This window comes from Hydrogenophaga sp. SNF1 (assembly GCF_034421675.1).
In the GTDB taxonomy this organism is placed as follows: domain Bacteria; phylum Pseudomonadota; class Gammaproteobacteria; order Burkholderiales; family Burkholderiaceae_C; genus Hydrogenophaga; species Hydrogenophaga borbori.
In genome coordinates this window covers 3,561,132-3,674,510 of sequence record NZ_CP139793.1, presented here as the reverse complement: position 1 = coordinate 3,674,510, position 113,379 = coordinate 3,561,132, and the positions used below count along the sequence as shown (strand labels likewise).

Annotated in this window: 100 protein-coding genes, 1 tRNA gene and 1 pseudogene (2 of these 102 running past the window's edge); 64 read left to right on the top strand and 38 right to left on the bottom strand. The window is 69.9% G+C overall.

Annotated elements, in window-relative coordinates:
• The 14 genes from murC to SOM08_RS17575 form a co-directional block, all read left to right on the top strand.
• A protein-coding gene (murC, locus tag SOM08_RS17640; protein ID WP_322469406.1) for a UDP-N-acetylmuramate--L-alanine ligase crosses the window boundary here: on the top strand, positions 1-1,175 show its 3' portion. It extends 223 nt beyond the left edge of the window; 1,175 of the gene's 1,398 nt are visible here — the last part of the coding sequence; the start codon falls outside the window, past its left edge; its stop codon occupies positions 1,173-1,175.
• Complete coding sequence (locus SOM08_RS17635) at positions 1,172-2,110, top strand: D-alanine--D-alanine ligase (protein WP_322469405.1); 939 nt, start codon at positions 1,172-1,174, stop codon at positions 2,108-2,110. Before murC ends, SOM08_RS17635 begins: the two co-directional genes overlap by 4 nt.
• Positions 2,111-2,120: 10 nt before the next feature.
• Positions 2,121-2,921 carry a cell division protein FtsQ/DivIB gene (locus tag SOM08_RS17630; RefSeq protein ID WP_322469404.1) on the top strand — a complete coding sequence of 267 codons (801 nt, stop codon included), beginning with the start codon at positions 2,121-2,123 and terminating at the stop codon, positions 2,919-2,921.
• A gap of 13 nt (positions 2,922-2,934) precedes the next feature.
• Positions 2,935-4,164 carry a cell division protein FtsA gene (ftsA, locus tag SOM08_RS17625; RefSeq protein ID WP_116960686.1) on the top strand — a complete coding sequence of 410 codons (1,230 nt, stop codon included), beginning with the start codon at positions 2,935-2,937 and terminating at the stop codon, positions 4,162-4,164.
• Between the two features lie 195 nt (positions 4,165-4,359).
• The gene (gene ftsZ / locus SOM08_RS17620) at positions 4,360-5,574 is read left to right on the top strand and encodes a cell division protein FtsZ (protein ID WP_116960685.1); all 1,215 of its coding nucleotides are present in this window, start codon (positions 4,360-4,362) and stop codon (positions 5,572-5,574) included.
• Positions 5,575-5,661: 87 nt separating this feature from the next.
• Entirely contained in the window at positions 5,662-6,585 is a 924-nt protein-coding gene (gene lpxC / locus SOM08_RS17615; RefSeq protein WP_116960684.1) for a UDP-3-O-acyl-N-acetylglucosamine deacetylase, read from the top strand.
• A gap of 13 nt (positions 6,586-6,598) precedes the next feature.
• Positions 6,599-6,775 (top strand): hypothetical protein, encoded by a 177-nt coding sequence (locus SOM08_RS17610; protein WP_181936572.1) that lies wholly within the window; start codon positions 6,599-6,601, stop codon positions 6,773-6,775.
• 72 nt (positions 6,776-6,847) lie between these two features.
• A complete protein-coding gene (gene folE, locus SOM08_RS17605; RefSeq protein ID WP_181936571.1) occupies positions 6,848-7,576 on the top strand; it encodes a GTP cyclohydrolase I in 729 nt (242 codons plus the stop codon).
• 26 nt (positions 7,577-7,602) lie between these two features.
• Entirely contained in the window at positions 7,603-8,025 is a 423-nt protein-coding gene (locus SOM08_RS17600; protein ID WP_116960683.1) for a BLUF domain-containing protein, read from the top strand.
• A gap of 28 nt (positions 8,026-8,053) precedes the next feature.
• Positions 8,054-8,935 (top strand): EamA family transporter, encoded by an 882-nt coding sequence (locus tag SOM08_RS17595; RefSeq protein ID WP_116960682.1) that lies wholly within the window; start codon positions 8,054-8,056, stop codon positions 8,933-8,935.
• 18 nt (positions 8,936-8,953) lie between these two features.
• A complete protein-coding gene (locus SOM08_RS17590; protein ID WP_322469403.1) occupies positions 8,954-9,787 on the top strand; it encodes a DUF429 domain-containing protein in 834 nt (277 codons plus the stop codon).
• Position 9,788: 1 nt separating this feature from the next.
• Positions 9,789-10,292, top strand: a complete 504-nt coding sequence (locus tag SOM08_RS17585; protein WP_116960680.1) for a 6,7-dimethyl-8-ribityllumazine synthase — start codon at positions 9,789-9,791, stop codon at positions 10,290-10,292.
• 130 nt (positions 10,293-10,422) lie between these two features.
• The gene (locus SOM08_RS17580) at positions 10,423-10,644 is read left to right on the top strand and encodes a hypothetical protein (RefSeq protein ID WP_116960679.1); all 222 of its coding nucleotides are present in this window, start codon (positions 10,423-10,425) and stop codon (positions 10,642-10,644) included.
• Positions 10,644-11,189 (top strand): thermonuclease family protein, encoded by a 546-nt coding sequence (locus SOM08_RS17575; RefSeq protein ID WP_322469402.1) that lies wholly within the window; start codon positions 10,644-10,646, stop codon positions 11,187-11,189. Before SOM08_RS17580 ends, SOM08_RS17575 begins: the two co-directional genes overlap by 1 nt.
• Here the strand turns inward: SOM08_RS17575 and SOM08_RS17570 are convergent.
• The 3 genes from SOM08_RS17570 to gpmA form a co-directional block, all read right to left on the bottom strand.
• A complete protein-coding gene (locus SOM08_RS17570) occupies positions 11,157-11,930 on the bottom strand; it encodes a HesA/MoeB/ThiF family protein (protein ID WP_116960677.1) in 774 nt (257 codons plus the stop codon). The genes SOM08_RS17575 and SOM08_RS17570 overlap by 33 nt on opposite strands.
• A gap of 64 nt (positions 11,931-11,994) precedes the next feature.
• The gene (locus SOM08_RS17565) at positions 11,995-13,473 is read right to left on the bottom strand and encodes a S41 family peptidase (RefSeq protein WP_322469401.1); all 1,479 of its coding nucleotides are present in this window, start codon (positions 13,471-13,473) and stop codon (positions 11,995-11,997) included.
• Between the two features lie 132 nt (positions 13,474-13,605).
• Entirely contained in the window at positions 13,606-14,349 is a 744-nt protein-coding gene (gpmA, locus tag SOM08_RS17560; protein ID WP_116960675.1) for a 2,3-diphosphoglycerate-dependent phosphoglycerate mutase, read from the bottom strand.
• 82 nt (positions 14,350-14,431) lie between these two features.
• On the opposite strand from gpmA, the gene SOM08_RS17555 reads away from it, so the two are divergent.
• The 4 genes from SOM08_RS17555 (at position 14,432) to SOM08_RS17540 (ending at position 16,722) form a co-directional block, all read left to right on the top strand.
• On the top strand, positions 14,432-14,842 hold the full coding sequence (locus tag SOM08_RS17555; protein WP_116960674.1) for a rhodanese-like domain-containing protein: 411 nt from the start codon (positions 14,432-14,434) through the stop codon (positions 14,840-14,842).
• A gap of 31 nt (positions 14,843-14,873) precedes the next feature.
• Positions 14,874-15,134 carry a glutaredoxin 3 gene (gene grxC, locus SOM08_RS17550; RefSeq protein WP_070397259.1) on the top strand — a complete coding sequence of 87 codons (261 nt, stop codon included), beginning with the start codon at positions 14,874-14,876 and terminating at the stop codon, positions 15,132-15,134.
• Positions 15,135-15,230: 96 nt separating this feature from the next.
• The gene (secB, locus tag SOM08_RS17545) at positions 15,231-15,689 is read left to right on the top strand and encodes a protein-export chaperone SecB (RefSeq protein WP_322469400.1); all 459 of its coding nucleotides are present in this window, start codon (positions 15,231-15,233) and stop codon (positions 15,687-15,689) included.
• A gap of 10 nt (positions 15,690-15,699) precedes the next feature.
• Entirely contained in the window at positions 15,700-16,722 is a 1,023-nt protein-coding gene (locus SOM08_RS17540; RefSeq protein ID WP_322469399.1) for an NAD(P)H-dependent glycerol-3-phosphate dehydrogenase, read from the top strand.
• Positions 16,723-16,737: 15 nt separating this feature from the next.
• On the opposite strand, the gene panC is transcribed toward SOM08_RS17540, so the two are convergent.
• Together panC and panB are read right to left on the bottom strand one after the other, a co-directional pair.
• Entirely contained in the window at positions 16,738-17,589 is an 852-nt protein-coding gene (gene panC, locus SOM08_RS17535) for a pantoate--beta-alanine ligase (protein ID WP_116960671.1), read from the bottom strand.
• A gap of 1 nt (position 17,590) precedes the next feature.
• A complete protein-coding gene (panB, locus tag SOM08_RS17530) occupies positions 17,591-18,466 on the bottom strand; it encodes a 3-methyl-2-oxobutanoate hydroxymethyltransferase (RefSeq protein ID WP_322469398.1) in 876 nt (291 codons plus the stop codon).
• A gap of 122 nt (positions 18,467-18,588) precedes the next feature.
• Here panB and nadC point away from each other — a divergent pair, with 122 nt between their 5' ends.
• From nadC to SOM08_RS17500, 6 genes are all read left to right on the top strand, one after another.
• Positions 18,589-19,452 (top strand): carboxylating nicotinate-nucleotide diphosphorylase, encoded by an 864-nt coding sequence (nadC, locus tag SOM08_RS17525; RefSeq protein ID WP_116960670.1) that lies wholly within the window; start codon positions 18,589-18,591, stop codon positions 19,450-19,452.
• Positions 19,453-19,463: 11 nt separating this feature from the next.
• Entirely contained in the window at positions 19,464-20,567 is a 1,104-nt protein-coding gene (gene nadA / locus SOM08_RS17520) for a quinolinate synthase NadA (protein WP_116960669.1), read from the top strand.
• On the top strand, positions 20,564-22,324 hold the full coding sequence (pabB, locus tag SOM08_RS17515; protein ID WP_322469397.1) for an aminodeoxychorismate synthase component I: 1,761 nt from the start codon (positions 20,564-20,566) through the stop codon (positions 22,322-22,324). Before nadA ends, pabB begins: the two co-directional genes overlap by 4 nt.
• Positions 22,325-22,428: 104 nt before the next feature.
• Entirely contained in the window at positions 22,429-22,695 is a 267-nt protein-coding gene (locus SOM08_RS17510) for a hypothetical protein (protein ID WP_322469396.1), read from the top strand.
• Positions 22,653-23,681: an S-layer family protein gene (locus SOM08_RS17505; RefSeq protein ID WP_322469395.1), complete on the top strand. Its 1,029-nt coding sequence runs from the start codon at positions 22,653-22,655 to the stop codon at positions 23,679-23,681. Before SOM08_RS17510 ends, SOM08_RS17505 begins: the two co-directional genes overlap by 43 nt.
• Before the next feature lie 13 nt (positions 23,682-23,694).
• Positions 23,695-24,342, top strand: a complete 648-nt coding sequence (locus tag SOM08_RS17500) for a hypothetical protein (RefSeq protein WP_322469394.1) — start codon at positions 23,695-23,697, stop codon at positions 24,340-24,342.
• Between the two features lie 50 nt (positions 24,343-24,392).
• Here SOM08_RS17500 and nadB read toward each other — a convergent pair whose 3' ends face one another.
• The 4 genes from nadB to SOM08_RS17480 are packed head-to-tail and all read right to left on the bottom strand — an operon-like array spanning position 24,393 to position 28,819.
• Positions 24,393-25,994, bottom strand: a complete 1,602-nt coding sequence (nadB, locus tag SOM08_RS17495; protein WP_116960825.1) for an L-aspartate oxidase — start codon at positions 25,992-25,994, stop codon at positions 24,393-24,395.
• A 52-nt stretch (positions 25,995-26,046) separates the two neighbouring features.
• A complete protein-coding gene (locus SOM08_RS17490) occupies positions 26,047-26,901 on the bottom strand; it encodes a segregation and condensation protein A (protein WP_070397269.1) in 855 nt (284 codons plus the stop codon).
• A gap of 10 nt (positions 26,902-26,911) precedes the next feature.
• Entirely contained in the window at positions 26,912-27,124 is a 213-nt protein-coding gene (locus SOM08_RS17485; RefSeq protein ID WP_116960826.1) for a DUF3460 family protein, read from the bottom strand.
• A gap of 42 nt (positions 27,125-27,166) precedes the next feature.
• Positions 27,167-28,819 (bottom strand): SulP family inorganic anion transporter, encoded by a 1,653-nt coding sequence (locus SOM08_RS17480; RefSeq protein WP_116960827.1) that lies wholly within the window; start codon positions 28,817-28,819, stop codon positions 27,167-27,169.
• Between the two features lie 101 nt (positions 28,820-28,920).
• On the opposite strand from SOM08_RS17480, the gene bamE reads away from it, so the two are divergent.
• Positions 28,921-29,445, top strand: a complete 525-nt coding sequence (gene bamE / locus SOM08_RS17475; RefSeq protein ID WP_116960828.1) for an outer membrane protein assembly factor BamE domain-containing protein — start codon at positions 28,921-28,923, stop codon at positions 29,443-29,445.
• Position 29,446: 1 nt separating this feature from the next.
• On the opposite strand, the gene metG is transcribed toward bamE, so the two are convergent.
• Complete coding sequence (gene metG / locus SOM08_RS17470) at positions 29,447-31,498, bottom strand: methionine--tRNA ligase (RefSeq protein ID WP_116960856.1); 2,052 nt, start codon at positions 31,496-31,498, stop codon at positions 29,447-29,449.
• Between the two features lie 177 nt (positions 31,499-31,675).
• On the opposite strand from metG, the gene SOM08_RS17465 reads away from it, so the two are divergent.
• The 4 genes from SOM08_RS17465 (at position 31,676) to SOM08_RS17450 (ending at position 36,196) form a co-directional block, all read left to right on the top strand.
• Positions 31,676-33,076 carry a hypothetical protein gene (locus tag SOM08_RS17465; protein ID WP_322469393.1) on the top strand — a complete coding sequence of 467 codons (1,401 nt, stop codon included), beginning with the start codon at positions 31,676-31,678 and terminating at the stop codon, positions 33,074-33,076.
• Between the two features lie 4 nt (positions 33,077-33,080).
• Positions 33,081-34,007, top strand: a complete 927-nt coding sequence (locus SOM08_RS17460; RefSeq protein ID WP_322469392.1) for a hypothetical protein — start codon at positions 33,081-33,083, stop codon at positions 34,005-34,007.
• A gap of 156 nt (positions 34,008-34,163) precedes the next feature.
• On the top strand, positions 34,164-35,255 hold the full coding sequence (apbC, locus tag SOM08_RS17455; protein ID WP_322469391.1) for an iron-sulfur cluster carrier protein ApbC: 1,092 nt from the start codon (positions 34,164-34,166) through the stop codon (positions 35,253-35,255).
• Between the two features lie 89 nt (positions 35,256-35,344).
• Positions 35,345-36,196 (top strand): GNAT family N-acetyltransferase, encoded by an 852-nt coding sequence (locus tag SOM08_RS17450; RefSeq protein WP_322469390.1) that lies wholly within the window; start codon positions 35,345-35,347, stop codon positions 36,194-36,196.
• A gap of 62 nt (positions 36,197-36,258) precedes the next feature.
• Here SOM08_RS17450 and SOM08_RS17445 read toward each other — a convergent pair whose 3' ends face one another.
• The 3 genes from SOM08_RS17445 to SOM08_RS17435 form a co-directional block, all read right to left on the bottom strand.
• Positions 36,259-37,017, bottom strand: coding sequence for a hypothetical protein (locus SOM08_RS17445; RefSeq protein WP_322469389.1), 759 nt, complete (start codon positions 37,015-37,017; stop codon positions 36,259-36,261).
• Between the two features lie 163 nt (positions 37,018-37,180).
• Positions 37,181-38,758, bottom strand: a complete 1,578-nt coding sequence (locus SOM08_RS17440; RefSeq protein WP_116960834.1) for a benzoate-CoA ligase family protein — start codon at positions 38,756-38,758, stop codon at positions 37,181-37,183.
• A 24-nt stretch (positions 38,759-38,782) separates the two neighbouring features.
• Positions 38,783-40,360: a 3,4-dehydroadipyl-CoA semialdehyde dehydrogenase gene (locus SOM08_RS17435; protein ID WP_116960835.1), complete on the bottom strand. Its 1,578-nt coding sequence runs from the start codon at positions 40,358-40,360 to the stop codon at positions 38,783-38,785.
• A gap of 147 nt (positions 40,361-40,507) precedes the next feature.
• Between SOM08_RS17435 and SOM08_RS17430 the strand changes: the two genes are divergently transcribed.
• The 4 genes from SOM08_RS17430 (at position 40,508) to boxA (ending at position 46,104) form a co-directional block, all read left to right on the top strand.
• Positions 40,508-41,437: a helix-turn-helix transcriptional regulator gene (locus SOM08_RS17430; protein WP_116960857.1), complete on the top strand. Its 930-nt coding sequence runs from the start codon at positions 40,508-40,510 to the stop codon at positions 41,435-41,437.
• A 138-nt stretch (positions 41,438-41,575) separates the two neighbouring features.
• Positions 41,576-43,234: a 2,3-epoxybenzoyl-CoA dihydrolase gene (boxC, locus tag SOM08_RS17425; RefSeq protein WP_116960836.1), complete on the top strand. Its 1,659-nt coding sequence runs from the start codon at positions 41,576-41,578 to the stop codon at positions 43,232-43,234.
• Between the two features lie 29 nt (positions 43,235-43,263).
• A complete protein-coding gene (gene boxB, locus SOM08_RS17420; RefSeq protein WP_116960837.1) occupies positions 43,264-44,691 on the top strand; it encodes a benzoyl-CoA 2,3-epoxidase subunit BoxB in 1,428 nt (475 codons plus the stop codon).
• A gap of 135 nt (positions 44,692-44,826) precedes the next feature.
• Positions 44,827-46,104: a benzoyl-CoA 2,3-epoxidase subunit BoxA gene (boxA, locus tag SOM08_RS17415; protein WP_116960838.1), complete on the top strand. Its 1,278-nt coding sequence runs from the start codon at positions 44,827-44,829 to the stop codon at positions 46,102-46,104.
• Between the two features lie 13 nt (positions 46,105-46,117).
• Here the strand turns inward: boxA and SOM08_RS17410 are convergent, their stop codons facing one another.
• Entirely contained in the window at positions 46,118-47,893 is a 1,776-nt protein-coding gene (locus SOM08_RS17410) for an integrin (protein ID WP_322469388.1), read from the bottom strand.
• A gap of 189 nt (positions 47,894-48,082) precedes the next feature.
• Here SOM08_RS17410 and SOM08_RS17405 point away from each other — a divergent pair, with 189 nt between their 5' ends.
• From SOM08_RS17405 to SOM08_RS17385, 5 genes are read left to right on the top strand one after another with little or no spacing between them, the layout of a single operon-like run.
• Positions 48,083-48,715: a DUF3305 domain-containing protein gene (locus SOM08_RS17405; RefSeq protein WP_116960840.1), complete on the top strand. Its 633-nt coding sequence runs from the start codon at positions 48,083-48,085 to the stop codon at positions 48,713-48,715.
• A 1-nt stretch (position 48,716) separates the two neighbouring features.
• Positions 48,717-49,340, top strand: a complete 624-nt coding sequence (locus SOM08_RS17400; RefSeq protein ID WP_322469387.1) for a DUF3306 domain-containing protein — start codon at positions 48,717-48,719, stop codon at positions 49,338-49,340.
• Positions 49,300-51,369, top strand: a complete 2,070-nt coding sequence (locus tag SOM08_RS17395) for a 4Fe-4S binding protein (RefSeq protein WP_116960842.1) — start codon at positions 49,300-49,302, stop codon at positions 51,367-51,369. Before SOM08_RS17400 ends, SOM08_RS17395 begins: the two co-directional genes overlap by 41 nt.
• Before the next feature lie 11 nt (positions 51,370-51,380).
• Positions 51,381-51,998, top strand: a complete 618-nt coding sequence (locus SOM08_RS17390; protein ID WP_070397288.1) for a TorD/DmsD family molecular chaperone — start codon at positions 51,381-51,383, stop codon at positions 51,996-51,998.
• A 26-nt stretch (positions 51,999-52,024) separates the two neighbouring features.
• Positions 52,025-52,330 carry a DUF1330 domain-containing protein gene (locus SOM08_RS17385; protein WP_116960844.1) on the top strand — a complete coding sequence of 102 codons (306 nt, stop codon included), beginning with the start codon at positions 52,025-52,027 and terminating at the stop codon, positions 52,328-52,330.
• A 24-nt stretch (positions 52,331-52,354) separates the two neighbouring features.
• On the opposite strand, the gene SOM08_RS17380 is transcribed toward SOM08_RS17385, so the two are convergent.
• The 3 genes from SOM08_RS17380 to SOM08_RS17370 form a co-directional block, all read right to left on the bottom strand.
• Positions 52,355-54,073, bottom strand: a complete 1,719-nt coding sequence (locus tag SOM08_RS17380) for an FG-GAP repeat protein (RefSeq protein ID WP_322469386.1) — start codon at positions 54,071-54,073, stop codon at positions 52,355-52,357.
• Positions 54,074-54,213: 140 nt separating this feature from the next.
• Positions 54,214-56,307 carry a cache domain-containing protein gene (locus SOM08_RS17375; RefSeq protein ID WP_322469385.1) on the bottom strand — a complete coding sequence of 698 codons (2,094 nt, stop codon included), beginning with the start codon at positions 56,305-56,307 and terminating at the stop codon, positions 54,214-54,216.
• Positions 56,308-56,425: 118 nt separating this feature from the next.
• Positions 56,426-57,799 carry a sigma-54-dependent transcriptional regulator gene (locus SOM08_RS17370; protein WP_116960847.1) on the bottom strand — a complete coding sequence of 458 codons (1,374 nt, stop codon included), beginning with the start codon at positions 57,797-57,799 and terminating at the stop codon, positions 56,426-56,428.
• A 473-nt stretch (positions 57,800-58,272) separates the two neighbouring features.
• On the opposite strand from SOM08_RS17370, the gene SOM08_RS17365 reads away from it, so the two are divergent.
• From SOM08_RS17365 to SOM08_RS17315, 11 genes are all read left to right on the top strand, one after another.
• Positions 58,273-58,503, top strand: a complete 231-nt coding sequence (locus SOM08_RS17365) for a formate dehydrogenase (protein ID WP_322469384.1) — start codon at positions 58,273-58,275, stop codon at positions 58,501-58,503.
• Between the two features lie 91 nt (positions 58,504-58,594).
• Positions 58,595-61,555, top strand: coding sequence for a formate dehydrogenase subunit alpha (locus SOM08_RS17360; protein WP_116960849.1), 2,961 nt, complete (start codon positions 58,595-58,597; stop codon positions 61,553-61,555).
• A 10-nt stretch (positions 61,556-61,565) separates the two neighbouring features.
• On the top strand, positions 61,566-62,168 hold the full coding sequence (fdh3B, locus tag SOM08_RS17355) for a formate dehydrogenase FDH3 subunit beta (protein WP_116960850.1): 603 nt from the start codon (positions 61,566-61,568) through the stop codon (positions 62,166-62,168).
• Complete coding sequence (locus tag SOM08_RS17350; RefSeq protein WP_116960851.1) at positions 62,168-62,419, top strand: hypothetical protein; 252 nt, start codon at positions 62,168-62,170, stop codon at positions 62,417-62,419. Before fdh3B ends, SOM08_RS17350 begins: the two co-directional genes overlap by 1 nt.
• An 11-nt stretch (positions 62,420-62,430) precedes the next feature.
• On the top strand, positions 62,431-63,630 hold the full coding sequence (locus SOM08_RS17345) for a formate dehydrogenase subunit gamma (protein ID WP_322469383.1): 1,200 nt from the start codon (positions 62,431-62,433) through the stop codon (positions 63,628-63,630).
• Positions 63,631-63,652: 22 nt separating this feature from the next.
• Entirely contained in the window at positions 63,653-64,039 is a 387-nt protein-coding gene (locus SOM08_RS17340) for a hypothetical protein (protein WP_322469382.1), read from the top strand.
• 97 nt (positions 64,040-64,136) lie between these two features.
• Positions 64,137-64,994 carry a formate dehydrogenase accessory sulfurtransferase FdhD gene (locus tag SOM08_RS17335; RefSeq protein WP_322469381.1) on the top strand — a complete coding sequence of 286 codons (858 nt, stop codon included), beginning with the start codon at positions 64,137-64,139 and terminating at the stop codon, positions 64,992-64,994.
• Between the two features lie 596 nt (positions 64,995-65,590).
• A complete protein-coding gene (locus tag SOM08_RS17330) occupies positions 65,591-66,499 on the top strand; it encodes a hypothetical protein (protein ID WP_322469380.1) in 909 nt (302 codons plus the stop codon).
• 45 nt (positions 66,500-66,544) lie between these two features.
• Entirely contained in the window at positions 66,545-70,375 is a 3,831-nt protein-coding gene (locus tag SOM08_RS17325) for a calcium-binding protein (RefSeq protein WP_322469379.1), read from the top strand.
• Between the two features lie 28 nt (positions 70,376-70,403).
• Entirely contained in the window at positions 70,404-72,644 is a 2,241-nt protein-coding gene (locus SOM08_RS17320) for a type I secretion system permease/ATPase (protein ID WP_322469378.1), read from the top strand.
• Between the two features lie 10 nt (positions 72,645-72,654).
• A complete protein-coding gene (locus tag SOM08_RS17315) occupies positions 72,655-74,082 on the top strand; it encodes an HlyD family type I secretion periplasmic adaptor subunit (RefSeq protein ID WP_322469377.1) in 1,428 nt (475 codons plus the stop codon).
• Here SOM08_RS17315 and mdoH read toward each other — a convergent pair whose 3' ends face one another.
• The 10 genes from mdoH to SOM08_RS17265 form a co-directional block, all read right to left on the bottom strand.
• Positions 74,083-76,041 carry a glucans biosynthesis glucosyltransferase MdoH gene (gene mdoH, locus SOM08_RS17310; RefSeq protein WP_181936578.1) on the bottom strand — a complete coding sequence of 653 codons (1,959 nt, stop codon included), beginning with the start codon at positions 76,039-76,041 and terminating at the stop codon, positions 74,083-74,085.
• Entirely contained in the window at positions 76,038-77,597 is a 1,560-nt protein-coding gene (locus SOM08_RS17305; protein WP_116960860.1) for a glucan biosynthesis protein, read from the bottom strand. Before SOM08_RS17305 ends, mdoH begins: the two co-directional genes overlap by 4 nt.
• A gap of 191 nt (positions 77,598-77,788) precedes the next feature.
• A complete protein-coding gene (locus SOM08_RS17300) occupies positions 77,789-79,198 on the bottom strand; it encodes a sigma 54-interacting transcriptional regulator (RefSeq protein ID WP_322469376.1) in 1,410 nt (469 codons plus the stop codon).
• 72 nt (positions 79,199-79,270) lie between these two features.
• Positions 79,271-80,002: a hypothetical protein gene (locus SOM08_RS17295; RefSeq protein WP_322469375.1), complete on the bottom strand. Its 732-nt coding sequence runs from the start codon at positions 80,000-80,002 to the stop codon at positions 79,271-79,273.
• Entirely contained in the window at positions 79,992-81,410 is a 1,419-nt protein-coding gene (locus SOM08_RS17290) for an ATP-binding protein (protein WP_116960877.1), read from the bottom strand. The genes SOM08_RS17295 and SOM08_RS17290 overlap by 11 nt, the downstream gene beginning before the upstream one ends.
• 25 nt (positions 81,411-81,435) lie before the next feature.
• The gene (gene miaB / locus SOM08_RS17285; RefSeq protein WP_116960863.1) at positions 81,436-82,797 is read right to left on the bottom strand and encodes a tRNA (N6-isopentenyl adenosine(37)-C2)-methylthiotransferase MiaB; all 1,362 of its coding nucleotides are present in this window, start codon (positions 82,795-82,797) and stop codon (positions 81,436-81,438) included.
• 66 nt (positions 82,798-82,863) lie between these two features.
• A complete protein-coding gene (locus tag SOM08_RS17280; protein WP_116960864.1) occupies positions 82,864-83,331 on the bottom strand; it encodes a hypothetical protein in 468 nt (155 codons plus the stop codon).
• Between the two features lie 58 nt (positions 83,332-83,389).
• A complete protein-coding gene (locus tag SOM08_RS17275) occupies positions 83,390-83,950 on the bottom strand; it encodes a YaeQ family protein (protein ID WP_322469374.1) in 561 nt (186 codons plus the stop codon).
• Positions 83,951-84,009: 59 nt separating this feature from the next.
• Positions 84,010-84,086: transfer RNA gene (locus tag SOM08_RS17270), tRNA-Met, on the bottom strand.
• A gap of 34 nt (positions 84,087-84,120) precedes the next feature.
• Positions 84,121-84,903: an enoyl-CoA hydratase gene (locus tag SOM08_RS17265; protein WP_070397308.1), complete on the bottom strand. Its 783-nt coding sequence runs from the start codon at positions 84,901-84,903 to the stop codon at positions 84,121-84,123.
• Positions 84,904-85,023: 120 nt separating this feature from the next.
• On the opposite strand from SOM08_RS17265, the gene SOM08_RS17260 reads away from it, so the two are divergent.
• The 4 genes from SOM08_RS17260 to SOM08_RS17245 all read left to right on the top strand — a co-directional run bounded on the left by SOM08_RS17260 (position 85,024) and on the right by SOM08_RS17245 (position 88,144).
• Positions 85,024-85,818 (top strand): enoyl-CoA hydratase-related protein, encoded by a 795-nt coding sequence (locus SOM08_RS17260; protein ID WP_116960866.1) that lies wholly within the window; start codon positions 85,024-85,026, stop codon positions 85,816-85,818.
• On the top strand, positions 85,818-86,258 hold the full coding sequence (paaI, locus tag SOM08_RS17255; protein ID WP_116960867.1) for a hydroxyphenylacetyl-CoA thioesterase PaaI: 441 nt from the start codon (positions 85,818-85,820) through the stop codon (positions 86,256-86,258). The genes SOM08_RS17260 and paaI overlap by 1 nt, the downstream gene beginning before the upstream one ends.
• Positions 86,255-87,550, top strand: coding sequence for a phenylacetate--CoA ligase PaaK (paaK, locus tag SOM08_RS17250; protein ID WP_116960868.1), 1,296 nt, complete (start codon positions 86,255-86,257; stop codon positions 87,548-87,550). The genes paaI and paaK overlap by 4 nt, the downstream gene beginning before the upstream one ends.
• Before the next feature lie 102 nt (positions 87,551-87,652).
• Complete coding sequence (locus SOM08_RS17245; protein ID WP_116960869.1) at positions 87,653-88,144, top strand: hypothetical protein; 492 nt, start codon at positions 87,653-87,655, stop codon at positions 88,142-88,144.
• Between the two features lie 24 nt (positions 88,145-88,168).
• Here SOM08_RS17245 and SOM08_RS17240 read toward each other — a convergent pair whose 3' ends face one another.
• From SOM08_RS17240 to SOM08_RS17230, 3 genes are read right to left on the bottom strand one after another with little or no spacing between them, the layout of a single operon-like run.
• On the bottom strand, positions 88,169-89,974 hold the full coding sequence (locus SOM08_RS17240; protein ID WP_322469373.1) for a peptidase M61: 1,806 nt from the start codon (positions 89,972-89,974) through the stop codon (positions 88,169-88,171).
• Entirely contained in the window at positions 89,971-90,690 is a 720-nt protein-coding gene (locus SOM08_RS17235) for a DsbC family protein (protein ID WP_116960871.1), read from the bottom strand. The genes SOM08_RS17240 and SOM08_RS17235 overlap by 4 nt, the downstream gene beginning before the upstream one ends.
• A gap of 28 nt (positions 90,691-90,718) precedes the next feature.
• Positions 90,719-91,855: an FAD-dependent monooxygenase gene (locus SOM08_RS17230; protein ID WP_116960872.1), complete on the bottom strand. Its 1,137-nt coding sequence runs from the start codon at positions 91,853-91,855 to the stop codon at positions 90,719-90,721.
• Positions 91,856-91,917: 62 nt separating this feature from the next.
• On the opposite strand from SOM08_RS17230, the gene SOM08_RS17225 reads away from it, so the two are divergent.
• Together SOM08_RS17225 and ychF are read left to right on the top strand one after the other, a co-directional pair.
• Positions 91,918-92,802 carry an MOSC domain-containing protein gene (locus SOM08_RS17225; protein WP_322469372.1) on the top strand — a complete coding sequence of 295 codons (885 nt, stop codon included), beginning with the start codon at positions 91,918-91,920 and terminating at the stop codon, positions 92,800-92,802.
• Positions 92,803-92,955: 153 nt separating this feature from the next.
• Positions 92,956-94,047: a redox-regulated ATPase YchF gene (gene ychF, locus SOM08_RS17220; protein ID WP_322469371.1), complete on the top strand. Its 1,092-nt coding sequence runs from the start codon at positions 92,956-92,958 to the stop codon at positions 94,045-94,047.
• Positions 94,048-94,101: 54 nt separating this feature from the next.
• Here ychF and SOM08_RS17215 read toward each other — a convergent pair whose 3' ends face one another.
• The 6 genes from SOM08_RS17215 to SOM08_RS17190 form a co-directional block, all read right to left on the bottom strand.
• A complete protein-coding gene (locus SOM08_RS17215; RefSeq protein ID WP_116959305.1) occupies positions 94,102-94,476 on the bottom strand; it encodes a hypothetical protein in 375 nt (124 codons plus the stop codon).
• 55 nt (positions 94,477-94,531) lie between these two features.
• A complete protein-coding gene (locus SOM08_RS17210; protein ID WP_116959307.1) occupies positions 94,532-95,008 on the bottom strand; it encodes a type III secretion system chaperone in 477 nt (158 codons plus the stop codon).
• Positions 95,009-95,243: 235 nt separating this feature from the next.
• Entirely contained in the window at positions 95,244-96,413 is a 1,170-nt protein-coding gene (locus tag SOM08_RS17205) for an MFS transporter (RefSeq protein ID WP_245980966.1), read from the bottom strand.
• Positions 96,410-96,892, bottom strand: a complete 483-nt coding sequence (locus SOM08_RS17200) for a YqaA family protein (RefSeq protein WP_116959309.1) — start codon at positions 96,890-96,892, stop codon at positions 96,410-96,412. Before SOM08_RS17200 ends, SOM08_RS17205 begins: the two co-directional genes overlap by 4 nt.
• Before the next feature lie 87 nt (positions 96,893-96,979).
• Positions 96,980-97,381 carry a hypothetical protein gene (locus tag SOM08_RS17195; protein WP_322469370.1) on the bottom strand — a complete coding sequence of 134 codons (402 nt, stop codon included), beginning with the start codon at positions 97,379-97,381 and terminating at the stop codon, positions 96,980-96,982.
• 82 nt (positions 97,382-97,463) lie between these two features.
• A complete protein-coding gene (locus tag SOM08_RS17190; protein ID WP_322469369.1) occupies positions 97,464-99,533 on the bottom strand; it encodes a hypothetical protein in 2,070 nt (689 codons plus the stop codon).
• A gap of 222 nt (positions 99,534-99,755) precedes the next feature.
• Here SOM08_RS17190 and dusB point away from each other — a divergent pair, with 222 nt between their 5' ends.
• The 3 genes and pseudogenes from dusB to purH all read left to right on the top strand — a co-directional run bounded on the left by dusB (position 99,756) and on the right by purH (position 102,631).
• Positions 99,756-100,784, top strand: coding sequence for a tRNA dihydrouridine synthase DusB (gene dusB, locus SOM08_RS17185; RefSeq protein ID WP_322469368.1), 1,029 nt, complete (start codon positions 99,756-99,758; stop codon positions 100,782-100,784).
• Positions 100,781-101,018 (top strand): annotated as a pseudogene (locus SOM08_RS22525) (Fis family transcriptional regulator). Before dusB ends, SOM08_RS22525 begins: the two are co-directional and overlap by 4 nt.
• Before the next feature lie 26 nt (positions 101,019-101,044).
• Positions 101,045-102,631, top strand: a complete 1,587-nt coding sequence (purH, locus tag SOM08_RS17175) for a bifunctional phosphoribosylaminoimidazolecarboxamide formyltransferase/IMP cyclohydrolase (RefSeq protein ID WP_322470713.1) — start codon at positions 101,045-101,047, stop codon at positions 102,629-102,631.
• Between the two features lie 86 nt (positions 102,632-102,717).
• Here purH and hemL read toward each other — a convergent pair whose 3' ends face one another.
• Positions 102,718-104,019: a glutamate-1-semialdehyde 2,1-aminomutase gene (gene hemL / locus SOM08_RS17170; RefSeq protein ID WP_116959319.1), complete on the bottom strand. Its 1,302-nt coding sequence runs from the start codon at positions 104,017-104,019 to the stop codon at positions 102,718-102,720.
• A 7-nt stretch (positions 104,020-104,026) separates the two neighbouring features.
• A complete protein-coding gene (gene thiD / locus SOM08_RS17165; protein ID WP_070397330.1) occupies positions 104,027-104,974 on the bottom strand; it encodes a bifunctional hydroxymethylpyrimidine kinase/phosphomethylpyrimidine kinase in 948 nt (315 codons plus the stop codon).
• 149 nt (positions 104,975-105,123) lie between these two features.
• Here thiD and SOM08_RS17160 point away from each other — a divergent pair, with 149 nt between their 5' ends.
• The 6 genes from SOM08_RS17160 to SOM08_RS17135 all read left to right on the top strand — a co-directional run.
• Positions 105,124-105,297 (top strand): rubredoxin, encoded by a 174-nt coding sequence (locus SOM08_RS17160; RefSeq protein ID WP_083292799.1) that lies wholly within the window; start codon positions 105,124-105,126, stop codon positions 105,295-105,297.
• 93 nt (positions 105,298-105,390) lie between these two features.
• On the top strand, positions 105,391-105,792 hold the full coding sequence (locus SOM08_RS17155) for a response regulator (RefSeq protein ID WP_175442774.1): 402 nt from the start codon (positions 105,391-105,393) through the stop codon (positions 105,790-105,792).
• Positions 105,792-106,157, top strand: a complete 366-nt coding sequence (locus SOM08_RS17150) for a response regulator (RefSeq protein ID WP_070397331.1) — start codon at positions 105,792-105,794, stop codon at positions 106,155-106,157. The genes SOM08_RS17155 and SOM08_RS17150 overlap by 1 nt, the downstream gene beginning before the upstream one ends.
• A gap of 24 nt (positions 106,158-106,181) precedes the next feature.
• Positions 106,182-106,718: a chemotaxis protein CheW gene (locus SOM08_RS17145; RefSeq protein ID WP_322469367.1), complete on the top strand. Its 537-nt coding sequence runs from the start codon at positions 106,182-106,184 to the stop codon at positions 106,716-106,718.
• Positions 106,719-106,777: 59 nt separating this feature from the next.
• The gene (locus tag SOM08_RS17140; RefSeq protein ID WP_116959323.1) at positions 106,778-109,036 is read left to right on the top strand and encodes a methyl-accepting chemotaxis protein; all 2,259 of its coding nucleotides are present in this window, start codon (positions 106,778-106,780) and stop codon (positions 109,034-109,036) included.
• Between the two features lie 32 nt (positions 109,037-109,068).
• Positions 109,069-113,379: the 5' portion of an Hpt domain-containing protein gene (locus SOM08_RS17135; RefSeq protein ID WP_322469366.1), read on the top strand. Its footprint extends 1,683 nt past the window's final position; only the first 4,311 of its 5,994 coding nucleotides appear in the window; it begins with the start codon at positions 109,069-109,071; the stop codon falls past the right edge of the window.

The window sequence follows — 113,379 nt, the reverse complement described above, 5'->3', positions numbered from 1 at the left end:
AGCCCGACAACCCCGAGGTGGTGGCCGCGCACGCCAGGCTGGTGCCGGTGGTGCCGCGCGCGGTGATGCTGGCCGAGCTGATGCGCATGAAGAAGGGCGTGGCCATCGCCGGCACGCACGGCAAGACCACCACCACCAGCCTGGTGGCCAGCGTGCTGGCCGAGGCCGGCCTGGACCCGACCTTCGTGATCGGCGGGCGCCTGAACAGCGCCGGCGCCAACGCAGCCCTGGGCAGCGGCGAGTACATCGTGGTCGAGGCCGACGAGTCCGACGCCTCCTTCCTCAACCTGCTGCCGGTGATCTCGGTCGTCACCAATATCGACGCCGACCACATGGACACCTACGGCCACGACTTCGGCCGCCTCAAGGGTGCCTTCGTGGACTTCCTGCACAAGATGCCCTTCTACGGCGCGGCCGTGGTCTGCGTGGACGACGCCGCGATCCGCGAGATCCTGCCGCAGATCGCGCGCCCCATCACCAGCTACGGCCTGAGCGAGGACGCCCAGGTGCGCGCGCTGAACGTGCGCGCGGTCGGCGGCCAGATGCACTTCACCGTGCAGCGCCGCAACGGCGTGGCCCTGCCCGATCTGGACGTGGTGCTCAACCTGCCGGGCCAGCACAACGTGCTCAACGCGCTCGCCGCCATCGGCATCGCGGTCGAGCTGGGCGTGCCCGACGCGGCCGTGCTGCAGGCACTGGCCAGCTTCAAGGGCGTGGGCCGGCGCTTCCAGCGCTATGGCGAGGCGCGCCTGGCCGACGGCGGCCACGCCACCATCGTCGACGATTACGGCCACCACCCGGTGGAGATGGCCGCGACCATCGCCGCCGCGCGTGGCGCCTTCCCGGGGCGGCGCCTGGTGCTGGCCTTCCAGCCGCACCGCTACACCCGCACGCGCGACTGCTTCGAGGACTTCGTGAAGGTCATTGGCCAGGCCGACGCCGTGCTGCTGGCCGAGGTCTACGCGGCCGGCGAAGCGCCCATCGTGGCCGCCGACGGCCGCTCGCTGGCGCGCGCGCTGCGCGTGGCCGGCAAGCTGGAGCCGGTGTTCGTGGACGACGTGGCCGACATGCCGCGCGCGGTGCTGGACAACGCCCGCGACGGCGACGTGGTGCTGTGCATGGGCGCCGGCACCATCGGCACGGTGGCGGGACGAATCATGGAGTTGGCGAAATGACGGGCAAGGACTTTGGCAAGGTGGCGGTGCTCATGGGCGGGCGTTCCGCCGAACGCGAGGTATCGATCATGTCGGGCACCGGCGTGCTCAAGGCCCTGCGGTCCAAGGGCGTGGACGCGCATGCCTTCGATCCGGCCGAGCGCGACATGAGCGAGCTCAAGCGCGACGGCTTCGCGCGCTGCTTCATCGCGCTGCACGGCCGCTTCGGCGAGGACGGCACGGTGCAGGGCGCGCTGGAGTTGCTGGGCATCCCCTACACCGGCCCCGGCGTGATGGCCTCGGCCGTGGCCATGGACAAGCTCATGACCAAGCGCATCTGGGTGGCCGAGGGCCTGTCCACGCCGGCCTGGCGCCAGGTGCGCAGCGCGGCCGAGACGAGCGCCGCCTTCGAGGCGCTGGGCTCGCCCATGATCGTCAAGCCCGTGCGCGAGGGCTCCACGATCGGCCTCACCAAGGTGGTGAGCGCCGAGCAGTGCGAGGCCGCCTACGCCCTGGCCGCCCAGCAGGATCCGATGGTGATGTGCGAGCAGTTCATCGCTGGCGACGAAGTCACCTGCCCGGTGCTCGGCACGGGCGGGTCGGCCCGCGCGCTGCCGGTCATCCGCATCGTGGCGCCCGACGGCAACTACGACTACCAGAACAAGTACTTCACCGACGACACGCAGTACCTGGTGCCCTGTGGCCTGCCCGAGGGCGAGGAGGCCGCCATCCAGGCCCTGGTGCTCAAGGCCTTCCTGGCGCTGGACTGCCGCGGCTGGGCGCGCGCCGACGTGATGATCGACGCCGCCACGCGCAAGCCCTACCTGCTGGAGATCAACACCTCGCCCGGCATGACCGGCCACTCGCTCGTGCCGATGTCGGCGCGCGCGGCGGGCATTTCCTACGAAGACCTGTGCGTGCGCCTGCTGGCCACTGCCGCGCTGGACAACGCCTGATCCACCGCCCATGCCCACGACGACCGACATGCCCCTGGACGTGAAGCTGATGGCCTTGGCCACCCAGCTTCTGCTGGGCGTGTTCGCCTTGCTCGCGCTCGGCGCGCTCGGCACCTGGGCCGTGCGCCACCCGGCCTGGACAGTCAAGGGCATCAGCGTGCATGGCGATGTGGCGCACCAGAACGCCGTGGGCCTGCGCGCCCAGCTGGCCACGCAGATGCGCGCGCGCCTGTCGTCCAGCTTCCTCACCGTCGACCTGGACCAGGTGCGCCAGATGTTCGAGCAGGTGCCCTGGGTGCGCCGCGCCGTGGTGCAGCGCGATTTCCCCAACCGCCTGCGCGTGACCCTGCAGGAGCACGACGCCGTGGCCTGGTGGGGCGAAGCGGGCTCGGGCGAACTGGTCAACTCCCACGGCGAGGTTTTCGAGGCCAGCCCGGACGACATCGATCAATTGCCCGAACTCGCCGGCCCCGAGGACCGTGCGGGCGAGGTGCTGGCCATGCACAAGGCCCTGCAGGCGCAGTTCGCGCGCCTGGAGCTTGGCCTGGATCGCCTGGAGCTCGGCGAGCGTGGCGCCTGGCGCGCGCGGCTGCACAGCGGCGCGGTCGTCGAACTCGGCCGCGGCACGCCAGAGGAACTGCAGGCCCGCGTGCAGCGCTTCGTCGGCACCTTGCCCCAGCTCACCGAACGCACCGCAGGCGCGCTGCAGACCGTGGACCTGCGCTACCCCAACGGCTATGCGCTGCGCATCCGCGGCGTGACGACCACCAGCGACCACCCCGCCAACCCCCGCACACCCACGAATCGGTAACGCCCGCACCATCATGCCCAAGGAATACAAGGACCTCGTCGTCGGACTCGACATCGGCACCGCCAAGATCATGGTGGTGGTGGCCGAGGTACAGGCCGGCGGCACGCTCAAGCTGGCCGGGCTGGGTGTGGCCGCGAGCCACGGCCTCAAGCGCGGCGTGGTGGTCAACATCGACGCGACGGTGCAAAGCATCCAGCAGGCCCTGAAAGAGGCCGAGCTGATGGCCGACTGCCGCATCGCGCGCGTCTACACCGGCATCACCGGCAGCCACATCCGCGGCATCAACAGCAGCGGCATGGTGGCCATCAAGGACCGCGAGGTCAGCGCCACCGACGTGGCGCGCGTGATCGAAACCGCCAAGGCCATCAACATCTCCACCGACCAGCGCCTGCTGCTGGTCGAGCCGCAGGAGTTCGTGATCGACGGCCAGGAGGTCAAGGAGCCGATCGGCATGAGCGGCATCCGCCTCGAAGCCAAGGTGCACATCGTCACCGGCGCCCAGAGCGCGGCCGAGAACATCATCAAGTGCGTGCGCCGCTGCGGGCTGGAGGTCGACCAGCTGATGCTCAACCCCCTGGCGAGCAGCCAGGCGATCCTGACCGACGACGAGAAGGAGCTGGGCGTGGCGCTGGTCGACATCGGCGCCGGCACCACCGACGTGGCCATCTTCTCGGGCGGCGCGATCCGCCACACCGCGGTGATTCCGATTGCCGGCGACCTGATCACGAGCGACATCGCCATGGCGCTGCGCACGCCCACCAAGGACGCCGAGGACATCAAGGTGGACAGTGGCTGCGCCAAGCAGCTGCTGGCCGACCCCGACACGCAGGTGGAGGTGCCGGGCCTGGGCGACCGCGGCCCGCGCCTGCTGGGCAAGCAGGCCCTGGCCGGCGTGATCGAACCGCGCGTGGAGGAAATCTTCTCGCTGGTGCAGCAGGTGTTGCGCGACAGCGGGCACGAGGAAATGCTCTCCAGCGGCATCGTGCTCACGGGCGGCAGCGCGGTCATGCCCGGCATGGTGGAACTCGGCGAGGACATCTTCCTCAAGCCGGTGCGCCGAGGCGTGCCCAATTACACCAGCGCGCTGTCCGACATGGTGGCGCAGACGCGCGCGGCGACGGTGATGGGCCTGCTGGAAGAAGCGCGGCTGGCGCGCGTGCGCGGCCACAAGGTGGCGCAGAAGGCGGGCTCCATGTCGGGCACGCTGGAGCGCGTGAAGAACTGGTTCATGGGAACGTTCTGATGCCCTGGACGATCTCCCTCACCACGCACGGCCCGCCGCAGTGGCGGCCGCCGGGGCGGCGCCGACGACGAGGACGGTGTGCCAAACACACCGGTCCCCCCGGATGACCCGAACCCTTGTCCCCATTTCCGTTTTCACATTCAAAGCATCGCCGGTGGCACGGCAACAGAACAGGCAACTGCAAAGGAGCACCCAATGAGCATCGAAATGATCGAAGTTGAAGAATTCAACCTGGGCACGCAGATCAAGGTCATCGGCGTGGGCGGCGGCGGCGGCAACGCGGTCGAGCACATGATCGCCCGCCAGGTCCAGGGCGTGGAGTTCATCTGCGCCAACACCGACGCGCAGGCGCTGGCGCGCAGCGCCTCGCACAAGACCATCCAGCTGGGCGTCACGGGCCTGGGCGCGGGCAGCAAGCCCGAGAAGGGCCGCGAGGCCGCCGAAGGCGCCGTGGACAGCATCCGCGAGGCCATCGAAGGCGCGCACATGCTGTTCATCACCGCCGGCATGGGCGGCGGCACCGGCACCGGTGCGGCGCCCGTGATCGCGCGCGTGGCCAAGGAAATGGGCATCCTCACGGTGGGTGTGGTCACCAAGCCCTTCGACTGGGAAGGCGGCCGCCGCATGGTCAACGCCGACCAGGGCCTGGCCGAACTCGAGGCCAACGTGGACTCGCTGATCGTGGTGCTGAACGAGAAGCTGCTGGACGTGCTGGGCGACGACATCACCCAGGACGAGGCATTCGCACACGCCAACGACGTGCTCAAGAACGCCGTGGGCGGCATCGCCGAAATCATCAACGAGTACGGCAACGTCAACGTGGACTTCGAGGACGTGCGCACGGTGATGGGCGAGCCCGGCAAGGCCATGATGGGCACCGCCACGGCCTCCGGCCCGGACCGCGCGCGCATCGCCGCCGAGCAGGCCGTGGCCTGCCCGCTGCTGGAGGGCATCGACCTGTCGGGTGCCAAGGGCGTACTGGTGCTGGTGACGGCGGCCAAGGGCTCGCTGAAGCTGGCCGAGTCCAAGCTGGCCATGAACACCATCCGCGCCTACGCCTCGGCGGAAGCGCACGTGATCTACGGCGCCGCCTACGACGACAGCCTCGGCGACGAGATGCGCGTCACCGTGGTCGCCACGGGCCTGTCGCGCCAGGGCCAGCAGCGCCGCCAGCCGCCGCTGCAGGTGCTGCGCACCGGCACGGACGACGTGCCGTTCAACGTGCCCACGGTGAACCAGGCCGTGGGCGGCCCGGGCGCGGGCACGGCCCAGCCGGATTACCAGCACATGGCCGTGCCCAGCGTGTGGCGCACCAACCGCACCCAGGCGGCGGCCAAGGTGGACGCGCTGGCCTCGGGCGGCATGGACGACTTCGAGATCCCGGCCTTCCTGCGCAAGCAGGCCGACTGAGCGCCAGGGGGCGGGCCAGGCCCGCCCCTATCGCGGTCATCGCCTTTTCCCACCATGGCCTGGGGTAGAGAAACCTACAATTCGAGGATGCTTGCGCAACGCACCCTCAAATCCCTGACCAAGGCCGTTGGCGTCGGCCTGCACAGCGGTCAGCGCGTTGAGCTGACCCTGCGCCCCGCCGCGCCCGACACCGGCATCGTGTTCCGACGCATCGACCTGCCCGAGCCGGTCGACATTCCCGTCAACGCGCTGTCCGTCAGCGACACCCGCCTGGCGTCCACCATCGCCAACGGCGGCGCCAAGGTACACACCATCGAGCATCTGATGAGTGCCTGTGCCGGCCTGGGCCTGGACAACCTGCTCATCGACATCACCGCCGAAGAGGTGCCCATCCTCGACGGCTCTTCTGCTTCCTTCGTCTACCTGCTGCAAAGCGCGGGCATCGCCACGCAGAACGCGCCCAAGCGCTTCATCCGCGTCCTTGAACCCGTGGAGGTGCGCGAAGGCGAAGGCCGCGGCCTGAAGTGGGCGCGGCTCGAGCCGTACCACGGCTACAAGCTCAGCTTCGAAATCGAGTTCGACCACCCGGCCGTCAACGCCTCGGGGCAGCGCGTGGAATTCGACCTCGGCAGCGGCAACTACGCGCGCGAGATCGCGCGCGCGCGCACCTTCGGCTTCACGAAAGACGTGGAGATGATGCGTTCTCACGGCCTGGCGCTGGGCGGCGGCCTGGACAACGCCATCGTCATGGACGACGTCAAGGTGCTCAACGCCGACGGCCTGCGCTACGGCGACGAGTTCGCCAAGCACAAGATCCTCGACGCCATGGGCGACCTGTACATCGTCGGCAAGCCGCTGCTGGCCGCCTACAGCGCCTTTCGCAGCGGCCACGCCATGAACAACCAGTTGCTGCGCGCGCTGCTCGACCGGCCGCAGGCCTACGAACTGGTGAGCTTCGAGAACGAGCGCGAGGCCCCGCGCGGTTTTGCCCAGGTCGCCCCGGCCTGGTGAGGCGGCGCCGCGCATGCTGCTGTTCCGCTGGGCTGTCTTGCTGCTGCTGATCGCGGCCGGCGTGTGCTTCGCCTTCTACGCGGGCACCGGCCAGCCGCGCTACCGCCAGTGGGGCCTGGTGATCCTCAAATGGACGGTGATCGCGGCCCTGGGCTTCTTCGCGGTGCTGGTGCTCGAGCGGCTGCTGTAGTGATCCCCCGCCGCCCAGGGGATACCCGGGCGCCGGGGCCCGGCTCGGGGGGGCTGGGTGGTAGCATGCCCGATGCTCATGAAGACCGACCCTGACCAGCCCCCGGCCACGCCGCCTTCCGGCGACGAAGGCGTGCCCGTGTCCGTCAAGATCCGCGAACGCCTCAAGGCCGCGCGCCAACGCTTCCACTCCAACGACAACATCGCCGAGTTCATCCAGCCCGGCGAACTCGAGAAGCTGCTCGACGAGGTCACGGAGAAGATGCAGGGCGTGCTCGAGGCCATGGTGATCGACACCGAGAGCGATCACAACACCGGCAACACCGCGCGCCGCGTGGCCAAGATGTACCTCAAGGAGGTCTTCGCGGGCCGCTACGTCAAAGGCCCGGCGGTCACCGAATTCCCCAACGCCGAGCACCTCAACGAGCTCATGATCGTGGGCCCGATCACCGTGCGCAGCGCCTGCAGCCACCACTTCTGCCCGGTCATCGGCAAGCTGTGGATAGGCGTCATGCCCAACGAGCACACCAACGTCATCGGCCTGTCCAAGTACGCACGCCTGGCCGAGTGGATCATGGGCCGCCCGCAGATCCAGGAAGAGGCCGTGATCCAGCTCGCCGACCTGATCCAGGAGAAGACGCAGCCCGACGGCCTGGCCATCGTGATGGAGGCCAGCCACTACTGCATGGCCTGGCGCGGCGTCAAGGACATGGACAGCAAGATGATCAACTCGGTGATGCGCGGCGTCTTTCTCAAGGACGCCAACCTGCGCCGCGAATTCCTCGCCCTCGTTCCCCGCTGAAACCCTTCCCCAGGAAAGAAGCCAACATGCTGGTCCGTCTGCTCTACGTCAGCCGCGCCGTCGACAAGGACGCCAAGGCCATCGAAGGCATCCTCGAGTCCTCGCGCCAGCACAACCTGTCCTACGGCATCACGGGGGTGCTGTGCTATGGCGGCGGCATCTTCCTGCAGGCCATCGAAGGTGGCCGGGGCCCGGTCAACCACCTCTACAACCACATCGTGGCCGACCCGCGCCACAAGGACGTGGTACTGCTGCACTACCAGGAGATCAGCGAGCGCCGCTTCGGCGGCTGGACCATGGGGCAGGTCAACCTCGCCAAGCTCAACACCTCCATCGTGCTCAAGTACTCCGAGCGCCCCGAGCTCGACCCCTATGCGGTCTCGGGCGAGGTCTCGCTGGCGCTGCTCGAAGAGCTGATGGCCACGGCCAGCATCATCGGCCGCGCCTGATCGGCCCGGGCCCGCCCGGCACCGTTCCATGGCGCTCGATGCGTTCCTGCTCATCCTGCTCGCGGGTCTGATCCACGCGGGCTGGAACATCGCCGCCAAGCACGCGGGCGGGGACACGCGCTTCGCCTGGTTCTCCTCCGCGCTGATCGCCGTGATCTGGGCGCCCGTGGGCTGGTGGTTCGCGCGCAGCGAACTGCCGCGCTGGGGCGCCACCGAATGGGCCATGGTGGTGGCCAGCGGCGTCATCCACGTTGTCTACTTCACCACCTTGTTGCGCGGTTACCGGCGCGCCGACCTCACGGTGGTCTACCCGCTGGCGCGCGGCAGCGGCCCGCTGATCACCGCACTGGTGGCGGTGCTGTTCCTCGGCGAGCGCCTGAGCGCGCTCGGCGCCGCCGGCATCGCGGCGGTGGTGGGTGGCGTGTTCCTCATCGCGGGCGGCCCGGGCCTGTGGCGCGCGGCGCATGACCCGGCCAAACGCGAGCGCCTGCACCGCGGCCTCTACTACGGCGCGCTCACGGGCCTGTCCATCGCGGCCTATTCTGTGGTGGACGGCTACGCGGTGAAGGTGCTGCTGATGTCGCCCATCCTGGTCGACTACATGGGCAACCTCGTGCGGCTGGTGCTGTTCTCGCCGCGTGTGCTGAGCGACCGCGCCGAGGCACTGCGCCTGTGGCGCCTGCAGTGGCGCCACGCGCTGCTGGTGGCGATGCTCAGTCCGGTGGCCTACGTGCTGGTGCTGTTCGCCATGCAGCGCGCGCCGCTGTCGCACGTGGCGCCGGCGCGCGAGGTGTCCATGCTGTTCGCCGCGCTCATCGGTGGCCACCTGCTGCGCGAAGGCGACCGGGGCCTGCGCATCCTGGGCGCGCTGTGCATCGGACTGGGCGTGGCGGCGCTGGCCCTGGCCTGAGTTGGTGTGGGTTCGGCCATGGACTTCACGCTGCTGGGCTGTGATTTCACGAGCGCGCCGACGCGGCGCAAGCCCATCGTGCTGGCCGTGGGCCGCGCCGAGCGGGGCCGCGTGCTGCTCGACGCCGTCGAGCGTTTCGAATCGCTGGACGCCTGGGGCGAGCGCCTGCGCGCGCCCGGCCCCTGGGTGGGCGGCTTCGATCTGCCGTTCGGCTTGCCACGCGAGCTGGTGCAGGCCCTGGGCTGGCCCCAGGACTGGCGCGCCTGCATGGCGCACTACGCGGCGCTGCCGCGCGCGGCCATCCGCGAGGCCTTCGCGGCCTTTTGCGACGCACGCCCGGTGGGCGGCAAGTTCGCGCACCGCGCCACCGATGGGCCGGCCGGCTCGAGCCCGAGCATGAAGTGGGTGAACCCGCCGGTGGCCTTCATGATGCACGCGGGCGTGCCGCGCCTGATCGCCGCCGGTGCGCACCTGCCCGGCCTGCTCGACGGCGACCCGCAGCGCGTGGCGCTGGAGGCCTATCCCGGCTTGCTCGCGCGCAGCGTGCTGGGTGTGGCGTCCTACAAGAGCGACGACAAGGCCCGGCAGACCGGCGAGCGCCTGATCGCGCGCAAGACCCTGGTGAACGCGCTGGAAAATGGCCATGCGCCCTTGCTGCAGGCGGCTGGCCTGCGGCTGCGGCTCACCCACGCGCAGCGCGACGACCTGGCCGACGACGCCAGCGGCGACCGGCTGGACGCGGTGCTGTGCCTGCTGCAGGCGGCCTGGGCGCTGCAGCGCCGGCGCGCGGGCGATGCGCGCTGGGGCCTGCCGGGCTTCGACCCGCTCGAGGGCTGGATCGTGGGCTCCTAGAATGCCTTCCATGCCCGACGCCCCACCCCTCATCGACCTTCCCCCGCTGCCGCGCGAGCTGCGCTTCGCCTTCGTCGAGGCGTCCTGGCACGCCGACATCGTGCAGCGCTCGCGCGACGCCTTCTTCGCCGAGATGGCGCGCGCCGGCTTCGGGCCCGGGGCGATCGACGTCTTCGACGTGGCGGGCGCCTTCGAAATCCCGCTGCACGTGCAGCGCCTGGCGCAGTCGGGGCGCTACGCGGCCGTGGTGGGCAGCGCGCTGGTGGTGGACGGCGGCGTCTACCGCCACGACTTCGTCGCCGACGCCGTGGTGCGGGCGCTGATGGACGTGCAGCTGAAGACCGGCGTGCCGGTGATCTGCGCGGTGCAGGCGCCGCACCACTTCCACGAACACGTGGAGCACCGCAAGTTCCTGCAGCAGCACTTCGGCGCCAAGGGCACCGAGGCGGCGCAGGCGCTGCTGAGCACGGTGGCCGGCCTGCGGGGGCTCGACGCGCGCGCCTGAGGGGGCTTCCTTGGCGGCGCCGGCATGGCCCCGTCGACGCTGGAGCCCTTGTTGCTCACACCGGGCGCCGGTCCTGGCGCCCAGGCTGGTGCATCATCGGGCCTTCCTGACCATCCAACGGAACCTCCACATGAACCTTGCCAAAGTCGTCGGCGTCGTGCTCATCGCGGCGGGGGCCATCGGCCTCGTCATGGGCAGCTTCACCTACACCAAGGACACCGAGGCCGTGAAGCTCGGCCCGGTGGAGCTCTCGGTCAAGCAGAAGGAAACCATCAACGTGCCCGTGTGGGCCGGCATCGGTGCCATCGCCGTGGGAGTGGTGCTGCTGGTCATGGGCGGCCGCAAGGGTTGATGCGGCGCTTCGCGGCCGCGCTGGCCGGCGCGCTGCTGGCCGGCCTCGCCGTGGCCTCGGCGGCGGGCGAAACGGTCTATTCGGCGCGCGTCATGCGCGTGTTCGACGGCGACACCCTGTGGGTGCAGCCGGCCTCGGGCGGGCGCTGGCGCAAGCTGCGCCTGGACGGCCTCGACGCCCCCGAGATCTGCCAGCGCGTGGGCGTGGCCGCGCGCGACGCCCTGGCCGCTCGCGTGCTCAACCGGTCCGTCACGGTGCATGTGCGCGCGCGCGACGGCTACGGCCGGGGCCTGGCGCGCCTGGCCTTCGCGGGCGAAGACACGAACGCCTGGCTGGTGCGCGCCGGCTGGGCCTGGGCCGCGCGCTGGCGTGGCCAGGGGCGCTACGTGACGGAGGAGGCGCGGGCGCGCGAGGCACGCCGCGGCGTGTGGGGGGGCGGGGAGGCACCCGAGGCACCGCGCGATTTTCGCCGCCGGCACGGGCCCTGCGAGCCGCCCGGGCCGGCGCCGGCCTCAGCCGAGCGCCGAGGCGCCGCCGTGCGCTGAGCCGCAGACAGGGCAGTGCGGGTCGCGCTTGAGCGCGATGTCGTGGAATGCCAGCTCGCGGCCGTCGAGCATGAGCAGGTGGCTGGTGCGGCGCGAGCCCAGGCCCGCGAGGAGCTTCAGCGCTTCGGCCGCCTGCATGCTGCCCACGATGCCCACCAGCGGCGCGAACACGCCCATGGTGGCGCAGCGCACCTCTTCCACGTCGGCGTCGGGAGGAAAAACGCAGGCATAGCAGGGTGCGTCGGCCACGCGCGGATCGAACACGCCCAACTGGCCGTCGAAGCGGATCGCCGCGCCAGACACCAGCGGTTTGCCGTGGCGCACGCAGGCCCGGTTGACCAACTGGCGCGTGGCGAAGTTGTCGCAGCCGTCGATCACCACGTCGGCCGTGGGCACCCAGGCGTCGAGAAGGGCGTCGTCGGCGCGCTGGTTCAGGGCGGTGACCTGCACGTCTGGGTTGAGGGCGGCGATCGCCTCGCGCACGGACTCGGCCTTGGGCCGACCCACGCGCGCCAGGTTGTGCGCGATCTGGCGCTGCAGGTTGGTCTCGTCGACGGTGTCGTCGTCGATCACCGTGAGCCGCCCGACGCCGGCGCTGCCCAGGTACAGCGCCACCGGCGAGCCCAGCCCGCCCGCGCCGATGAGCAAGGCGTGCGAGGCCAGCAGGCGCTGCTGGCCCTCGACGCCGAGTTCGTCGAGCAGGATGTGGCGCGAGTAGCGCAGCAGTTGGGCGTCGTTCACGCGGTTTGGCGCGACGGGGCCGCGCGGGAAGAGGGCGGCGGGCCGGCGCGCGGCCCGCCGGGGCTCAGTTCTCTTTCTTCTCGTCGGGGCGCACGGTCTGCGATTTGCTGACCACCACCGGCTGGCCCTTGAGGCGGTTCAGCGCCTGCTGAAGCTGGAAGTCCTTGTCGCTGCCGAACTCGGGCACCAGGCGCTGGCCGGGGTTCTTGCGGGCTTCCTCTTCGAGCTTCTTGCGGGCTTCCTCGCGCGCTTCCTCGCGCTTCTTCTCGGCCTCGCGCTGCGCGTCCGTCATGGGGCCGTGCGGCGTGCTGCCCAGGCTGTTGTTCAGGTCGGCCTCGCGGGTGCGCAGGGCGGCGAACAGGTTGCCATCGGCCGTCTCGTCCACCATGACGTCGGGCACGATGCCCTTGCCCTGGATGGACACGCCCGAGGGCGTGTAGTAGCGCGCGGTGGTGAGCTTGAGTCCGGTGTCGGGGCCCAGCGGGCGAACCGTCTGCACCGAGCCCTTGCCGAAGGTCTGGCTGCCCATGACGGTGGCGCGCTTGTGGTCCTGCAGGGCCCCGGCGACGATCTCGCTGGCCGAGGCCGACCCTTCGTTGACCAGCACCACCAGCGGCAGGCGCTTGTAGATGCCCTTGGTGTTCTCGGTCAGGCGGCGGATCGAGTCGTTGCCGCCGCGGCGCAGGTAGTGCTGCGGGATGGCCTTGTAAATGAACTTGCTTTCTTCCAACTGGCCGTTGGTGGACACCACGGTCACGTTCTCGGGCAGGAACACGGCCGACAGGCCGACGGCGGCGTCCAGCAGGCCGCCGGGGTCGTTGCGCAGGTCGAGCACCAGGCCTTTCATGCTCGGGTCGGCGCGGTAGAGGTCTTCGAGCTTGCGCGTGAAGTCGTCGATGGTGCGTTCCTGGAACTGCGAGACGCGCACCCAGGCGTAGCCCGGCTCGACCGTGCGCGACTTCACGCTCACGGTCTTGATTTCCTCGCGCGTGATGGTGACGGTGAAGCTGCGGTCCTCGTCCTTGCGCAGGATGCTCAGCAGCACCTTGGTGCGCGGCTCACCGCGCATGAGCTTGACGGCCTCGTTGATGGTGAGGCCCTTGACGGCGGTGTCGTCGATGCGCGTGATCAGGTCGCCGCTCTTGAGGCCGGCCCGGAACGCGGGCGAGTCCTCGATCGGGGTGACGACCTTGACCAGGCCGTCTTCCATGGTGATCTCGATGCCCACGCCCACGAAGCGGCCGCTGGTGCCCTCGCGGAATTCCTTGAAGGACTTCTTGTCGAAGTACTGCGAGTGCGGGTCGAGGCTGCTCACCATGCCGGAGATGGCGTCCGAGATCAGCTTCTTCTCGTCCACCGGTTCCACATAGTCCGTCTTGACCATGCCGAACACGGCGGCGAGTTGCTGGAGTTCTTCCAGCGGCAGGGGGGTGAGCGTGTTGCGCGCCACCGCCTGCAATTGCACCGTGGTGAGCGCACCGGCCACCGCGCCAATGGCCACCCAGCCAACGGTCCTGAGCTTGGAACCGACCCGCTTCGTCATGGAATCACCTTTGCAATCTGCCCAACAAGGGCCCTTGGCCCTGCGGGCCAATATACACCTTGGAGAATGTGGCCTCGTCGGGGTTCCCCACCGGCCGGCGGCGGTTTCGCCCGTCCAGGCGGGCGCAGGGGCTCAGGCCTTGCCCTGAGCCGCCACGGCGGCGGCGGCCTTGGCGGCCGCTTCGGCGTCGCCCAGGTAGTAGCGGCGGACCGGCTTGAGCTGCTCGTCGAGCTCGTAGACCAGCGGGATGCCATTGGGGATGTTCAGGCCGACGATCTCGGCGTCGGAGATGCCGTCGAGGTATTTCACCAGGGCGCGGATGCTGTTGCCGTGCGCCGCCACCACGACGCGCTTGCCCGACTGGATGGCCGGCGCGAGCGCCTCGTTCCAGAACGGGATGACGCGCGCCACGGTGTCCTTCAGGCATTCCGTCAGCGGCACGTCCTCGGGCTTGAGGCGGGCGTAGCGGCGGTCGCTGCGCTCGCTGCGCGGGTCGCTGGGTTCCAGGGCGGGCGGCGGCGTGTCGTAGCTGCGGCGCCAGACCAGCACCTGCTCGTCCCCGTACTGGGCGGCCATGTCGGCCTTGTTCAGGCCCTGCAGGGCGCCGTAGTGGCGTTCGTTCAGGCGCCAGTTCTTGACCACCGGCAGCCAGGTGCGGTCCATGGCGTCGAGCACGTGCCAGAGCGTGTGGATGGCCCGCTTGAGCACGCTGGTGTAGGCGATGTCGAAGTCGTAGCCCTCCGCCTTGAGCAGTTGCCCCGCCGACAGGGCCTGCGACACCCCGGTGGGCGTGAGGTCCACGTCGGTCCAGCCGGTGAAGCGGTTTTCGAGGTTCCAGGTGGATTCGCCGTGGCGGATGAGGACGAGCTTGTGCATGGCGGAGTGCGGGGCGCCGGGCGCCGGAAGGATCGGAAACCGCGCATTTTAGAATCGCGGCCTTTCCCACCAAGGTAACACCGTGAGCTTCTTCATCGAGAACTGGGTCCTGATCGCCGTGGCCTTCGTGTCGGGCGCCCTGCTGGTGTGGCCGGCCGTCAAGGCCGGCGGACGCACCGGCACCCTCAACGCCGCCGACGCCGTGACGCTGATGAACCGCCAGAAGGCGGTCGTGATCGACGTCTCCGACGCCAAGGAATTCGCCGAGGGACACATCGTCGGCGCCCGGCACCTGCCGCTGGACGAGCTGGAGGCCAAGCTGCCCGGCGCCGTCAAGAACAAGGCCCTGCCGCTGATCTTCGTCTGTCCGACCGGCGCGCGCGCCAACCGGGCCGTGGCGGTGGCCAAGAAGCTGGGCTACGAGAATCCGCAATCCCTGACGGGTGGCATGGGTGCCTGGCGCACCGCCGGCCTGCCGAGCGAGAAAGCCTGATCATCTGGGTTTTGCCTCGCCGAGCGCCCGCATGCCCAAGGTCACCATCTACTCCAGCGACTACTGCCCCTACTGCCACCGCGCCAAGGCGCTGCTTCAGGCCCGCGGCGTGACGGACTACGAAGAGATCGTGGTCGATGGCCAGCCCGAACTGCGCGCCCGCATGGCGGAACGGGCGGGGCGCACCAGCGTGCCGCAAATCTTCATCGGCGACACCCACGTGGGGGGCTGCGACGACCTGCACGCGCTGGACGCGCGCGGCGGCCTGGCCCCGCTGCTGCAGGCCGCCTGACGGGCGGCCGCCATTCGCGGCTGACATAATCCGTCGCTGTGCCCGCTGAGGGACTTCCCCGGCGGGCTTTTTCATTCCCGACACCCGAGACGCACCATGGCCGACACCGACACGCCCGTTTTCCAGATCCAGCGCATCTACCTCAAGGAAGCCTCGCTGGAGCAGCCCAACTCGCCGGCCATCCTGCTCGAGCAGGAGCAGCCCACGGTGGACATCCAGCTCGGCGTGGATGCCCAGCCCGTGGCCGAGGGCGTGTTCGAGGTGCGCGTGACGGCCACCGTCACCACCAAGATCAAGGACAAGACGGTGTTTCTGGTGGAATGCAAGCAGGCCGGCATCTTCGAGATCCGCAACCTGCCCGAAGATCAGATGGGCCCGATCATGGGCATCGCCTGCCCGCAGATCGTCTACCCCTACCTGCGCGGCAACGTGGCCGACGTGATCCAGCGCGCCGGCTTCCCGCCCGTGCACCTGGCCGAGATCAACTTCCAGGCCATGTACGAGCAGCAGCAGGCGGGTCAGGACACGGCCGAGGCGCCGCGCATCATCACCTGATCTCCCGCGCATGACGCACGCCGCACCGCCGCGCACCGTGGTGCTGGGCGCCGGCGCCTGGGGCACGGCGCTGGCCATCGCGGGCGCGCGGCTCGGCGCCACCCGCGTGAGCCTGTGGGCGCGCGACCCGGCGCAGGCCATCGCCATCGACCGCCAGCGCGAGAACCAGCGCTACCTGCCCGGTCTGGCCCTGCCCGAGGGCCTGTGCGTGGCCTCAGGCGAGGCCGCGCCCCTGCTGGCCGAGGCCGACTTGGTCATCGTGGCCACGCCCATGGCCGCGCTGCGCGGCTGGCTGCAGGAACTGCGCGGCCTGGCCGTGCCCGTGGCCTGGCTCTGCAAGGGCTTCGAGCGCGCGGCCTCGGCCGACGAGGCGGGCCTGCTGGGCCATGAGATTGCCGCCGCCGTGGCGCCAGACCTGCCCACCGGGGTGCTCAGCGGCCCCAGCTTCGCGCAGGAGGTGGCGCGCGGCCAGCCCACGGCGCTGGTGGCCGCCAGCGCGCGCGCCGACGTGCGCGAGGCCCTGGTCAACGCCTTCCATGGGCCGACGCTGCGGATCTACGCCAACGACGACGTGGCCGGCGTGGAAGTCGGCGGCGCGGTGAAGAACGTGCTGGCCATCGCCACCGGCCTGTGCGACGGCCTGAACCTGGGCCTGAACGCGCGCGCCGCGCTCATCACGCGCGGCCTGGCCGAGATGACCCGCCTGGGCCTGGCCCTGGGCGCGCGCGCCGAGACCTTCATGGGGCTGTCCGGCCTGGGCGACCTGGTGCTCACGGCCACGGGTGACCTGTCGCGCAACCGGCAGGTGGGGCGGCTCCTGGCCAAGGGCCAAACGCTGGAGCAGGCGGTGGCCTCGCTGGGCCACGTGGCGGAGGGCGTGTACAGCGCGCGCACCGTGGCGCAGCGCGCCCAGCGGCTGGGCGTGGACATGCCCATCACCGACGCGGTGGTGGCCCTGCTCGAAGGCCGGCTGCGGCCCGATGAGGCGGTGGCCGCGCTCATGGGGCGTGACCCCAAGGCCGAAGGCCTCTGAGGCCGGGTCGGCGCCTCAGATCTCCAGGTTGTCGATCAGGCGCGTATTGCCGAGCCGCGCGGCGCCCAGCACCACCAGCGCATCGCCCGCCTTCGGCGCCTGCAGGTCCTCGCGGCGGCGCACCGTCAGGTAGTCGGGCTGCCAGCCGCGCGCGGCCAGGGCCTGCATGGCGCGCTGCTCCAGGGCGGGCAGCTGGCGCTCCAGGCCGTCGGCCGCCGCCAGCGCGTCGCGCGCCAGGGCGCGCAACGCCAGCGAGAGCTGGACCGCCTCGGCGCGCTCGCTCTCGCTCAGGTAGCTGTTGCGCGAGCTCAGCGCCAGGCCGTCGGCGGCGCGCTCGGTGGCGGCGCTCACGATGTCGATGGGCAGCGCGAGCTGCTTCACCATGCGGCGCACGACCAATTGCTGCTGGTAGTCCTTGAGGCCGAACAGCGCGCTGCGCCGGCCCTTGGCCTCGCTGAACACGCATTGGAAGAGCTTCATCACCACCGTGCACACGCCGGTGAAGAAGCCGGGGCGGAAATGGCCTTCGAGGATGTCGGCGAGCTCGGCGGGCGGCTGCACCTTGAAGCCCTGGGGCTCGGGGTACATCTCGCGTTCGCTGGGCGCGAACACGATGTCGCAGCCCGCGCCGCGCAGCTTCTCGCAGTCGGCCTCCAGGGTGCGTGGGTAGGTGTCGAAGTCCTCGTGCGGCGCGAACTGCAAGCGGTTGACGAAGATGCTCGCCACGGCCACGTCGCCCAGCGGCTTGGCGGCCTTCATCAGCGCGAGGTGGCCGGCGTGCAGGTTGCCCATGGTGGCCACCAGGGCGGGGGAATCGAAGGGCCGCAGCGCGTCGCGCAGTTCGGCGATGGTGTGAACGACTTTCATCTCACCAGGCGTGCAGGCTGTCATCGGGGAACTGGCCGCTCTTGACGGCACTGACGAAATTGGCCATGGCCTCGCGCACCGAGCTGGCGCCGTCCATGAAGTTGCGCACGAACTTCGGGTTCTTGCCCAGGTTGATGCCCAGCATGTCGTGCATCACCAGCACCTGGCCGGCCGTGCCTTTGCCGGCGCCGATGCCGATGGTGTGGCAGCGCGGCAGCTGCTGGGTGATCTCGGCCGCCAGCGCGGCCGGCACCATCTCCAGCACCAGCATGGTGGCGCCGGCGTCCTGCAGTTCGAGCGCGTGGCGCTTGAGCGTGAGCGCAGCCTGGTCGTCGCGCCCCTGCACGCGGTAGCCGCCGAGTGCGTGCACGGTCTGTGGCGTGAGGCCCAGGTGGGCGCAGACGGGGATGCCACGCTCGACCAGGAAGCGCACGGTGTCGGCGGTCCAGCCGCCGCCTTCGAGCTTGATCATGTGCGCGCCCGCGCGCACCAGCTGCGCGGCGCTGCGCATGGCCTGTTCCTTCGACTCGTGGTAGCTGCCGAAGGGCAGGTCGCCCAGCAGCCAGGCCGTGCCCTGCACGCGGCGCAGACCGCGCGCCACGCTTTCCACGTGGTAGGCCATGGTCTCCAGCGTCACGCCGGCGGTGCTGGCCAGGCCCTGGCAGACCATGCCGAGCGAATCGCCGACCAGGATGCATTCGACGCCGGCCGCGTCCGCGACGGCCGCGAAGGTGGCGTCGTAGGCGGTCAGCATGGTGATCTTTTCGCCGCGCTCGCGCAGCTCGGCCAGTCGTGGAAGGCTCACGGGCTTGCGGGCGGGCAGGGGAGAGGCCGCCGGCAGCGTGCCGTAGGGCGTGGCGGGGGTGGGGTTGCTCATGTCGTGGTCCGGCGCGGGCCAGGCGGTGAACGAGAATGCGGGACTATAGTGCATTGCACCATTCGGATGCGTGCCCGCCGGACGGTCTTTCCGGCGGCCCTTTCACCGGCCTTTTCCCCACGATGAAACACCTCAGCGACTACACCTCCGCCGACATCGCCGCGCTGGCCGCGCAGGACGTCGCGCGCGCCCTGGCCGAAGACGTGGCCACGGGTGACCTCACCGCCGCGCTGGTCGACGCGTCACGCCCGGCCCGCGCCCGCGTGATCGCGCGCGAGAGCGCCGTGTTGTGCGGCACGCCCTGGGTCGCCGCCGCCGTGCATGCGCTCGACCCCCAGGCCACGCTCACCTGGCACGTGGCCGAGGGCGCGCGCTGCGAGCCCGACCAGACCGTGCTCAGCATCGAAGGCCGCGCGCAGCCGCTGCTGACGGCCGAGCGCACGGCGCTGAACTTCCTGCAACTGCTGTCGGCCGTGGCCACGCAGACGGCCTCCTATGTGGCGGCCGTGGCCGGCACCCGCGCGGCCATCGTCGACACGCGCAAGACCCTGCCGGGCCTGCGGCTGGCGCAGAAGATCGCCGTGACCACCGGCGGTGGCGTGAACCACCGCATCGGCCTGTTCGACGCCGTGCTGATCAAGGAGAACCACATCGCCGCCGCGGGCGGCGTGGCCGCGGTGCTGCAGCGCGTGCGCGACACCGCGCCGGCCGCGCGCTTCGTCGAGATCGAGGTCGAGACGCTGGCGCAGCTCGACGAGGCCCTGGCCTGCGGCGCCACCATGGTGCTGCTGGACAACATGGACCTGCCCACGCTGCGCGAGGCCGTGCGCCGCAACGCCGGCCGCGCCATCCTGGAGATCTCGGGCGGCGTGAACCTGTCCACCGTGCGGGCGCTTGCAGAAACAGGTGTCGACCGCATCTCCATCGGGGCCCTGACGAAGGACGTCAAGGCGATCGACTTTTCCATGCGCTTCGAGGCGCTGTGAGGAGGACTGGCATGAGCAACGAAGCCATCATCGACGTCGAATACGAACAACCCGCCTGCCCCACGCAGCACGCCTGGGCGCGCGTGCCGGTGGAGCCCGGGCCGAAGCAGCGCGCCGAGCTCATGGAGCGCATCAAGCGCCTGCTGAAGGAGCGCAACGCGGTCATGGTCTCGCACTACTACGTGCACCCCGACCTGCAGGATCTGGCCATCGCCACCGGCGGCATCGTGAGCGATTCGCTGGAGATGGCGCGTTTCGGGCGCGACCACCCGGCCACCACGCTGGTGGTCTCGGGCGTGCGCTTCATGGGCGAGACGGCCAAGATCCTGAGCCCGGAGAAGACCGTGCTCATGCCCGACCTGGACGCCAACTGCTCGCTGGACCTCGGCTGCCCGATCGATGAGTTCAGCGCCTTCTGCGACGCGCACCCCGACCGCACCGTGGTGGTCTACGCCAACACCAGCGCGGCGGTGAAGGCGCGCGCCGACTGGCTGGTCACCAGCAGCTGCGCGCTGGACATCGTGCGCGCGCTGAAAGACAAGGGCCACAAGATCCTCTGGGCGCCCGACAAGCACCTGGGCGGCTACATCCAGCGCGAGACCGGCGCCGACATGCTGATGTGGAACGGCTCGTGCATCGTGCACGACGAGTTCAAGGCCTTCGAGCTGGCGGCGCTCAAGCAGGAGCACCCGCAGGCCAAGGTGCTGGTGCACCCCGAGAGCCCGGCCGACGTGATCGCGCTGGCCGACGCGGTGGGTTCCACCTCGGCCATCCTCAAGGCCGCCAAGGAACTGGACGCGCCCGAGTTCATCGTCGCCACCGACAAGGGCATGATGCACATGCTGCGCCAGCAGAACCCGGGCAAGGTCTTCATCGAGGCGCCCACGGCCGGCAACAGCGCCACCTGCAAGAGCTGCGCGCACTGCCCCTGGATGGCCATGAACGGGCTGGCGGGCGTGGCCCAGGTGCTGGAAAAGGGTCTCAACCAGATTCACGTGGACCCCGGGCTGATCCCGCGCGCGCGCCTGCCCATCGACCGCATGCTGGCCTTCACCGCCGCGCACAAGGCGGGCCAGGACGCGGGCGCGCTGGTGCCGAACATCGGCGCGGCGTGAGCGCCGGGGGCGTGCACGCCCGGCTCGCCTTCGCGGCGAGCGGTCTGGCGTCGCACGCCGCGCTGCGGCTGGACTTCGGCGCGCCGCGCGCCGTGCTGCGGGCCGCGGCGCTGTCCGAGGTCGTGCCGGTGATCGAGGCCGCGCAGGCCGCCGCGCGGCAGGGCGCCTGGGTGGTGGGCTGGCTGGCCTACGAGGCCGCGGGCGCGTTCGACCCCGCCCTGCCCACGCACGCGCCCGAGGGGTCATTGGCCTGGTTCGGCGTGCACGATGCCCCGCTGTCGATGGACACCGACCCGCCGCGCGACCCACCCGCCGTGCGCGCGCGCTGGACCGATGCGCCCGGCGCCCGCGCGGATGTCGACGCCGCGCTGGCGGACCTGCTGCAGGCCATCGAGGCCGGCGAGGTCTACCAGGTGAACCACACCGGGCGCTGGCGCGGCGAGCTGAACGAAGGCCACGCGCTCGATCTGTTCGAGCGCCTGCGGCGCGAGCAGCCCGCCGATTACGCGGCCTTTGTCGACGGCGGCGGGCAGCAGGTGCTGAGCCTGTCGCCCGAGCTGTTCTTCGACTGGGACGGCGACCAGGTGCTGACGCGGCCCATGAAAGGCACCGCGCCGCGCGGCCTGGACCCGCGCGAGGACGCCGCGCAGGCCGCGCGCCTGGTGGCCTGCCCCAAGGAGCGCGCCGAGAACGTGATGGTGGTCGACCTGCTGCGCAACGACCTCTCCCGGGTCGCGCGACCCGGTTCGGTGGCGGTGCCCTCGCTGTTCGACGCCCGCCCGCTGCCCACGGTGTGGCAGATGACCTCCGACGTGCGCGCGCGCACGCGGCCGGGGGTGGCGCTGGTGGAGCTGCTGCGCGCCCTGTTCCCTTGCGGTTCGGTCACCGGCGCGCCCAAGCGCCAGGCCATGCGCCGCATCGTGCAGCACGAGACCAGCGCACGCGGCGTGTATTGCGGCGCCGTGGGCGTGCTGCGGCCGGGCGGCGGCGCCACCTTCAACGTGGCCATCCGCACGGTGGTGGTTCGCGAGCGTGCCCTGACCCTGGGCGTGGGCAGCGGCGTCACGGCGGGTTCGCGCGCGCGGGCCGAATGGCGCGAATGGCAGCACAAGGGCGCCTTCGCGGTGCGCGCGGCCGAACCGTTCGAGCTGCTGGAAACCCTGCTGCTGGAGGACGGCCGCTGGCGGTATGAGCCGCGCCACCGAGCGCGCATGGCGGGCTCGGCACGCCACTTGGGCTTCGCCTGGACCGACGAGGCCTGGTCGCGGGCCTTGCGCGCGCTGGCCGAGGCGCATCCCTCGGGCCCCTGGCGCGTGCGCGTGCTCTGCCCACGCGACGGACGCGTGCGGGCCACGGCCCATGCCATGGCCGTCACGCCGACGCCGGTGCGCCTGCGCTTGGCCGAGCACCCCTTCGCGGCCGCGCATTCGCCCTTCGTGCGCCACAAGACCACGCGCCGCGCGCACTACGAAGCGGCCGAACGCGTGGCGCCCGGGGTGTTCGACACGCTGCTGTGGAACGACGACGGCGAGCTGACCGAGTGCACGCGCGGCAACATCGCCCTGCGCTTCGACGACGGATGGGTCACGCCGGCGCTGGACTGCGGCCTGCTGCCGGGCATCGCCCGGCAGCAGGCCTTGGACGAAGGGCGTTTGCGCGAAGCGGTGGTGCCGCTGTCGGCCCTGGAGCGGGTGCGGGAGTGGGCCTTCCTCAACAGCCTGCGCGGCTGGCTGCCGGCGGTGCTGGACGGGCGCTGAACCAGCGCGCCGGCCGCCGGCCGGCCTTGCATACCCCCCGCCCGTTGTGACCGCGCGCCGCGGTTGTAATTCGCGCCTTTTCCAAGGCCGACCGCTTGCGCCCCGTGACCCTTCAACGCCCGATGCAGGCCTGTGGCCTGCTGCTCTTCCTGCTTGTCGCGCCCGCCGGGGCGCAGACCGCGGCCGAGGCCGGCGCGCGCGCGCCCATCGAACACCGCCGGGCCGAAGAGCGCCAACTGCAGCAGCGCGAGGCGTTGCAACGCGGCGCCGAGGTGTGGGGCACGCCCGATGGTCCGCTGCCTGCACTGCGCTGGACGTCGAGGCCCGCGTGCTCATCAACGCCAACGAGCACCTGCAGACCGAGGTCGTGAGCGACGGGGGTGGCACCACCACGCGCACCCTGTACTTCAGCCTCAGGCGCCAAGGCACGGCCTACACCTGGGGCGTGGTCGACCACACCTGCGAGGTGCTCACCTGCCAGACCCACTACGGCTGGGTGCAGACCCCCATCGACCAGCGCATCCCCATCCCACTCAAGGTGAAGGCGCTGCGCCAGGAGCAAGGCGCCGCCGACGCGCCCCAGGCGCCCTCCGTGGAGCTCGATAACGCCCTGTTCAAGCCCAGCGCCAACCCCGCGGCCCCCTACCTCATCGAGACCGACCCGCGCTTTGCCGGGCGGCGCCAGTGGATGGGCTCGGACCACCAGTTGGCCCTGCTGGGCGTCGATCCCAGCACCCTCCAGAAGCGCCTGGGCGACGGCTTCATCGAACAGCGCCTGGTGCGCGAGCAGATCACCCAACTGACGGGCCAGCGCTTCCTGGGCGACTTCAGCGACGACGAAGCGCAATACATGGCGCTCCTGGAGGCCGGCGCCACCTATGCCCAGGCCCACCAACTGCGCCCGGGCATCGCCCTCACGGCCGAGCAGGTGGCCGCGCTCACCAGCGACATCGTCTGGCTGGAGACCCAGGTTGTCACGCTGCCCGACGGCAGCACGCAGAGCGTCCTGCTCCCCCGGGTCTACCTCATGCCCAGGCCAGGCGACCTGGCCCCCGATGGCAGCCTGATCGCCGGGCGCCAGGTACAGCTGAACCTCAGCGGCGCGCTGCTCAACGGCGGCACGGTGGCCGGGCGCGAGCTGGTGCTCATCGACGCCCAAGGGGTTCAAAGCAGCGGGCGCATCCGCAGCGAGGGCGTCACCGCGCTCACCCCTGACAAAGTCTGGTTCGAGGGCCTATACAGCCAAGGTGAAGGCGGCGAGGTCAGCTTCGCCCAATACAAGCTCGCCGTGCAAACCTACGTGCGCTTTCTCGCCGATCCGGAACACAAGCCGATCGAGGTCGAATTCCCGAACTGACGTGCTCTTGACGATGAATGCCGAAACCTTTGGCCGGATCAGGCTGTTGATGAGCTGCGTCGTGTTTTCCGCCAGCTCAGTACTGACGGGGTGCGCGGCTCCTCCTATTCAGTACTATCCCGACGCCGAACAAGCGATCGAAGATGAGGTGGGGTCCGCGCCACCGCCAGGAAGCGCCATCGTTGAGTTCACGACGAACTCCGTGGCGATCGCGGTCTTTCAACGGCGTGTGGGAGACAAGCTGTGTGAGCCCGAATCCGAGGACATCGCCGCACGCGTCAGAAGGCGCGAGATGCTCTCGGCTTCCGTACAGCGCTTTCATGGTCTGGCCAACTTCATGTCCTTGGGCAATCTGAATCGGATCGAGAAACTGCCAAGGACCAAGATCACCCACTACCCCGCTGGCCAGGCGATCGCCTTCGCGGCCACCACGTACATCAACGACGCCTCCTGCGGCCCATTGTTTCTGCGGTTCACACCGGAGGAGGGCAAACACTATTCGCTGTCGACGGATTTGCAGGACCACATCTGCCGATTGAGCATTCGAGAGCTGGTCGAAACAGAACAGGCGCGCCCCGTGAAGCACTCGCGTTGGTGGTGCAGCAAGCCATTCCTGGGTATCGGCAAGCCCACGCTCATTGGCCCCGACGAGATCAATTGACGTGATCCCGGCAGAACCACGTTACCGTTGGTGCGGGCTCGCTGGCTGCCTCACCGCCCCGGTGGCACCAGAATCGTCGGCTTCGCCTCGGGCAGCATGCCCGGGTGGTCCAGGCTGAAATGCAGGCCGCGGCTTTCGCGGCGCAGCATGGCCGACATGACGATCAGGTCGGCCACCTGCACCAGGTTGCGCAGCTCCAGCAGGTCGCGCGTGACGTGGAACTGCGCGTAGAACTCGTGGATTTCGCGCTGCAGCAGGGTGATGCGGTGCGCCGCACGCTCCAGGCGCTTGTCGGTGCGCACGATGCCCACGTAGTCCCACATGAAGCGGCGCAGCTCGTCCCAGTTGTGCGAGATGACCACCATCTCGTCGGCGTCGGTCACGCGGCTGTCGTCCCATAAGGGCAGCGCCGGCGTGTCGGGCGCCTGGTGCGCTCGGATGGCGCTGGCCGCCGCCTGCGCGAAGACCATGCACTCCACCAGCGAATTGCTCGCCAGCCGGTTGGCGCCATGCAGGCCGGTGCAGGTGGTTTCGCCCACAGCGTACAGGCCGGCGATCTCGGTGTGGCCCTGCAGGTCGGTGACGACGCCGCCGCAGGTGTAGTGCGCGGCCGGCACCACCGGGATGGGCTCCTGGGTGATGTCGATGCCCAGCTCGGCGCAGCGCGCCAGGATGTTGGGGAAGTGCTCGCGCAGGAACTCGGGGCTCTGGTGCGAGATGTCCAGGTGCACGCAGTCCAGACCGTGCTTCTTCATCTCGAAGTCGATCGCGCGCGCCACGACGTCGCGCGGCGCCAGCTCGGCGCGCGGGTCGTGGTCGGGCATGAAGCGGTGGCCGCCCAGGTCGCCCAGGTGCGGCGGCAGCTTGAGGATGCCGCCCTCGCCGCGCACGGCCTCGGTGATGAGGAAGCTCTTGGCGTGCGGGTGGTACAGGCAGGTGGGGTGGAACTGGATGAACTCCATGTTGGCCACCTGGCAGCCCGCGCGCCACGCGGCGGCGATGCCGTCGCCCGTGGCGGTATCGGGGTTGGTGGTGTACAGGTAGACCTTGCCCGCACCGCCGGTGGCCAGCACGGTGTGGCGGGCCGCGAAGGTGACCACCTCGTCGCGCACGGTGTCGAGCACATAGGCGCCAAAGCAGCGGCGCTCGCCGTTGCCGCCGACGTGGCGCTCGGTGATCAGGTCCACCAGCATGTGGTGCTCGAACACCTGGATGCCGGGCGTGGCCTTCACGCGCTCGACCAGGGTGGCCTGCACGGCGGCGCCGGTGGCATCGGCCGCGTGCACGATGCGCCGGTGGCTGTGGCCGCCCTCGCGCGTGAGGTGCAGCTCGCCGTCGGCGGTGGAAAAAGGTACGCCCAGCTCGCGCAGCCAGGCGATGGCGGCGGGCGCGTTCTCCACCGTGAACTCGGTGGCCTCGCGGTCGCTCAGCCCGGCACCGGCCACCAGGGTGTCTTCCACGTGCGAGGCGTAGCTGTCGCCCTCGGCCAGCACGGCGGCGATGCCACCCTGGGCCCAGTTGCTCGAACCGTCGAGCAGGGCGCGCTTGGTGATGACGGCCACGCGGTGGGTGGCGCTCAGGTGCAGGGCGGCGCTCAGGCCGGCCAGGCCGCTGCCGATGATGAGGACGTCGAAACGGTGAAGGTCGGTCATGGCGGTGGAGGAGACCGTGGGCGCGCCGCGCGGCGGTGGCGGGTGGGCGGGCTCAGGAAGTGGGGGTATAGGCCAGGCGAACGTAGATGGGCGCGAAGGCCTCGGCCTGGGTCAGCTCGATCAGGGTTTCCTTGGCGAGCTCGAGCATGGCGATGAAGGTCACGACCACCACCGGCACGCCCCGGCTGGTGTCGAACAGGTCACCGAATTCGACGAACTGGCGGCCCTGCAGCTGGCGCAGCACGATGCTCATGTGCTCGCGCACCGACAGCTCCTCGCGGCTGATCTTGTGGTGCTGCACGAGCTTGGCGCGCTTGAGGATGTCGCGCCAGGCGCTCTGCAGGTCGACCATGTCCACGTCGGGAAAGCGCGGCTGCAGCGCCTGCTCGACATAGATCTGGGCGCGCAGGAAATCGCGGCCGTACTGGGGCACCTCGGACAGGCGCTGCGCAGCCAGCTTCATCTGCTCGTACTCGAGCAGGCGGCGCACGAGTTCGGCGCGCGGGTCCTCGGCTTCTTCGCCCTCGGCCGTTTTCTTGGGCGGCAGCAGCATGCGCGACTTGATCTCGATCAGCATCGCGGCCATCAGCAGGTACTCGGCCGCCAGTTCGAGGTTGTTGGCGCGGATTTCCTCGACGTACTCCAGGTACTGGCGCGTGACCCCGGCCATGGGGATGTCGAGGATGTTGAAGTTCTGCTTGCGGATCAGGTAGAGCAGCAGGTCCAGCGGACCCTCGAAGGCCTCGAGGAAGACGCGCAGCGCGTCGGGCGGGATGTACAGGTCCTGCGGCAGCTTGAACAGCGGCTCGCCGTAGAGCCGCGCCAGCGCCACGTTGTCGACCACCGAAGGCAGCACCTCGTCGAGGCCCTGCGGGGCTTCGTCCAGGGAGGGCGCCGGTTCGGTCATGGTCGCCGGCTCAGTTGAAGTCGGAATTCGTCTGGTAGACGTAGGGCTTCTGCGGGACTTCGGCCGCCTCGGCCTCGGCCGCGAACTCGCGGTCGATGGTCTTGTCCCAGAGCAGACCACGGCCCTCGCGCTGCCGGGCCTCCAGCCCCGGCCGTTCGGCCTTGAGCTGCTCGATGAACTGGGTGGCTTCGGATTGGTAGTCGGGGCGGCGGAAGAAGGACATGGCGGCGGGGGAGGGTGTCCGGATCGGGGGAAACCGTCGATTTTACTGGCCGTCCCCGTCGACCTCGGCCAGGCGCCCCGCAAAGCCCGAGCGTGCCATCAGCGAGGCCGGCTGCGGTTGCAGGCCCACGATCTCCAGCCGCCCGCCGCGCCGCCGCAGGGCCTTGTGCAGCTGCTCCAGCGCGTCCAGGCCGGTGGTGTCGAGCGAGACCATCAGGTGCGCGTCCAGCAGCAGGTGCAGCGGCCCGGGCGCGGCCTCCACCTCGGTGACGATGGGGTCGATCTTGGTGACCGCGCCGAAGAACAGCGAGCCGTAGAGCCGCCAGGTCTGGCGGCCGTCCTCGCGTTGCAGCGGCTCGGCGCTGAAGATGTCGCGCTGGCGCCGCACGAACAGCACCACCGCCAGCACCAGGCCCAGCTCCACGGCCACGGTGAGGTCGAAGACGATGGTGACCGAGAAGGTGGTCAGCAGCATCAGCCGGTAGTGGTTGCTGAAGTGCTTCAGGCGGGCGAACTCGCGCCACTCGCCCATGTTCCAGGCCACGAACAGCAGCACGCCGGCCAGTACGGCGAGCGGGATGTGAAAGGCCAGCGGCGCCGCCGCCAGCACCACCACCGTCAGCGTGAGCGAGTGCACCATGCCCGCGACCGGCGAGGCCGCGCCGGCGCGGATGTTGGTGACCGTGCGCGCGATGGTGCCCGTGACCGGCATGCCGCCGAAAAAGGGCACCACCGCGTTGGCCACGCCCTGGGCCATCAGTTCCTGGTTCGGGTCGTGCTTGCGCGCCTCGGCGAGCTGGTCGGCCACGCGCGCGCACAGCAGCGACTCCACCGCCCCGAGCAGCGCGATGGTCAGGGTGGGCGTGACCAGCAGGCGCACGGTATCCCACGAGAAATCGGGCAGCGCGAAGGCCGGCAGGCCCTGCGGGATGCCGCCGAACCGCGTGCCGATGGTCTCCACCGGCAGCTGCAGTGCCCAGGCCAGCAGCGAGAGGGTGAGCAGCGCCACCACCGGTCCCGGCACCCGCGAGGTCGCGCGCAGGGCGCCGGGCACCTCCAGGTTGTCCAGCTGGCGGCGAAAGCGCGAGTCGGTGGCCCACAGGCGCGGCCACACGAACAGGCCCAGCACGCACAGCGCGCCCAACAGCAGCGCCCAGGGGTTGACGGTGTCCAGGTGGCGGCCCATGGTGGCCATCTGGCCGAAGAAGTTGGCTGGCATGTGCGGCACGCGCAGGCCCAGCAGATCGCGCAGCTGCGACAGCGCGATCAGCACCGCGATGCCATTGGTGAAGCCGATCACCACGCTGACCGGCACGTAGCGCACCAGCGCGCCCAGGCGGAACAGGCCCAGCAGGAACAGCAGCACGCCGGCGCTGGCGGTCGAGATCAGCAGGTTGGCCACGCCGTAGCGCTCGACGATGCCGTAGACGATGACGATGAAGGCGCCCGCCGGCCCCGCGATCTGCACCGAGGTGCCGCCCAGCAGCGAGACCAGCAGCCCGCCGATGATGGCCGTCCACAGCCCCGCCTGGGGCGGCAGGCCGCTCGCGATGGCGAAGGCCATGGCCAGCGGCAGCGCCACGATGCCCACCGTGACGCCCGCCCCGAGATCGCGCGCGAAGCGGCCGCCGTCGTAGCCGCGCAGGTCCGCCAGCAGGCGCGGGCGAAACGGTGCGAGGGGCGGCAGGCCAGGCATGGGCCGATGTTACCGATGGCTACCGGCGCCGCAAGGCAAGGTCCTACACTGCCGCTCACACCGGCAGACCCCTGCCGGCCGCCAGGACAGAAGGAGCCCGCATGACCCGACCGAACACCCGCAGCGCCTGGTGGCGCCTGGGCCGCCTGATCACCGGCGTGCTCGCCGCCGTCGGCTTCGTGGGCGCCTGCGATCTGCAGAACATCGCCGAGCTGGAGCCCGGCGTGTCCACCGAGGCCGACGTGCGCGAGAAGTTCGGCCAGCCCGAGGCCGTGTGGGAAGGCGAGGAGGGCGCGCAGATCTATGAGTACAACCGCCAGCCCGAGGGCGTGGTGAACTACATGGTCACCATCGGCGCCGACGGCGTGCTGGTGAAGGTCTCGCAGGTGCTGACCGAAGAGAACTTCGCCAAGGTGCAGCCCGGCATGCCGCTGGAGCAGGTGCGCCGCCTGCTCGGCAAGCCGCGCAAGGTGCAGACCTTCCCGCTCAATGGCGAAACGCACCAGGACTGGCGCTTCCAGGCCAAGGGCCAGACCGAGCCCATGATCTTCAGCGTGGCCTTCGACAAGGACCTGCGCGTGATCAAGTCCGGGACCATGCCGGACCCGGACCTGCAGAAGCGCTAGCTCAGCGCACCCGCATGCCCGGCACGGCGCCGGGCGTGGGCTCCAGCACGAAGATGCCGGGCTGGGCCTTCTCGTCGGCGTGGCTCGCGGCCAGCACCATGCCCTCGCTCACGCCGAACTTCATCTTGCGCGGCGCCAGGTTGGCCACCAGCACGGTGAGCTTGCCCTTGAGCTGCTCGGGCTGGTAGGCGCTGGCGATGCCGCTGAAGACGTTGCGCGTTGTTCCCTCGCCCACGTCGAGCGTGAGGCGCAGCAGCTTGGTGGAGCCCTCCACGCGCTCGCAGTCCACGATTCGGGCGATGCGCAGGTCGATCTTGGCGAAGTCGTCGATGGTGATGGTCTCGGCCAGGGCCTCGCCGCCGGGCAGCGGCGCCGCTGCCACCGGCGCGGGCGGTGGCTCGAACAGCGCCTCCAGCTGCTTGGGGTCCACGCGCTGCATCAGGTGCTGGTAGGCCTGGATGGCGTGGCCGGTCCCCAGCAGGTGGGCCGCGTCGGCCCATTGCAGGGGCTGGACCTGCAGGAAGGTCTCGACCTGCGCGGCCAGCGCCGGCAGCACGGGCTTGAGGTAGAGCGTGAGCAGGCGGAAGGCCTCGATGCAGGTGCTGCAGACGTCGTGCAGCCGGGCCTCCTGGCCGTCCTGCTTGGCCAGCTCCCAGGGCTTGTTCTGGTCCACGTAGGCGTTGACCTGGTCGGCCAGGCCCATCACCTCGCGCAGCGCCTTGCCGTACTCGCGCGCATCAAACAGCGCGGCGATGGCCGGGGCCTTGGCCTGCAGCGCCTGCAGCAGGGCCGCGCCGTCGGCCGAGGCCGCGCCCAGCTGGCCGTTGAAGCGCTTGGCGATGAAACCGGCCGCGCGGCTGGCGATGTTGATGAACTTGCCGATCAGGTCGCTGTTGACCCGCAGTTGGAAGTCTTCCTGGTTGAAGTCCAGGTCCTCGTTGCGCGCCGTGAGCTTGGCCGCCAGGTAGTAGCGCAGCCATTCCGGGTTCATGCCCAGGCTCAGGTACTTCAAGGGGTCCAGGCCGGTGCCGCGGCTTTTGCTCATCTTCTCTCCGTTGTTCACGGTGAGGAAGCCATGGACGAAGACGGCGTTGGGCGTCTTGCGGCCGCTGAAGTGCAGCATGGCCGGCCAGAACAGCGTGTGGAAGGTGATGATGTCCTTGCCGATGAAGTGGTACTGCTCGGTGGACGGGTCGGCCATGAAGGCGGCGTAGTCGATGCCCTGGCGGCCCAGCCAGTTCTTCAGCGAGGCCAGGTAGCCCACGGGCGCGTCCAGCCACACGTAGAAGTACTTGCCCGGCGCGTCAGGGATCTCAATGCCGAAGTAGGGCGCGTCGCGCGAGATGTCCCAGTCGCCCAGCTTGGTCTGGCCGTTCTCGTCGGGCGCGATCCATTCGCTGATCTTGTTCAGCACCTCGGGCTGCACGGCGCCGCTGGTGGTCCACTGCTTGAGGAAGGCTAGGCAGCGCGGGTCGGACAGCTTGAAGAAGAAGTGCTCGGAGTGCTTGAGCACCGGCTTGGCGCCCGACAGCGCCGAGTAGGGGTTGATGAGGTCGGTGGGGCTGTAGACCTTGCCGCAGACCTCGCAGTTGTCGCCGTACTGGTCTTTGGCGTGGCAGTTCGGGCACTCGCCCTTGATGAAGCGGTCGGGCAGGAACATGTTCTTCTCGGGGTCGAAGAACTGCTCGATGGTGCGCGTCTCGATCAGGCCGGCGGCCTTCAGGTCCTTGTAAATGGCCTGCGCCAGTTCGTGGTTCTCGGGCGCGTCGGTGCTGTGCCAGTTGTCGAAGGCGATGTGGAAACCGTCGAGGTAGGGCTTGCGGCCCGCCGCGATGTCGGCCACGAACTGCTGCGGCGTTTTGCCGGCCTTGTCGGCCGCGATCATGATCGGCGCGCCGTGCGCGTCGTCGGCGCAAACGAAGTGCACCGTGTGCCCCTGCATGCGCTGGAACCGCACCCAGATGTCGGCCTGGATGTACTCCATGATGTGGCCGACGTGGAAGTGGCCGTTGGCGTACGGCAATGCGGTGGTGACGAAGAGCTGGCGGGGCATGGTGGCGCTCGTGATGAAACCCTTCATTTTATGGGTGAGAGGAACCGCCCCGTCTGGCGGGGGTACTGACGCGGCGATGCATCGGGAAGCGGTCAAAGAGCAACAGGGCAAAGGCATTGGCCAGGCTGCAGACCCCTTCCCGCATGGCACCCGTGGTCGATCGAAAGGAACAACCCCATGCAAAAACACAGCGGAACATTTCCCCAAAGCCCCATCCCCCGCTTCCCCTCAAGCCCGAAGAGAGACCCGGAGAAGGGCCCCTTGCCCCCGGCGTCTATGCCGTTGGCCACAACGGCGTTGCAGCCGGACACCCCGGAGGACCGCCGCCCCGAAGGCCTGGAAGTGCGTCCACCTGAGCAGGCCCTCGGCTTCCCCCCTGCGGGCCTGCCAGCGACGCAGACGCAGCGGTTCCTGCCGCTGCTCGCCCTGCCCAAGCCGCACGACGAGCCGTCGGTGAAGGCGGTGCTGAAGGAGCTGCTCGACGACGCAGGACACGCGAACGAGAAGGTGCTTCAGGCCTTGTCCCAAGCGACCCCGCAGATCAAGGCGCTGTTGCTGGAGATGATCACGAAGACCATGGGATCGCCGCATTGCACGACCGGCCAGTTGTGTGCCCTCATCGCGGCCTATGCCCCTCACGTCGCGCTGCGCCGACTGCTCTCGCCCATCTGGGCGCCCTCGTCACCCAACGAGCCGCCGGTGTCCGGCCTCGATCGCCTCTGCGCGCTCGCCGCGCGTTTGGCCGCTGCGCCCGAGCAACTGAACGCGCTTCAACGCCTGGCCGGCGATCGGTGGTCAAGTCCCACCGCCTGGGACGGGTGGGCTGTTCTCTTCGCCCTGGGACAGTTCATCCAGGACTCGCCCCAGGCGGCCCAGTGGGGCGAGGGCTTGACCATCCGGGAGTTTCTGCACCAATCGATGCGGTCTGGCGGCCAAGCCGAGCGGCGCGCTCTCGTTGACGACCTCTGGTTGTCGGCGGTGGTGAATGGTCTGTCCCCCAAGGTCCTCGACGACCATTTCATGTTCAGCGAGGTGTCGGGCGTGGCACCGGTATCGAACGTTCTTCGGGACCGCAGTCAGCACCCGCGTTTGCTGGCGCGCCTGTGCCCCGCCCGCTGCTCAGACCTTGGTCAACAGCAACAGCTCGCGTTGCTGAACGACAACCTGGCGCGCATGGCGGTGCGCAATCCGCGCTTGTTGCCGCTGTTGGCGCCTCAGGGCGGCGATTCATGGTCCAGCGAAGATGTGGAACGGGCCACGGCGTCGGTGGAGTTCACTCTGCAGTGGTGGACTGCGTCGGAGGCGTTCGCGCCGCCACTGATCGATCTTCCCCAGGCAGTCCTGGCCCCCCTCGTGCTGGACGTCGGCCGCTTCTGGAGCGGCCTGGCCAGGCTGAATCCCGAGTGGTGGGACGGCGTGTTGTCGCGCCACCCGTGGTTGGCCCGTGTCATCGACATCGTGAACGACAGCGATGCCAACAGCGCCAACAACGCCGACAACGCCGACAACGCAGGTGCCAGCGAAGAGGCGGCAGGCAGCGCCATCGTGCGCTGGGTGCATCAGCACCTCAAACGATAGGCGCTTGTTCGAGCGCTTCGCCGACGGCCTGGATCTGCGGCGGGTGCTGGTGGCGATGCCGCCTCCTTGGCAGAGCGAGACGCCGGTGTCGGGTGTGGACCGCTTACTGCGCATCGCCAGCCGGCTGATCTCACAGCGCGACTGGCTGGCCGACAGGGAAAGGCACGCCCATCGCTGGCAGCCGGGGTGGGGGTTGCTGCTGGATTTCTGCCGGTTCGTCGCGGCCAAGCCCGATCCCGCATCGGCGTCGATGGAGCGGTGGCTCATCGAGTTCTGCCTCGGCCTTGGCCTCGAGGCCGAGCGCGCCGAGGGCCAGCAGCGCAGGGCATTCCTGGAAGACCTGTGGGTCAGGGCGCTCGTCAATGGGCTGCCGTGCCCCGCGGAACTGCACGCACGGCTGATGGAGAACTACCAATGGCGCGAGCGGATGCAGATTCACCTTTGGGACCATGACAACCAGGGGCTGTTTCTTTCCCTGATGGAGCACCCCTTGGGGACACCGGCGGGCGGACCAGCGCCCGTGGTCTTGTTGCGGCACAACCTGGCGACAGGGCTGCTGCGCTGCCGTCAGGCCCTGAACGCCGCGCGCGTCGCGGCCTGCGCGCCGAGCGGGTCGCTTGGCCCCGCGTTCCAATGGGCGGAGCATTGGGCCACCGCCCTGGTGACAGCGTGCCGGGACGTGCTGTCGCGGCCGAACGCCGAGGCGGTGGGCCCGCGCTGGGCCTGGAACCTCGCCGCGCTCTGGACCGCCGCGGCCGAGACCTTTCCGCAGTGGCTGGACACAGCGATCGCTCAGCACGAGGCCACCTGGGTGAAAACCATGATGGGCCTCTTCACCTCGACAGACATTCCCACGGAGGACAAACCCCAAGCCCTGAAACAGACAGCGCTGGATTGGCGCAAGGCCCTGCTGTCATCGAAAGCGCAGTGAACCGGAGGGGTGTGCGGGCACCAGGGCGCCTGGCGCTGAACCCCTTCCATGGCGGTGGTGTCCCCACGGCGGTAGACTTTCGCCGCCCCAGAGCACCCGCCCCCGTATTCCCCCACGGCGTGGCGGCCATCCCCTCACCCCAGGAGCCATCCCCCCATGCCCGTCGACCAACAGGCGCTGATGCAGGCGCTGCAAGCCGTGCAGGACCCGAACACCGGCCGCGACTTCGTTTCCACCAAGGCCCTGAAGAACCTGCAGGTGCAGGACGGCGAGGTGTCCTTCGACGTCGAGCTGGGCTACCCGGCCAAGAGCCAGATGCCCGCGCTGCGCAAGGCCCTGGTGGCGGCGGCGCGCTCGGTGGCGGGCGTGGACAACGTATCGGTGAACCTGCACACCAAGGTCATTGCGCACGCCGCGCAGCGCGGCGTGGCGCTGTTGCCGCAGGTGAAGAACATCATCGCCGTGGCCTCGGGCAAGGGCGGCGTGGGCAAGAGCACCACGGCCGTGAACCTGGCGCTGGCGCTGGCGGCCGAGGGCGCCACCGTGGGCGTGCTCGATGCCGACATCTACGGCCCCAGCCAGCCCATGATGCTGGGCATCGAGGGCCGGCCCGAGAGCATCGATGGCCAGACCATGGAGCCGCTGGAAAACTACGGCGTGCAGGTCATCTCCATCGGCTTCCTCATCGACCGCGACGAGGCCATGATCTGGCGCGGTCCCATGGCCACGCAGGCGCTGGAGCAGCTGCTGCGCCAGACCAACTGGAAGGACCTCGACTACCTCATCGTCGACATGCCGCCCGGCACCGGCGACATCCAGCTCACGCTGTCCCAGCGTGTGCCCATCACGGGCGCGGTGATCGTCACCACGCCGCAGGACATCGCCCTGCTGGACGCGCGCAAGGGCATCAAGATGTTCGAGAAGGTGGGCGTGCCCATCCTGGGCATCGTGGAAAACATGGCCGTGCACGTCTGCGAGAAGTGCGGTCACGTGGAGCACATTTTCGGCGCCGACGGCGGCAAGAACATGGCCGCCGAGTACGGCATGGACTACCTGGGCGCGCTGCCCCTGAACATGAGCATCCGCGTGCAGGCCGACGGCGGCCGGCCCACCGTGGTGGCCGACCCCGAGGGCGAGATCGCCGGGCTGTACAAGTCGGTGGCGCGGCAGGTGGCCATCAAGATCGCCGCCAAGGCCAAAGACTTCTCGTCCAAGTTCCCCAGCATCAAGATCTCCAGCGACACCTGATCAGGGCCGTCATGTGCCCTACCGCCGACGCGGTATGGCACCCGGGAGCCGCTTGGGCTTTCATCGCGGTTTCACCTGAGAGGCCGCGCATGAAGACACCCGCCCACCGCATCCAGCGCATGTCGCGCCACGACCTCGGCCTGGCCCTGCACTGGGCCGCGCGCGAGGGCTGGAACCCTGGCCTGCACGACACGGAGATGTTCCACGCCATCGACCCGCGCGGCCACTTCATGGCCTGGATGGGCGAGCGGCCGGTGGCCAGCATCAGCGGCCTGCGCTATGGCGTGGGCTACGGTTTCATCGGCCTGTACATCGTGGAGCCGGCGTTCCGTGGCCGGGGGCTGGGCCTGGCGGTGTGGAACGCGGCGCTGGAGCACCTGAGGGGCTGCGTGGCGGGGCTGGACGGCGTGGTCGCGCAGCAGCACAACTACGCGCGCAGCGGCTTCGAGCTGGCCTGGCGCAACCGGCGCTACAGCGGGCACGGCCTGGGCCCGCGACCGCCGCACCCGGCCACCGTGCGCCTGGCGGGCCTGCCCTTCGACGATCTGGCCGCCTACGACCTGGCCTTCCACCCCGAGCCGCGACCGGCTTTCCTGCAGGCCTGGATCCGCCAGCGCCGGGGCACGGCCCTGGGCTGGCTGCAGGATGGGCGGCTGCGCGGCTACGGCGTGCGCCGCGCCTGTGTGCAGGGCCACAAGATCGGTCCGCTGTGCGCCGACACCCCGGCCATTGCCGAGGGCCTGCTGCAGGCCCTGTGCGCGGGCGTGGCGCCGCAGGAGGCCGTGCACCTGGACGTGCCCGAGCCCAACCACGAGGCCCGGGCGCTGCTGGAGCGCCACGGTTTCGTGGCAGGTTTCCCCACGGCGCGCATGTACCGCGGCCCGGCGCCGGCCATCGATCTGGCGCGGCAGTACGCGTTGACGGCGCTGGAGATCGGTTGAGCGTCGAGAGGGGCGGTCGATGCACCGCCCAGGGCCGCGCGGCGGCGGCCCTGGCGGAGGGCTCAGGCGAGCTGCAGGAGCCGGGCGGCGTCCGACGCGTCCAGCAGCGCGAGCCTGGGGTGCGTGTGCTGCGCCACGTCGCGGCCATTCAGGTGAAGCGTGCCGTCAAACAGGACGGCGTTCACACCCGCTTTGCCTCTGGAGTCGATGGCTTGGGAGTCCAGGATGCCGAACATCAAGCGCTTGTCGGGGTTGTTCCGCTGGGGCATTTCGATGCGAGCGGTGACCGTGCGGTCTCCCAGCGTGCACACCCGGCGGTCTTCGCCTTTGGCCAGCATGTCGTGGCAGATCGCCTGCATGCAGGCTTTCAGCTTGTCTTGCAGCTCTTGGGTCGATGCGGGTTCGGGCGGCACCGCGGCACTCTCGGACACGAACGGCTCGGCCAGCGCCGCGGCATAGGCCTGCGGTGTGTACCCCTGCGGCAGCGAATCGGCGGTGGTGAACACCACCGGCTGAGGCTGGGCCAGGGCGCGCAGGCTGTCCCGGTACTCCCGGCGATTCGGGAGGTCCTGCCTGGGCAGGTCGGTGACCACGGTGCGGATAACGCATTGCTGGGCGTCGCGTACCCGAGGGGTGGTGTTGAAATGGAAGTGCTTCTTGAAAAAGGCCTTGGCGCTGTGCTTGAAGCCCGGCTTCGCCGTCTTGGGCGCACGCGCCGCCGGCGCTTGCGGCTGGAGGAATTTGTTGAGCTTGGCGAGTGACTGGGCCGACGGCTGCTTCGGGTGGTGGGATTTGTGCTGGCGGGAGAGCTTGAACGGCATGGGTGAGCGCTTCGTAGATGGGCCAGCCGCTTGTCCAGGGGGCAGGGGGCCGGCGCGGTGGTGAACGCTCGATGGGTAACGCCAACCCGCCCGCTGGTGCTCGGCCATGTGGCTGGCAGCCGCCATTCCTGGTCACATGGCCGATGCCCGTCCCGTTGCGGGTTTAGCCCGCCGCCTTCTCGCGCTCGCGCAGCCTGAAGCGCTGGATCTTGCCGGTGGCGGTCTTGGGCAACTCGTCCAGGAACTCGATGAAGCGCGGGTACTTGTAGGGCGCCAGGCGCTCCTTCACGAAGGCCTGCAGCTCGGCCGCGCTGGCCTGCTGGCCGGGCTTGAGCACCACGTAGGCCTTGGTCTTGGTCAGGCCGTCGCTGTCTTCCTTGCCGATGACGGCCGCCTCCAGCACGGCGGGGTGCTGCACCAGCGTGGCCTCCACCTCGAAGGGGCTGACATAGATGCCGCTCACCTTGAGCATGTCGTCGTTGCGGCCCGCGTAGGTGTAGGTGCCGTTGGGGTTGCGCAGGTACTTGTCGCCGCTCTTGGTCCAGGCGCCCTGGAAGGTGTCGCGGCTCTTGGTGCGGTTGTTCCAGTACATCAGCGCGGCGCTGGGGCCCTTGATGTAGAGGTCGCCGATCTCGGAGGAGCCGTCGGCGTTGTCGGCCACGGGCCGGCCGTCCTCGCCGCGCAGCTCCACCTCGTAGCCCGGCACGGGCCGGCCGGTGGTGCCGTAGTGCACCTCGCCCGGCGCGTTGGACAGGAAGATGTGCAGCATTTCGGTGGAACCGATGCCGTCGATGATTTCGACGCCGAAGTGGCGCGTCCAGCGCTCGCCGATGTCCTGCGGCAGCGCCTCGCCGGCCGAGGAGCACAGGCGCAGCGCCACGGCGTCCCTGGCCGGCAGATCGGGGCTGGCCAGCATGCCGCCATAGCCGGTGGGCGCGCCGCAGAAGATGGTGGGGCGGTGCACGGTCAGACGCTGGAAGCAGGCCTGCGGGGTGGGCCGCTCGGCCATCAGCACGACCGTGGCGCCCACGCTGAGCGGAAAGCTCAGCGCATTGCCCAGCCCGTAGGCGAAGAAGAGTTTCGCGGCGGAGAAGACCACGTCGTCCTCGCGCATCTTCAGCACGCCCTTGCCGTAGAGCTCGGCGGTCCAGTACAGGTTGCCTTGGGTGTGCACCGTGCCCTTGGGCGCGCCGGTGGAGCCGCTGGAGTAGAGCCAGAACGCGGGCTCCTCGGCGTGCGTGTCGGTGGGCTCGGCGGGCGCGGCGGCTTGGAGCAGGGCATCGAAGGCGTGGGCGCCCGGGGGAAGCCGCTGGCCGCGCGAGACGATCAGGTGCTTCACGCCGTGTGTGCCCAGGGTCATGGCCTCCTGCACGGTGGGCAGCAGCGCGCCGCTGACGATGGCCGCCTGCGCTCGGCTGTCGCCCAGCATGTAGGCGATGTCCTTGGCCGGCAGCAGCGTGTTCACCGCCACCGGCACCACGCCGGCGTACAGCGCGCCCAGGAAAGCCACGACCCAGTCGCTGCTGTCCTGCGCCAGCAGCAGCACGCGCTCCTCGCGGCGCAGGCCCAGGGACTGCAGCGCGCCCGCGCAGCGGCGCACGGCGTCGGCGAGCTGGCCATAGCTGAGCGTGCCCTGGTCGTCGATGAGCGCGGTCTTGCCCGCACGCGTGGCATTGAGGTCGAGCAGATGGCGGGCGAAGTTGAAGCGCGCCGGCGGCGCGGCCACGGTGTCGGGGCTCATGGCGGTCTCCTCGGAATCGTGGGCTCAGTAGGTCAAGGCGGTGGCGCTCGCGGCCAGCGCGTCCAGCGCGGCGGTGCTGGCCTGCACGGCGCTGCGGCGGTGGTAGAAGCCCAGGGCGCGCAGGCCGCCGAGCTCTTCGCCGCCGCCCGCGCGGCCCGGTCCGCCGTGCAGGGAATGCGGCATCACGTTGCCGTGGCCGGTGTGCAGGCTGGCCACGTCGGGCGAGATGGCGTGCACGCGGCCGTGGCTGTCGGCCAGCTCCAGCGCGGCGCGCGCCACGAAGGCGGGGTCGGCGCTGTAGACCGAGGCCACGAGCGAGCCCTGGCCGCGGCGGATGAGTTCGAAGGCCTGGGCGTCGCTGTCGTAGGGCATGAGCGTGGACACGGGGCCGAAGACCTCCACGTCGTGCAGCACGCGGGCCTTCACCGGGTCGCTGGTGCCCAGCAGCACGGGCATGGCGCAGGCGGCCACCGCGGGGTCGGCGTCCACCAGGGCCTGGGCGCGGCCGTCGTACAGCGGCGTGGCTTCGGCGAGCAACTGGGCCAGGCCTTCCTGCACGCCATCGAATTGCGCGCGGCTCACCAGCGCGCCCATGCGCACGGCCTCGTGGCGCGGATTGCCCACGCTGATCTTGGCCAGCTTGGCGCCGATCGCCTGCGCGGCGGCGTCGTAGAGCGCGCGCGGCACGAAGGCGCGGCGGATGGCCGTGCACTTCTGTCCGCTCTTGACGGTCATCTCGCGCACCACCTCGTTCACGAAGAGGTTGAAGGCTTCGTCGCCGGCGGCGGCGTTCGGGTCGAGCAGGGCGCTGTTGAGGCTGTCGGCCTCGATGTTGCAGCGCACCGAGCGCTCGGCGATGGCCGCATGGCCACGGATCTGCGCGGCCGTGCCGGCCGAGCCGGTGAAGGACAGCACGTCGAAGGGCTGCAGCGCGTCCAGCAGGCCGGCGGAGGAGCCGCAGATGACCGACAGCGCGCCAGCGGGCAGCACGCCGGCCTCCACCACGTCCTGCACCATGCGCTGCGTCAGCCAGGCGGTGGGCGTGCCGGGCTTCACCACCACGGGCACGCCGCTGAGCAGGGCGGGCGCGGCCTTCTCCCACAGGCCCCAGCTGGGGAAGTTGAACGCGTTGATGAACAGCGCCAGGCCGCGTGTGGGCGTGAGGACGTGCTGGCTCTGGAAGGCCGGGTCCTTGCCGAGGCGGATGCGTTCGCCGTCGAGCAGGGCGCGCGCGTCGCCGAGTTTGTCGCCCCACTTGGCGTACTGGCCGATGGTGAAGATGCCGCCGTCGATGTCCACGGCCGAGTCGCGCGTGACGGTGCCGGAGTTGGCGGTGGCGATGGCGTAGTAGTCGTCGCGCTTGGCCTGCAGCACCTGGCCGATGGCGCCGAGCAGACCGGCGCGCTCGCGGTAGCTGAGTGCGCGCAGCGCGGCGCCGCCCTGTTCGCGCGCGAAGGCAAAGGCGCTGGCCAGATCCAGACCTTCGCGGCTCACGCGCACGAGTTCGGTGCCCAGCACCGGGTCGAACAGGGGGGTTCCCGGGCCTTGGCCCATTTGGGCTTTACCGGCAACGATGTTGGGCAGCAGGGGGGTGGTGGTCATGGTGGGCTCAATCAAACCGGGGGGCTGGTGTCAAAACCGGTGAAGCGATAAAGTGCACTATGTTGCGTGCGGCGAAATGTGCATTAAAGTGCATGTCTTGCCATTTTGCAAGCCCGCAAACCCTAAGCCCGACCAACCATGCCCACCATGGACGCCGACGCCAGTGCCGCCACCGCCAGCCCCGCCGCCGAGGATGAGGGCCGGCACCCTTTCCTCGTGGCGCTCGGCGAGCGCGTGCGCACGCTGCGCTCGCGCCGCGGCATGACGCGCAAGGCCGTGGCGCTGGCGGCCGACGTGTCCGAGCGCCACCTGGCCAATCTCGAGTACGGCACCGGCAACGCCTCCATCCTGGTGCTGCTGCAGGTGGCCGAGGCGCTGCACTGCCCGCTGGCCGAGCTGATTGGCGACGTGAGCACCAGCTCGCCCGAGTGGCTGCTGATCCGCGAGATGCTGGCGGGCCGGCCCGAGACCGACCTGCGCCGCGTGCGCGTGGCCATCGGTGCCGCGCTGGGCCAGTCGCAAACGGAGAGCGACAGCACCCGGCACACGCGCATCGCGCTCATCGGCCTGCGCGGCGCCGGCAAGTCCACGCTGGGCCAGCGCCTGGCGGATGAACTCGGTTATGCCTTCATCGAGCTGAGCCGCGAGATCGAGAAGTTCGCCGGCTGCAGCATCGACGAGATCCACGCGCTCTACGGCACGCCGGCCTACCGGCGCTACGAGCGCCGCGCGCTGGAGGAGGCGATCCAGATCTACCCCGAGGTGGTGATCGCCACGCCCGGCGGCCTGGTCTCGGACGCGGCCAACTTCAACGTGTTGCTGGCCCACTGCACCACCGTGTGGCTGCAGGCGGATCCGGCCGACCACATGGGCCGGGTGGCGGCCCAGGGCGATCTGCGGCCCATGGCCGCCAGCCGCGAGGCGATGGAAGACCTCAAGCGCATCCTCGCGGGCCGTTCGGCCTTCTATTCCAAAGCCGATCTGCACTTCAATACCAGCGCCTATGCGGGCGTGGACGAGGCCTACGCCGCCCTGCGGGAGCGGGTGCAGGCCCTGATCGCCGCCCCCGGCGGCTGAGCGACCCGGCCGACCAACGGCCGGGACATGCATAAAAATGCATTGACTGCACTTTGATGCATGCATTATTATTCCGGTCATGCCGGCGGCGCCTGCCATGGTCCGCTGGCCAAGCCCCACCCTCCCGAGGAGACCGCCATGAGCCACCCCGCCCCCGTCGACTACCGCACCGAACCCAGCCAGTACCGCCACTGGAAGCTGTCGGTGAACGGTTCCACCGCCACGCTGGCCGTCGACATCAACGAAGACGCCGGCATCCGTCCTGGCTACAAGCTCAAGCTCAACAGCTACGACCTGGGCGTGGACGTGGAGCTGCACGACGCCGTCAACCGCATCCGCTTCGAGCACCCGCAGGTGCGCACCGTGGTGGTGACCAGCGGCAAAGACCGCGTGTTCTGCTCGGGCGCCAACATCTTCATGCTGGGCCTCTCCAGCCACGCCTGGAAGGTGAACTTCTGCAAGTTCACCAATGAAACGCGCAATGGCCTGGAAGACTCCTCCAAGAACAGCGGCCTGAAGTTCATCGCCGCGGTGAACGGCGCCTGCGCCGGCGGCGGGTACGAGCTGGCCCTGGCCTGCGACGAGATCGTGCTGGTGGACGACCGCAGCAGCGCCGTGAGCCTGCCCGAGGTGCCGCTGCTGGGCGTGTTGCCCGGCACCGGTGGCCTGACCCGCGTGACCGACAAGCGCCACGTGCGCCACGACCTGGCCGACATCTTCTGCACCACCAGCGAAGGCGTGCGCGGCCAGAAGGCCGTGGACTGGCGCCTGGTGGACTCCATCGCCAAGCCGCAGCAGTTCGCCGCCCACGTCGCCGCGCGCGCCGAGGCCCTGGCCGCGCAGAGCGACCGCCCGGCCGATGCCAAGGGCGTGGCCCTGCCGCGCATCCAGCGCACCGACAGCGCCGACGGCATCGCCTACCCATACGTCAACGTCGCCATCGACCGCGCCAAGCGCACCGCCACGCTGACCGTGAAGGCGCCCGGCAGCGCCCAGCCCACCGACATTGCCGGCATCGAGGCCGCGGGCGCCTCGTGGTGGCCGCTGCAGATGGGCCGCGAACTCGACGACGCCATCCTCAACCTGCGCACCAACGAGCTCGACATCGGCACCTGGCTGATCAAGACCGAGGGCGACGCCGCCGCCGTGCTGGCCAGCGACGCCACGCTGCTCAAGCACCAGAACCACTGGTTCGTGCGCGAAACCATCGGCCTGCTGCGCCGCACCTTCGCCCGCCTGGACGTGTCCTCGCGCAGCCTGTTCGCGCTGGTCGAGCAGGGTTCGTGCTTCGCCGGCTCGCTGGCCGAACTGGCCTTCTGCGCCGACCGCACCTACATGCTCGCGCTGCCCGATGACGAGGCGAACGCGCCCAAGATCACGCTGGGCGAGTTCAACCTGGGCCTGCTGCCCATGGTGAACGGCCAGTCGCGCCTGCAGCGCCGCTTCTATGAAGAAGCGCCCGCCATGGAGGCCGTGCGCGGCGCCGTGGGCCAGGCGCTGGACGCCGACGCGGCCTTCAAACTGGGCCTGGTCACCGCCGCGCCCGACGACATCGACTGGGCCGACGAGGTGCGCATCGCCATCGAAGAGCGCGCCGCCATGTCGCCCGACGCGCTGACCGGCCTGGAAGCCAACCTGCGCTTTGCCCAGAAAGAGAACATGCTCACCCGCATCTTCGGGCGCCTGTCCGCCTGGCAGAACTGGATCTTCATCCGCCCCAACGCCGTCGGCGACAAGGGCGCGCTCAAGGTCTACGGCAAGGGCGACAAAGCGCTTTTCGATTTCAACCGAGTCTGACCCACCCACCGAACCCGAGGAAGAACGACATGTCCACGATCAACTACAGCGAGAAGATCCCGAACAACGTCAACCTGTCCGAAGACCGCACGCTGCAGCGCGCGCTGGAAGGCTGGCAGCCCAACTTCATCAACTGGTGGGACGACGTCGGCCCCGAGGGCTCGACCAACCACGAGGTCTACCTGCGCACCGCGGTCAGCGTGGACCCGCAGGGCTGGGCCCAGTTCGGCCACGTGAAGATGCGCGACTACCGCTGGGGCATCTTCCTCAACCCCGGCGAGGCCGAGCGCAAGATCCACTTCGGCGACCACAAGGGCGAGGCCGCCTGGAACGACGTGCCCGGCGAACACCGGGCCAACCTGCGCCGCATCATCGTCACGCAGGGCGACACCGAGCCCGCGTCGGTGGAGCAGCAGCGCCACCTGGGCCTGACCGCGCCCAGCATGTACGACCTGCGCAACCTGTTCCAGATCAACGTGGAAGAGGGCCGCCACCTCTGGGCCATGGTCTACCTGCTGCACAAGCACTTCGGCCGCGACGGCCGCGAGGAGGCCGAGGCCCTGCTGCAGCGCCAGTCCGGCGACCAGGACAACCCGCGCATCCTGGGCGCGTTCAACGAGAAGACCCCCGACTGGCTGGCCTTCTTCATGTTCACCTACTTCACCGACCGCGACGGCAAGTTCCAGCTGTCGGCGCTGGCCGAGTCCGCCTTCGACCCGCTGGCCCGCACGACCAAGTTCATGCTGACCGAGGAAGCCCACCACATGTTCGTGGGCGAGAGCGGCGTGTCGCGCGTGCTGCAGCGCACCGCGCAGGTGATGAACGAGCTCAAGACCGACGACCCGGCCAAGGTGCGCGCCGCCGGTGCCATCGACCTCGGCACGGTGCAGCGCTACCTGAACTTCCACTACTCGGTCACCATCGACCTGTTCGGTGCCGACCAGTCGAGCAACGCCGCCATCTTCTACAGCTCGGGCCTCAAGGGCCGCTACGAAGAGGGCAAGCGCACCGACGACCACGTGCTCAAGGGCCAGACCTACAAGGTGCTCGAGGTGCAGAACGGCCAGCTCGTGGAGAAGGAAGTGCCCATGCTCAACGCGCTCAACGAGGTGCTGCGCGACGACTTCATCACCGATTCCGTGGCGGGCGTGAACCGCTGGAACAAGGTGCTGGAGAAGGCCGGCATCCCCACGCGGCTGACCGTGCCGCACAAGGCCTTCAACCGCCAGATCGGCGCGCTCGCGGGCATCCGCCTGTCGCCCGAGGGCCGCGTCGTCAACGCAGCCGAATGGGAAGCGAAGAAGGCCGAGTGGCTGCCCACGCCGGAAGACTTCGCCTTCGTGGCCTCGCTGATGGGCCGCGTGGTCGAGCCGGGCAAGTTCGCCAACTGGATCGCGCCGCCGGTGATGGGCATCAACCGCCAGCCGGTGGATTTCGAGTACGTGCGATTCGGGTAAATCCCCCTGCGCGGCTTCGCCGCTCCCCCCTTAGAAAGGGGGGCGATGCCAGCGGCCCGGCACAGCCGGTTCCGCGGCATCCCTGGTTGAGGCCCGGGCACTCCCACGGGCCTCGCCTTTTTCTGGAGTAGGTTTATGAACGCCCCTGTTGAACTCGCTGTCATCCAGCAGCACCTGATCGACCCCGAAATCTGCATCCGCTGCAACACCTGCGAGGCGACCTGCCCCGTGGACGCGATCACGCACGACTCGAACAACTACGTGGTCGACGCGAGCAAGTGCAACCTGTGCATGGCCTGCGTGCCGCCGTGTCCCACGGGCTCGATCGACAACTGGCGCACCATGCCCAAGGCGCGCGCCTACTCCATCGAGGAGCAGTTCGGCTGGGAGTCGCTGCCTGCCGAGCTGCCGCCCGAGGAGCTGGCGGCCGCCGGTGCCGAGGCGCCCGTGGCCGACGCGTCCGCCCCGGCGCCCGCCCCCACCGCCGCCACGCTGGAGGACACCTTCGTCGCCAGCCGCTACGGCGCCACGCTGCCGCCCTGGTCGGCCGCGCACGCCTTCACCAACCTCTACGGCCCCAAGGCTGCGCAAAAGACCATCACGGCCACCGTGGTCGGCAACCTGCGCGTCACCGACGTGGGCACCGACTACGACACCCACCACATCGTGCTGGACTTCGGCGCCATGCCCTTCCCCGTGCTGGAAGGCCAGAGCATCGGCGTGGTGCCGCCGGGCACCGACGCCAAAGGCCGCCCCCACCACGCGCGCCAGTACAGCATCGCCAGCCCGCGCAACGGCGAGCGGCCGGGACACAACAACCTCTCGCTCACCATCAAGCGCGTGCTGGAGGACTACGACGGCAAGCCGGTGCGCGGCGTGGCCAGCAACTTCATGTGCGACCTCAAGGTGGGCGACAAGGTGGAGGTGATCGGGCCCTTCGGTTCGAGCTTCCTCATGCCCAACCACCCGAAGAGCCACATCGTGATGATCTGCACCGGCACCGGCTCGGCGCCGATGCGCGCGATGACCGAGTGGCGCCGCCGCCTGCGCGCCTCGGGCAAGTTCGAGGGCGGCAAGCTCCTGCTGTTCTTCGGTGCGCGCACGCAGCAGGAACTGCCGTACTTCGGCCCGCTGCAGAGCCTGCCCAAGGACTTCATCGACACCAACTTCGCCTTCAGCCGCACGCCGGGCCAGCCCAAGAAGTACGTGCAGGACGCCATGCGCGAGCGCGCGGCCGACCTCGCCGCGCTGCTGAAGGACCCGAACACCCACCTCTACGTCTGCGGCCTGAAGAGCATGGAGGAGGGCGTTGTGCTGGCGCTGCGCGACATCGCCACGGGCGCCGGGATGGACTGGGAGAGCGTGGGCGCCGCGCTGCAGCGCGAAGGCCGGCTGCACCTCGAAACCTACTGACGCCCGGCGGGGTTCAGTAGAGGTACACCGCGCCGACGTCGCTGCCCGACCGGTCGGCCTGGTCGCCCCCGATGCCGGGGCTGGCGTTGACCGCCGAGGGGCTGCCCGCCGCCAGTGCCGCGCGGGGGGGCCCCACGCCAGCGCCCTGGTCCGACAGGGCGAGGGTGGAGCCGAAGCCGTCGCCGCGCAGGGTGTTCGAGGGCTTGAGGTAGGCCTGCTGCCGCCACCCCGCCGCGGTGCGCCGGAAGAGATAGGCCGCGCCGCTCCAGGGGGCGCTGTTGTCGCCCTGGTCGGCCTGCAGGCCCCGTGCGGCGCTGCCCTCGCCGGGGGCACCCACCGCCAGCGTGGCGCCATCGCGGGACAACACCACGCTGGCGCCGAAGTTGTCGTTGGCGTCGGCGTTCGATGCCTTGACGTAGGTCGACTGGCGCCACTGGCCACCCTGGCGGTCAAACAGGTACGCGGCCCCGCTGGCCGTGGCGGCGTTGTTGTGGGGATCGCCATCGATGCCTCTCGCGCCGCTGGCTTCGTAGGGGCTGCCCACGGCCATGGCCTGGCCATCGGCCGACAGCGCGATGGCAGCGCCGAACGCGGCGTTGCCCAAGGTGTTGGAGCCTTTCACGTAGGCCTGCTCACTCCAGGTGTCCCGGGCCCGACCGAAGACGTACACCGCGCCGCTGCTCTGGGCGGTGTTGTCGTCGGGGTCCCCGCCCACGCCCGTGGCGGCGCTGGATTCGTTGGTGGCGCCGACGGCCAGCGTCTGACCGTCGGCCGACAGCGCCAACGCGGCGCCGAAGCCGTCGTCGGCGTCGGCGTTGGAGGCCTTGACGTAGGCCTGCTGCGTCCAAGCGGCGGCGGCGAGGGCGAACACGTAGGCCGCGCCACTTCGCCGCCGGCTGTTGTTGTCCGCCCCGTTGATGGCGCGGGCATCGCCCGATTCGTCGGGTGCGGTCACGGCCAGGACGGTGCCGTCGCCCGACAGCGCCACTTGCCAGCCGAACCGGTCGCCCGCATCGGCGTTCGACGCCGCGACCCGGACCGGAAGGCCCCAGGCAGCGGCACCGCCCCCGCGCGTGAAGACAAAGGCGCTGCCGCTGTGGCCGACGTCACCGCTGCCAGTGGGCGCGCCCACCGCCAGCGTCGCGCCGTCGGCGGACAAGGCCAGGCTGTAGCCGAACAGGTCGCCCGGTTCCGGCGCCGGGGGCGCCAGTCGGGACGCCTGCGCCCACTGAGCGCCCGTGCGGGCGAAGACGTAGACCGCGCCGCCGCTGCCCCGGCCCGACGCGCTGCCCGGTGCGCCGACGGCCAGGAACTGCCCGTCGGCCGACACGGCCACGCTCTGGCCGAAGCGGTCGTTGTCGGCGGGGGCGGCGGCCTTGACGTAGCCGATGGCCGGCACCAGCGCGTCGCTCACCCGCTGCTCGGCGGTGTCGACGCAGGCCTGGTCGCGGCAGACCTGCAGCCGGTAGCGCGCGTTCACGCGCTCGGGCAGAAAAACCCCATGGTCGTATTGCGTGGTGTCGGCCGGCAGGTCGGCGATGGGCGTGTAGCCCGAGGCGCCGTCGGGGTCCTCGAGCAGGCGGTAGCCGGTTTCGCCGGCGGCGTCGTTCCAGGTGAAGCGCAAGGTCTTGATGGCGGTGGGCGTGAGCGTGAAGCCCAGGGTGGCGTCGCTGGGAAACCCGACGGTGGCGGACGAGGTCACGGCGCTGGAGCCGCCGCCGCAGGCCGCGAGGGCGCTGGCCAGCAGAAGCAGGGAAGCGCGGATCGCGCGGCGGATGTCGGGTGTCATGTCGAGGCCGGCAGTCAGGAAAGCCCGCGATTGGATCGGCGATCTCGCGCGCCATCCATACGGCCTAGGCGGTAGTTCTTGCACCCATCAGGGCAAATAAATCCTTCGCCGTGGCGCGGGCAAACCCCGGCGGGGCCCCGGGCATCTCCGGGGGGGAGGCCGACGGATGGCGTACAGTCGTCGTTCCCTATGCATGCTGCCCATACGTCTCCCGTGCCGGCCCGGCATCGCCCCGTGATCGAGGTCGATGTCGTGATGCGCCGCGAGCCCGTGCAGGGGCCCATGGCGCACTGGCAGCCCTGGCGCTGGGTGCTGGCCGATGTGCTGCTGCGCGCCGAGCCCGACGAGGCCGCCCGGCTGGCGCCGGACGAGGCGCACCGGCCGCAGGCGGTCGAGCCCATCGATGCGGGCGCGGTGGCCGACGGCAGCCAGCACTGGCTGCACCCGCGCTTTCGCGTCGAGCTGTTCCGCGACGACGCCGAGGGCTACTTCCTCAACCTCAGCAGCCCCCGGCCCTGTTTCTGGGTCATGTGGCGCGCCGAGGGCGAGGCCCTGGTCGGGGGCGAGCCCCTGGCCGTGCCCCTGATCGTGACCCTGAGTTACCACGACGCCGGCCGCTGGCTGGACGCGCAGGAGCGCGTGGACCAAGTGGCCGCGCCGCCCGAGGTGGTGGACTGGCTGCGCGCTTTCGTCGACGCGACCTACGTGCCCGAGCCGAAGCGGCGCCAGCGGCCCCAGAGCTTTCGGCCGCTGACGGACCGCTTCGGCCAGCCGGTGCGCGTGAGCACGGACAAGCCGCGCGGCGGCAACGGAGGCCATTGAGGTGGCGGACGAGGGCGGCGGCTTCCTCTCGCGCTGGTCGCGGCGCAAGCAGGCGGTGCGCGAGGGCCAGGCGCTGCCGCCCGAGCCGGCGGCCGCGCCGCCGGGCGCGGAGCCGGTGCCCGCGGCCCCGGTCGCATCGGCCCCGTCGGCCGCTTCGCCCGCTTCGGCCCTGCCGCCCGCCGACGCGCCGCGCGACAGCACCCCCTCACCCACGCTGGACGACGTCGCCCGGCTCACTCCCGAGGCCGACTTCAGCCGCTTCGTCGCGCCCGACGTCTCCAGCGAGGTGCGCAACGCCGCCGTGAAGAAGCTCTTCGCCGACCCACACTTCAACGTGATGGACGGCCTGGACGTCTACATCGACGACTACAGCCTGCCCAGCCCGCTGACCAAGGCCGACATGGCCAAGATGGTTGGCGCGCGCTTCCTCAAGCTGGTGGACGACCCGGAAGACGAGAAGGCGCCCGCGCCGGCCAGCGAACCCACACCGAGCGGCGGACCCACCGCCGCCATCCCCGGCGCCTCCCCCGCCGACACGCCCCCCACCCACGATGACCACGCTGATCTGCAACTGCAACCAGACCATGCCCCTGGACCCGAAGGCCCTGGGCGCGGCGCTGGATGAAGACCTGACGACGCACACCACGCTGTGCCGGCGCGATGCGGCCGCGTTCCAGCGCGCCAGCCGCAGCGGCGACGAACTGGTGGTGGCCTGCACGCAGGAAAGCCGCCTGTTCACCGAGCTCTCGCAACAGACCGAGGGCGCGGTGCCGCTGGACGTGCGCCCCATCCGTTTCGTGAACCTGCGCGAGACCGGTGGCTGGGGCCGCGAGGCCAAGGCCGCCACGCCCAAGATGGCCGCGCTGCTGGCGGCCGCGCGCCTGCCCGACCCCGAGCCCGTGCCCACGGTGAGCTACCAGAGCGAAGGCCGTCTGCTCATCGTCGGTCCGCTCGACGCCGCCGAGCGGATCGCCGCGCAACTGGCGGATGCGCTCCAGGTCACCGTGTTCGCGCAAGGCGGGCGGGGCCAGCAGGCGCGTGCCTGGCCGGTGCTGGGCGGGCAACTGGGCGCCATCCAGGGCTGGCTCGGCGCCTTCGAGGTCGAGTGGTCCAGCACCAATCCCATCGACCTGGACCTGTGCACGCGCTGCAACGCCTGCGTGGCCGCCTGTCCCGAAGGCGCGATCGGCCTGGACTACCAGATCGACCTCGACCGCTGCCAGAGCCACCGCGCCTGCGTGCAGGCCTGCGAGGCCGTGGGCGCCATCAACTTCCAGCGCGACGCCGTCCCGCACCGCGATCGCTTCGACCTCGTGCTCGACCTGCGCGACGCGCCCGCGTTCGTTCAGCACGCGCCCCCGCAGGGCTACTTCCACTTGCCCGGCGGCCTGCGCCACGACAAGGGCCTCGAGACCCTGGTCCGACTGCGCGAGATGGTGGGCGAGTTCGAGAAGCCCAAGTTCTTCACTTACAACCACAAGCTCTGCGCGCATGGCCGCAACGAGACCGTGGGTTGCGACGCCTGCATATCGGTCTGCTCGGCGCAGGCCATCCGAAGCGAGGTCGAGCGGCAGCAGATCGCCGTCAACCCCAACCTCTGCGTGGGCTGCGGCGCCTGCACCACCGTCTGCCCCACGGGCGCGCTGGGCTTCGCCTACCCGCGCGCCAGCGAGCAGGGCAACCGGCTGCGCACCGTGCTGTCCACCTACGCCAAGGCCGGTGGGAAAGAGGCGGCCGTGCTGCTGCACAGCCAGACCGCCGGCAGCGAACTCATCGAGGCCCTGGGCCGCGAGGCCGTGCTGCGGCCCAAGGCCATCAAGGGCGTGCCCGCGCGCGTGATTCCGCTGCCCTTGTGGCACACCGCCTCGGTCGGCCTGGATGTGTGGCTCAGCGCTTTCGCCTACGGCGCCTCGCAGGTCTGGGTGCTGATGACGGACGAAGAGGCGCCGCAGTACCGCGAGGCCTTGCGCGAGCAGATGGCGGTGGCCCAGGCCATCGTGAGCGGCCTGGGCTACGCGGGCACGCACTTTCGCCTGATCGAGGCGCGCGACGCGGCCACGCTGGACGTGCAATTGGCCTCGCCGCCGGCGCAGGGCGTGAAGCGCCGCGCGAGCTACGCGGTGCAGCGCGAGAAGCGCGCCACCATGGAACTCGCGCTCGACCACCTGCTGCAGGACAGCGCCGCGCACCCGCGTGCGGTGGACGCCGTGCCCTTGCCCGCGGCCTCGCTGTTCGGCGCGGTGAACGTGAACAAGGACGCCTGCACCCTGTGCCTGAGCTGCGTGAGCGCCTGCCCGGCCAACGCCCTGCTCGACAATGCCGAGCGACCGCAGCTGCGCTTCGTCGAGAAAAACTGCGTGCAGTGCGGCCTGTGCGCCACCACCTGCCCCGAGGACGCCATCACCCTGCAGCCCCGCCTGCTGCTGACCGAGCAGCGCCGCCAGCCGCGCGTGCTCAACGAGGCCCAGCCCTACGCCTGTGTGCGCTGCGGCAAGCCCTTTGGCACGCTCAAGGGCGTGGAGCTGATGCTGGGCAAGCTGGCCGGCCACGCCATGTTCCAGGGCGAGGCGCTGGAGCGCCTCAAGATGTGCGGCGACTGCCGCGTGGTGGACATCTACAGCAACCCGAACGAATCGCGCATCACCGACCACTGAGACACGCCGCCATGATGGAACGCATCCCCGTCTCCTCCACGCTCGACGAAGAAACCGCGCGCGCCGAGGTCTATGGCCTGCTGGCCGCGCTGTACTACGCGCCGCCCGGCGCCGAGCTGCTGAGCCAGCTGCGCGTGGCCGCCACCGAGGCGCCGGCGGCGGGCGCCTTTCTCGAGGAGCCCTGGCGCCAGGTCGTGGCGGCCGCGCGCGAGCGCGACGACGCGGCCATCGCCGACGAGTTCGACGCCTTGTTCGGCGGCGTGGGCAAGCCCGAGGTTCACCTGTTCGGCTCGCACTACCTCAGCGGCTTCCTGAACGAAAAGCCGCTGGCCCAGCTGCGCGGCGACCTGGCCGCGCTGGGCCTGGCGCGCGAAGAGAGCATGCCCGAGACCGAAGACCACGTGGCCTACGTGTTCGAGGTCATGCGCTACCTGATCGCTGGCGACGACGTCGAGGTGGCCAACCTCACGCGCCAGCGCGAGTTTTTCACGAAGCACGTGCAGACCTGGGTGCCGCAGCTGTGTGAGACCATCGCGGCCCAGCCCCGCGCCGGCTTCTATGCCGCGCTCGCGGGCTTCACGCAGGCCTTCATCGGGGTCGAGGCGCAGGGCTTCGACATGCTGGCCTGACCGGTATCACGCACACAGGAGCAGGCATGGCAGGCAAGGGCTATTGGATCGGTCGCGTCGACGTGGACGACCTGGAGCGCTACAAGCTGTACGTGGAGGCCAACGCGGCGCCGTTTCGCGAGTACGGCGCGAAGTTCCTGGTGCGCGGCGGGCGCTTCGAATGCGTGGAGGGCACCAGCCGCTCGCGCAACGTGGTGATCGAGTTCCCCTCGTACGAACAGGCCATGGCCTGTTACCGCTCGCCGGGCTACCAGGCCGCCATCGCGCTGCGCGCGCCGGTGTCGGTGATCGACCTGATCATCATCGAAGGCCACGAAGGCGCGCAGCCCTGAGCGGTCGCGGGCGGCGCTGCCGCCTCAATACAGGTAGACGGCGCCCACGTTCACGCCCGAGGCATCGGCCTGGTCACCGCCCACGCCGGCCGTGGCGTTGCTCGCATAGGGGCAGCTCACCGCCAGGGCCAGACCGTCGCCCGACAGGGCCAGCGCCGCGCCGAACTGGTACACGCTGTATTCGGCCGTGTTCGAGGGCTTGAGGTACGCCTGTTGCCGCCAGCCCGTGGCGCTGTGCGTGAACAGGTAGGCCGCGCCGGTGTCGGGCGCGTTGTCGTTGCCCTGGTCGCCGTTGATGCCCCGTGCGTCGCTGCTCTCGCCGATGGCGCCCACGGCCAGTGCCTGGCCATCGCTGGACAGGGCCAGGGTGCTGCCGAAGCGGTCGTTCGCGCCGGTGTTGGAGGCCTTGATGTAGGCGCGCTGGTTCCAGCCGGCGTTGTCCCGGGCGAAAAGGTACGCCGCGCCGCTGAAGGTGGCGCCCGTGTTGCCTGGGTCGCCGTCGACGCCCGTCGCGGCGCTGCTGTCGTAGGGACTGCCGACCGCCAGGACCTGGCCGTCGGCCGACAAGGCCAGGGCTTCCCCGAACCCCGACGGGAGCAGCGGGTTGGGCGCCGGCAGGAAGGCCTGCAGGCCCCAGGCGACCCCGTCGTGGGCGTAGACATGCACCGACCCGCCGGTGGCGCTGCCACCCATGGGGTCCGGCGACGGGGTGCCCACGGCCAGGGTATGGCCGTCGGCCGACAGGGTGATCCGCCGGCCAAACTGATCGGCGACGTGGTTGGTGGCGGCCTTGAGGTAGGCCTGCTGGCTCCAGGCATTGCCCTGGCGCGCGAAGACATAGGCCGCGCCGCTTTGCGGGTTGTTGTCGTCGTCGGGGGGATTGACGCCGGTGCCGCTGCCGGCTTCCTGGTCCGCCCCCACCGCCAGCACGTCGCCTTGCGCAGACAGCGCGACGCTGCCACCAAAGGCATCGCCGCCGCCGGTGTTCAAGCCCGTGAGGCGTGTCTGCAGGTTCCAGGCGCCGCCCTGGCCCGTGTAGAGGTAGACCGCGCCGCCGTAGTTGGCCGTCTGGCTGTCGTGCGGCGCGCCCACGGCCAGGGTGTCGCCCGCGCTGGACAGGGCCAGGCGGTAGCCGAAGCCGTCGTTCGGCTGGGGGGCCGGGGCCTGCAGCCGGGCCTGCTGGCGCCAGGTGGCGCCGTCGCGCGTGAACACATGGACGGTGCCGCTGGAGCTGTTGAGGGAGTCGCTGCCCGGCGCCCCCACGGCCAGGGTCTGGCCGTCCGCGGACAGCGCCACGCTCTGGCCGAACTGGGCGTCGCTGGCCGGATCGGAGGCCTTCACATAGCCGATGGCCTCCGCCAGTGGCCCGCTGGCGGTGACGGCGGCGGAGTCCACGCACGCCGACGCCTGGCAGGCCTGCAGGAGGTAGCGCGCGTTGATGCGCTCGGGCAGGAACACGGTGCGGTCGACCTGCGTGCTGCCGGCCGGCAGCGTGGCGATCAGGGTGTAGCCCGAGGCGCCGTCGGCGTCTTCGAGCAGCCGGTATTCGCTGGCCCCGGGCACGTCGGCCCAGCTGAAGTGAAAGGTCGTGATGGCGGTGGGCGTGAGTGCCAGGACCGGTGCCGCGAGGGCGGCCGCGGGAGGAAAGGCGACCGTGGCGGAGGACGGCGCACCCCCGCCGTTGCCGCCGCAGGCCGACAACACGGCGGCGAGCGCGAAGGCAGCGGCGCGGACGGCAGGCAACGGGCGGACTTCCATGAACGCTGTGCAGGGGGGACAAGCACAGCGATTGAAGCGGGTGCCTCGTGCGCCTATCCATACCCCCGACGCAGTATTCACAGCGCCGCCGGCCCCGCCCGTGGCCGGTGGGCCGCCGCGTGGCCTCAGCCCGGCGTGGGCCGCCCGTCGTTCGTCGGCGTGGCCGCGGGCGCGCGCGGCTCGGTGAACAGGCGCACGGTGAACACCGCGCCGCTCGCGCCGTCGCCGCGGTTGGCCGCGGTGATGCGCCCGCCGTAGCGCTCCACCAGGCCCTGGCTGATCCACAGGCCCAGGCCGTTGCCGTCGTTCTTGGTGGTGAAGAAGGGGCGGAACAGGCGCTCGCGCGTGGCCTCGCTCAGGCCGGCGCCGCCGTCGATCACCTGCAGCTCGGCGCCGCCCTCCACGTCGCGCGTGACCAGGCGCAGGCGGCCGCCCCGGGGCATGGCCTGGATGGCGTTGATCAGCAGGTTGATGATGACTTGCTGCAGCTCCTGCCGGTTGATGCCCACGCCGTGCGTGGCGCCGCGCTCGCGCTCCACCGCAATGTCGGTCTGCGACAGCAGGTGGCCCACCAGCACGAGGCAGTCGTCCACCGTGCGGTCCAAGGCCAGCGTGTCCACGTAGCCGGCGTATTCGGTGGGCCGCGCGTACTGCAGCAACTGCGTGACGATGATGCGCATGCGCTCGACCTGCTGGTCGAGCAGGCGCAGCTCGCCCTGAACCGGCTCGGTGGCGCGGCCCAGGGTGTCGCGGATGAGGTCCAGGTTGCCCTGCATCACCGCGATGGGGTTGTTGATCTCGTGCGCGATGCTGGCGGTGAGCTGGCCGATGGCGGCCAGCTTCTCGCTCTTGACGAGCTGCTCCTGCGCGAGCCGCAGCGATGCGTTGCTGGCCTGCAGTTCGCGCGTGCGCTCGGCCACCTTGCGGTCGAGCTCGTCGGCCCAGCGCTGCAGGGCCTGGGTTTTCTCGTCGATGGTGTCGAGCAGCTGGTCGAGGTGGCCCGCGAGCGCGCCGAGCTCGTCGCGCGCGGGCAGCGGGCCCACGCGCGCGCCGCCCTGGCCCTGTTCCACGCGCTGCATGGTCAGGTTCATCTGCTGCACCGGCTGGAAGATGCTGCGCGCCCAGCGCAGCGAGAACCAGGCCGAGGCCGCCATCACGCCGCCGAAGATGAGGCCGATGAGCGCCAGCATGGCGTAGCGCACCAGCCGAAAGGGGGCCTCGGTGAAGCCCACGTAGAGCATGCCCACGCGCGCGCCGCTGGCGTCGGCCAGGGGCTCGTAGGCCGAGACGTACCAGTCGTTCACCACGAAGGCCAGGTCCAGCCAGGTGTGGCCTTCGCCGAGCACGGCGCCGCGCACCGCCTGCGACACGCGGGTGCCGATGGCCCGCCGGTCCTGGAACAGGCGCACGTTGGTGGTGATGCGCACGTCGTCGAGGAACAGCGTGGCCGTGCCCTGGCTGTCGAAGGGCAGGGAGCCGGCGGGGTAGACGATGCGGTTGATGTGGTCGATGAAATCCAGGTTCTGGTTCAGCAGCAGGCCGCCGCTGAGCAGGCCCAGGCGCCGGCCCTGCGCGTCGACCACGGGCAGCGTGGCCTGCGCGACCATGGCGCGGTCTTCGGCGCTGCGCTGCGTGGGCGTGGCGTTGCGCGTGGGCACCAGGGGGATGTCCAGCCGCGACATCAGGTGCGGCGCCAGGGCGTGCAGCGAGGCGCGGTCGAGCACCAGCAGGCTGGCCTTGGCGCGGTCGCGCCGGGCCTGGATGGACCCACCCAGCGCGGGCGGCTGCGGCAGCAGGCCGGCGCGCTGGTCCTGCAGGCTCAGGCCGGGCGGCGCACCGCGTGCCAGCGGCAGGCCGTCATTGCCGTACAGCACGAGGAAGTCGAGCCCCAGGCGCTCGCGCTCGGTGGCCAGGTGCGCGGCGAGCGCGGCCAGTGCGTCGGGCGTGCCGGGGGCCAGCCCGTCGGCCAGCGCGCGCGAATCGGCCACGCCCTGGGTGCCCGATCCGATCTCGATCAGCACCTGGTCGAAGTAGCCCCGCGCCACCGCCAGGTCGCTGCGCACCTTGGTGATGAGCAGGCGGTCGTAGGCCTGGTCGCTCCACACCGCCAGCGCCAGCACCAGCAGCGGAAAGGCCACCAGCAGCGGCAGCAGCGCCATGGCCAGCAGCTTGTTGCGCACCGAGCCCGCGAGCCAGCGCGGCGCGCGCCAGAGCGTCATGCCGACGCCTCCTGCGTTCGCCCGGGCCTGGCCCCGTGGCGCCGTGGAACCGGCTGTGCCGTGCCGCCGGCGCCGCCCCCCTTGGCGGGGCGCGCGAGGCGCGGCGGGGGTGTTGTCTCTAGTTCGCCCATTCGGCCACGCGCCGCTCCAGGGTGCGGCGCGACACGCCCAGCAACTGCGCGGCGCGCGTCTTGTCGCCCTGCACCGAGTCGAGCACGGAGAGGATGTGCATCTTCTCCAGCGTGTGCAGGTCGGTGGGGCGCTCGGCCGCCGGCGCCTCGGGTGCGCCGGGGTAGAGCGCCGACACGTTGAGCGTGCCGAGGATGAGCGAGCGCTCGATCAGGTTGCGCAGCTCGCGCACGTTGCCGGGCCAGTCGTACTGCTGCAGGAAGGCCATCTCGGCCTCGCTGATGCGCAGCGGCTCGGCGCCCAGCGTGGGCGCCAGCTGGCCCATGAAGTGCGCCACCAGCGCGGGGATGTCGGCCTTGTGCTCGCGCAGCGGCGGCAGCGCGAGCTCCACCACCTGCAGGCGGAAGTACAGGTCCTTGCGGAAGCGGCCGGCCGCGACCTCGGCGCTGAGCTGGCGGTTGGTGGCGGCGACGATGCGCAGGTTGAGCGGCACCAGCTGCTCGCTGCCCACGGGGCGCACCCGCAGGTCCTCGATGGCGCGCAGCAGCGTGGCCTGGATGGACAGCGGCAGTTCCGCGATCTCGTCGAGAAAGAGGGTGCCGCCCTGGGCGTAATGGAAGAGGCCGTCGCGCGCGCGCGTGGCGCCGGGAAAGGCGCCCTTGGCGTGGCCGAAGAGCTCGCTGGCGATGAGCTCGGGCGAGACGGCCGCGCAGTTGACGGGCACGAAGGGGCCGGCGGCGCGCGCGCCCCGCGCGTGCAGCTCGCGCGCGACCAGTTCCTTGCCGGTGCCCGATTCGCCCTGCAGCAACACGGTGCTGTCCACGCCGGCCACGCGGTCGAGGGAATCGCGCAGGGCCGCCATGGACGGCGAGTCGCCCACCAGCGCCGCGCGGTGCACGGTGGCGGGGCCCATGGCGCGGCGCAGCACGAAGTTCTCGCGCCGCAGGCGCGAGCGCTCGTGGCACTGCTTGATGGCGTTGAGGATCTGCGGAACGCGGAAGGGCTTGAGGATGAAGTCGGAGGCGCCGGCGCGCAGCGCCTCGATGGCGGTGTCGAGGTCGGCGAAGGCGGTGATGAGGATGACCTCGCCGGTGTAGCCCTGTTCGCGCAGTTCCTTGAGCCATTCGACGCCGCTCTTGCCGGGCAGGGAGATGTCGAGCACCACGAGGTCCACGTGGTGGCCGCGCAGCCACTCGGCGCCTTCTTCGGCGCTGGTGGCGCTCATGACGAAATGGCAGCGCGGGGCGAGCGTCTTGACGAGGAAGTTGAGCATGCCCTGTTCGTCGTCGACGACCAGGATGGACCAGTTGGGCCAACCGTCCAGGGTGCGCTCGGGGCTTGTCGGGGGGGTGATCGTCTCCACCGGTCGATTCTATGAAGCGGGCGTGGGCGCACCGCTGCGCGGCCTGGCGCGGGACCTCGATGGCCCACGCGCCCAAGGCCTTGGAGCCTGATCGAATCACTCGGGCATTGGCGCCCTTGGCCCGGTGAGGACCGGTGCTTGGCGTGCGACAAGTTGTCGCGCTCGTTGGACAACATGGCGCAAGCCAGACGCCGGGTGGTCCTAAGTTCTGCGGGTTTGCCCGCGCTTTGGGCGGTTGAGCGGGCCTGTGTGGGCCGACGTTGCGAGTGGTTCTCATCGATGGTGGTTGGCATGCTTATCGCTAAGCGCGGCGCCGCCGCCGGTGGTCCGCCTCGGCGCCTGCGCGAGGGGGCCGTGCCTTGGCCAGAGCGCTCATGCACAAGCTTGCATACCCCCAGGGGGCGAAGTAGATTCGACCTTATGCAAGGAGCCCACACGTCTGGTGTGCGGGCCCTGCACACCTGGAGACATGCATGAAAGAGTCTTCCCGCTCCGGCCCGGCCGAGGGCCGTTCGCGCCTGAGCCGGCGCACCCTGTTCGCGGGTGCTGGCACAGCCGGTGCCGTGGCCGCCGTGGCCAGCGTGATGCCCGTGGCCCAAGCCCCCGAGAGCGCCGCCTCCGAGCCCAAGCCCGCGCCCGAGCGCGGCGGAGGCTACACGCTCAGCGAGCACGTCAAGCACTACTACCGCACCACGCGCCTCTGATCCGGCGCGCGAGAAACAGAGCCTCCCCACGAACGTCCCGTCCGCCGCCCACCCGCCCCACGGCATCCCGCGGCGCCCCAGGAGACACACCATGCTGCTGACCAAGAAATCCCCCTCCGCCGCCGGCCGTGGCACGCCGGCGCACGCCACCTTCGTGAACGCCCTGCAGCGAGGCCTGTCGTCCGCGCTGCCCACCATGGACCGCCGCGCCTTTCTGCGCCGCTCCGGTCTCGGGGTGGGCGTGGGCCTGGCCGCTTCGCAGCTCACCCTGGTGAAGAAGGCCAAGGCCGCCTCGGGCGGCTCGATCGACGGCACCGGCAAGATCGAGGTGCGCCGCACGGTGTGCACGCACTGCTCGGTGGGCTGCGCCAGCGACGCCATCGTGGAGAACGGCGTCTGGGTGCGCCAGGAGCCGGTGTTCGACTCGCCGATCAACCTGGGCGCGCACTGCGCCAAAGGCGCCTCGCTGCGCGAGCACGGCCACGGCGAGTACCGCCTGCGCTACCCGATGAAGCTGGTCAACGGCAAGTACCAGCGCATCACCTGGGACGAAGCCTACGACGGCATCGTCAAGAAGATGAAGGCCCTGCGCGAGGCCAGCGGCCCCGATTCGGTGTACTTCGTCGGCTCGTCCAAGCACAGCAACGAGCAGGCCTATCTGATGCGCAAGTTCGTGAGCTTCTGGGGCACGAACAACTGCGACCACCAGGCCCGCATCTGCCACTCCACCACGGTCGCCGGCGTGGCGAACACCTGGGGCTACGGCGCGATGACCAACTCGTACAACGACATGCAGAACAGCAAGTGCGCGTTGTACATCGGCTCCAACGCGGCCGAGGCGCACCCGGTCTCCATGCTGCACATGCTGCATGCCAAGGAGAACGGCTGCAAGATGATCGTGGTCGACCCGCGCTTCACGCGCACCGCGGCCAAGGCCGACGAGTACGTGCGCATCCGCTCGGGCACCGACATCCCCTTCCTCTTCGGCCTGCTGTACCACATCTTCAAGAACGGCTGGGAAGACAAGCGCTACATCAACGACCGTGTCTTTGGCATGGAGGCGGTGAAGGCCGACGTGATGGCCAAGTGGACGCCCGACAAGGTGGAAGAGGCCTGCGGCGTCAAGGAAGAACAGATGGCGCGCGTGGCCGAGATGATGGCCAAGAACCGCCCGTCGACGCTGGTGTGGTGCATGGGCCAGACGCAGCACTCCATTGGCAACGCCATGGTGCGCGCCTCGTGCATCGTGCAGCTGGCCCTGGGCAACATCGGCGTGAGCGGCGGCGGCGCGAACATCTTCCGCGGCCACGACAACGTGCAGGGCGCCACCGACGTGGGCCCCAACCCCGACTCGCTGCCGGGCTACTACGGCGTGGCGGCGGGCTCGTGGAAGCACTTCGCCAACGCCTGGGGCGTGGACTACGACTGGATCAAGTCGCAGTACGCCGAGGGCATGATGGAGAAGCCCGGCATCACCGTCTCGCGCTGGATCGACGGCGTGCTGGAGAAGAACGAGCTGATCGACCAGGGTCCGAACCTGCGCGGCGTGTTCTTCTGGGGCCACGCACCGAACTCGCAAACGCGCGGCCTGGAGATGAAGAAGGCCATGGACGCGCTGGACCTGCTGGTGGTGATCGACCCGTACCCGTCGGCCACCGCGTCGATGGCGGCCATGCCGAGCGACAAGATCAACCCCGAGCGCGAGGTCTATCTGCTGCCCGCGGCCACGCAGTTCGAGACCAGCGGCTCGTGCACCGCGTCCAACCGCTCCATCCAGTGGCGCGAGAAGGTGATCGACCCGCTGTGGGAGAGCCGCAGTGACCACATGATCATGCATGAGCTGGCGCAGAAGCTGGGCTTCGCGGAGCAGCTCTCCAAGAACTACAAGATGCAGAAGATCAAGGGCCGCGAGGAGCCGATGCCCGAGGACATCCTGCGCGAGATCAACCGCTCCGTCTGGACCATCGGCTACACCGGCCAGAGCCCGGAGCGGCTGAAGGCCCACATGCGCCACATGGACGCCTTCGACGTGAAGACGCTCAAGGCCAAGGGCAAGGTGGTCGACAAGGAGACCGGCTACGACCTGTCGGGCGATTACTTCGGCCTGCCCTGGCCCTGCTTCGGCACGCCCGAGATCAAGCACCCCGGCTCACCCAACCTGTACGACACCTCCAAGCACGTCATGGACGGCGGCGGCAACTTCCGCGCCAACTTCGGCGTGGAGCGCGACGGCGTGAACCTGCTGGCCGAAGACGGTTCGCACTCGCGTGGCGCCGAGATCACCACCGGCTACCCCGAGTTCGACCACGTGCTGCTCAAGAAGCTGGGCTGGTGGGACGACCTCACCGACGACGAGAAGAAGAAGGCCGAGGGCAAGAACTGGAAGACCGATCCCTCGGGCGGCATCCAGCGCGTGTGCATGAAGCACGGTTGCCACCCCTTCGGCAACGCCAAGGCGCGCGCGGTGGTGTGGAACTTCCCGGACGCGATCCCGCAGCACCGCGAGCCCATCTACGGCACGCGCCCGGACCTCATCGCCAAGTACCCCAGCCACGACGACCAGAAGAACCGCTGGCGCCTGCCCATCCTCTACAAGTCGCTGCAGGCGAAGAACGTCGAAGACAAGCTGCCGGAGAAATTCCCGCTCATCATGTCCTCGGGCCGCTTGGTGGAGTACGAGGGCGGCGGCGAGGAGACGCGCTCCAACCCCTGGCTGGCCGAACTGCAGCAGAACATGTTCGTGGAGATCAACCCGGCGGCGGCCACGCAGCGCGGCATCCGCCAGGGCGAGCAGGTCTGGGTGAGCACGCCCACCGGCGCGCGCATCAAGGTGATGGCGCTGGTGACCGAGCGCGTGGCGCCCGACACGGTGTGGCTGCCCTTCCACTTCTCGGGCCACTGGCAGGGCACCGACATGAAGCCCTACTACCCCGATGGCGCTTTCCCCGTGGTGCGCGGCGAGGCGGTCAACACGGCCACCACCTACGGCTACGACATCGTGACGATGATGCAGGAAACCAAGACCACGATCTGCAACGTCGAGAAGGCTTGAGGAGAACACCATGGCACGAATGAAATTCATCTGTGACGCCGAGCGCTGCATCGAATGCAACGGCTGCGTCACCGCCTGCAAGAACGAACACGAGGTGCCCTGGGGCGTGAACCGCCGCCGCGTCATCACCCTCAACGACGGTGTGCCCGGCGAGAAGTCGATTTCGGTGGCTTGCATGCACTGCAGCGACGCGCCCTGCATGGCGGTCTGCCCGGTGAACTGCTTCTACCGCACCGACGAGGGCGTGGTGCTGCACGACAAGGACGTCTGCATCGGCTGCGGCTACTGCTCCTACGCCTGCCCCTTCGGCGCGCCGCAGTTCCCCTCGCAGGGCACCTTCGGCGTGCGCGGCAAGATGGACAAGTGCACCTTCTGCGCCGGCGGCCCCGAGGCCCACGGCAGCCAGGCCGAGTTCGAGAAGTACGGCCGCAACCGCCTGGCCGAGGGCAAGCTGCCGGCCTGCGCCGAGATGTGCTCCACCAAGGCCCTGCTGGCCGGCGACGGCGACACCGTGGCCGACATCTTCCGCACCCGCGTGATCACGCGCGGCAAGGGCGCGGAGGTCTGGGGCTGGGGCACGGCGTACGGCACCGCGGAAGGGAAAAAATCGTGATGAAACGCCTGACCCTCACCTCCCTTGCGATCGCGGCCCTGCTGGGCCTGGCGGCCTGCGGCGAGAAGCCGCAGGAGATGGGCGCCAACGGCGTGAAGCAGGACAACGCGGCCTACAGCGGCGTTGGCCAAAGCCAGTACGCGCAATCGGGCTGGAAGGCCGGCGACAAGGGCAGCTGGGAGCAGCAGCTCAAGGCGCGCGCCCAGTACGGCCAGAACGACTACGTGCGCATCGGCGCGCAGCAGAAGTAAAGGCGACGGCCATGCACAAGCAAGCAACCCCTCGCTGGCGGGCCGGGCTCGCGGCGCTGCTGCTGGGTCTGGGCGCGGCCTCGGCCTGGGCCCAGGCGCCCAAGGCGGTGCCGGACGATCCCGCGCCAGCGGCCCAGCAGGCGGCGCCCGCGGGGCAGGGCGGCATCAAGAGCCAGAACATCTTCGATATCCGCCCCGACGCCGACACCGACCCGAACTACGCCAGCCAGAGCAACGCCGAGCGGCGCAAGGTGCAGCCCGGCAACAACGCGCCCATGTGGCACGACGTGAGCAAGGGCGTGACCGGCCAGACCATGCTGCCGTACCCCGAGTACGGCAACCTGATCCAGGGCTTCGTGCAGTACCCCGGCTCCAAGCTGACCACCGCCGGCGAGGCCTGGCGCCAGGTGCGCAACAACTGGATCATTCCCTATGGCGGTTCGCTGCTGCTGATCGTGCTGGTGGCGATCGCGCTGTTCTACCTCGCCAAGGGCTCGATCAAGCTGCACGGCCCGGAGACCGGCCGCAAGATCGAGCGCTTCACGTACTTCGAGCGCGCGGCGCACTGGGTCAACGCGATCGCCTTCGTCGCGCTGGCTGTCTCCGGCATCGTCATGGCCTTCGGCAAGTTCTTCCTGCTGCCCGTCATCGGCAGCACGCTGTTCGGCTGGCTTACCTACGCGCTGAAGAACCTGCACAACTTCGTCGGCCCGCTGTTCGCGGTGTCGCTGGTGGTGGTGATCTTCACTTTCATCAAGGACAACCTGCCGGCCAAGGGTGACCTGGTCTGGCTGCTCAAGGGCGGCGGCCTGCTCAGCGGCAAGGAGGTTCCCTCGCACCGCTTCAACGCGGGCGAGAAAGTGGTGTTCTGGGCCGGCGTGTTCTTCTTCGGCCTGATCGTGGTGGGCTCCGGCCTGTTCCTGGACAAGCTGCTGCCGGCGGTGGAGTTCACGCGCGCCAACATGCAGGTGGCCCACATGATCCACGCCACGGCCGCGGCGCTGATGATGGCGCTGTTCCTGGGCCACATCTACCTGGGCACCATCGGCATGAAGGGCGCCTACGCGGCGATGAAGACCGGCTACGTCGACGAGACCTGGGCCAAGGAACACCACGCCCTGTGGCACGACGACATCAAGGCCGGCAAGATCCCGGCGCAGCGCTCGGCCAACCCGTCGCAGCCCGCGTCCGGCCAGCCGGCGAAAGCCTGAGCGTTTTCAGGAGACAGACCGCATGAGCATCCGCAAGATCGCCTTCGCCGTGGGCCTGCTGGCCGCGGCCACCCTGGCCCAGGCCAAGCTGCCGGCACCGCCGCCGCTCACGCCCGAGGCCGCCGCCAAGGCCGATGAGGCCAAGGCCAAGGCCGCGTACAACACCAAGGTCGACGCCTACAAGCTGTGCAAGGCCATGGACAAGGCGGCGGCCAACTACTTCAAGACCACCGCGGGCGCGGGCAAGCAGCCCTCGGCGGGCGCGCCGGCCTGCACGGACCCGGGCCCCTTCTCCTACGTGCCGCCCAAGCCGGCCGAAGCGGCGGGCGCGCACTCGCCCGCGGCACCGGCGACCAGCCCGCCCAGCAACCAGGCGCCGGCCGGCGCGCCCACGCCCAAGAAGCCGTAAGCGCCGCGCGCCGCCGCCGGCCCCCATGCCCCCGCGCGGGGCAGCGCCAAAGGCCGCACCCCCGGGTGCCGGCCTTTTTCTTTAGTAGTCTCGCCCCATGCGCCTGCCCCAACTGACCGAGGCCCGTGCCCCGCTGACCGAGTCCATCGACGCGCTGGACGAGTTCGGCCAGCCCCGCGCCATCCACATCCCCGCCGAGCGCGACCTCACGGTCTACGTCGACAAGCGCGAGCTGGTCACGCTCATGACCCTGGGCGCGCGGCCCGAGTGGCTGACCCTGGGCTACCTGATCAACCAGCGGCTTATCGCCTCGGTGGACGACATACAGTCCATCACCGTCGACTGGGAGGTGAACGCCGCGAGCGTGAAGACCCGCCACGGCATCGAGCGCATTGAAGAGCGCACGGCCAAGCGCGTGGTCACCACCGGCTGCGGCCAGGGCAGCGTGTTCGGCGGACTCATGGACGACCTGGACCGCATCCGGCTGCCCGAGGGCGTGCTGCGCCAGTCGCAGGTCTACGCCATCGTGGACGCGATCCGCCTGAAGGAGAGCACCTACAAGTCGGCCGGCTCGGTGCACGCCTGCGCGCTGTTCCGCGGCACCGAGCTGGCGCTGTTCGTGGAAGACGTGGGCCGGCACAACGCGGTGGACACCATCGCTGGCTGGCTCGCCCTGCAAGACGATGCCCCACGCGACGTGGGCGAGACGCTGGACAAGGTCTTCTACACCACCGGCCGCCTGACCAGCGAGATGGTCATCAAGAGCGCCCAGATGGGTGTGGCGGCGGTCATCTCGCGCAGCGGCATCACGCAGATGGGCCTGCAGGTGGCGCGCCGCGTGGGCCTGTGCGCGGTGGGCCGGGCCACCAACAAGCACTTCCTGTGCTACGCCAACCCCGAGCGGCTGGTGTACGACGCGGTGCCGGCGGCGGTGCCGCAGGCCGTGCGCGGCTGACCCAGGCTGTCGCCTGGCCTGGGCGGTTCACGCCCTAACACATCGGCCAGGTCGCATACGGCGGCCCGTACCCGCTGGGCTGACGCGCGTATCGTCGGCCCGCTGGTCTTGTGGGCGAACGACCGGGATCGGGTGCACTGGCGAACCGAGCGGCGGCTCATGGCAAACGACGATAGACCGCGCAAGGGTTCGCCGTTACCAATCCGTCACGTCCGGTGGAAGGCAACAGGTCTTTCAACTGCGACCGACAGGGAGGGGAAATGCATAGATGCATGGCGCGACGCCATGGAGCGCACTTGCGCAGGCCTATCGGTGGGCGCTCAAGCCAAGCAAACCGTTGGTGGTTGTGGGGCGCGCGCATGCGCTGCCGCAGATGAACGGCTCGGGGGTGGTGCGCAACTCGCGGGCGGCGATGAGCTAGGCGGGCGCGCAGGCCGATGAGCTGGAGGCGGCGGTGGCGGTGTTCTCGGCGACCACGACGCGGGATGCCCAGCGGGCAGGAAGGGCCTTCCGCCACCGTGCTCATACACCGCGCGGTAGACAGTGCGGCGCCCACGTATCGTCGCGCGCTTGATTTTTTGAAAGGGAGTTTTGTCTTGACGACATCGAACAACAAAGCGGGCGTCGCCAAGTTTGGCGACGAGGTGGTAGCGGCCAAGCCGCGTCGGCGTATCGGCCGCTGGCTGCTGGGATTGCTGCTCATCGGCCTGCTTGCCATCGCGGCGATCGTGGCCATCTGGTTGCACAAGGCCCAGCGCATCACCTCGCGTATCGAGAGCCATGTGGCCTCTCAGCCTTACCCGGGATTCGCCATTGGTGATTTGGGCGGCATGCCGGTGAAGATGCCGCGCTACATGGCTGAGCTGCTGGAGTACGACGGCGACCCGGGGTGGGCACCCGCACCGGACTGGCGCCCGCCGGTGCGCACTTTCGAATCGAAGATCAACAGCTTCGGCTTCTATGTGCGATTCCCGGATGGCCAGACACTGGATTCGTGGGAGCGGCGCGAGGAGAAGCGGTTGACGCCGCCTTGGGAGGATCGGTGGATCAGTGTGGGGGTGAAGAGCAGCAAGCGATATCCCAGGGACGGTTTTCTGGACGTCTATGTCAAACGACGCCTTCTGGATCACTCTGGAAAAAGTGTCAATCACCGCTACTTTCGCCAGGCTGAAAACGAACATGACCTGGAGGTGTTTCGGCTGACTCCGCCCCCAGAAGGGCCTGATCCGACCAAGACGCTCGTGTCCGAGGAGTTCGTCGGGCGCGATTCGACTGGCAAAGTGATCAGCACTCTTGATTGCACTGTCTCCTTCGATGCGAACAGGTCTAGGTGTTCCCAGGTCTGGTCCATGGAAACACAGGAACTTCGAGTTCAACTGACGGCAAGCTACCGCCGTCCCCTGCTACAGCACTGGCGCGAGATTCAACCCATGGTCACCCAGATCGTTCTGGGCTTCCGGCACGACCCCAGCAAGTCCGAGAAAGCGCCCTCTGCACCGCGCTGACCCATTCACTCATCACCTCAACCACCAACGCTCAGGAGGAAACCCATGTCACAACCGCAAGCACTGACCACCGCGCAACTTGAAGCCTACTCTCAGCAACTTGCCAACGGCACGCTGGCCAATGTGGAGCAGGTTTATGCCGATCTCTACAGCAAGGGCTACAGCTACGCCGGCTGGGCCGGTGGGGTCGCGAGTGAGAGCACCATTGCCGGCGTGTCAGCGGTGAACTTCCTGACGGGCACGGCCATGATGGGGTGGGGCGGTGAGCAGTGTCGTAACTTGCCAGAGGCGACACTGGATTCGATTCGAATGCAGATGGCGACGCGCTACGTCGATGTCCTCATCCGATATGCAGATCGTGATGGCGGGGTGCTTTCCAGCGACATCGACTATCGCGATACAAAAGAAATTCACGAAGCTGTCTTCGCAAACCACAACCTCTCCCTCGACAACTGGACCCTCAACACCCCCATGGAACTGGTTCGCCAGACCCAAGGCGATGAGGCGGTTGAGGCCCTTTGGGGAAAGGTTCGAGACACCGGTGGCGATGGTTGGGACGCGCTCGCCGTAAATTTTGAGCTCTATCACATCGTTAGCTCGCTGAGGTTTGACCCTACCTATCAAGAACAGGCACAAACATGGATTGACGAGGTTCCGGGTTTCGCGAACTTCGAAGAATGGGGCCGGCTGATCGATACGGTGAAGGAGTGGCTGAACAACACGCAAGTCGGTCGCATGTGGAATGCCATCCACCAAGTCATCGAAAGCGACCCGCTCTTCCTGGTCAATCCCCTGCTCAACACCGCGTTCACTTCCGCCCGAGCCGTCGTTCTTCAACGCGACCCGCTGGTGCTGGACCTCGACGGCGACGGCCTGGAACTCTCTGCCGCCAGCGGCAACGTGCTGTTCGACCACAACGCCGACGGCATCAAGACGGGCACTGGCTGGGCGCGCCCCGACGATGGCTTGCTGGTGCGCGACCTGAACGCCAACGGCAGCATCGACTCCGGCCGGGAACTCTTCGGCGTGGACACGGTGAAGAGCAACGGCCAGATGGCCACGCAGGGCTTCGACGCGCTGGCTGATCTGGATTCGAACGCCGACGGCCAGATCACCAGCGCGGACGCTGCCTGGGCCCAACTGCAGGTCTGGCGCGATACGAACCAGGACGGCATCAGCCAAAGCGGCGAGCTCAGCGGGCTCGATGCGTTGGGCATCACGCGCATTGGGCTCAACGGCAGCGCCAGTGGCCCGCAGGCGGGGCAGACGATCAACAACAACCGGGTGGCGCTGAGCACCACGTTCACGCGCAATGGGGTCAACCGCACGGTGGGGGCGATCGACCTGGAGGCCAATGGCTTCTTCTCGCAGATCCCGCCAGAAGTGGTGGACGAGGCGGGCAACCCGGTGGTGATCACGCAGGCGGCGCATGCGCTGCCGCAGATGAACGGCTCGGGGATGGTGAGGAACCTGAGGGCGGCGATGAGCCTGACGGGCGCGCAGGCCGATGAGCTGGAGGCGGCGGTGGCGGCGTTCGCGGCAGCGGGCACGCGGGAGGCGCAGAGGGCTTTGCTCGACAACCTCATCACCGAATGGGCACGGACCTCGAGCTACTGGAGCAGCCTGGAAGGCTACCTGGGGGGCGCGGTGACGCTGACGCCGCCGGCGGGCATGACCGGTGAGCAGTACCGCAACATGATCGGCGTGCTGGAGGCGTTCAATGGCAGCCGGTTCTATGCGCAGCTGGGCAGCGCGATGCCGGCGGGGCAGTCGGGCAGCACGGTCAATGGAGTGACGGGCTACTCCATCAACCCGGCGGCGCAGCAGGTGGCGTTCTTGCAGCAGGCGTATGAGGCGCTGAGAGAGAGCGTGTATGGCGCGCTGGTGATGCAGACGCGGCTCAAGCCGTATCTGGATGCGGTGGAGCTGACGGTGGATGGAAATGGCGTTCATTTCGACACCTCGGGCCTTCAGGCGCTGGCGCTGCAAGGAGCGCAGACCGATGCGCTCAATGCGATCAAAGACCTGACGGACCTTAGGCGCTATGGCAGTGAGGTTCTGAAGGGTGTGGGGTGGGCGTTTGAAGACACCATGGCCGCGGTGCTGACGTCGGTGGAGATTACGCCGGACGTGATGGCCTTGCTGACAGCGGAGAGGCTGGCATGGATGGGGACGCAGGCCACGTCGTTTACCGTTTCGGCCGCGCAAGCCGGGTTCACGGTGATTGGCAATGCGCTGGACAACAGCATCGCTGGCAACGCCGCTGGGTCCGAGTACCTCCATGGCGGTCAAGGCAACGACACGCTGACGGCGGTGGGCAGCTGGGACGTGCTCGACGGCGGAGCGGGGGATGACGTGCTCAAGCTGAGCAACGGTGCGGAGCAGTCCACCACGTTCATTGGTGGGGCGGGCAACGACACCATGACGGGCGGCGGCTACAACGACACCTATGTGTTCAACCGGGGCGATGGCTCGGACACCATCACCGACTACGGCACGCACGGCACGAGCAGCATTTACCTGGACCAGCTCAGCTTTGGTGCAGGCATCGCCGTGAGCGACGTGGGAGCGCGCCGGGTAGGCGTGGATCTGGTGGTCACGGTGGCGGGTGTGCCGGGCGACCAGATCACGATCAAGAACTGGTTCAGCGAGGTCAATGGCTTCTACCGCATCGAGCAAATCAACTTCGCTGACGGGACGGTCTGGACCCACAACAACCTGGCGCAGCTGGCGCTGGCCACGACGAACACCGGCACGGCCGGCAACGACACCATCAGTGGAACGGGAACCTACAGCGACCGGCTGATTGGCCTGGAGGGCAACGACACGCTGACGGCGGTGGGCAGCTGGGACGTGCTCGACGGCGGAGCGGGGGATGACGTGCTCAAGCTGAGCAACGGTGCGGAGCAGTCCACCACGTTCATTGGTGGGGCGGGCAACGACACCATGACGGGCGGTGGCTACAACGACACCTATGTGTTCAACCGGGGCGATGGCTCGGACACCATCACCGACTACGGCACGCACGGCATGAGCAGCATTTACCTGGACCGGCTGAACTTCGGCCAGGGCATCGCGACCAGCGACATCGGCGCGCGTCGCGTGGGCGTGGATCTGGTGGTCACGGTGGCGGGTGTGCCGGGCGACCAGATCACGATCAAGAACTGGTTCAACGATGGCAGCGGCTACCAGCGCATCGAGCAGATCGGTTTCTCGAATGGAACGGTCTGGACGCACAACGACTTGGCACAGCTGGCGCTGAGCACGAGCAACACCGGCACGGCTGGCAACGACACCATCAGCGGCACGCTGCACTACAGCGATCGGTTGATGGGCGGTGAGGGCAACGACACGCTGACGGCGGTGGGCAGCTGGGACGCGCTCGACGGCGGAGCGGGGGATGACGTGCTCAAGCTGAGCAACGGTGCGGAGCAGTCCACCACGTTCATTGGTGGGGCGGGCAACGACACCATGACGGGCGGTGGCTACAACGACACCTATGTGTTCAACCGGGGCGATGGCTCGGACACCATCAGCGACTACGGCACGCACGGCACGAGCAGCATTTACCTGGACCAGCTCAGCTTTGGTGCAGGCATCACCGAAGAGGATCTGTGGTTCTCCCGCTCAGGCAATGACTTGCGGGTGCAGGTGCTCGGTGATGGCGGTCAGGTGCAGATCACGAACTGGTACGCCGGCTCCAACTACCTCATCGAGGAGATGCACCTGAGCGACGGCCAGAGGCTGCTGTTCAGTCAAGTCGACTCCCTCGTCAACGCGATGGCCGCCTTCGCTCCACCCGCACCGGGCCAGACCTCACTCACGCCCGAGCAGCAGGTCGCCTTGACTCCGGTGATCGCGGCAGCCTGGAACTGACGACAAGAACCCTTGGGAGGAGAACAGCATGTCGGACCCGACGCTGGAGGCGCCGGACGCCTCGGGGCCCGCGCGCGCGGAGGGCGCGCCGCCGCTGCCGCCAAGGCGCGCCACCGAGCAGGACAGTGGCATCGCCTGCCTGGTGATGATCGCCCGACTGCATGGCGTGGCGGCGGACCCGGACCAGATCGCGCACGAGTTCGCGCACGATGGCCGTGCACTGGACGCGCAGGGCCTGCTGTTGGCTGCGAGGAAACTGGGGCTGGTGGCCAAGCGCGTGCGCGTGGATCCGGTGCGGCTGGCGAAGACGCCCTTGCCGGCGATCGGGATCGGTGCGTCGCGGGCCAGCAGTGCGCAGCACGGTGAACCGTGCAAGGGCGCCACCGGCGACACCAGTTTTTTCCTCCTCGCCCGCATCGACGAAGGCCGCGCCCTGATCCAGTCTCCCACTGTTGGCCGGCCGGAATCCCTCAGCCTCGACGCCCTGCGGGCCCAGTGGTCCGGCGAACTGATCCTCTTCACCTCGCGCGCCTCCATCGCGGGCGACATGGCGAAGTTCGATTTCACCTGGTTCATTCCCGCCGTGGTGAAGTACCGCCGCCTGCTGCTGGAGGTGCTGGGCGTGAGTTTCGCGCTGCAGTTGTTCGCGCTCATTACGCCGCTGTTTTTCCAGGTGGTGATGGACAAGGTGCTGGTTCACCGCGGCTACACCACCTTGGACGTGATCGCCATCGCCTTCGCGGTGGTGGTGGTATTCGAGGTGATGCTGGGCGGCTTGCGCAGCTTCGTATTCGCGCACACCACCAGTCGCATAGACGTGGAGCTGGGCGCCCGTCTGTTCCGGCACCTGCTGGGCCTGCCGCTGCAGTACTTCCAGGCCCGGCGCGTGGGCGATTCGGTGGCGCGCGTGCGGGAGCTGGAAAACATCCGCGCCTTCCTCACGGGCAACGCGCTCACGGTGGTGCTCGACCTGCTGTTTTCCATCGTCTTCCTGGCGGTGATGGCGTACTACAGCGGCTGGCTCACGCTGATCGTGCTGGCCTCGCTGCCGTGTTACGTGCTGGTGACGGCGGTGTGCACGCCCATCCTGCGCGCTCGCCTGCACGAGAAGTTCAACCGCGGTGCCGAGAACCAGGCCTTTCTGGTGGAGACCATCAGCGGCATCGACACGGTGAAGGCCATGGCGGTGGAGCCGCAGTGGACGCGCCGCTGGGACCAGCAGCTCGCGGGCTACGTGTCGGCCAGTTTCCGAACGGCCACCATCGGCACCTTGGCCAACAGCGGGGTCACGTTGATTTCCAAGGCGGTGACGGTGCTCACGCTGTATTTCGGTGCGCGCTTCGTCATCGAGGGCGATCTGTCCGTGGGGCAGCTGATCGCCTTCAACATGCTGGCGGGCCAGGTGGCGCAGCCGGTGATGCGCCTGGCCAACCTGTGGACCGACTTCCAGCAGACCGGCATTTCCGTGCAGCGCCTGGGCGACATCCTGAACGCTCGCACCGAGGTGTCGGGCCAGAAGGCGGCGCTGCCGCCCCTGGCGGGGCGGGTCACGTTCGAGGGGGTGCACTTCCGCTACCGGCCCGATGGGCCCGAGGTGTTGAGCGACCTGTCGCTGGACATCGCACCCGGCACCGTGGTGGGGGTGGTGGGGCGTTCGGGTTCCGGCAAGAGCACCCTGACCAAGCTGGTGCAGCGCCTGTACGCGCCCGAGCGCGGGCGGGTCCTGGTGGATGGCATCGATCTGCTGATGGCCGATGCGAGTTCCCTGCGCCGCCAGGTGGGTGTGGTGCTGCAGGAGAACGTGCTGTTCGCGCGCAGCGTGCGCGACAACATCGCCCTGGCCGACCCGGGCGCGCCGCTGGAAGCGGTGGTGCGCGCCGCTCGCCTGGCGGGGGCGCATGAGTTCATTGCCGAGCTTCCCGAGGGCTACGACACGATGGTGGGTGAGCATGGTTCCACCCTGTCCGGTGGGCAGCGGCAGCGCATTGCGATCGCGCGCGCGCTCATGACCAACCCGCGCATCCTCATCCTGGACGAGGCCACGAGTGCGCTGGACTATGAAAGCGAGCGCATCGTGCAGCAGAACATGCAGCGCATTGCCCAGGGGCGCACGGTGATCATCGTGGCGCACCGGCTGAGCGCGGTGCGCGACGCGCATCGAATCGTGGTGATGGAGCGCGGTCGCATCGTGGAGTCGGCCACGCACGCCGAGCTGCTGGCGCGCCCGGGCAGCCGTTACGGCCAGTTGTGGCGTCTGCAGCAGGCGTGAAGGGATGGGCATGAAACTCCGTCTGCAATGGCAGGCCCTGCGCGATCTGCTGGGCCGCCACCGCGCCGTGTGGCGCCAGGTCTGGGCGCAGCGCGCGGCGCTGGACGCGCCGCCGCGCCCGGCGCACGAGACCCAGTTCCTGCCGGCCGCGCTGGCCCTGCAGGAAACCCCCCTCTCGCCCGCGCCGCGCCTGGCCATGGGGCTTGTTGTGGCCTTCCTGCTCATTGCGCTTCTGTGGGCCACGTTCGGGCGCATCGACGTGGTGGCGGTCGGACAGGGCAAAGTGGTGCCCAGCGACCGAACCAAAACCGTTCAACCCCTGGAGGCCGCCATGGTGAAGGCCATCCATGTGCACGATGGGCAGTTCGTGCGCGCGGGCGAGGTGCTGATCGAGCTGGACCCCACGGCGTCCATGGCCGACGCCGATCGGCTGGCGGCCGAGCACACGGCCGCGCTGCTGCAGCTCATGCGTGGGCAGGCGCTGCTGATGGCCTTGGACGGCTCTGGTGCCCCGAGCCTGCCGCCGCTGAGGGAGGTGGATGCCACCCGCCGCCAGGAGGCCGCCCGCTTGCTGCAAGGCCAGTACGCGGAGTACCAGACCCGCCGCGAACGGGTGGCGGCCGACACCGCGAGCCGCGAGGCCGAGTGGCGCGCCACGCAGGCCTTGGTGCGCAAGCTGGAGCAGACCTTGCCCATTGCCACCCAGCGCGCGCAGGACTACCGCAACCTGGTGGCGCAGTCCTTTGTGTCCCACCACGGCTACCTGGAACAGGAGCAGGCGCGCATCGAGATGGAGGCCGACCTGGCCGCGCAGCGCAACCGCCTGCAGGAGATTGCCTCCTCGCTCGACGAAGCGCGCGCGCAGCAGCGCGCCTTGACGGCTGAGACGCGCCGAACCGCGCTGGACAGCATCGAGCAGGCCCAGCAGCGCCTGGACGCACTGGCGCAGGAGCGCATCAAGGCCGAGGCACGGGGCCGACTCACGCGGCTCACCTCACCCGTGGACGGCACGGTGCAGCAGCTGGCGGTGCACACCGAAGGGGGCGTGGTCACACCCGCGCAGTCGCTGATGGTGGTCGTGCCGGCGGACCAGCCGTTGGAGGTGGAGGCCTTCTTCGAGAACAAGGACATCGGCTTCCTGCGCCAAGGCCAGGTGGCGGAGGTGAAAGTGGAGACTTTCCAGTTCACCAAGTACGGCACGCTGCACGCCGAACTCGCCAGCGTCTCGCACGACGCCATCAGCGACGAGCGGCGTGGCCTGATCTACGCCAGCCGCGTGCGTTTGGCGCGCACCAGCCTGGACGTGGATGGCTCCGAGGTGCGCCTGTCGCCCGGCATGGCCGTGAGCGTGGAGGTCAAGACCGGACAGCGCCGGGTGATCGAGTACTTCCTGGCGCCGCTGCTGCGGCACACCGACGAAAGCCTGCGCGAGCGCTGATCAAACCGCCTTCAGCGCCAGCCGGCTCGCGTGCTTCCACGCGCGGCGCAGCACGGCCGGCGACCAGGATTCCTCGGGGATCAGCAGCACGCCGCGCGCGCGCATCCATTGGCCCAGGTCCACGTGGCTGGTGGCCACGGTGAGCGGGATGGCCAGCAGCAGCGGGAGGGCCACGGGGGCCAGCCACAGCAGCGCGGCGGCGTTGAGCAGCGCCACGCCCGCGCCCATGAGGGCAATGACGGCGGTCATGGGCGCCAGGCGGCGGGCGGCATCGCCCCAGCTCACGCCACTGGCCTCCCGCGGGGGCGACTTCCACTCCAGCTTCAGGCCGGTGAGGGCCACCAGCACGAACAGCGAGTGCGCGAGCATGCGGATCGGCGCCTGCAGCACGGCCAGCAGGGTCTCGGCAACCGCACTGAGCATGAGCGTGCCCGCGCCGCCGAACTGGCGCTGCTCGCGCTTGAGGAAGACGGCGATCAGGCCCAGCACGCGCGGCATGAAGAGCAGGCACAGCGTCCAGACCCACAGGCCGCGCAGTTCGGCGGGCAGGGCCTGCCAGTCGGGCAGCAGGGTGCTGTCGGCCACCCACAGGGCGGTGCCGATGGTGAGGAAGCCCAGCCACAGCGGCGCCGACAGGTAGGACATGGCGCCAATGGCGAACATGCTGCGGTGCACGCGGTGGATGCCGGGCTCGGCCATCAGGCGCGCGTTCTGCAGGTTGCCCTGGCACCAGCGGCGGTCGCGCTGCAGCTCGCTCAGCAGGTCGGGCGGCTGCTGCTCGTAGCTGCCGTGCAGGTCGGAGACCAGCCACACGTGGTAGCCGGCGCGGCGCATCAGCGCGGCCTCGACGAAGTCGTGCGACATGATGCCGCCCGACATGCCGCCGGTGCCCTTGATGGGGGCCAGCGCGCAGTGCTTCATGAAGGGCTCGACGCGGATGATGGCGTTGTGGCCCCAGTAGTGGGACTCGCCGAGCTGCCAGAACTGCATGCCCAGCGTGAACAGGCGGCCGGTGACGCGCGAGGCGAACTGCTGCGAGCGCGCGTGCAGCGTGGCGTGGCCCACGGCCTGCGTGGCGGTCTGGATGATGCCGGCGCGCGGGTGCGCTTCCATCAGCTTGACCATGTCGACCAGGCAGCGGCCGCTCATCACGCTGTCGGCGTCGAGCACGACCATGTAGCGGTAGTCCTTGCCCCAGCGGCGGCAGAAGTCGGCCACGTTGCCGGCCTTGCGGTGGCTGCGGCGCGTGCGCAGGCGGTAGTAGACCTCGATGGAGGGCAGGCCGCTGGTGGCCAGGGCGCTGCGCAGGCTTTCCCAGGCGGCGCGTTCGGCGCGCTGGATCTCGGGGTCGTAGCTGTCGGACAGCACGAAGACGTCGAACACCTTCGATTCGCCGGTGGCGGCGAGCGATTCGCAGGTGGCGCGCAGGCCCGCGAAGACGGTGGCCACGTCCTCGTTGCAGATGGGCATGATGATGGCGGTGCGCGCCTCGGGGTTCATGGCGTGGTCGCGCACCTCGGCCGCGCGCAGGGTGTGGCGGTCGCCGAAGATCGAGACCCAGAAGCCCATGAGCGCGGTGACGAAGCCGGTGAGCACCCAGGCCGAGAGGACCACGAACAGGGTGAGCTGCGCCACGCGCAGCAGGCCGTTGCCGCTGGTGGGCTGCAGTTCCCAGAACATCAGGCCGGCCATCAGCGTCCAGGCCAGGGTCAGGGCCACGAAGATCGCGCGGCGCCAGTTGGCGGCGTTCTGCCAAGGCTCCAGCGGCGCGCCGGCGCGCGCGGGCGCCTGGCCCTGGGCATAGGGCGGCAGCAGGCCGCTGGCCGTGCTGAGCAGCACCGTCCCGATGCTGTTCCAGAAGCCGCGCCAGGGGCGCGGCGCCATGGAGCCGCGGTTGATGGGGGGCGCGGTCACCGCGTTCGGGTGGCGCTCTTGCCGCAGCAGGCTGCGGGGCTTCATTCGGGCAGCAGAAGTTGCGTCCATGTTTCGCTCACGGTGTGTTGCTGGTGTTGCAGGAAGGCGCGCAGTTCGACCGGCTGGGTGGGGTCGATGCGCTCGACGCGCAGGCTCAGGCGCCAGGTGCGCGTGGCCGGGTTGGGGTAGGCGATGGCCTCGAGCACGCGGCCGTTGGCATTGGTGCTGACCTTGGGCTCGACGCTGGCCCCAGCGGGCAGGGCGTCCAGCGCGGGGCCGGCGAAGTCGAGCACGAACTTGGGCTGGGCGGCCTGCTCGGCGGCGCTGAGCTTGGTGTAGCCATAGCCGCGGCGACTCTGCGTGACCCAGCTGGCGGGCGGGCGCTGCTGCTCGTCGCCCTGCCAGGACAGGTCGTAGCGCAGCTCCAGCGGCTGGCCGGCCACCAGCGGCTGCGCCGGCACCCAGTAGGCGACGATGTTGTCGTGCGTCTCGTCGGGCGTGGGCAGCTGCACCAGCTCCACGCGGCCCGGGCCCCAGTCGCCCACGGGCTGCACCCAGGCGCTGGGGCGGCGCTCGTAGCGGGCCTCCACGTCCTCGTAGCTGGCGAAACGGCGGTCGCGCTGCATCAGACCGAAGCCGCGCGGGTTGCTGGTGGTGAAGGAGCTCACGGCAATGGCTTTGGGCCGCTGCAGCGGGCGCCACATCCACTCGCCCTCGCCGGTGACCAGCATCAGGCCGTCCGAGTCGTGCACCTCGGGGCGGAAGTCGCCCGGCAGGGGCTGGTTCTCGCCCGACAGGAACATGCTGGTGAGCGGCGCGATGCCCAGGGTGTTGACCGGCGCGGCGCCTTCGCGCGCGAACAGGCGCAGGCGCACGTTCATGGTGGTGGTGAACCCGGGGCGGATGACGAATTCGTAGGCGCCCGTCACGCGCGGCGATTCGAGCAGGGCCATCACCGTCACCTCGCGCGCATCGGCGCTCGGGCGGCGCAGCCAGAACTCGCTGAAGCGCGGGAATTCCTCGCCGTTGCCGCCCACGGTGTCGATGGCCAGGCCGCGCGCCGACAGGCCGTAGCCCTGTTGCGCGCCGAGGGCGCGGAAGTAGCTCGCGCCCAGGAAGACGGCCAGCTCGTCCTTGTAGGCGAGGTTGTTGAGCGGGTAGTGCAGGCGCAGGCCGGCGTGGCCCAGGTCGCCCCAGCCGCTGGTGTCGAAGCCGTTCTTGCCGAAGTGGAAGTCTTGCGCGCGGTAGGGCAGGGCGCGCACCTGGCCGTCGGGGGCGACTTCGTGGATGCGCACCGGCTGGGTCTGGTACAGGCCCAGGTGGAAGTACTGCACCTCGAAGGGCAGGTTCAGCTCACGCCAGGTGGAGCGCTCGGTGCGAAAGCGGATGTCGCGCAGCTGGTCGTAGGTGATGTCGGCCAGGGCCGGGGGCAGCTTGTCGCCGCTTTCGCGCCAGGGCTCCGCGGCGCGTGTCTGGGCGAGGTGGGAGAGCTGCTCCCAGCTCAGGGCCCGGGCCGGCGAGGACACCAGCGCCAGCGCGGCCAGCAGGCCACCCAGGCGCCAGCGCAGGGCCGGCAGGGGAAGGGAAAAAACCAAAGGCATGCCCCCTTGAGGGCAAGGCCTGTGCCAGTGGGGGAAAAGCCTTTTAAATCAATGGCTTGGATGGGCCTCGACGGGCCGGTCGGCCACCCAGGGCGTCGGCACTAGGGTAAACCCGCGTTTTTTGTCGCCGACCGGCGACAGGGGGAGGGGGGTGCCCAAAAATATCGAAAAGAATCAACGATCTTTTCGTGTCACGTATCGGCGACAGCCTCGTCACCCCCGGCCTCGGGGGCGCCGGAGCCGTCGCTCTTGAACAGGCCCGGGGTGAGCGCGTGCTTCTGCAGCAGGCGATAGAACTCCGTGCGGTTGCGCTGGGCCAGGCGGGCCGCGTCGGCGACATTGCCGTCGGTCATCTTGAGCAGGTCGACCAGGTAGGCGCGTTCGAAGCGCTGGCGCGCCTCGGCAAAGCTCAGCACCTCCATGGTGGGCGTGCGCAGCGCGCGCTGCACCAGGGCCAGCGGCACCAGCGGCGTGGTGGACAGGGCGCAGACCTGCTCGACCACGTTGTAGAGCTGGCGCACGTTGCCGGGCCAGGTGGCCATGGTCAGGGCCTTGAGCGCCTCGGGCGCGAAGCCCGAGCTGCGCTTGCCGTACTTGGCCGCCAGCTTGGAGAGGAAGTGATTGGCCAGCAGCGGGATGTCCTCGCGCCGCTCGGCCAGCGTGGGCAGGGTGAGCGTGACCACGTTGAGGCGGTAGTACAGGTCTTCGCGGAACTGGCCCTCGGCCATGGCGACCTCCAGGTCGCGGTGCGTGGCCGAGACGATGCGCACGTCCACCGGCACCGACTGGCTGGAGCCCAGCGGGCGCACGGCGCGCTCCTGCAGCACGCGCAGCAGCTTGACCTGCAGGGCGGGTGGCATGTCGCCGATCTCGTCGAGCAGCAGGGTGCCGCCGTCGGCGGCCTGGAACAGGCCCTTGTGGTTGGCCACCGCGTCGGTGAAGGCGCCCTTGACGTGGCCGAACAGCTCGGACTCGAGCAGGGCCTCCGGGATGGCGCCGCAGTTGACCGCCACGAAGGGCTTGCCGGCGCGCGCGCTGGCCTTGTGGATGGCGCGCGCCAGCATTTCCTTGCCGGTGCCCGAGTCGCCGCGCAACAGCACGCTGGCGTCGCTCTGCGCGACCATGCGCGCCTCGGCCAGCAGGTCGTCCATGCGGTTGGAGCGGCTGACGATGTCGCTGCGCCAAGCCTCGTCGGCGCGCCGCGACGGGCCGGCGGGCGTGCTCAGCGCCAGGGCCTGGGTGATCTTGTCGAGCAGTTCCTTGGCCTCGTAGGGCTTGGTGAGGTAGCCGAACACGCCGCGCGCGGTGGCCTCCACCGCATCGGGAATGGTGCCGTGCGCGGTGAGCAGGATGACCGGCAGCGAGGGGTGGCGCGAGCGCACCTCGGCGAACAGGGCCAGGCCGTCGCGGCCGGGCAGGCGCACGTCGGACAGCACCAGCTGCGGGCGCTCGATTTCCAGCTGGGCCAGCGCGGCCTCGGCCGAGCCGACCGCCGTGACCTGGTAGCCGGCCGCGCCCAGGCGCATGGACAGCAGGCGCAGCATGTCGGGGTCGTCGTCGACGACCAGGATGCGCGACCGGTGGTGGGGGACGTCGCTCATGGGATGTCCTTCGCGTGACGCGCTGCGGTGCGAGCCCCTTCGGGCGGCCGTGCGGTGCTCATGGGGGCTTTCTCAGGGCGCGCGCGGCGCGGGGGCCGCGGGCGCCGGCGGGCGGTTGTTGATGCTGCGCTCGATGGCGCGCATGGCCTCGAGCCGCTCGTTGAGCTGGTCGATGCGGCGCTGCTGCTCGCGCAGCTGCGCGTTCTGCTTGTCCAGGGCCTCTTCGATCTTGCGGTGTTCGAGCAGGCGCTGAGCCAGCAGGCGCGCCAGCGGCTTGAGCGGCGCGCTGTCGGGCGCGGCGCTGTTGGCCACGCGCTGCGCGAGGCCCAGGGCGCGCGCGGTCTCCACCGGCTGGTTCAGGTGCATCAGCGCCAGGGCGAGCTGCAGCTGGCGTTCGGGCGCGCCGCCAGGGTCGCCGATGGCGGCGATCTCCAGGCTCAGTTCGGCCGGGCTGAGGCCGCGCACGCGGTCGGCGTAGCGCAGCAGCCGGGCGGCGGCCTCGCCCTCGGTCGCGCTGGGCGACGCCGGCTGCACCAGCGAGGGGGCCTGCGGGGCAGGGGCCGCCGCGGCGGCCACGGGCGCGGCGGCGGGCGGATGAACCGGCTGGGTTGCCTGGGGCGCGGCGGGGCTCATCGGCGCTGGCGCCGCCCGGGGCGCGCTGCTGGCGATGGGCGGGGCGGGCGGCGGCGGCAGCGGGGTGGTGGCGCAGGCGCTCAGGGCGCAGGTGGCCAGCCAGAGCCCGACCCGGGCGGGGGAGGGATCGAAGCGGGCGGGCGCCGTGGGGCGCGCGGGTTCATGTGGCATGGGGCAACTCGATGCGGAAATGGGCGCCGGCAGGGCTGTCAAGCAGCTCGACGCGGCCGCCGTGGGCGACGATGTACTCATGGACGATGGACAGGCCGATGCCGGTGCCGCGCACCGCGCCGTCGGGCTGGCGCTGGCCGCGGAAGAAGGGCTCGAAGATGCGGTCGCGGTCGGCCTCGGCCACGCCGGGCCCCTGGTCGACGATGTCGATGCTCACGCGCCCCGGCAGGCCCAGCAGCACCAGGCGGATGGTGCCATCCTGCGGCGAAAAGCGGATGGCGTTGAGCAGCAGATTGCCGATGGCCGAGGCCATTTTTTCGCGGTCGACCTGCAGCCAGACCGGATCGCCCTCGACGCGCACCTGCAGGCCGTGCGCCTGCCAGTGCAGGCGCTGCTCTTCCACCAGGTCGTCGAGCAGGCCGCGCAGGTCGGTGCGCTCGCGCCGGAGCTGGCGGGCTTCGAAAGCCACGGCGTTGAAGCGCAGCAGCGCCTCGATCTGTGTCTGCAGCACCTGGGTGTTGTGCTGCAGGATGTTGACCACCTCGGCCTGGTCGGGGTTGAGCGCGCCGGCCACGCCGTCGCCCAGCACCGAGACGCCTTCGCGCAGCGAGGCCAGCGGCGTCTTCAGCTCGTGCGAGATGTGGCGCAGGAAGCGCGCCTTGTCGGCGTCGAGTTCGGTCAGTCGCAGGCGCAGCCAGTCGAGCTGCTGGCCGACGCGGCGCACGTCGCTCGGGCCGACGATGTCGATCGGTTGGTCGAGCCGGTTCTCGCCCAGGGAGACGATGGCGCGCTCCAGCCGCTTGAAGGGCTTGGCCAGCCACACGCCAAAGCCCAGGGCCATGCCGGCGGCCAGCAGGATGGCGCCGGTGACGACCTGCGTGAGCTGCTCCTGGCTGCGCTGGAAACCGGCCTGCAGTGCGGCGTTGCGCGCGGCGATGATGGACTGCACCTTCTGCGCGATGGCCGCGCTGTGGCCGTCGAGTTCACGGAAGGCGCGCGCCACGTCGCGCTCGCGGTCCAGCGCGGTCTCGGGTGGGCCGTCGAGCAATTCGGCCACCGCCTGCATCTGCTCGCGCCAGTTCTGCGCGAACTCGGGCGGCAGCTCGTTGTCCTGCAGGCGCTGCAGGATGTCGCGCGCCTGGCTGGCGGCCTCGCTGAAGCGCTGGCGCAGCTGGCTGTCGCGCAGCACCAGCGACTGGCGCGCCGCGCGCTCCATGGTGAGGCTGCGCTCGGACAGCGACTGCGCCGCGGTGGACAGGGCGATGGCCTGGGCCGTGCCCTCGCGGCTCTGCCCGAGCAGGGTCTCCAGCGAGAACAGCGTGCGCACCGCCGCGCCGCCGAGCAGCGCGCCGATCAGCAGGAAGGCGACCAGCAGCAGCTGCTGGAACGAGAGCGAGGAGGGTCTCACGCGCCCGATCACCGCAGGACCGGCCTCAGGCGGTTTCGCGCACCATGACCTCGCCGCGCAGCGAGTGCGGCAGGGCCTGGGTGATGCGCACATCGATCATCTGGCCGACCAGGCGCGCGCCGTTCGGGCCGCCGTCGAAGTTGACGATGCGGTTGCATTCGGTACGGCCCATGAGCTCGGCCGCGCCGTTCGGGCCCGGGCGCCGCGCGGCGCCCTCCACCAGGATGCGCTGCACCGTGCCCTCGCGGCTGGCGCTGATGCGCCGCACATTGGCCTCGATGGTGGCCTGCAGGTGCTGCAGGCGCTGGAGCTTGAGCTCGTGCGGCGTGTCGTCGGGCAGGTTGGCCGCGGGCGTGCCCGGGCGCGGGCTGAAGATGAAGGAGAAGCTGCTGTCGAAGCCCACGTCCTCGATGAGCTTCATCATCTTGTTGAAATCGTCCTCGGTCTCGCCGGGGAAGCCGACGATGAAGTCGCTGCTCATGGAGATGTCGGGCCGGATCGCCCGCAGCTTGCGGATCGTGCTCTTGTATTCCATGGCCGTGTAGCCGCGCTTCATGGCCATGAGGATGCGGTCGCTGCCGTGCTGCACCGGCAGGTGCAGGTGGCTCACCAGCTGCGGCACGGTGGCGTAGGTTTCGATCAGGCGCGGCGTGAACTCGTTCGGGTGGCTGGTGGTGTAGCGGATGCGCTCGATGCCGGGGATGCCGGCCACGTACTCGATGAGCAGGGCAAAGTCGGCGATCTCGCTGGTGCCGCCCATGGCGCCGCGGTAGGCGTTGACGTTCTGGCCCAGCAGCGTCACCTCCTTCACGCCCTGGTCGGCCAGGCCGGCGATCTCCACCAGCACGTCATCGAAGGGGCGGCTCACCTCTTCGCCGCGCGTGTAGGGCACCACGCAGTAGCTGCAGTATTTGGAGCAGCCTTCCATGATGGAGACGAAGGCCGAGGCGCCGTCCACCTTGGCGGGCGGCAGGTGGTCGAACTTCTCGATCTCGGGGAAGCTGATGTCCACCTGCGGGCGCGCCTGCTGCTGGCGCTGCGCCAGCAGCTCGGGCAGACGGTGCAGGGTCTGCGGGCCGAACACCACGTCGACGAAGGGCGCGCGCTGGATGATGGCGTCGCCTTCCTGGCTGGCCACGCAGCCGCCCACGCCGATGAGCACGCCCTTTTGCTTGAGGTGCTTGACGCGGCCGAGGTCCGAGAACACCTTTTCCTGCGCCTTCTCGCGCACCGAGCAGGTGTTGAAGAGGATGAGGTCGGCCTGCTCGGGGTCGTCGGTGGGCTCGTAGCCCTCGGCGGCGCCCAGCACGTCGGCCATCTTGTCCGAGTCGTACTCGTTCATCTGGCACCCGAAGGTCTTGATGAACACCTTTTTCTGTTGGCTCATGGCAAAGCTCCTGCGGGCGCGAAGCGCCCGTTGCGCCCCATGGCGGGGCGCGCATTCACGTGGGGATCAGTTGGCGGCGGGCTTGGTGGCCGGTGGGGCCGCGCCCTGCTGCGATTCGAAGGTGAAGTTGCGCTCCACACCCAGGGTGCGGCGGCGCTCCTTCTTCTCGGCCTCGCTCAGGATCCAGACCTGCGTGATCTGGCCTTGGCGGTCCATCAGGTAGTTGACCGTGAGCTCGCGGTTCACCAGCGAGGCCGAGCGCAGGTTGCGATTGCTTTCATCGAGGATGCGCGCGCCGGGCGTGAGCCGGGTGACCCGGTCGTCCATCTCGACGTGGGGCGGCAGCTTGACGGTCAGGGTGCCGCGCAGGGCTTCCTTGGGGAAGCTGCGCACGCCGGCCTGCGCGCCGGGCGCGGGCGCCGGCAGGAGCGTGGTGGTCGTGGTGCTGGTGGTGGAGGCTTCGGACTGCGCTTGCGCGGTGCCCGCCAGGGCCAGCGAGGCCCCGATCGCCAGGGAGGTGAGACAGCGGTTCATGGTGTTGATCCAGAGGCTGAACGAAGTCGGCGATTGTCTCACGCGTGCGTTGCCGGGTTCACCGCCAGCGCACGGGCTCCAGGCTCACGCTGCCGCGCTCGCCGCTGAGCGTGAGCACGCCCTCGAGCACCGTGGCCTGCAGCTGCATGCTGCGCTCGGCCAGCGCCCCCAGCGCGGGCGCCGCCTCGGCTGGCAGGCGCCAGACCTGCAGCTTGTCCAGCCGCGTCAGCTTGTTCTCGATGCCGCGCCACCAGACCTCGGCCGCGGGGCCGAAGGCGTAGACGCGCACCGCGTCGGCCTGGCTGCAGGCCTTGGCCAGCGGCTTGTCCTCGGGCTGGCCGACCTCCACCCACAGGCGCTTGCGACCGGTGAAATCGGTCAGGTGCAGATCGGGGTCGTCCGGGTCCGACAGGCCAGCGCCGAAGGCCAGGGTGCCGTCGCCGCCGCAAATGTCGACCAGCTCGTGCGCGTTCAGTGCCAGCGCGGCCAGGCGGACCATCATGCGCTCGTCGGTCTCGCTGGGGTGGCGGGCCAGGGTGAGGGCGTGGTCGGCGTAGTGGCCGTGATCGATGTCGGCGATCTGCAGGTGCGCCTTGAAAACGGTGGACTTGAGGGCCATGGCGATTCGTCGGGCGAATGAAAAAGGCGGGTCCCGTTGCCGGAACCCGCCTCGCTGTCTGGTGGCGATAGGTGGACTTGAACCACCGACATCAGCATTATGAATGCTGCGCTCTAACCAACTGAGCTATATCGCCGAAGCCGCGCATTATAGCCCAAGCCGTGGCGGCTTCAGGCGCCCTTGAAATCGGGTTTTCGCTTTTCCACGAAGGCCGCCATGCCCTCCTTCTGGTCGCGGGTGGCGAACATGGCGTGGAACAGTCGACGCTCGAACATCACGCCGTCGGACAGCGAGCCCTCGAAGGCGCGGTTGACGGACTCCTTGGCCGCCAGCACGCTGGGCAGCGAGAAGCCGCAGATGATGAGCGCGGCGCCCAGGGCCTCGTCCATGAGCTTGTCCAGCGGCACCACGCGGCTGACCAGCCCGGCGCGCTCGGCTTCGGTGGCGTCCATCATGCGGCCGGTGAGCACCAGGTCCATGGCCTTGGACTTGCCCACGGCGCGCGGCAGGCGCTGCGTGCCGCCCGCGCCGGGGATGATGCCCAGCTTGATCTCGGGCTGGCCGAACTTGGCGTTGTCGGCGGCGATGATGAAGTCGCACATCATCGCCAGCTCGCAGCCGCCGCCCAGGGCGAAGCCGCTGACGGCGGCGATGACGGGCTTGCGCACCGAGCGGATCTGCTCCCAGTTGCGGGTGATGTAGTCGCCCTTGTAGACGTCGGCGAAGTCGTACGTGGCCATGGCGCCGATGTCGGCCCCGGCGGCGAAGGCCTTTTCGCTGCCGGTGACGATCATGCAGCCGATGTCCGGGTCGGCGTCAAAGGCCTTGAGTGCGGCGCCCAGCTCGTCCATGAGCTGGTCGTTCAGCGCGTTGAGCTGCTTGGGCCGGTTCAGCGCGACGATGCCGACGCGCCCTTCGGTGCGCACGGTGATGCATTCGGGGGTGGTGCTCATGGGTCTCCTCGGGTAGGGGTACGCGGTTCAGCCGGTCACTATAGCGTCAGGGAAAATATTAGCCGACCGATCGGTTGGTTAATGGTAAATTGCCGCCGACCCACCCAACGAGGAGACACGATGAGCGACACCACCGTGGTGTACGAGGAACGCGGGGCCGTGGCCCTGCTGACCCTCAACCGCCCCGAGGCACTGAACAGCTTCACGCGCGCCATGCACCGCGACCTCTGGGCCGCGCTGGACCGCGCCGAGGCCCATGCCGCCATCCGCGCGCTGGTCATCACCGGTGCGGGGCGCGGCTTTTGCGCCGGCGCCGACCTGGCGGAGTTCGACTTCGAGCCCGGCCCCGACCTGGTGCAGCGCGCCGACCCGGGTCCGGTGATCGAGCAGGCCTTCAACCCCACGGCGCGCCGCCTCATGGCGCTGCGCATGCCCACCATCGCGGCCGTCAATGGCGTGGCGGCGGGCGCGGGCGCCTCCCTGGCCATGTGCTGCGACATCGCCATCGCCGCGCCGGGTGCGAGCTTCATCCAGGCCTTCAGCAAGATTGGGCTGATCCCCGACGCCGGCGGCAGCTGGCTGCTGGTGGAGCGCCTGGGCCTGGCGCGCGCCATGGCCCTGGCCATGACGGGCGACAAGCTGCCCGCCCAGCAGGCCAAGGACTGGGGAATGATCTGGGACGTGGCCGAGGATTGCGTGGGCAGCGCGCTCGTCCTGGCCGACAAGCTCGCGGCCATGCCGACCAAGGCCCTGGTGGCCACGCGCGGCCTGTTGCGCGAGGCCTCCACGCGTGGCTTCAGCCAGCAGCTCGATGCCGAGCGCGACACGCAGTCGGCCCTGGGCCGCACGCACGACTACATCGAGGGCGTGATGGCCTTCCGCGAAAAGCGCCCGGCGCGCTTCAAGGGGGAGTGATGACGCCCGAGCAACGCGCCGAGACCGTCGGCACGACCATGTTCGCCAACGACGTGGCCAGCAAGGACACCATGGGCATGGAGCTGCTGGCCTGCGGTCCCGGCCGCGCCACCATGCGCATGGCCGTGAAGCCGCTGCACCTCAACGGCCACCAGATCTGCCACGGCGGCTTCATCTTCACCCTGGCCGACTCCACCTTCGCCTTCGCCTGCAACAGCCACAACCGCAACGCGGTGGCCGCCGGCTGCAGCATCGAGTTCCTGCGCCCCGCGCACGCGGGCGACGTGCTCACCTGCGAGGGCATGGAGCAGACGCTGTCGGGCCGCCACGGCATCTACGACATGAAGGTCAGCAACCAGCGCGGCGAGGTGGTCGCCATGTTCCGTGGCAAGAGCGCGCAGATTCCCGGTCACGTGTTTCCCGAAGAGGACAAGGCATGAACAGCTTCCCCCTGGAACCCATCGAGAAGGCCAGCCTCGACGAGCTGCGCTCGCTGCAGCTCAAGCGCCTGCGCGCCACGCTGGCCCACGCCTACGCCAACTCGCCCGTCTACCGCGCCAAGTTCGACGCCGCGGGCGTGCACCCCGACGACTGCCGCTCGCTGGAGGACCTGGCGAAGTTCCCCTTCACCACCAAGGCCGACCTGCGCGACAACTACCCCTTCGGCATGTTCGCGGTGCCGCGGGAGAAGTGCGCGCGCATCCACGCCAGCAGCGGCACCACGGGCAAGCCCACGGTGGTGGGCTACACGCTGCGCGACATCGACACCTGGGCCACGGTGATGGCGCGCAGCATCCGCGCCAGCGGCGCGCGCCCGGGCGACCTGGTGCACGTGAGCTACGGCTACGGCCTGTTCACCGGTGGCCTGGGTGCGCACTACGGCGCCGAGAAGCTGGGCCTGACGGTGGTGCCCTTCGGTGGCGGCCAGACCGAGCGCCAGGTGCAACTGATCCAGGACTTCCGGCCCGACATCATCATGGTCACGCCGAGCTACATGCTGGCCATCGCCGACGAGTTCGAGCGCCAGGGCCTGGACCCGCGCGACAGCAGCCTGCGCATCGGCATCTTCGGCGCCGAGCCCTGGACCAACGACATGCGGCTGGCCATCGAACAGCGCTTGGGGCTGGACGCGGTGGACATCTACGGCCTGTCCGAGGTCATGGGTCCCGGCGTGGCCAACGAGTGCGTGGAAACCAAGGACGGCCCGACCATCTGGGAAGACCACTTCTACCCCGAGATCATTCACCCCGAGACGGGCGAGGTGCTGCCCGACGGCGAGCTCGGCGAGCTGGTCTTCACCAGCCTGACGAAAGAGGCGCTGCCCATCGTCCGCTACCGCACGCGCGACCTCACGCGCCTGCTGCCGGGCACGGCGCGCACCATGCGCCGCATGGAGAAGATCACCGGTCGCAGCGACGACATGATGATCGTGCGCGGCGTGAACGTGTTTCCCACGCAGATCGAGGAGCTCATCCTCAAGCACGCCGCGCTCACCGCGCACTACCAGTGCGTGCTCACGCGCGAGGGCCCCATGGACTGCCTGACGGTGCGCGTGGAAACGCGCCCCGGCCTGGCGCCCGAGGCCGACGAGGCGCGCGGCGCCGCGCGTGAACTGCAGCACGATGTGAAGACCTTCGTGGGCACCAGCATCGAGGTGGTGCTGCTGCACGAGGGCGGCGTGGAGCGCAGCCAGGGCAAGGCCAGGCGCGTGATCGACCAGCGGCCGCGATGAATCGCACGGGCGGCGGCGGGTTTGTGGCGAATTGAGGTCAAACCCGCTGGTCACCCCCGGAGGGGATCGCTACATTCGCGGCCAAATCCTGCCCGGCTAGCGATGGACAAACACCTGATCTTCTCCAAAACGGAACAGGGCCGCGAGGCCCTGAGCAGCCGTCCCGCCGGCCTGGGGCCGCGCCTGCGTTCCCTGCTGATCATGGTGGACGGCAAGCGCAGCGTGGCCGACTTCGACAAGTTGCTGGGTGCCGACGCGGCCCCCCTGCTGGAACAGCTGGCCGGGCAAGGCTGGGTGCGGGGCGAGGGGGCGGCGCCGGACAATGGGGCCGCCGCGGACGGCGCGGTCCCGGCCCCCGCGCCGGCGGATGCCGCGCCCGCGCTGCCTTTTGCCGACGCACGCCGCCTGGTGGTCCGCTTCGTCAACGACCAGCTCGGGCCCATGGGCGAGCCGCTGGCCCTGCGCATCGAAGGCTGCAAGACGCCGGCCGACCTGCAGGCCCTGCTGCCGCGCGTGCGCGAGGGCCTGCTGAACTTCAAGAACGCCGCGACGGTCGCCCAGTTCGATCAGGACGTGGCCTCGCGCCTGTCCTGAGCGGCCCGCGCGGGGCCCGGGCGTTCAGGCGTTCAGCCAGCCCGCCAGGCGCGCGGCGTCGTCCACCCCCAGGCGCAGCGCCTGTTGCTCTTCGGGCCAGTGCAGGGCCAGGCGCAGGATCTGCCGGTCACGCGAGACCAGGGCCGTGAGCCGCGTGCGCGCGCCGCGCAGGGCATCGACCTCGTCCAGGCGCGCCACGCGCCCGGCCTCGGCCGGCGCGCCGCGGCGCGCGGGCGCGAACTCCACGCCCAGCCACTCGTCCCCGGCCGCAAAACCGGCCGCCTCGGCGGCGCCGCCGCGCAGCACGGTCTTGATGTGCAGCGCGCCACCGGCCTCGCTCACGCGCAGGCCCAGGCGCTGGGCCAACGGCGCCGCGTCGTGCTGCACCTTGGCGCCGCGGGCCTTGAGCAGGCGCTCGGCCGGCAGCCCGCCGGTGCCGTGCACCCAGTCGGCGAGTTCGGCCCCATAGGCCCGTCCGCCCACGCGGCGCAGCGCGGCGCGCACCTCGCTCTCGCGCAGGGGACCGCCATCGCAGCGGCGCCAGAGCTCGCGCATCACCTCGTCGAGCGAGCCCGGGCCTTCGTCGCGCATCGTGAGGTCCAGGCACAGCGCCACCAGCGCGCCCTTGGTGTAGTAGCTCACGGTGGCGTTGGGCGTGTTCTCGCCCAGTCGGTAGTACTTCACCCAGGCGTCGAAGCTGGCCTGGGCCACGCTTTGCAGCAGGCGCCCGGGCGTCTGGTTCACCTGGTTGATGTTCTTGGCCACGAGCTGCAGGTAGGTGGCGTCGTCGATCAGGCCCGCACGGCGCAGGAACAGGTCGTCGTAGTAGCTGGTGAAGCCCTCGAAGAACCACAGCAGCTCGGTGTAGTTCTCGGCGTCGTAGTCGTAGCGCGCGAATTCCGCCGGGCGCAGCCGCTTGACGTTCCAGGTGTGGAAGTACTCGTGGCTGATCAGGCCCAGCAGCGTGGTGTAGCCGTCGCTGGCCTTGAGCGCGCGGTCCTTGGCACCGGCGCGCGGCAGGTCGTTGCGCTGGCAGATGAGGGCGGTGCTGTTGCGGTGTTCCAGGCCGCCGTAGCCGTCGCCACTGGCGTGCAGCATGAAGACGTAGCGCTCGAAGGGCGGTGCGCCGTCGCCGTGCCAGAAGGCGATCTGCGCCTCGCAGACGCGGCGGGTGTCCTCGATCAGGCGCTCGGTGTCGACCCAGCCGCCGGCGCCGGTGAGCACGAAGCGGTGCGGTACGCCGCCAGCCACGAACTCGGCGCTGAAGAAGCGGCCCAGCGTGAACGGGCAGTCGGCGAGCTCGTCGTAGTCGGCGGCGAGGTAGTCGCCGAAGCCGTGTTCGTCGGTGCGCGCGGCGCGCAGGCCGCTGGCGGCCTGCCAGTCCTCGGGCGCGGCGCCGCGTTCCAGCGTGAGCGCGTGCGGCCGGTCTTCCAGGCCGAGCGCGCGCAGGCAGGTGCTGGTGGCGTTGAAGAAGCCGCGCGTGGCGTCCAGGAAGGCGGTGCGCACCGAGGCGTCGAAGGCATAGACCTGGTAGCGCAGCTCCAGCGGCTGGCCGGCCGCGTTGTCGGCCTGCCAGCGGTGTTTGTCGAGCTGCTTGAGCGCCACCGTCTGGCCGCCCTGGCGCGCGTCCAGGCCCTGCAGGTGCTGGGAGAACTCGCGCACCAGGTAGCTGCCCGGAATCCACACCGGCAGCGCGAAGCGCTGGCGGGCGGTGGGCCGCTCGACGGTCAGCGTGACGCTGAAGAGGTGGCTGTGCGGGTGGTCCACCGCGATGCGGTAGCGCACGGCGGCGGCCGTGTCGCGCGAGGGGCGGCGCCGTGTGGTGCTCATTTGGCCTTGGCGGTCTTGAGCAGGGTCTCCAGGCGTTCGGCGTCGACCGCGCCCGGCACGCGCGTGCCATCGACGAAGAAAAGGGTGGGCGTGCCGTTGACGCGCAGCTCGCGGCCCAGCGCCACGTTGCGTTCCACGGCGGCGGTGTCGCAGCTGGCGTTGGGGATGGCGGTGCCGCGCAGCATCCAGTCGGTGTAGGTCTTGCCCTTGTCCTTGGCGCACCAGATGGCCTGCGACTTCTTCACCGAGTCGGGGCCGAGGATGGGGTAAATGAAGACGTGGATGGTCACGTCCTCGACCTCGGCGAGCGTCTTCTCCAGCCGCTTGCAGTAGCCGCAGTTGGGGTCGCTGAAGACGGCGATCTGGCGCGTGCCCTTGCCGTGCACCACCTTGAAGGCGTCCTTCAGCGGCAGGCTGGAGAAATCGACCGCGCCGAGTTTCTGCACGCGCTGTTCGGTCAGGTCGACGCGGCTGCGCGTGTCGAACATGGAGCCCTGGATCAGGTAGTTGCCTTCGCTGTCCGAGTAGAGGATTTCGGAGCGGTTGATGCGGATCTCCCAGAGGCCGGGGAAGGGCGTCTTGCTCACCTCCTCGATGGGCGGCAGGTTGGGCAGGCGCTCGGCGAGGTTCTTGCGGATGGCGGCTTCGTTGGCCGAGGCGGCGAAGGCCAGGCTGGCGATCAGCGGCAGCCAGAGGGTCTTGAGCGGCAGTTTCATGGACGGGTCTCGTGAATCGGGTGTCGGTTCAGAGCGACAGGCCCATGGCCTGGCGCGCGAACCAGCGCTTGAGCGGGCCGCTGCGGTCGAAGCCGGCGAGCCCGCGGTTGCGCAGCAGCTGCACGCGTGGGTCGCTCAGGCCGAAGAGCGAGAACAGGCCGTCGGTGACGGCGGACATGGCCTGGACATCGGCCGCGCGGGCGCGCTCGTAGCGTCTGAGCAGTTTGGCGTCGCCGAGTTCGCGCCAGTATTCGCGGGCGTGCAGCACGCGGGCCAGTTCGGCGGCGTCGGCCAGGCCCAGGTTGAGCCCCTGGCCGGCCAGCGGGTGCACGGCGTGGGCGGCGTCGCCGGCCAGGGCCACGGCGCCCTGCTCGGTGTGGGTGAACCAGCGCCGCGCGCGCGACAGCTGCAGCGGCCAGGCCTGCGCCGGGCCCAGTGGGGTGAGGGCGCCCAGGGCCTGGGCGCAGCGTGCCTGCACGGCCTCGGCGAAGGCGGGGGCGTCGGCCTGGAGCCATTCGTCGGCCTGCGGACCCGGCAGCGACCAGACCAGAGCGAGGTCGTGGCCATCGGCGCCGCCCAGGGGCAGCAGGGCCAGCACCTCGCCGTGGGCGAACCACTGGCGCGCCACGCCGCCGTGCGGCCGTTCGGCGCGCAGCCGCGCGGCCAGGGCCTTGTGGGGGTAGGCGTGGGTGTCGTAGTCGATGCCCAGGGCCTCGCGCGTGGCGCTGTGCCGGCCCTCGCAGACCACGGTGAGGCGCGCGGGCGGCGCCTCGGCCACCCGCTCCACGCCGGCCGCGAAGCCCACGGCATCGGCCAGGCGCTGCTCCAGCGCGGGCACGTCCACGATCCAGGCCAGGGCCTCGGCGCCCAGCGCGTCCGCGTCGAAGCGCAACTGGCCGCCGTCGTCGCCCCAGACCTGCATGGCGCGCACGGGGGTCACGGCGCCGGGCACGGCGTCGGGCCAGGCGCGCAGCGAGACGAGCAGGTCGCGCGAGGCCTTGTTGAGGGCGTAGGCGCGCACGTCCTGAGCGCGCGGGGGGGTATCGGGAGCCACCAGGGCGACGCGCAGGCGGTCCTGCGCGAGCAGCAAGGCCAGGGCCTGGCCCACCACGCCGGCGCCGCGGATGGCCACGTCGGCGCGCCGGGGGGAGGAAGAAGGGGACATGGCGGGATTCTAGGAGCGCGGCACAATCCGTCGCTTCGCCGATACCGATACCCGCATCCACCATGAGCGACACCGCCGACGTGCAAGCCACCATCGAGCAACTCTGGATCTACCCCGTCAAGTCCTGCGCGGGGGTGCGCCTCGAGGAGGCCGAGCTGACCGACACCGGGCTGCTTTACGACCGCGCCTGGATGGTGGTGGACGAACAGGGCGAATTCGTGACGCAGCGCGAACTGCCGCGCATGGCGCTGATCCAGCCCAGCTTCAAGATGGGGCAGCTGGTGCTGCGGGCCCCGGGCATGCTCTCGCTGCACCTGGCGCTGGACGCGGCCGAGGAGCCGGCCACCGTGCGCGTGTGGGGCGACAGCGTTCAGGCCTACGACATGGGCGACATCGCGGCCCAGTGGTTCAGCGATTTCCTGGGGCCGGACGCGCCCGGGCCGCTCAAGCGGCTGCGCCTGGCGCGCTTTGACCCGGAGGTGCGCCGCCCCAGCGACCCCCGGTGGACCGGCGGCCGCGAGGCCGGCACCCAGTTCGCCGACGGTTTTGCGCTGCTGCTGACCAGCGCGGCCTCGCTGGACGAGCTCAACGCCCGCCTGGTGGGTGACGGCCACGCGCCGGTGGACCAGCGCCGTGTGCGGCCGAACATCGTGCTCGGCGGTCTGCAGGCGCACGACGAGGACCGCGTCGGCGCCCTGTGCATCGCTGCCGAGGGCGGCGACGCGGTGATCGAGCCCGTGAAGCCCTGCGCGCGCTGCTCGATCCCGGACGTCGACCCCGATGCCGGGCAAGCCGGCCACGCCGTGGGCGATGCGATGCGCAGCTACCGGGCCGACCCGCGCATGGACGGTGCCATCACCTTCGGCATGAACGCCATCGTGCTCGAAGGCGATGGCCGGGTGCTGCGCGTGGGGCAGCGCGTCAGCGCTGACTGGCGCTTCGACTGAGCCCGGCGGCGCCGCTCGGTACAATCGGCGCCCGTTTCCCCATGGCCTAACGAGGACTCGGTCCTCACGGCGTCCGGGTGCCTTTCACCTCGACGCGCAGGTCTGCCGCGCAGGCGCTGCACGTCGCCGGGGGGCGATTCACAAGGAACTTCCATGAGCCTCCAATGCGGCATCGTGGGCCTGCCCAACGTGGGCAAGTCCACGCTCTTCAACGCCCTCACCAAGGCCGGCATCGCGGCCGAGAACTACCCGTTCTGCACCATCGAGCCCAACACGGGCGTGGTCGAGGTGCCCGATCCGCGCCTGGCGCAACTGGCCGCGATCGTCAAACCCGAGCGCATCGTGCCGGCCATCGTGGAGTTCGTGGACATCGCCGGCCTGGTGGCGGGCGCGAGCACCGGCGAGGGCTTGGGCAACAAGTTCCTCGCGCACATCCGCGAGACCGACGCCATCGTCAACGTGGTGCGCTGTTTCGAAGACCCGAACGTGATCCACGTGGCCAACAAGGTCGACCCCATCGCCGACATCGAGGTCATCCAGACCGAGCTCTGCCTGGCCGACCTGGCCTCGGTGGAAAAGGCCATTCACCGCATCAGCAAGACCGCGCGCTCGGGCGACAAGGAGTCGATCAAGCAACTGGCCATCCTGGAGAAATGCCAGGCCGCGCTCAACGACACCCAGCCGGTGCGCACCATCGATTTCAGCAAGGAAGAACAGGCGCAGCTCAAGCAGTTCTTCCTCATCACGGCCAAGCCCGCGATGTTCGTGGCCAACGTGTCGGAAGACGGCTTCGAGAACAACCCGCTGCTCGAGCGCCTGCAGGCCTTCGCCGCCAAGCAGAACGCCCCCGTGGTCGCCATCTGCGCCAAGATCGAGGCCGAACTCGCCGAGATGGACGACGCCGACCGGCTCGAGTTCCTCAAGGAGCTGGGGCAGGAGGAGCCCGGCCTGAACCGCCTGATCCGCGCCGCCTACCAGCTGCTGGGCCTGCAGACCTACTTCACCGCCGGTGTGAAAGAGGTGCGCGCCTGGACCATCCGCGTCGGCGACACCGGCCCCCAGGCCGCGGGCGTGATCCACACCGACTTCGAGAAGGGTTACATCCGCGCCCAGACCATCGCCTTCGACGACTACATCGCGCACGGTGGCGAGCAGGGCGCGAAGGAGGCGGGCAAGATGCGCGCCGAAGGCAAGGAGTACGTCGTCAAGGACGGCGACGTGATGAACTTCCTGTTCTCGGGCTGAAGGCCGCGGCCGCTGTCCCGCAAGAGAAAGGGGCCCCGAGGGGCCCCTTTTTTTTCATGCCGACGGTGGCGCGTGCCGGGGGGCCTCGCCGTCGGCAGGCGTGTCGCCGGCCCCGGGCGACTGGCGCAGAAAGGCCATGAGCCGGCTCAGCTCCGATTGCAGCTGGGGGTCGGCCGCCGCCGCGTCGGGCAGGTGGCGGCTGCGCACCAGGGCCACGGTGGCGTCGCGACGGGCCTGGCGGCGGGTGAGGTGGTCCAGCAGCCATTCGCGGCGGGCGGTGTCGCGCGCATTGGCCGTCACCGGGTGCGCCACACCGGGCCGGCGGAAGATCAGGTGCCCCTGGGGCGCGGCCGCCTGGTGGGCTGCGCCCGCCTCGTCGGTGGCGGGCGCAGCGGTCGCGTCGTCGGAGGTGGGCGTGGGGGTGGACATGCGAGGTGCCTCAGGGATGTTGAAACGGGCGTTCGTTCGTGGGCGCGAGACCGGTTCAGGCGCGCGTGAGCATCGCGCTGGGGACTTTCGGGGCCTCGCCGTCGGCCGCGACGGCGCTTTCAATGTACATGGACCACAGCAGTCGCAGGCCCTCCAGCCGCAGCATCTCGTTGGCCAGCACGATGTGCCGGTTCGACTCGTCTTCCGGGAACACGTCGTTGATGAGGAGCAGGTTGTCGTCCTCGTCGTCCTTGGCCAGGCGCATGCTGCCCAGTTCGCCCCACAGCAGGTTGAAGGTGAGGGCGGCCGAGTGAACCTTGGCGCGCGCCTCGGGCGCCGGTTCGCCCAGTGCGGTGGTGAGCACCAGTCGCAGGGGGTGCTGGGCCCACTCCACGACGCATTCGCCGCCGGTTTCGAAATGCACCAGCCAGGTGGCCTCGCGCAGTTCGACCACGGCCTCGACGGCCTCGCTGTGCTCGGCGGCGGCCACCAGGCAGGCGGCGGCTTCTTCGGGAGTGCGGAGTTCGGTCATGGGGCCTCGGCGGACGGTGGCTGGGGATGTGATGCCTTGAGTGGCCGGGCCGGCCGGGGCGTTCCCACCGGCAGGGGACTAGGTCGATGGGACGGGTGGGTCGAAAAAAAGCGCGGCCGCCTCTTGTAAAGGCGCCGCGCCGGGGCGATGGGGCGGCGGGGGTGTGCGCCGCGCCGCGATCGCGCGGCCCATGGGTGGCGAGGCGTTGGCGATGGTTCCACCGCCGCCTCTGGTCCTAGGCGGCTGGCGCCGGGCGCGACACCCAAGCCGCCCACCCGCTCAGGGCGATGGCTGTGGCCGCCACCACCAGGCCCACGGTGTGCAGGCTCAGCATGTGCCCTTGCGCGATCATCAGCCCGCCCAGCGCGGCCCCGAGCGCCTGCCCGCCATACATGGCCGAACTGTTCAACGCCACCGTCGCCGGCGCCAGGGCGGGCGACAAATGCACCAGCCGCGCCTGCTGCGCCGAGTTGGCCGAGAAGCAACCCAGCGCCCAGGGCACCAGCACCAGCGCCTGCAGCCAGACCGAGGCGCGGCCCAGCGGCCACAGCAGCAGCGTCAGCGCGATCAGGCTCAGGGTGATGAGCACCGCGCGCGGCGCGCCGATGCGGTCGATGGAGCGCGACACCAGCACGTTGCCCAGCAGGCCGAAGGCGCCGAACCACAGGAACAGCAGCGACAGCCCGGCGCCGTTCAGCCCGTGCGTCTGCGCAAAATAGGGCGCGAAGTACGAGAACAGCGTGAACTGCGAGAAGGCCGAGAGCAGGGTCACGCCCACCGCCATCATGAGCGGTGCCGAGCCCAGGGTGCGGCCCCAGGCCTCGCGCGAGAGCGCGGCGGGCCGCACGCCGTCGGGCATGGCGCGCCAGACCCAGAGGCTGACCAGCCAGGCCGAGACCGCCACCAGGCCAAAGGCCCAGCGCCAGCCCCAGGCCCCGCCGATCCAGGCAGCCAGTGGCATGCCCATCACCGATGCCACCGACCAGCCCAAGAACACGAAGGTGATGCCGCGCCCGCGCTGCTCGGGCGGCACCAGCAGGCCCACGCAGGCCGCGGCCTGCGGCGTGAACACGGCGGGCGACATCACCGCCAGCACGCGCAGGGGCATGAGGGTGGCGTAGTTGGGCGCCAGCGCGCAGGCCGCGTGCAGCAGGCCGTACCAGATCAGCGAGCCCGTCAGCAGGCGCCGCCGGTCCCAGCCCGCCACCAGGCCGGCGAACAGCGGCGCGCCCAGGCCCATGAGGATGGCGGCGGCCGTGATCAGTTGCCCGGCCTGCGGCACCGAAATGCCCAGCGACTGGCTGATGTCGTTCAGCGTGCCGGGCACCACCATGACCCCCGTGCCGATGACGAGGTTGCCGATCATGAGGGCCCAGAGGATGGGGGCGGACGCGTCGCGGCTCACCAGGACAGCCCTTCGGGAAACACCCACAGCAGCGCGGCCGTCATGGTGAGGTAGCGCGCGAACTTGCCGACGGCCATGTAGGCCACGCAGGGCCAGAACGGAAAGCGCAGCCAGCCGGCCACGGCGCACAGCGGATCGCCGACCACGGGCAGCCAGCTCAGCAGGCAGGCCTTGGGGCCGAAGCGCTCCAGCCAGCGCAGGGCGCGCAGCTCGGTGCTGTTGCCGCGCGCCCGGTCCACCAGCCGGTGCGTGCCCAGGCCCATGGCCCAGCTCACGGCGCCACCCAGCGTATTGCCGGCCGTGGCCACCAGCACGGCGGGCCAGAACAGCTCGGGGTTGAGTTTGATGAGCCCGAAGACGGCGGGCTCGGAGCCCATGGGCAACAGCGTGGCCGAGACGAAAGCCACCACGAAGACGGTCGTCAGCCCGACCTCGGGCAGGGCGAGCAGTTGGGCGAGGTGCTGGAACCAGGGGGGCATGGGCGCGGCGGGTGGGCCGCGCGGATTCTGTCACCGATCAAGAGACCCGCGCGCCACCTCGGTCGGCGCGCGGGGCGAGGCATCGCCTCAGAACGCGTTCTTGACCGCCTCTTTGAGTTCCTCCGTGACCACGAGGTGATCGCGGGGCATCTTGCCGCTGTGGATGTCCCGTTGTCCAAGGTTGCCGAGGTGGTCGCGCAGCAGGCCGGTCCATATGGCCTGGGTGCTGCCTTTGTCCGCGTGTTTCTGGTAGGCCGTATCGGCCAGCTTCTGAAGCACCACGCGCGCCGACGGCCGGACGGCCTTCACCGGGGGCGGGTTCGAAGCCGTTCGCAGGGCAATGCCCGACCCTTTGACCTTGCTGGCGTAGACCACCTTGCCCACGGGGGCCTTGAGGATCGCATCGCGCCATTGACTCTGTTGGTTGAAGGGCCCGGTTTTGGGGGAGGCGAACAGCTTGACGAGGGGTTTGAGGACTTTGGCAACCATGGGGCGTTTCCTGGTGAAGGGTGGCTGAGGCGGTGGGACAGATGGCGACGTGGGCGCCGACGGGTTCTTGACGGTGGCTTGTTCAAGCCTGCCCGCGCGAACCTGGGGAGCGGCGGTTGAGCAGTCGCCGGGCCTGCTTGATCCGCTGGTGCGCTTCTTCCTGCTCGGCGTTCTTCGCGGCGTTCTGCGCGGATTTCATGCTGGCCGGAGAGGATTGCAGTCGAGGGCGACCCATTGGGGCATCCGCTTCGGCCTCTGACAGCGCCAGCGGGCCGGGGGTGGCCTGAGGCAGCGGGCGAGGTTCATCGAACTCGAAAAAGGACGGGTCTCCATAGAGTTCGACGTTCGGCATCGCGGCCAACATCGCATCGACTTGTTCGAACGTCGTGCCGTGGGTGTCGGGCAGCGGCCGCCGTTGCGGCAGCGTGGCGGGGCGGGGCGGTGACAGGGGCGTTGTGTCTGAGGCCTCTTCGCCCAAAGGCCCGAGGGTGGGACGGATGTCTTCAAGAAAGCGGCTCAAGTCCTCGTCTGTCGGCACCGAGACAGGCCGCGGCGACCGCACCAGCCGGTCGCTGCCCAGGCCCTGGAGGTGTTCCGACAGCGCGGCGTCGACATCCGGATCGGTCTTCGATGGCGCGAGAGGACGCGGCACGGCGGCGACGCCCCTGGGGTGCTCGGGGGTCGAGAAGATGCGGTCGAAAGTCTGCCGGTCCGCGTCCGACAAGCCGCCCGATGGGTCCCTCAGCGGACCCGCGTCCGCCCTGTCCTGGGGCCGGCGGCGAGGGCTTCTCAGCGGCTTGAACAGGCTGTCCTTTTCAGCCCCCCGGTGGGCCCTGACCCAGGGCTGGCGCGGCGACGCCAGGGTGGGTGTGCCCACAGGGGTGAGCTCGGCGGGGGGTGGGTGGTGGGGGCGGGGCGGGCGGCTCCAGTGCCTGAGCACCGCGCGCAGCTGGGCGTTGTCTCGCGCCAGCAAGGCGAGCGCCGATTGGTGGTTGGCCATCGGGGGGCCCTTCCCATCCGCCAATGCCTTGGCCGTGGCCAGCAGCGTTTCTCCCAGGTCCAGCAAGAACACTTTGTCTGGCGTGGGCAGACCGGCGGGCAGTTGGCCGTCAGCCACGGCGCCCAGAAGATCGCGGGCGGCGGCGGTCAGGTCGCCGATCAGCTGCTCGAAGCAGGCCACGTAGCCTTCGCAGCAGGTGCGCATTTCGCCGAGGTCGCCATCGGACTGCGCCTGCTTGAGCGCCTGCAGGGCGTCGCTGCAGTTCTGCAGCAGGGTCTGCAAGTGCTGGGAAAACCGCAAGGGAGTGAAGGCCTCTTCGATGTCCTGCGGGCACGCCAGGCCCTCCCACACGTCTCGCAACTGCCTGGCCTGAGGCCCATCGGGGCGATCAATTGCCGTTTGAAGGATTTGCAGCAGGGGCGCCAATTGGCCAAGCGCGCCCGCCTGCAGGTTGGCCGGTGGGGGCCCTGCATCGGGTTCCCCTCGCGAGGCCTTGCCGGCCGCTTCGCGGTAGGCGTCCGACAGGGTTTGGGCGTTGTGGGCCATGTGGTCTGGCGCCAGCACCTGGGACGTGGGGAGTTGCGGGGGCCGTTGCCGCTGGTCATCGAACCCTTGCCTGTAGGCCTCATCGGCGCTTCGGGCCCGCGCCGCGGCGTCGCTGCACTGGTGCAGCTGGCGGTGCAGCATGTCCTGGTAGATGTGAAGAGCCTCCTGCACCGGCAGGCCCTTGCCAAGGGGGCGCTGAAGGAGTTGCTCCAGTTGCATGCGGCCCTGCTTCGCGATCTCGGGGCTCAGGCTGTGCTGGTGCTGGTCCAGTGTCTTGAGGAGGAAGGTCAGCGCCTCCGTGCTTGTTTCCGCGAGCTGCCGCCGATGGCTGAAGGGGTTCAATACCCTGGCGATCAGGCCGCCGCGCCGGGCTTTCAGGTCGAGCACGGTGTCCGGGTTCAGCGTCTTGTTCTCTTGCAGGGACAACACGCCACCGGGGTGCTTCTTGTTGATCTTGTTGAGCCTGTCAACAACCGCCTGCAGCGGGTGCTGGCCGGGGGGAAGTTGTTTCTTGCCGGATGAGGCTTTCATGTCGGGATCAGCTTGAGAGCGCCAGAGGTTTGCGGTTGCTCGGGTGCCGCGGTCCAGCAAGGCGATGGACTGCATGCGACAACTGGGTCCCTGCGGCGCGCAATGGGTTCCGTGCCGTCGCCAGGCCATATGGCCGATGGCGGGTCGCCGGCGCTGGCGCTGGCGCGGGCGGCGCCTGCGGTGGGGCTGGCGGCGGTTCGTCTGCTGAAAATTTGAGCAGATACAATCCGCCCTCCGCCGCCGGCCCGTCCCCGGCGTTCCCCTCCGAACCCGCCGTCCAGCCAGTTCCGCCACGCCATGCAGATCGGGGCCCACGTCCTGCCCAATGCCCTGTTCGTCGCGCCCATGGCCGGGGTGACGGACCGGCCCTTTCGCAAGCTGTGCAAGCGGCTGGGCGCGGGCTACGCGGTGAGCGAGATGGTGACCAGCCGGCGCGAACTCTGGGACAGCCTCAAGACCTCGCGCCGCGCCAACCACGAAGGCGAGTCCGCGCCGATCGCCGTGCAGATCGCGGGCACCGACCCCCAGTCCATGGCCGACGCGGCCCGCTACAACATCGACCGCGGCGCGCGCATCATCGACATCAACATGGGCTGCCCGGCCAAGAAGGTCTGCAACAAGTGGGCCGGCAGCGCGCTCATGCAGGACGAGGCACTCGCGATCGGCATCGTCGAGGCCGTGGTGCGGGCCTGCGAGCCGCATGGCGTGCCGGTCACGCTCAAGATGCGCACCGGCTGGTGCGCCGCGGTGCGCAATGCGCCGGTGCTGGCCCTGGCCGCCGAGAGCGCGGGCGTGCAGATGCTCACGGTGCACGGCCGCACGCGCGAGCAGGGCTACAAGGGCCAGGCGGAACACGACACCGTGGCCCACATCAAGAGCCGCGTGCGCATTCCGGTGGTGGCCAACGGCGACATCGATTCCCCCGAGGCCGCGCGCGAGGTGCTGCGGCGCACCGGCGCCGACGCCGTCATGGTCGGCCGCGCGGCGCAGGGGCGGCCGTGGATCTTCCGCGAGATCGCGCACTTCCTGGCCACGGGCGAGCACCTGCCGCCGCCCGCGCTGTCGCAGGTGAAGGGCTGGCTGCTCGACCACCTGGACGACCACTACGACCTGTACGGCGAAGACACCGGCGTGCGCAGCGCGCGCAAGCACCTGGGCTGGTACGTGCAATCGCTGGCCCTGCCCGCGGGCGAGGCCGCGCGTTTTCGCGCGAGCGTCAACGCCACCCACACCATCGATGACCAACGCCGTGTCGTCAGCCAGGCCTTCGATGCCTGGATGGCCGCGGACTTCGGCGATCGCGCCGACTGGAAGCTGGCCGCATGAAAAAGACCAATCCGCTGGACGAGTGCATCCGCGACAGCCTCGAGGGCTACTTTCGCGACCTCGATGGCACCGAGCCCGCCCACCTGTACGACATGCTGGTGAAAGCGGTCGAGCGCCCCCTGCTCGAGGTGGTGATGGCCCAGGCCCAGTACAACCAGTCGCGCGGCGCAGTGGCTGGGCCTGAACCGCAACACCTTGCGCAAGAAGCTGCTCGACCACGGCCTGCTCGACTGAATCCCCAACCTCTCCCCTCCCTTCCCATGCGCGCTCTCCTCTCCGTTTCCGACAAGACCGGCATCGTCGACCTTGCCCGTTCGCTGCACGCCCTCGGCGTGACCCTGTTGTCCACCGGCGGCACCGCCAAGCTGCTGGCCGAGCAGGGCCTGCCCGTGACCGAGGTGGCCGAGGTGACCGGCTTTCCCGAGATGCTCGATGGCCGCGTGAAGACGCTGCACCCCAAGGTGCACGGCGGCCTGCTGGCGCGGCGCGACCTGCCCGAGCACATGGCCGCGCTGCGCGAGCACGGCATCCAGACCATCGACATCCTGGTGGTGAACCTCTACCCCTTCGAGGCCACGGTGGCCAAGGCCGGCTGCACGCTGGCCGACGCGATCGAGAACATCGACATCGGCGGCCCGGCCATGGTGCGCAGCGCCGCCAAGAACTGGAAGGACGTGGCCGTGCTCACCGACGCCTCGCAGTACGCGGGCGTGGTCGAGGAGCTGCAGGCCAGCGGCAAGCTCAGCGACAAGACGCGCTTCGGCCTGTCGGTGGCGGCGTTCAACCGCATCAGCAACTACGACGGCGCCATCAGCGATTACCTGTCCTCCATCGCGTTCGACGCGGCGGACGAGGTGCCGAAGCGCAGCGCCTATTCGGCCCAGGCCAATGGCCGCTTCATCAAGCTGCAGGACCTGCGCTACGGCGAGAACCCGCACCAGACGGCCGCCTTCTACCGCGACCTGTACCCCGCGCCGGGCTCGCTGGTCACCGCAAAGCAACTGCAGGGCAAGGAGCTCTCGTACAACAACATCGCCGATGCCGACGCCGCCTGGGAATGCGTCAAGAGCTTCGACGAGCCGGCCTGCGTCATCGTCAAGCACGCCAACCCTTGCGGCGTGGCCGTGGGCGGCGGCCCGCTGCAGGCCTACCAGAAGGCCTTCCAGACCGACCCGACCAGCGCCTTCGGCGGCATCATCGCCTTCAACCGCCCGCTCGACGGTGCGGCGGCCGAGGCCATCAGCAAGCAGTTCGTTGAGGTGCTGATGGCGCCCGCGTATTCACCCGAGGCGCTGGCCGTGTTCAAGGCCAAGGCCAATGTGCGCGTGCTGCAGATCGATCTGCCGCCCGGCGGCCCCACCGCCTGGGACAAGGGGCTGAACCTCTCCGACGTGAAGCGCGTGGGCTCGGGCCTGCTGATTCAGTCGGCCGACAACCACGTGCTCCAGCGTGAGGACCTGAAGGTGGTGACGACGCTGCAGCCCACGCCGCAGCAGCTCGAAGACCTGCTGTTCGCCTGGAAGGTGGCCAAGTTCGTCAAGTCCAACGCCATCGTCTTCTGCAAGGACGGCATGACCATGGGCGTGGGCGCGGGGCAGATGAGCCGCCTCGACTCGGCGCGCATCGCCAGCATCAAGGCGGGCCACGCGAATCTCTCGCTGCAGGGCACGGCGGTGGCCAGCGACGCCTTCTTCCCGTTCCGCGACGGCCTGGACGTGGTGGTCGACGCCGGCGCCAGCTGCGTGATCCAGCCCGGCGGCTCCATGCGCGACCAGGAGGTCATCGATGCCGCGAACGAGCGCGGCGTGGCGATGGTGTTCTCGGGTGTGCGGCACTTCCGGCACTGAGCTGGCGCGGGCCCGCTGCCCACACCCCGACAAACAAAAAGGCCGCCCTCGGGCGGCCTTTTTGTTTGTCGGGGCGAACCGCAGCCTCAAGCCGCCAGCTGCCTGAACACCGCGCTGGCCGCCGCCACCGTGTCGGCGATGTCCTGCTCGCTGTGGGCCGCGCTCACGAAGCCGGCCTCGTACAGCGCGGGTGCGATGTAGACGCCGCGCTCGAGCAGGCCGTGGAAGAGGGCGTTGAACCGGGCGCCCTCGGTCTTCATGACGGCCTGGTAGTTCTGCGGCAGTCCGGGCATGAGGAAGAAGCCGAACATGCCGCCCTCGGCGTCCACGCTGAAGGGCACGCCGGCCTGGTCGGCCGCGGCCTTCAGTCCATCGACCAGCTGACGCGTGCGCGCCGACAGGGCCTCGAAGAAGCCAGGCCGGCGGATCTCGGCCAGGGTGGCCAGGCCGCAGGCCGTGGCCACCGGGTTGCCCGACAGCGTGCCGGCCTGATAGACCGGGCCCAGCGGCGCGAGCTGCTCCATCACGGCGCGCTTGCCGCCGAAGGCCGCCAGCGGCATGCCGCCGCCGATGACCTTGCCCATCACCGTCATGTCGGGCTCGAAGCCGGGGAGCTGGCGCGCGTAGACGCTCTGCGCGCCGCCCAGGGCCACGCGAAAACCCGTCATGACCTCGTCGAACACCAGCAGGGCGCCGTGCCGGGTGCACAGCTCGCGGCAGCGCGCCATGAAGGGCAGGCTGGCGCGCACGAAGTTCATGTTGCCGGCGATGGGCTCGATCATCAGGCAGGCGATGTCGGCGCCGTGCTCGGCGAAGGCGGCGTCGAGCTGCTCCAGGTTGTTGTACTCGAGCACCAGGGTGTGCTGCACCACCTCGGGCGGCACGCCCGCGCTGGTGGGGTTGCCGAAGGTGGCCAGGCCCGAGCCGGCCTTGACCAGCAGGGCGTCGGCGTGGCCGTGGTAGCAGCCCTCGAACTTGATGATCTTGCGCCGGCCGGTGGCGCCGCGCGCCAGCCGGATCGCGCTCATGCCGGCCTCGGTGCCCGAGCTGACCAGGCGCACCATCTCCAGGCTGGGCACCAGGGACACGATGGCCTCGGCGAGCTCGACCTCCCGCTCGGTGGGGGCGCCGAACGAGAAGCCGTCGAGCGCGGCCTTTTGCACCGCTTCGAGCACGGCGGGGTGGCCGTGGCCCAGGATCATCGGACCCCAGGAGCCGATGTAGTCGATGTAGCGCTGGCCATTGGCGTCCCAGAAGTGGGCGCCTTGCGCGCGCTGCACGAAACGCGGCGTGCCGCCGACGGCGCGGAAGGCGCGCACCGGGGAATTGACGCCGCCGGGGATCAGGGTCTTGGCGCGCTCGAACAGGTCCAGGTTGCGGTCGGGCATGGGTCGCTCAGTGTCGGGTGGTGTCCAGGGGGAAATCGCCCGCGTCCAGCGCGCTGTCGGGCGGCGCGGGATCGGTGGCGGACTCGTCGGTGGCCTCGGCGTCCTCTTCGTGGGCCCAGAACAGGCGGTCGGGCACCGCGTGGCCCATACCGGGCTGGAAGCCGGCGTCCAGGCACTGGTCCAGGTAGGTCAGGGCCTCGGCGCAGGCGGTCTGCAGGTCGGCTCCGCTGGCGATGAGGGCGCACAGCGCGGCCGACAGCGTGTCGCCGGCGCCGGCGAAGGTGGCCTCGAATCGCTCGTAACGCGCGGTGGCCAGCACGGTCTCGGGCGAGGCCAGGTGGCTTTCCAGGTGCTGGTCGGCCGCGTTGAAGCCGGTCACCAGGGTGTAGGGCACGCCGTGCACCGCCGCGGCGCGGGCGACGTCGCGTGGTCCCGGCGGGCGGTCACCTTCCCACTCGGGCAGCAGCCAGCGGCACAGCGTGCTGTGGTTGCCCACCAGCACGGTGGTCTGCGGCAGCAGCAGCTCGGTGCAGGCGTCCAGGTAGTTCTCGATGTCGAGCTCGTCCCACCAGGACAGGTCGGGCATGTAGGTGATCACCGGCACTTCGGTGTAGTCGCTGGTGATCTGGGCCACGGCGCTCAGGTTCTCGGGCGTGCCGACGAAGCCGACCTTGATCGCCCGCACGGGCATGTCCTCGAGCGCGCAGCGCGCCTGATCGACCACCGCCTCTTCGTCGAGGCTGAAGTGGTCGCGGATCGCGGAGGTGTCGCGCACGTAGGCGCCGGTGACCACCGGCAGCACGTGGGCCGACGCGCTGGACATGGCCGTCAGGTCTGCGCTCAGGCCGCCCGCCCCGCTCGGGTCGTTGGCGTTGAAGCTCATCACGCAGGGCAGGGGGGATTCGCCCGGGGCCGTGGCCTCGCGGACGACGGAGGAATCGTCGGGATCGGACATGGTGGGGGGATTGTGCGGCCTGCGCTGGCCCGCAGGCACTGTGGTGCGGGGGCCTCTGGCGCCGTCCACTCGCCTGTGAAATGACACCGCAGAGCGCTTGAACGGGCTGGATACAATCCTTGCATTCTACGATACAGACCACAAAAACCATGAGCGACAGCAAGACTTGGATGTGCCTGATCTGCGGCTGGATCTACGACGAAGCAGCAGGAGCACCCGAGCACGGCGTACCTGCCGGCACCCCCTGGGCCGACGTTCCGATGAACTGGACCTGCCCCGAGTGTGGTGCCCGCAAGGAAGATTTCGAGATGGTTCAAATCTGAGCGGACGGTGGCCAGGGGGCCGTCGATCCGTTGTCCGGGGTCCGGGCGGCGCCGCCGCATCGGGCCCGATAGTGGTTGAGGAGCCCGTCCATCGTGAGTGCAACGCCTGCCCTGAAGGTTCTCGTCGTCGACGACAGCAACACCATCCGGCGCAGCGCCGAGATTTTTCTCAAGCAAGGCGGCCATGAAGTGCTGCTGGCCGACGATGGCTTCGACGCCCTGGCCAAGATCAACGACTACCAGCCCGACCTGATCTTCTGCGACATCCTGATGCCGCGGCTGGACGGCTATCAGACCTGCGCGATCATCAAGCGCAATGCCCGCTTCGCCAGCATCCCGGTCGTCATGCTCTCGTCCAAGGACGGCGTGTTCGACAAGGCCCGCGGCCGCATGGTCGGCTCGCAGGACTACCTCACCAAGCCCTTCACCAAAGACCAGCTGTTGCAGGCCGTGCAGCAGTTCGGCGCCCATCTCAACGTCAACGGAGTTGCCTGATGCCCATCCACAAGATCCTCGTCGTCGATGATTCGAAGACCGAGCTGCTGGTCCTGTCGGATCTGTTGACCAAAAATGGCTACACGGTGCGCACCGCCGAGAATGCGGACGAGGCCTTCCGTCGTCTCGGGGAGGAAAAGCCTGATCTCATTCTGATGGACGTGGTGATGCCCGGCCAGAATGGCTTTCAGCTGACCCGCGCCATCACGCGCGATCCTCAGTATTCGAGCATCCCCATCGTCATGTGCACCAGCAAGAACCTGGAGACGGACCGCGTGTGGGGCATGCGCCAGGGGGCCCGCGACTACGTCACCAAACCGGTCAACGGCGAAGAACTGCTTTCCAAGATCCGAGCGCTGGCCTGAGGCCGTCGCCCGAACCGCACCAGCATGGCCAAACGACAGTCGCTGAAGGAGCTCCAGGAACGGCTGGCCCAGCGCCTCACGGCAGCGAAGACCGAAGCGCTGACCGCGACATGGCTGGCCATCGAGGCCGGCGGTTGCCGCTACCTGTTGCCGCTGGTGCAGTCCGGCGAGATCTTTCCGTGGTCGGCGGTGCAGGTGGTGCCGTACACCAAGCCCTGGTACCTCGGCGTCGCCAACCTGCGCGGCGGCTTGCATGGTGTGATCGATCTGGCCGGTCTGGTGCAGGGGACCGCCCGCGCAGCGGGGCGCGCCACGGAGCGGATCACCTCCGAGTCTCGGCTGGTGAGCCTGCACGGCGCCCTCGGTCTGAACGCGGTGTTCTGGATCGATCGCCTGCTGGGCCTGCGCAACCCCAGCGCTTTCAGCGCCCTGGGCGAGCGCCCGGCGGACGCGCCCGGCTACGTGACACGCGTCCTGGTGGACGCACAGGGGCAGGATTGGCAGGAACTCGACCTGCAGCTGCTCGTGAGCGAACCCGAATTCCTGGCCATCGCGGCCTGACGGCGCCCCACCCGGCACCCGACGTTTTTGTTCACCCGTTGTGAGTTGGAAGGTAAACCATGGCCACGCTTGATCGATTCCAAGGGCTGTTCTCCAAGAAGAACAAGGAGGCGGATGAGCCTGACCTGGCCGGCGTGACCGATCAGGAGATCGCGGAGCTTGCAGCGGCCCGCCTGGCGCCCGACGCCAACACGGGGGATCTGGACGACAACCTGCTGATCACCGAGGACGATGGCGAGGTCGCCAAGGACGCGCTGGTCTCGCTGCCCATCCTGGGCCGCCGCCCGGCGGAACAGCACCAGCGCTCGCTCGCGGTGCTGCTGGCCTTCGCGCTGCTGGTGCTGGGCGCCATCACGTTCTTCGTGCTGAGTCAGGCGGAAAAGATCAGCCAGCAGGTGGCCGCCAGCGGTCAGGCGCTGATGCAGTCGCAGCGTCTGGCCAAGAGCGTGTCGCAGGCGCTGGTGGGCAGCCCCACCGCCTTCCCCGAGGTGCGCGACAGCGCCAGCGTGCTGGCCACCAGCGTGCGCGGCCTCAAGCAGGGCGACAGCAACATGGCGATCGAGCCGCTGGGGCCGGAATACGGCGGCGCGCTCGACGACCTGCTGCCGCGCATCGACGCCGCCGAGCGCAACGCCTCGGCCGTGCTGGGCCAGCAGGCCACGCTGACGCAGGTGGGCGCCGCGCTGCGCACCATCAACCGCCAGTCGTCCGACCTGCTGGAGATTGCCGAGACGATCTCCTCCCTCAAGCTGCAGCAGAACGCGCCCGCCGCCGAGATCTCCGCGTCCGGTCAGCTCGTGATGCTGACGCAGCGCATCGGCAAGTCGGCCAACGAGTTCCTGACGCTGGAAGGCGTGAGCCCCGAGGCGGTGTTCCTGCTCGGCAAGGACCTGATCACCTTCAAGGAAGTGGCTGACGGCCTGCTCAAGGGCAGCGACGAGCTGCGCCTGGGCGCCGCCCGCGACCCGCAGGTGCGCGAGCGCCTGCAGGCCCTGCTGCAGCGCTACGAGGAGACCCGCGTCGAAGCCGGCGCCATCCTGGGCAACCTGCAGGGCCTGGTGGCCGCGCGCGAGGCGCAGGCCGCCATCGTGGCCGACAGCGAGCCGCTGCGCGTGGGCCTGGAGAAGCTGCAGCAGGACCTCTCCGGCCGCTCGGGCCTGGGCGGCGGCCAGCTGCTGGCCCTGGCCCTGTCCACGGTGTTCGCGCTGCTGTGCGCGGGCGGCCTGGCCTACGTGCAGCTGCAGGACAGCCGCCAGCGCCAGATGATGGCCGAAGGCCAGCGGCTGTCCGCCGAGGCGCAGGAGCAGGAAGCCAAGCGCGTCAACGACGCCAACCAGGCGGCCATTCTTCGCCTCATGAACGAACTGCAGACGGTGGCCGAGGGCGACCTGACGCAGGAAGCGACCGTGACGGAGGACATCACGGGCGCCATCGCCGACTCGGTGAACTACACGGTGGAAGAACTGCGGTCGCTGGTGGGCAACGTGCAGGCCACGGCCACCCGCGTGGCGCAGACCACGTCGGCGGTGGAAAACACCTCGACCGAGCTGCTGGCGGCCTCCACCGAACAGCTGCGCGAGATTCGCGAGACCGGTCAGTCGGTGCTCGACATGGCGCAGCGCATCAACCAGGTGTCCAGCCAGGCGCAGGAGTCGGCCCAGGTGGCCCGGGCCTCGCTGCAGGCCGCCGAATCCGGCCTGCAGGCGGTGCAGGACGCCATCGGCGGCATGAACGCCATCCGCGACCAGATCCAGGAAACCTCCAAGCGCATCAAGCGGCTGGGCGAGTCCTCGCAAGAGATCGGCGAGATCACCGAACTGATCTCGGACATCACCGAACAGACCAACGTGCTGGCCCTCAACGCCGCCATCCAGGCCGCGTCCGCCGGTGAAGCGGGTCGGGGCTTCTCGGTGGTGGCGGAAGAGGTGCAGCGCCTGGCCGAACGCTCGGCCGACGCCACGCGCCAGATCGCGGCGCTGGTGAAGGCCATTCAGACCGACACGCAGGATGCCGTGGCCGCCATGGAGCGCTCCACGCAGGGCGTGGTGGCGGGGGCACGGCTGTCCGACAACGCGGGCACCGCGCTGTCCGAGATCGACCGCGTGTCGCGCCGGCTGGCCGACCTCATTGAGCAGATCTCCACCGCCGCCTCCCGCGAAGCCGAATCGGCCAACGAGGTGGCGGGCAACATCCAGCACATCTTCGCGGTGACCGAACAGACCGGCGAGGGCACGCGCTCCACGGCCCAGCAGGTGCGTGAGCTGTCGGCCATGGCCGAAGAACTGCGCCAGTCGGTGGCCCGATTCAAGATCGCCTGACGGCGGACCGCTGGAACCCATCAGGGAGGCCCATGACCGAAGCGACCGAATCCGCTCTGCAGGACTTGCCCACCACCGACCTCGGGCCCCTGGCCTGGGTCTTCGAGGAGTTGCGCAAGTCGCTCGACGGGGCCAACAAGGCCATTCGGCGTTTCGTTCGCGAGAACGAGCAGTCGCGCCATGGGGACCTCGAGGCGGTGGACCCGGCCGCCCTGCGCATGGCCCGACAGCAGCTGCACCAGGCGGTGGGGGCACTGGAGGTGGTCGGCCTGGGGGCGCCCGCGCAGGTGCTGCGTGGCATGGAGTCGGCGGTGCAGCGCTTCGTGCAGAAGCCGGCCAGTTGCGACGAGCAGGCCGCCAGCCGGGTGGAGCGCGCCAGCTTCGCCCTGGTCGAGTACCTCGAGGCGGTGCTCAACCACAAGCCCGTGCAGCCGGTGGCGCTGTTCCAGCAGTACCGCGAGGTGCTGGAGCTCGCGGGCGCCGAGCGCGTGCATCCCTCGGATCTCTGGGATTTTGATCACCGGGCGATCGACATGCCGGCGCCGCCGGGCGCCAAGCCGCTCGATGTCAGCCCGGCGGTCCGTTCGCTGTTCGACCGCCTGATCCTGCTCGTCGTCAAGACGCAGAGCGCGGCGGCCTGCCAGCAACTGGCCAAGCTGTGCGGCGGCATTTCCGCCGCCGCCGCGGAGCCGCGCCAGCGCACGTTCTGGCGCGTGGCGGCGGCCTTCTTCGAGGCCGCGGGCGGGCCTGGTCTGCCCTTCGATGTGTACGTGAAGCGGGCGGCGTCGCGACTGCTCATGCAGTTCGGCCAGATGGCCTCCGGCACCGGCCAGGTGTCGGAAACCTTGCTGCACGACCTGCTGTTCTTCTGCGCGCAGAGCCAGCCCGCCGACGCGGCCGCCACCCAGCACCTGGGCGCCGTGCGCGAAACCTATGGCCTGCAGCGCTACCGCCCGGCCGACTACCACCAGGCCACGCTGGGCCGCTACGACCCCGCCGTGCTGGCGCAGGCCCGCAAGCGCATCCAGACGGCCAAGGAGGCCTGGTCCCTGTTCGCGGGCGGCGACCACGCGCGGGCCCGCCAGGTCGGCGACCAGTTCGGCCTGATCGGCGAGTCGCTGCTCAAGCTGCACCCGCCCAGCGCGCCGCTCGCGGCGGCGCTGGTCAAGGCGGCCGATCGCGCCGTGAACGAGCCCGGCGGCGTGCGCCCCGAACTCGCCATGGAAGTGGCCACGACCACCCTGTACCTGGAGGCCGCGTTCGAAGACTTCGATCCTGCCGAGCCCGAGCTCGCGGCGCGCACGCAGGACCTGGCGCAGCGCCTGGGCAGCGTCATCGACGGCGAGGCGGCCCGCCCGCTGGACGGGTGGATGGAGCAGCTCTACCGCCGCGTCAGCGACCGCCAGACCATGGGCAGTGTGGTTGACGAGCTGAAGGTGTCGCTGGGCGAGGTCGAAAAATCGCTCGACCAGTTCTTCCGCCAGCCGCAGGAAAAAGCGGGCCTGCACGTGGCGGTGACCCAGCTGGCCCAGATGCGCGGCGTGCTGTCGGTGCTGGGCCTGGACCACGCGGTGCAGGCCGTCACCCGCATGCGCGGCAGCGTCGAACAGATTCTGGACACCGAGGTCGACGAGGCCCTGGCCCGTGAGGCCGGCACCTTCCAGCAGCTCGGCGACAACCTGAGCGCGCTGAGCTTCCTGGTCGACATGCTGAGCTACCAGCCGGCGCTGGCGAAGAAGCTCTTCGTCTTCGATGAGGACAAGGGCGGTCTGGTCCCGCTCATGGGGCGCGCCAGCGTGGGCCGCGACCGTTCGCCGCCCGCCCGCAGCGACGCCGAGGCCTTGCAGGCGGGCGTGCGCCGCGTGGTCGACAGCGTTTTTGGGGGACTGGACGACCTCAGTGGCCTGAGCCAGCAGCTGGATTCGCTCGCCGATCAGGCCGCGTTGGCCGAACAGCCGGCCGTGGCCAAGGCCGCGCGCGAGGCCGCCGAAGCCGTGGTGCGCGATGACGCCGCGATGGGCGCGCAGGCGCTGGTTGGGTTGACCGAGGCCGCCGCACCCGACGCCTCCTCGGCCCCTGCCGATGCACCGCCGGCCGACGACACCGACGAAGACGACCTGCTCGACATCTTCCTGGAGGAGGCGCGCGAGGTCGTGGCCAATGGCCGCGAAGCGGTCTCGCACCTGCACGAGCAGCCCTCCGATCTCGACCACCTGACCACGCTGCGCCGCGCCTTCCATACGCTCAAGGGCAGCTCCCGCATGGTCGGCCTCAACGAATTCGGCGAGGCGGCCTGGGCCCTGGAGCAGTTGCTCAACGCCGTGCTGGCCGAGCAGCGGCCCGCCAGCGAAGCCTTGCTGGGCCTGTCGGGCGAGGCCCTGGATCAATTCGAACGCTGGGTGCAGGACATCGCGGCCCAGCAAGCGTCCGCCTGGCGCTCGCAGCCCTTCCGGGCCAGCGCCGAGGCGCTGAAGGCCCAGGGCGTGTGGCTGCCCCTGCAGGCGCCGCCCGCCACCGTGGCGCAGGAGCCCCTCGACATCGCGCTGGACGACGAGCCGTCAGGGCCCGAGGCCGAACCGCCGCTCCAGGCGCCGGCGGCCGACGCGGCCGCGCCCTCCACCGGCTTCGGCGACCTGCCCCTGCCCGAGCCCTTGTCCGAGGCCGCGCTCGAGGTGCCGCTGCTCGCCGACATCGACCTCGACCTGCTGGCGGCCGTCGCGCAACCCGCGACCGCCGAAGCGCCCGCCGACGCCGAAGCGCCCGAGGCCGCCGAGGCCGACGCGCCCGCCGCCGAGGCCGCGCAGGCAACGCCGGCCGAGGCGCTGCCCCAGCCCCCGGTGGCCGCGCCCTTGGTGCCGCCGGAGTTCGACCAGCTGGAAGACTTCCCGCGCGAAGCCGTCGAGTCCGGTTTTGCCGACATCCAGGAAATCGAGCTGACGGCGCCGGCGCCGCTGCCGCCCGCCGAGCCGGTGCCCCTGGTGAGTGCCCCCGCCGAGGAGCCCGTGCGCGAAATCGGCTCGCTGCGCATTGGCCACAAGCTCTACAACGTCTTCCTCAACGAGGCCGATGAGTGGTCCCGCCGGCTGGGCACCAGTCTGTCCGAGTGGGCCATGGAGACCCATGTGCCCGTGCCCGAGTCGGCCGAGGCGCTCGCGCACTCGCTGGCGGGCAGCTCGGGCACCGTCGGGTTCGAGTCGCTGTCGGGCGTCGCGCGTGCGCTGGAGCACGCGCTGGGCTCGGTCGCCGCGCGCCAGCGCGAAGGACAACAGGCGCCGGCCGCGCTGGGCCAGCTGTTCGTGGACGCCGGCGAAGACATCCGCCGCCTGCTGCACCAGTTCGCGGCGGGTTTCCTGAAGGAGGCCGATCCCTTCGTGCTGCAGTCGCTGGTGCAGGTGGTGCACGACCCGCTGGCCTTTGGCGAACCGCCAGCGGCCGCGCCCGCCACGGCCGACGACGAGGTGTTCCTCACCGTCAGCGACGAGGTCGAGCTGCTGCCGGCCGACGACGAGCCCGCGCCGCCCGAGCCGGCGTCGCCGCCCGTGGCGGCCGACGAGGCCCTGGACACCAGCGCCGGTCCCGTGACCCAGTGGGACCTGCCCGCCGCGCCCGAGCCGGTGCGCGCCGCAGCGGCGCACGGCGGCCACCAGGACATCGACGACGACATCGACGCGGTCGACACCATCGATGTCGACCTGTTCCCCATCTTCGAGGAAGAGGCCCAGGAACTGCTGCCGCAGATGGGCGCGGCCCTGCGCCAGTGGAGCGCCCGTCCCGACGACGGCGGCGCGCGCGCCGAGGTGCTGCGAGGGCTGCACACGCTCAAGGGCAGTGCCCGCCTGGCCGGCGCCCTGCGCCTGGGTGAAATGGCCCACCGCATGGAAACCGCGGCCGAGCGCCTGGGTTCCGACGTGCAGCGCGCCAGCGACCTGGAAGTGCTGCAAAGCGCTTTCGACGCCATCGTGGCGCGCTTCGATGCCCTGCGGCATCCCGACGCCCAGACCGGCGCCGTGGTGCAGTCCGCGCCCGAGGCGCTGGCGCAGCCCGCGCCCGAGGCGCAGCCCGTGGCTGAGACCGCGGTGCCGGCCGCGCCGGCCGCCGCGACCAGCGGCCTGGGCGCCCACTTCGTCGCGCCCATCGCGCCGGCCCAGCTGGCGACGCGCGGCGGGGCCGCCGTGCGCGTGCGCCCCGAGCTGCTCGACCGCCTGGTCAACCAGACCGGCGAGGTGATCATCTCGCGCTCGCGCATGGAGGCCGAGGTCGTCACGCTGCGCACCTCGCTGAAGGACCTCACGGGCAACCTGGACCGCCTGCGCCAGCAGCTGCGCGACATCGAGCTGCAGGCC

Excerpts from the sequence above, each read along its gene's own strand:
- ftsA (WP_116960686.1), top strand. The coding sequence starts at position 2,935 with ATGCCCAAGGAATACAAGGACCTCGTCGTCGGACTCGACATCGGCACC.
- boxB (WP_116960837.1), top strand. The coding sequence starts at position 43,264 with ATGTCCACGATCAACTACAGCGAGAAGATCCCGAACAACGTCAACCTG.
- SOM08_RS17345 (WP_322469383.1), top strand. The coding sequence starts at position 62,431 with ATGCACAAGCAAGCAACCCCTCGCTGGCGGGCCGGGCTCGCGGCGCTG.
- SOM08_RS17385 (WP_116960844.1), top strand. The coding sequence starts at position 52,025 with ATGGCAGGCAAGGGCTATTGGATCGGTCGCGTCGACGTGGACGACCTG.
- SOM08_RS17225 (WP_322469372.1), top strand. The coding sequence starts at position 91,918 with ATGAGCGACACCGCCGACGTGCAAGCCACCATCGAGCAACTCTGGATC.
- folE (WP_181936571.1), top strand. The coding sequence starts at position 6,848 with ATGCTCATGAAGACCGACCCTGACCAGCCCCCGGCCACGCCGCCTTCC.
- SOM08_RS17540 (WP_322469399.1), top strand. The coding sequence starts at position 15,700 with ATGACGCACGCCGCACCGCCGCGCACCGTGGTGCTGGGCGCCGGCGCC.
- SOM08_RS17465 (WP_322469393.1), top strand. The coding sequence starts at position 31,676 with ATGCAAAAACACAGCGGAACATTTCCCCAAAGCCCCATCCCCCGCTTC.
- SOM08_RS17280 (WP_116960864.1), bottom strand. The coding sequence starts at position 83,331 with ATGAACCGCTGTCTCACCTCCCTGGCGATCGGGGCCTCGCTGGCCCTG.
- SOM08_RS17390 (WP_070397288.1), top strand. The coding sequence starts at position 51,381 with ATGATGGAACGCATCCCCGTCTCCTCCACGCTCGACGAAGAAACCGCG.
- mdoH (WP_181936578.1), bottom strand. The coding sequence starts at position 76,041 with ATGAAGCCCCGCAGCCTGCTGCGGCAAGAGCGCCACCCGAACGCGGTG.
- bamE (WP_116960828.1), top strand. The coding sequence starts at position 28,921 with ATGACCCGACCGAACACCCGCAGCGCCTGGTGGCGCCTGGGCCGCCTG.
- ychF (WP_322469371.1), top strand. The coding sequence starts at position 92,956 with ATGAGCCTCCAATGCGGCATCGTGGGCCTGCCCAACGTGGGCAAGTCC.
- SOM08_RS17580 (WP_116960679.1), top strand. The coding sequence starts at position 10,423 with ATGAACCTTGCCAAAGTCGTCGGCGTCGTGCTCATCGCGGCGGGGGCC.
- SOM08_RS17260 (WP_116960866.1), top strand. The coding sequence starts at position 85,024 with ATGAGCGACACCACCGTGGTGTACGAGGAACGCGGGGCCGTGGCCCTG.
- thiD (WP_070397330.1), bottom strand. The coding sequence starts at position 104,974 with ATGTCCGATCCCGACGATTCCTCCGTCGTCCGCGAGGCCACGGCCCCG.
- SOM08_RS17565 (WP_322469401.1), bottom strand. The coding sequence starts at position 13,473 with ATGACGAAGCGGGTCGGTTCCAAGCTCAGGACCGTTGGCTGGGTGGCC.
- hemL (WP_116959319.1), bottom strand. The coding sequence starts at position 104,019 with ATGCCCGACCGCAACCTGGACCTGTTCGAGCGCGCCAAGACCCTGATC.
- SOM08_RS17635 (WP_322469405.1), top strand. The coding sequence starts at position 1,172 with ATGACGGGCAAGGACTTTGGCAAGGTGGCGGTGCTCATGGGCGGGCGT.
- SOM08_RS17160 (WP_083292799.1), top strand. The coding sequence starts at position 105,124 with ATGAGCGACAGCAAGACTTGGATGTGCCTGATCTGCGGCTGGATCTAC.
- gpmA (WP_116960675.1), bottom strand. The coding sequence starts at position 14,349 with ATGCACAAGCTCGTCCTCATCCGCCACGGCGAATCCACCTGGAACCTC.
- SOM08_RS17315 (WP_322469377.1), top strand. The coding sequence starts at position 72,655 with ATGAAACTCCGTCTGCAATGGCAGGCCCTGCGCGATCTGCTGGGCCGC.
- boxC (WP_116960836.1), top strand. The coding sequence starts at position 41,576 with ATGAGCCACCCCGCCCCCGTCGACTACCGCACCGAACCCAGCCAGTAC.
- SOM08_RS17595 (WP_116960682.1), top strand. The coding sequence starts at position 8,054 with ATGGCGCTCGATGCGTTCCTGCTCATCCTGCTCGCGGGTCTGATCCAC.
- SOM08_RS17500 (WP_322469394.1), top strand. The coding sequence starts at position 23,695 with ATGAATGCCGAAACCTTTGGCCGGATCAGGCTGTTGATGAGCTGCGTC.
- panB (WP_322469398.1), bottom strand. The coding sequence starts at position 18,466 with ATGAGCAACCCCACCCCCGCCACGCCCTACGGCACGCTGCCGGCGGCC.
- SOM08_RS17490 (WP_070397269.1), bottom strand. The coding sequence starts at position 26,901 with ATGACCGAACCGGCGCCCTCCCTGGACGAAGCCCCGCAGGGCCTCGAC.
- SOM08_RS17240 (WP_322469373.1), bottom strand. The coding sequence starts at position 89,974 with ATGAGCACCACACGGCGCCGCCCCTCGCGCGACACGGCCGCCGCCGTG.
- grxC (WP_070397259.1), top strand. The coding sequence starts at position 14,874 with ATGCCCAAGGTCACCATCTACTCCAGCGACTACTGCCCCTACTGCCAC.
- fdh3B (WP_116960850.1), top strand. The coding sequence starts at position 61,566 with ATGGCACGAATGAAATTCATCTGTGACGCCGAGCGCTGCATCGAATGC.
- SOM08_RS17200 (WP_116959309.1), bottom strand. The coding sequence starts at position 96,892 with ATGCCCCCCTGGTTCCAGCACCTCGCCCAACTGCTCGCCCTGCCCGAG.
- SOM08_RS17140 (WP_116959323.1), top strand. The coding sequence starts at position 106,778 with ATGGCCACGCTTGATCGATTCCAAGGGCTGTTCTCCAAGAAGAACAAG.
- SOM08_RS17450 (WP_322469390.1), top strand. The coding sequence starts at position 35,345 with ATGAAGACACCCGCCCACCGCATCCAGCGCATGTCGCGCCACGACCTC.
- nadA (WP_116960669.1), top strand. The coding sequence starts at position 19,464 with ATGAGCAACGAAGCCATCATCGACGTCGAATACGAACAACCCGCCTGC.
- paaK (WP_116960868.1), top strand. The coding sequence starts at position 86,255 with ATGAACAGCTTCCCCCTGGAACCCATCGAGAAGGCCAGCCTCGACGAG.
- SOM08_RS17610 (WP_181936572.1), top strand. The coding sequence starts at position 6,599 with ATGCTGCTGTTCCGCTGGGCTGTCTTGCTGCTGCTGATCGCGGCCGGC.
- SOM08_RS17485 (WP_116960826.1), bottom strand. The coding sequence starts at position 27,124 with ATGTCCTTCTTCCGCCGCCCCGACTACCAATCCGAAGCCACCCAGTTC.
- SOM08_RS17410 (WP_322469388.1), bottom strand. The coding sequence starts at position 47,893 with ATGACACCCGACATCCGCCGCGCGATCCGCGCTTCCCTGCTTCTGCTG.
- SOM08_RS17265 (WP_070397308.1), bottom strand. The coding sequence starts at position 84,903 with ATGAGCACCACCCCCGAATGCATCACCGTGCGCACCGAAGGGCGCGTC.
- nadC (WP_116960670.1), top strand. The coding sequence starts at position 18,589 with ATGAAACACCTCAGCGACTACACCTCCGCCGACATCGCCGCGCTGGCC.
- SOM08_RS17195 (WP_322469370.1), bottom strand. The coding sequence starts at position 97,381 with ATGGTTGCCAAAGTCCTCAAACCCCTCGTCAAGCTGTTCGCCTCCCCC.
- SOM08_RS17575 (WP_322469402.1), top strand. The coding sequence starts at position 10,644 with ATGCGGCGCTTCGCGGCCGCGCTGGCCGGCGCGCTGCTGGCCGGCCTC.
- SOM08_RS17440 (WP_116960834.1), bottom strand. The coding sequence starts at position 38,758 with ATGAGCCCCGACACCGTGGCCGCGCCGCCGGCGCGCTTCAACTTCGCC.
- SOM08_RS17585 (WP_116960680.1), top strand. The coding sequence starts at position 9,789 with ATGCCTTCCATGCCCGACGCCCCACCCCTCATCGACCTTCCCCCGCTG.
- SOM08_RS17320 (WP_322469378.1), top strand. The coding sequence starts at position 70,404 with ATGTCGGACCCGACGCTGGAGGCGCCGGACGCCTCGGGGCCCGCGCGC.
- SOM08_RS17295 (WP_322469375.1), bottom strand. The coding sequence starts at position 80,002 with ATGCCACATGAACCCGCGCGCCCCACGGCGCCCGCCCGCTTCGATCCC.
- paaI (WP_116960867.1), top strand. The coding sequence starts at position 85,818 with ATGACGCCCGAGCAACGCGCCGAGACCGTCGGCACGACCATGTTCGCC.
- SOM08_RS17305 (WP_116960860.1), bottom strand. The coding sequence starts at position 77,597 with ATGCCTTTGGTTTTTTCCCTTCCCCTGCCGGCCCTGCGCTGGCGCCTG.
- SOM08_RS17230 (WP_116960872.1), bottom strand. The coding sequence starts at position 91,855 with ATGTCCCCTTCTTCCTCCCCCCGGCGCGCCGACGTGGCCATCCGCGGC.
- SOM08_RS17335 (WP_322469381.1), top strand. The coding sequence starts at position 64,137 with ATGCGCCTGCCCCAACTGACCGAGGCCCGTGCCCCGCTGACCGAGTCC.
- SOM08_RS17325 (WP_322469379.1), top strand. The coding sequence starts at position 66,545 with ATGTCACAACCGCAAGCACTGACCACCGCGCAACTTGAAGCCTACTCT.
- SOM08_RS17365 (WP_322469384.1), top strand. The coding sequence starts at position 58,273 with ATGAAAGAGTCTTCCCGCTCCGGCCCGGCCGAGGGCCGTTCGCGCCTG.
- SOM08_RS17210 (WP_116959307.1), bottom strand. The coding sequence starts at position 95,008 with ATGACCGAACTCCGCACTCCCGAAGAAGCCGCCGCCTGCCTGGTGGCC.
- SOM08_RS17445 (WP_322469389.1), bottom strand. The coding sequence starts at position 37,017 with ATGCCGTTCAAGCTCTCCCGCCAGCACAAATCCCACCACCCGAAGCAG.
- dusB (WP_322469368.1), top strand. The coding sequence starts at position 99,756 with ATGCAGATCGGGGCCCACGTCCTGCCCAATGCCCTGTTCGTCGCGCCC.
- SOM08_RS17430 (WP_116960857.1), top strand. The coding sequence starts at position 40,508 with ATGGACGCCGACGCCAGTGCCGCCACCGCCAGCCCCGCCGCCGAGGAT.
- panC (WP_116960671.1), bottom strand. The coding sequence starts at position 17,589 with ATGAAAGTCGTTCACACCATCGCCGAACTGCGCGACGCGCTGCGGCCC.
- SOM08_RS17630 (WP_322469404.1), top strand. The coding sequence starts at position 2,121 with ATGCCCACGACGACCGACATGCCCCTGGACGTGAAGCTGATGGCCTTG.
- SOM08_RS17480 (WP_116960827.1), bottom strand. The coding sequence starts at position 28,819 with ATGCCTGGCCTGCCGCCCCTCGCACCGTTTCGCCCGCGCCTGCTGGCG.
- SOM08_RS17150 (WP_070397331.1), top strand. The coding sequence starts at position 105,792 with ATGCCCATCCACAAGATCCTCGTCGTCGATGATTCGAAGACCGAGCTG.
- SOM08_RS17405 (WP_116960840.1), top strand. The coding sequence starts at position 48,083 with ATGCATGCTGCCCATACGTCTCCCGTGCCGGCCCGGCATCGCCCCGTG.
- metG (WP_116960856.1), bottom strand. The coding sequence starts at position 31,498 with ATGCCCCGCCAGCTCTTCGTCACCACCGCATTGCCGTACGCCAACGGC.
- apbC (WP_322469391.1), top strand. The coding sequence starts at position 34,164 with ATGCCCGTCGACCAACAGGCGCTGATGCAGGCGCTGCAAGCCGTGCAG.
- purH (WP_322470713.1), top strand. The coding sequence starts at position 101,045 with ATGCGCGCTCTCCTCTCCGTTTCCGACAAGACCGGCATCGTCGACCTT.
- SOM08_RS17145 (WP_322469367.1), top strand. The coding sequence starts at position 106,182 with ATGGCCAAACGACAGTCGCTGAAGGAGCTCCAGGAACGGCTGGCCCAG.
- SOM08_RS17300 (WP_322469376.1), bottom strand. The coding sequence starts at position 79,198 with ATGAGCGACGTCCCCCACCACCGGTCGCGCATCCTGGTCGTCGACGAC.
- SOM08_RS17590 (WP_322469403.1), top strand. The coding sequence starts at position 8,954 with ATGGACTTCACGCTGCTGGGCTGTGATTTCACGAGCGCGCCGACGCGG.
- SOM08_RS17600 (WP_116960683.1), top strand. The coding sequence starts at position 7,603 with ATGCTGGTCCGTCTGCTCTACGTCAGCCGCGCCGTCGACAAGGACGCC.
- SOM08_RS17375 (WP_322469385.1), bottom strand. The coding sequence starts at position 56,307 with ATGACGCTCTGGCGCGCGCCGCGCTGGCTCGCGGGCTCGGTGCGCAAC.
- secB (WP_322469400.1), top strand. The coding sequence starts at position 15,231 with ATGGCCGACACCGACACGCCCGTTTTCCAGATCCAGCGCATCTACCTC.
- ftsZ (WP_116960685.1), top strand. The coding sequence starts at position 4,360 with ATGAGCATCGAAATGATCGAAGTTGAAGAATTCAACCTGGGCACGCAG.
- SOM08_RS17435 (WP_116960835.1), bottom strand. The coding sequence starts at position 40,360 with ATGACCACCACCCCCCTGCTGCCCAACATCGTTGCCGGTAAAGCCCAA.
- lpxC (WP_116960684.1), top strand. The coding sequence starts at position 5,662 with ATGCTTGCGCAACGCACCCTCAAATCCCTGACCAAGGCCGTTGGCGTC.
- SOM08_RS17235 (WP_116960871.1), bottom strand. The coding sequence starts at position 90,690 with ATGAAACTGCCGCTCAAGACCCTCTGGCTGCCGCTGATCGCCAGCCTG.
- SOM08_RS17245 (WP_116960869.1), top strand. The coding sequence starts at position 87,653 with ATGGACAAACACCTGATCTTCTCCAAAACGGAACAGGGCCGCGAGGCC.
- SOM08_RS17215 (WP_116959305.1), bottom strand. The coding sequence starts at position 94,476 with ATGTCCACCCCCACGCCCACCTCCGACGACGCGACCGCTGCGCCCGCC.
- nadB (WP_116960825.1), bottom strand. The coding sequence starts at position 25,994 with ATGACCGACCTTCACCGTTTCGACGTCCTCATCATCGGCAGCGGCCTG.
- SOM08_RS17395 (WP_116960842.1), top strand. The coding sequence starts at position 49,300 with ATGCCCCTGGACCCGAAGGCCCTGGGCGCGGCGCTGGATGAAGACCTG.
- boxA (WP_116960838.1), top strand. The coding sequence starts at position 44,827 with ATGAACGCCCCTGTTGAACTCGCTGTCATCCAGCAGCACCTGATCGAC.
- miaB (WP_116960863.1), bottom strand. The coding sequence starts at position 82,797 with ATGAGCCAACAGAAAAAGGTGTTCATCAAGACCTTCGGGTGCCAGATG.
- SOM08_RS17350 (WP_116960851.1), top strand. The coding sequence starts at position 62,168 with ATGAAACGCCTGACCCTCACCTCCCTTGCGATCGCGGCCCTGCTGGGC.
- SOM08_RS17190 (WP_322469369.1), bottom strand. The coding sequence starts at position 99,533 with ATGCAGTCCATCGCCTTGCTGGACCGCGGCACCCGAGCAACCGCAAAC.
- SOM08_RS17275 (WP_322469374.1), bottom strand. The coding sequence starts at position 83,950 with ATGGCCCTCAAGTCCACCGTTTTCAAGGCGCACCTGCAGATCGCCGAC.
- SOM08_RS17360 (WP_116960849.1), top strand. The coding sequence starts at position 58,595 with ATGCTGCTGACCAAGAAATCCCCCTCCGCCGCCGGCCGTGGCACGCCG.
- SOM08_RS17340 (WP_322469382.1), top strand. The coding sequence starts at position 63,653 with ATGAGCATCCGCAAGATCGCCTTCGCCGTGGGCCTGCTGGCCGCGGCC.